This is a genomic window from Aquimarina sp. MMG015, from assembly GCF_018100855.1.
Lineage (GTDB): Bacteria > Bacteroidota > Bacteroidia > Flavobacteriales > Flavobacteriaceae > Aquimarina > Aquimarina latercula.
This window is the reverse complement of record NZ_JAGJEB010000002.1, coordinates 1-115,343: the sequence shown is the minus strand read 5'-3', so window position 1 is coordinate 115,343 and position 115,343 is coordinate 1. Positions and strand designations below refer to the sequence as shown.

The window sequence follows — 115,343 nt, the reverse complement described above, 5'->3', positions numbered from 1 at the left end:
AGGTTCTTGATTTAAATCAAATTTAGGAACTTTATTACGTTTCTCAATTTTTATAATCTTAGAGAGTTTCTTAGCAAATTGTGTGTTTACATAATGCCCTGGTTTATTTGCTATGATTTTACCTCTTATGCGTGTTCCAATAAGGGCAAGATCTCCTATTACATCCAATAATTTATGTCTTGCGGCTTCATTAGGATAGTGCAACGTTAAATTATCTAATATCCCGTTTGGTTTTATAGCAATAGATTCTTTGCCAAAAGCAACTTTTAGCTTTTCCATGGTTCCTGAACTAAGTTCCTTATCCACATAAACAATTGCATTATTTAAATCTCCACCTTTTATCAAGCCATGTTCTAGTAACATTTCTAATTCGTGCAAAAAGCTAAATGTTCTAGCATCTGCAATTTCTTCCTTAAAATCAGAAAGGTGTTTTAAAGATGCATTTTGAGTTCCTAAAACCTTAGTCCCAAAATCCACCATTGTAGTTACCTGATACTCATCAGATGGCATTACTATAATTTCACTTCCAGATTCTTCATCTGTATATGATATTACATCTTTAACTATATATTCATCTCTTTCTACTTCTTGCTCCACAATACCAGCCTGTTCTAAAGCTTGTATAAAAAACTTACTAGATCCATCCATTATAGGTGGTTCAGAAGCATTAAGTTCTATCAATAGATTATCTATTTCTAGACCAACACAAGCTGCCAACACATGCTCAGAAGTTTGAATACTTACTCCATTTTTCTCAAGGTTTGTTCCCCTTTGAGTATTTACAACATAATTAGCATCTGCCTCTATAATTGGATTGCCTTCTAAGTCAACACGGCAAAAAGCGTATCCATAATTTTCTGGTGCAGGTTTAAAAGTAAGTGTAACTTCTTTTCCTGTATGAAGCCCTACTCCTTTGAGTTCTATTTCTTTCTGAATAGTTCTTTGTTTATTCGCAACGGAATTACTCATTGTCATCTATCTTTTTCTCAAGTTTGTATACTCTATCTACAATTTTGGGTAAATTTTTAAAATGTACGTAAGATTTGTTATAATCTGAGTACCCTAATGCTGGAGAACCTTGAATAGCTTCTCCATCTTTAATATTTCTTCCTATTCCCGATTGTGCCTGAATTCTAACATTATTACCTATAACTAAATGTCCGGCAATACCAACCTGGCCTCCTATCAAACAATGTTTTCCTATTTTGGTAGATCCCGCAATACCAGTTTGCGCAGCAATTGCAGTGTGCTCTCCGATCTCTACATTATGCGCTATCTGAATTTGATTGTCGAGTTTTACTCCTTTTCTAATAATTGTTGATCCAAGGGTAGCTCTATCAATTGTTGTTCCTGCTCCAACATCTACGCTGGATTCAATAATAACATTTCCTGTTTGTGGGACTTTACTATACTCCCCTTTTTCATTAGGTGTAAACCCAAATCCATCTGCACCAACAATAGCGCCACTATGGATAACACAATCATCTCCTATTATTGATTCAGAATATATTTTAGCTCCGGCAAAAACAATAACATTATTTCCTATAGTAACATTATCTCCTATATATACATTAGGATAAATCTTAGCACTTTCTCCAATACTAACATTATCTCCCAAATATGAAAATGCACCTAAATACATATTATCTCCATATTTAGCAGTTTCTGAAATAAAACTAGGCTGTTCAATACCTGTCTTATTCATCTTTACCATATTGTAATAATCCAATAACTGTGAGAATGCTTTATAAGCATCATCTACCCTAATCAAAGTGGTCTTAATATCAGACTCAGCTTCAAAAGTTTTATCTACTATCGTAATAGATGCATTAGTAGAATAAATGTATGGAGTATATTTGGGGTTAGACAAGAATGTGAGCGAACCTTTAGTTCCTTCTTCTATCTTTGCTAGTTTTGATACTTCTACGGTTTCATCTCCTTCGATTTCACCATTTAGAATACCTGCAATTTGTGTGGCTGTAAAAATCATTAGCAACAAAAGTATAAAAAATGTGTTAATCTATGTACTTTGGATAACATATAAAATATTTAGTTACTGGTTTTGATAACGCCTTCAAATTAAATTGATCCGTAGCACTCACTATATCAACTATTTTGCTTGATTTGTATAAAATATTTATATTCTGTTTATTTTGATGATAAGCCTGATTAGAAATCATTCCTGTAAATATAAAATAACGTGCTTCCTCTTCAGAAATGTTAGATTTTAATCTAAAATCATTTATACGTTTATCTATTTTATCCGCATTAAATGTTTTCTTTTTAATTTTTATACGCAATAAATCTCTATCGATAATCATATTACATAAATTTCGTAATACAAAATCTTCAGAAGTTGCCCATTCCTTCATAGCCGATACTATATCATAATCATCTAGCTTCGAAAAAGTTTCTAAAACCTCTTTTGTGAAATTATCTGCGGTTATTTTATTTTCTAGAAAAAACAACAAAGGTTTACTAGCATTTAATTTTTCTCCTTGATCGACTAATTCCTTAGCTCTTTTTAAAACTCTAATCAACAGACTTTCGGCGACTATACTAGTCTTGTGTAAGTATACTTGCCAATACATAAGCCTTCTTGCTAATAAAAACTTCTCTACTGAATATATCCCTTTTTCTTCAACTACCAATTCATCCTCTACAACATTTAACATTGTAATAAGACGCTCACTATTAATATTACCCTCTGCAACTCCAGTATAAAAACTATCTCGCTTTAGATAATCTAAACGATCCATATCTAATTGTCCAGAAATCAACTGATGAAGGAATTGACGATTATACTCTCCTTTAAAAATCTGTATAGCGAGCGTTAAACTCCCGTTAAATTCTTTATTGATTTCCTCCATAAACATCAAGGAAATTGCTTCGTGATTTACTTCATTAACTATACTATGTTCCATCGCATGAGAGAAAGGACCATGCCCTATATCGTGTAATAATATAGCTATATATAATGCGTCTTCTTCATCCGCAGAAACACTAACTCCTTTAAAACGAAGGACTCGCACTGCATTTTGCATTAAATGCATACATCCCAAAGCATGATGAAATCTAGTATGATGCGCTCCTGGATACACTAAATATGATAAGCCCATCTGAGATATCCTACGTAATCTTTGAAAATATCGATGTTCAATAAGATCAAAAATTAGTTCATTAGGTATGGTAATAAAACCGTAAATTGGATCGTTTAATATTTTGAGTTTATTTCTTTTTTTCAAGTTTATAGTACTTTTATCAACAAATATATATGTATGGATTCAGAATTACGAATTAACTCATATGAATTATACTATATCCTTATATATTGATAAAGTAAAATTGTAATTATTTAAAATAGAAACAGTCACTAAATAAAATAAAACTAAAGAGTAAAGACTATATAAACTGTACTCCTTTAGTCGTTTTGTGACATAACCATCTGGTAATAACGAATAAAAAAATAACATAATAATGAGCAACATAAAGATACTTTGGGTAGATGATGAAATTGATTTATTGAAACCACATATATTATTTCTCGAAAAGAAAAATTATCAAGTTACCAAATGCCAAAGTGGTACTGAAGCGATTGAAACACTTGAAGATGAAAATTTTGACATCGTTTTTCTTGACGAAAATATGCCCGGACTATCAGGAATTGACACATTAGCGGAAATTAAAGAAAAGAATGACAGCCTTCCTGTGGTAATGATTACTAAAAGTGAAGAAGAATATATTATGGAAGAAGCAATTGGAAGCAAGATTGCTGACTATCTAATTAAACCCGTAAATCCGAATCAAATTTTACTGAGTCTAAAAAAGAATTTAGATCATTCTAGATTAGTTTCTGAAAAAACGACTTCAAATTATCAGCAGGAATTTAGAAAAATAGCTATGGATATGGCTATGGTAAATTCCTATTCTGAATGGGTTGATCTATACCAAAAACTAGTATATTGGGAAATTCAATTAGAAGATATTGAAGATACAGGGATGTTCGAAATTCTAGAATCTCAAAAAGTAGAAGCGAATTCTCAATTCTGTAAATTTATTGACAAAAATTATCCGGACTGGTTTAATGGAGATGGAGACGCTCCAATTATGTCTCATACACTTTTTAAAGAGAAAGTAGTTCCAGAGTTAAGTAAAGAGCAACCAACACTTTTTGTAGTAATTGATAATCTTAGGTATGATCAATGGAAAGCGTTTGAACCTATTGTAAATAACTATTACAAAAAAGAAGAAGAAATATCGTATTGTAGTATTTTACCAACTGCAACACAATATGCGCGTAATGCTATTTTCTCCGGTCTTATGCCTGCCGACATGAAGAAAAGACATCCGGATCTTTGGTTAGACGATGTGGATGAAGGTGGTAAAAACATGAACGAGAATGAGTTTCTTACTGCGCAATTACAAAGGCTAGGTCTTGACATTAAGCACGAATATTATAAAATCACAAATGAAAGATCTGGAAAAACCTTAGCAGCTAATTTCAAAGGGCTTAAAGACAATGATCTAACAGTTGTTGTTTATAATTTTGTAGATATGTTGTCGCATAGTAAAACTGAAATGGAAGTGATTAAAGAGTTGGCTTCTAACGACAAATCTTACAGGTCATTAACCCAAAGCTGGTTTAAAAACTCTCCTTTGTTAGAGATGATACAACAAGCACAGCAAATGGGATTTAAATTATTAATTACTACAGATCATGGGACCATTAATGTAAAAAACCCTTCTAAAGTTATTGGTGATAAGAATACCAGTTTAAACCTAAGATATAAAACTGGAAAGAGTCTTACTTATGAAGATAAAGAAGTATTAGCAGCTACAAATCCGAAATCTATTCATCTACCATCCATTAATATGAGTAGTTCATTTATCTTTGCAAAAGGAGATTATTTCTTTGCATATCCAAACAATTACAATCATTATGTTGGATATTACAGAAATACGTATCAACACGGAGGAGTTTCTCTTGAAGAAATGATTATTCCGTTTGCGGTTTTAAATCCCCGATAAACAAAACATTTATTACAAAAGCGTATGTACAAAAATATAATAGTACATACGCTTTATTAACTTTGACAACTCATTCTAAAAACAAACTGTAGTGAAGATAACGTATACCCTAGACGAACTTTCGCAAACTGCACAACACATTATTACCAACTCTAAACACAAAACAATCCTATTTGACGCGGAAATGGGAGTTGGCAAAACAACTTTAATAAAAGAGATCTGCAAACAATTAGGTGTACGTGACAATATCTCTAGTCCCACCTACTCTTTAGTAAACGAATACAAAGGTGGTGAAGAAAACACCATTTATCATTTTGATTTTTACAGAATACAAGAAGAAGAAGAAGCTTATGATATCGGTTTTGAAGAATACCTAGACACCAATGCTTGGATATTTATTGAATGGCCAGAAAAAATATCAAATTTATTACCAGAAAATAGTGTTAAAATTAAAATCAAACTATTAGACGATGGTAAAAGAGTACTTTCATTAGGGTAAAAAGATGTTAAAAAAGTCATTTTAATAAACTTTAACAGAGTTACGCTTTTTCTTACAGCTAGAATAACCTATTTTTATTGTTGTTTTTTACTAGTACTTAATCGATAAAAATATGTTTTTTAACAGGAATCACGTAAGAACAATACTTTTTTGCAGTAACAAAATAGCCTTCTTACAGCTTGCAAAACTACAATTTTTTTAAATTGAGCTACCGATAGATTTTCATCTAAGTTTGGGACCATAACTAATTTAAACCCTATAAAGATGAAAATCACAACAACCATTATTTTTAGTTTTTTATTTTCCCTAACAACCTACATATTCTCCGATGTAGATAATAACAACCAGACAAAACTCAATACCTCAACCACACAAAATGACAACACCCAACAAGGAAAAAACATCCCCAAATCAATGTCAACACACATCAAACCAAAAATTAAAAAGCCTGCGAACGGGTAGTATAATAGCAGTTTTAATAGCTTTTATACCTTTCTTGTTTTATTTCACAGATATTTTCCCAGATGGTGCCATCTGGGAAAATTCTTTCTTCACTTATCAAAGCAAATACTACGAAAGCGTAAGCACTTTTATATGGGTAGCTTTAAGTAAATTAATTCCTCTTACACTCTTTATAATATGGTTTTTCACCTGTAAGCATTGGTGGAGTAAAATAATTCTAATACCAATTGGGTTATATTTTTTTCAGCTTATATCGATCCTAAATGAAGACTCTGAAATAGTTGATAATCAGGAGATTTATTATTCAATCCCCTTCGTTGTTGTAATAATCTCTATTGTTTATACGATTCGCGTCAAAATATTTGACAAAATCCATAATATTGATTTATCTGAGTTAGATGAAATTAATAAATCGAATAAAAAATCTTGGTGGAATCGATTTCGCTAGTTGTGAAACATTCATAATTTACGTGTATTTAAATATACAAGGGGTTTATTTATGTAATTCTGCATTACTTATATAAACCTTTGCAAATACGGTAATACTAAATTTGGATGCTATCCTTTTTTATTCGTAATTTGAGATAAAGAATATCACACAGATGAGCAAACCAACCTCTCCTTTTACCAAAGAACAGCTTCTACCTCAAGAAGAAATGATTGAAGTCGCTCGAAAAAAAGGAAAACTTTTTATAGGTATACCTAAAGAAACTAGTTATCAGGAGAAGCGAGTATGTTTAACTCCCGATGCCGTTGCTGCGTTAACAGCTCATGGTCATCGAGTATTATTGGAAACTAATGCTGGTTTAGGAGCAAGCTTTACTGATCGTGAATACAGTGAAGCAGGTGCAGAGATCACAAATGATACTAAAAAAGTTTTTGGTTGCCCTATTATTCTCAAAGTGGAACCACCATCAATAGAAGAATTAGCGCATATCAACCCACAAACAGTTTTAATTTCTGCGTTACAATTAAAAACTCAATCCAAGATATATTTCCAAGAATTGGCAAAAAAGAGGATTACTGCTTTGGGATTCGAATTTATTAGAGATGCGGATGGAGCTTATCCAGCCGTGCGAGCATTAAGTGAAATTGCAGGTACTGCTGGAGTTTTAATAGCCTCAGAATTAATGAGTAGCGCAACACAAGGCTCTGGTTTAATGATGGGTAATATCAGTGGCGTACCACCGGTAGAAGTGGTTATTATTGGCGCAGGCACAGTAGGTGAATTTGCTGCACGTTCTGCCATAGGATTAGGAGCTAATGTGAAAGTTTTTGACAACTCAATTACTAAACTTAGATGCATCCAAACTAACATAGGGCGACCATTATACACCTCAACAATACAACCTAAAAATCTATTAAAAGCCCTGAGACGCTGTGATGTAGTTATTGGAGCTGTTAGAGGAAAAAACAGATCACCAATTATTGTATCAGAAACTATGGTAGAGCGTATGAAAAATGGTGCTGTAATCATAGATGTTAGTATCGATATGGGTGGTTGTTTTGAAACCAGTGAGGTAACCTCTCATGATCATCCGACTTTTGAGAAACATGGTGTAGTGCACTATTGTGTTCCTAATATCCCATCACGATATGCAAAAACTTCATCTTTATCTATTAGTAACATCTTTACTCCTTACCTATTACAAATTGGAGATGAAGGTGGCATAGAGAATGCAGTTCGTTTTGATCGAGGTTTAAAAAGTGGATTATATTTTTATCATGGAATTCTAACCAGTAAATCCATAGCTGATTGGTTCGATCTTTCTTATCGTGATATCAATTTATTAATACTTTAATTTTAAATAATTAGAAAACTTTACTTGAGATTCTTTGCTATATAGAAAGTTTATAAATGCAAAACTTTCCTTACTTTTGAGCATTGATTTTAGAACACCTATGAAACTAGCGCATCGACTGGGATTTTACTTTTTTGGATTTATTATAGGATTATTTTTACTTCTATTTTTCTTAGGAGGAAAAAATGCATCTTGCGATTACTCTCCAAATGCTCGAGTATTAAAAAATATTAGAATTAAAGAGCGTGTATTTTCCAAAAATATTTTAAGTTCTATGCAAATCCATAACATAGACACTGCAGACATATCATCTATATTAACTACAGGAAATGTGGATTTTGGAAAAAGCAACACTAAATTAGATTCATGTAACACCTATTTTATAAAAGGACTGGTTAAAGAAAAAAATATTGGATTACATATAACAAATTGTGATTCTATTGCTAGAATGAATGCTTTAGAGATTTTAAAATAATTAGAGTTTCTTACTCTTCATCCAAAAACCAAAATCTTCTTTACCAATGCTAAATTTATTGCCTTAAGCTTAAGTGTTGTTCTTTCCATTATTGGGGTTTTTCTAGAACAAAAAACTAGAGAAAAAAGAAAATCTAAATCCTAATAAACCTTCTCTATCGCTCTCTTGGGTTAGTATCTCTAAACCTTTCTAGTAATTTCTTAAATTTTTCAAGTTTTATTGGTTTATAAATCACTTTGGTACTTAATGGATATTTTTCTAACAACTGAGTAGGCCTAGATGGTCTTTTAGTAAAACCTCCTCCACAATTTGGACAAACATTAAACAAAACAGTATCCACACAATCTTTACAAAAAGTACATTCAAAAGTACAGATCATTGCCTCTTTACTATCATTAAGTAATAATACATTACAGTTTTCGCAAGTGGGTCTAATTTCTAACATACTAATTAGATTTGATTTTATATTAACTATTGACATTCACATATTGCAATACTGCATCAGGGGTTTTAATTTCAGGTATTAAATCGGGTTCCGAAATAGGCTCATATGCAACTTGTTTTATAGGTACAACTCCAGCCCAAATTGGTAAATTATGATCTTCTTTTTCATCCAAGACGCCTTCTGCCCTTACCTTAGCTGAGGCAGTATCTATTTTAATAGCCATTACTAATGTAGCATTAAATTCTTTAGTATTCGGTTTTCTTATATTATTCCAGTGTCCCGGAACCATATGATTTAAAATACATTCTAAAGCACTCATCTTCTCTTTAGTATTTTCTACTTTGCGTACATTTCCAAAAACAGTCACTGATCGATAATTCGCAGAATGATGAAAAGCAGATCTTGCCAAAACCAAACCATCAAGATGAGTTACTGAAATACTTGCTTTACCTTCTTCCAACAAATTAACGATCATTCTATTTTTTAACGAACCATGGATATAGATTGTGTCTCCTTCTCTACCATACGCTGTAGGTATCACTATTGCTTGATTGTTCCAAACATATCCTACATGACATAAAAAAGTATCATCCAAAATTTTATTAATTTCTGTCTTATCGTAGGTAGCTCTTTTTGCCCCTCTAATTACTTTATTAAGAGGAGTAACTTTATATTCTGACATTACTTGTTTTTTTTTTGATTTAAATCAAAATTAGTAGTTTTATGGTATGTTAAATTAATCCAGTTTATATAATATGAGTAGTCCGGTTATATTTCCATTTAAGAGCAACATCGATTTAGATAAAAATTCAAATCGACACCTCTACTTACAATTATGTGATCAATTGATTGGATTTATCAAATCCGGAAAACTAGCTCCTTCTACAAAGCTACCTGGATCACGTAAATTATCGGAAGATTTAAAAATACATCGCAAAACTGTAATCGCAGCCTATGATGAACTAATATCACAAGGCTGGATAGAAAGTATTCCGGCAAAAGGGACGTTTGTTAATCACAATTTACCAATTATAAACCCGAAAAAACTTGCTAATTCTAATAAACCTGTCTCATCGAAAAACATATCGGGGTTTGATTTTAAAAAACGTAAAAACTTATTTATAAAAGGAATAGAAACCATACAAGCTTCTCTTAAAGTAGATGAAGGAGTTCCTGATCACCGATTGGCGCCTATAGAAGATATTGCAAGAAACTATAGAAACATTACAAATAAAAAACATTACCAAGAATTATTAACCTATGGTGATACACATGGTAATTTCGATCTACGCAAAGCACTAGTATCATATCTAAATAAAACGAGAGGGTTAAAAATAACTACGGATAACATTCTCATAACAAGAGGAAGTCAAATGGGAATTTACCTTGCAAGTGAATTACTGCTTGATGATCAGAAAATTATTGTCACAGGGAACACCAATTATATGACAGCCGATAATACATTTATAGAAGCTAATGGTATTATCAAGCAAGTTTCTGTAGATCAACATGGTATTAATACTATGGAAATTGAAAAAATATGTAAAAAAAACAAGATTAGTGCTGTTTATGTTACATCTCATCACCACCATCCTACAACTGTAACTTTATCTGCAGAAAGACGTATGCATTTACTTAATCTAGCACAAGAGAATAATTTTGCAATTATAGAGGATGACTATGACTATGATTTTCATTATCGCAATGCACCTATTCTACCATTGGCGAGTAATGATACCAAAGGGAATGTGATTTATATTGGAGGGTTTACAAAAATTATTGCTCCTGCTTTACGAATTGGTTATTTTATTGCTGCTAAAGATGTTATAGATGAGGCAGCAAGATTAAGGCGTATTATCGATAGACAAGGCGACACTTTATTAGAACAAACATTAGCAAGAATGATCATCAATGGAGATGTCCAAAGACATAGTAATAAAGTTCGAAAGATTTATAAAGAACGAAGAGACCTATTCTGCGGTTTATTAAGAGAGAAGCTTGTTGATTTTTTTGATTTTGAAACTCCAAATGGAGGAATGGCAGTTTGGGTTAGATTAAAACAACCTTATAATTGGGATGTAGTAATGGCAGAAGCTTTAAAATTAAATGTAGCTTTTAATCCCGAATGGAGGCGTTATGACAACAACAACCTAGGACATAATGGAATACGAATAGGGTTTGCAGCTTTAAACAAAGAAGAAATTATTACTGTTATAAATACATTAGAAACCGTTATGAAATCTATTCGATAATTAGATCAAACTGCTTTAACAACCCTTTCATATTATCTTTAGAAAACGTAGCTTTCTTTAACCTATTCTTTGTAGGATCTATATCAAAATTAATTGCTGTTCTAAAATCCACTTTTTCTGCATTTGTTTGATCAAAAATAGCAGTAGACAAATCACAATTATTAAAGACAGAACCAGTAATTGTAGCTTCTGTAAAGTCAACACCTATCAGCTTAGATTTAGCAAATAAGATATTCTTTAATTCAAAACCATAAAAAGAAGCATAATCTAACACACAAGCTTTAAACTCTACCGAAAACATAAATGCATTACAACTACTGAAATTTGCTCCTAAAAGTTTACAATTTTCAAAAACACACGCATCTCTAAAAGAAGCCTGTTTCATCATAACTTTGGTAAAATTACAATCTATAAATGTACACTCTAAAAATAGTACAACGGATAAATTTGCCTCTGTAAAATCGCAATTAACAAATGAACAATTATCATATTCTGCGCCTGGTATTTTTTGATTAGAAAAATCGTGATTAGTAAATGTTTGATCTAGTATTATGTTATTCATATATGTGATTGTTAGAAGCTATTTTAATCAATAATTCTCAGTACAATTTATATAACAAATTTGTCTAGTATCGTTACTAACTATTTATTTTCCAAGGAGGGTTTTTCCTATTATCACCAGCAAAATATAAAATAATATTATTCCCATCGGGATCTTTAAGTCTTGCTTCTCTCCATAACCAACTTTGATCTGTTGGTAATAGATCGAACTCTATTCCTATAGATCTTAGCGTATCCACCTCTTTATCTAGTTGTTCCGTTTCAAAATAAACGTAAACACCTTCTCCCTCTGGCAATTTTTCAACTTCATGAATAGAAAAAGTAGCTTCTCCTTCTTTACACTCGAATCTAGCATAATGTGGTAATGCTTTTACAATTAGCACTAAACCTAATTTCTCATAAAAAGAAATAGATTTTTTCACATTTTTAGATGGAACAGTAACTTGATTCAGATTCATAGTTATTATAACTTTCTTCTTTTTCTTTCCTTAGATAACAAATCTAACTCTCTAGTTGTTTGACCAGCAACCGAAGTATTTTCTTCTGCTCTTCTTATAAGATAAGGCATAACATCCTTTACAGGACCGAACGGTAAATATTTAGCAACATTATACCCTTCTGAAGCCAAATTAAAACTAATATGATCACTCATACCATACAACTGTCCTAACCAAACTCTAGGATCATTTTTTACTATTTTTTGTTTTCTCATCAATTCAATAGCCTGATAACAACTTATTTCATTGTGAGTACCTATGAACACAGAAATATCATTTAAGTTTTCCAATATATATTCTAAAGTAGTATTAAAATTAAGGTCTGTAGCCTCTTTACTTTCGCATATTGGAGTTGGGTATCCTTTTTCTGAAGCGCGATCATTTTCTTTTTCCATATAAGCTCCACGAACAATCTTCATTCCGATCTTAAATCCGTATACATTCGCCTCTTCATGCAACCTTTTTAAATAAGCCAATCGATCATGTCTATACAACTGCAATGTATTATATACTATCGCCTTTTCTTTATTGTACTTACGCATCATTTTGGCCACTAACTCATCCGCAGCATCTTGCATCCAACTTTCTTCTCCATCAATTAACAGCGGAACATCACATTCATATGCTTTTTTGCATACCTGATCAAAACGTTCTTCTATCCTTTTCCATTCTTGTTCTTCTTCTTTAGTTAATGGAGTACCTTCTGTTTTCTTTTGCCATATTAGAAATCTACCAAAACCAGTAGGTTTAAACACCGCAAAAGGAATTGCTTCTTTTTGATCTACAAAATCAAGAATTTTTAATATCTTCTTAAGCACATGATCAAACTGCTCTTCTTCTTCTTTACCTTCAACAGAATAATCTAACACGGAAGAAACTCTTCCTTTGGCATACATTTTTTCAACAACTGGCAAACAATCTTCTTCATCCACTCCACCACAAAAATGATCAAAAACCGTTGCTCTAATTAATCCTTTAACGGGTAAATGGGCTTTCAACGCAAAATTGGTTACCGCAGTACCAATACGAACAAGAGGTTCATTAGCAATCATTTTAAAAAGAAAATATGCTCTTTCCAGTTCCGAATCACTTTTTAAAGCAAAAGCAGTTTCGGTATTATCAAACAAAGTATGTTCCTTCATTAAGTCTAAATTTTAAATATTCTTAACAATCAACCTAAATTCATTAAAATAACCATAGTATTATTAACTACTAGCTATTTGTTTTAAGATATCTGCAAATATAGAACTTGGAAGTTTATTTTATTACAAATTCTACTTAATTTCACAGCCTGTTAAAACACCTTTTATGAAGCCCATAGTTTCTAAAGATTCTATCGTATATTTTAACGATGAATGCTACACTGCCCTTAATGCTTATTTAGAAAAAGCAAACCATTCTAAAATTTTCATTCTTGTTGATAGTAATACCTATCAAAACTGTTATGCTCATTTTATGAGTAAGATTGAAAAAGAATATGAAGTAGAAGTTTTAGAAATTGAACCAGGAGAAATCAACAAAAACATCGATACATGTACTAGCATATGGAATGTACTTGCAGAATATGGAGCTGACAGAAAAAGTTTATTAATTAATTTAGGTGGTGGTGTAGTTACCGATCTTGGAGGATTTATCGCTTGCACCTATAAACGAGGTATTAGTTATATTAATGTACCTACTTCTTTATTAGCCATGGTGGATGCCTCTGTTGGAGGAAAAACAGGTGTGGATCTTGGGAATCTTAAAAATATGGTGGGAGTCATTAGCGAATCCGAAATGGTTCTTGTGGATACTGAATTTTTAGGAACTCTGCCTGTTAATCAAATGTGTAGCGGTTTTGCAGAAATGCTAAAACACGGATTAATACAAGACAGAGCATATTGGGATAAAATGAGCGACCTCTCTAAGTTAACCACAGATGATTTAGATCAATTAATCTACGACTCTGTAATTATCAAAAATAAGATTGTTTTTGAAGACCCTACTGAACAGAATATCAGAAAATATTTGAATTTTGGTCATACACTTGGTCATGCGATCGAATCTTTTTACTTAACACATCCAGAAAAACCTGAATTATTACATGGAGAAGCGATCGCCATTGGTATGATTTTGGAAGGTTTTATATCCGCAGCACTGCTATCTGTTACAGAATTAGAACTTATACAAATTACTCAAGTGATCCTAGCTACATTCCCCAAAGTTGATATTGACCCCAAAGATTATCCAACTATTATGGAACTACTGGTTCATGACAAAAAGAATGAAAAAGGGAATATTTATTTTGTTTTATTAAATACAATTGGTGACGCAAAATATAACTGTATTGTTTCTGATGATTTAATAATTGATGCTTTTGAATACTATGCTTCATTATAATTTCGGTTTGATTTAATATCTTTAAAACTGAATAAAATCTTACTATCTTGAAAAAACGTCTTTTTAAACTTTTAAAAATATTTTTCACCAGTTTATTGGTAATTGTAATATTTCTAATTGCTATTCTATATTTCTCTTTACATCAAAAAATGCCCAATGGTATCGCAGGAGAAGAAGCTGATAACTTTGCTTTACAAATGCAGAAAGCAGTAAACCACGATAAATTCATTAATACGGACTATATTCAGTGGTCTTTTAGAGACAAAAATCATTATATCTGGAATAAAAAATCTGGAAAGGTCGAAGTAAAATGGGATACTTATCGAGCAAACCTTGATCTACAAAATTCTGAAAACAGTTCTATTACTGAGAATGGAAACTTGATTGATTCTCCAAAGAAAGATAAGTTATTAAACAAAGCACTAGCTTATTTTAATAATGATTCTTTTTGGGTGGTAGCCCCTCACAAACTTTTTGATAATGGAGTGACTCGAAAATTAGTTGATTTAGAAAATGGTAGTAAAGGCTTATTAGTTACTTATGATTCGGGCGGCACTACACCTGGAGATTCTTATCTATGGAAAGTAGATGAAAACTATATACCAACTACCTATCAAATGTGGGTTTCATTAATTCCTATTGGAGGTATCGAAGCTAGTTGGGAGAACTGGAAAACCACGGAAAGCGGAGCCTATTTAGCACAATATCACAAGGCATTAGGTGTTGGAATTCCAATAAGTAATTTGAGAGCTTGGAATGAGTAAACAAGTATTATTCAGTACTCTTTACTTTGTACTTGATTCCATATCTCAAAACAATAGAGACACGTAAAATTTAAACAATAAGACTAATAATATTACTGATATGATATTTAGAATTAGTCCCGCTTTTACCATTTCAGATACTTTTACAAAACCACTAGCAAATACAATAGCATTTGGTGGTGTTGCCATAGGTAACATAAATGCACAACTTGCTGCCATTGTTACAGGAATTAATAAATGAAGCATTGGTATATCTAACCCTAAAGCAATTCCAGCTACTACAGGAACAAAAATCGCTACCAAAGCTACATTACTCATTAATTCTGTCATAAAGAGCATAAAAACGATCAGTAATAGTGTAACAACCAATAAGCTCAATCCTTTATTGGCTGCAATCATATTCGCTACTAGCTCTATCAAACCCGCATGAGATAGACCACTTGCTAATGCTAATCCTCCACCAAATAAAATTAGAATCCCCCAAGGAAGTTTTTGTGTATCTTTCCAAATCAAAGTAAATTCTCCTTTACTCAATCGAAACGGTATTACAAATAGTGCAAATGCCCCCATCATACTAATACCAGTATCAGATAACCTTAGATCAGGAAAAAAGCCATTAATCGTAGTCCTGGAAATCCATAAAAAAATGACTGCAGAGAAAATAGTAAGCACTCTACGTTCCGTACGCTTTATTTTACCTAGCTTCTTTAGTTCTTGGTTGATAACATCTTTGGATGCTGTAAAACCTGTAATCTTATTAGGATAAATCCATTTCACAATGACAAAATAGATAATACCAATCATCAATACAGAAAAAGGAAGTGCCAGTAACATCCAGTTAAGAAATGAGATCTCTATCTGATATTCATTTTCTAAAAAACCTACTAATACAGAATTTGGAGGTGTTCCAATAATAGTCGCTACTCCACCAACATTGGCAGAAAAAGCAATCCCTAACATAATGCTCAGTGCAAAGTTTCTGTCATTTTTAGTAAAACCATCCTTATCATCTACTAACAATTGAATTACGGATAACGCAATTGGTAACATAACTACTGTACAAGCCGTATTACTAATCCACATACTCATAAAAGCTGTAGCAATCATAAATCCAAGAATCACCCGATCCGGACTAGTTCCTGTAATTTTAATAATTGATAACGCAATTCTTTTGTGAAGATTTACTTTTTCTAATGCCAACGCCATCACAAAACCACCAAAAAACAAGAATACTATTGGGCTACCATAACTTTGTGAAACCGTTTTAAGGTCCAAAACTCCCACTAATGGAAATAATATTAAAGGAATCAAAGCCGTAACCGATATAGAAACTGCCTCCGTTATCCACCAAACAATCATCCAAACCGCTACCGAAATTACCTTGTCGGCAATTTCTGAAACGATAACAATAGGAAGATTGATCAATAGCAAAAATAATATCGGCCCAGCTATTAATCCAATCTTTTTGATGAGTGGATATGGTGTCATTTATTTTTTGCTACTTCCTGTGAATTGTTGGGACTTATTATTGAACAGTACATTAAACGTAGTTAAACTGCCATACATACGGGTAATATATTGCTGTAAGTCAACCTTATCCTGATCATCTATCGCTTTAGAGCTATTAATCTTTTGTTCCATTACCCGGATACGATCTCGAACCATTACAATTTTATGAAAGAAAGTATCAATAGGAATTTCTTTAGAAGCTAAATTAGAATCACCTGGTTCCAAAATTAATTTTCCGCCTTTCCATTTATCAGCGATTGGAACTATTTCTGAGATATCGCTATAACGTTTTAACAACTCTCTAAATGTTTTTTCTACTTCATAGAAACTAATAGTATCAACTTCATCCTCTACTCCATCGATTATTTCAAAATCTTCATCAACATCAATAGTTTCTAATCCATTTTCTATAAAAGTTACCCAATACATTTTTGCAGTAACATTAGTAACTACACCCAATCCATAGGTTGGATGCTTTATTCTAGAGCCAATTCCTAATATCATTAATCTATGTTTTTAAGCTAAAATAAAAAAGTATGACGGTTTTATACACTGATTTATAAAAAATTATAACAGCTATTTAACAATTGTAAAAGCCAGCCTCATTTTACTAACACATTACAAATAACTACATTTGCAATCTTGGTTAAAAATTTATGGCAGTTTCAGAGGAAAATATTGAAGTTTTAGGTGCAAGAGTTCATAATCTAAAAAATATTGATGTAACCATACCCCGTGAAAAACTTGTTGTTATAACAGGGTTATCCGGATCAGGTAAGTCATCATTGGCTTTTGATACAATATATGCTGAAGGACAACGCAGGTATATTGAAACTTTTTCTGCATATGCCAGACAATTTTTAGGGAGTTTAGAACGACCTGATGTGGATAAAATTGATGGCCTCTCTCCTGTTATTGCTATTGAACAAAAAACCACAAGTAAGAGTCCGAGAAGTACAGTAGGAACAATTACAGAAATTTATGATTTCCTAAGACTATTGTTTGCACGTGGAAGTGATGCCTATAGCTATAATACCGGCGAGAAAATGGTAAGCTATAGTGATGAGCAAATCAAGGATCTTATTCTCAAAGATTTTAATGGAAAGAGAATAAATATTCTCGCTCCTATTATACGATCTAGAAAAGGACATTACCGAGAACTTTTTGAGCAAATTGCCAAACAAGGTTTTGTTAAAGTAAGAACTGATGGTGAGATCAAAGATATCACCAAAGGCATGAAATTAGATCGATATAAAAATCACGATATTGAAATTGTTATTGATCGTCTTGCAGTTAGTGATGATAAAGACAACTCTAAACGGCTGATGGAAACCATTAATACTGCTATGTATCATGGTGATGATGTCTTAATGGTAATTGAACAAGAATCCCAAGAGGCACGTTTCTTTAGCAGAAATTTAATGTGCCCTTCTAGTGGAATCTCCTATCCTAACCCTGAACCAAATAACTTTTCATTTAACTCTCCAAAAGGAGCATGTCCTAAATGTAACGGTATTGGAAATCTGTACGAGGTAAACGTAAAAAAAATTATCCCTGATGATTCTAAATCAATTAAAAATGGAGGTTTAGTTCCGCAAGGACCTCAAAAAAATAATTGGATTTTTAAGCAACTTGAATTAATTGCCCAGCGTTTTGACTTCAAATTAAGCGACCCGATAAAGAATATTCCAGCAGAGGCCATGGAAATTATTCTTTATGGAGGAAAAGAAAAATTCACTGTAGATAGTAAAACACTTGGTGTTAAAAGAGAATACAAGATTGATTTTGAAGGAATTGCTACATTTATAGACAATACTTACACTAATAATGATTCGACCTCTTTACGCAGATGGGCAAAAGATTTTATGGATAATATCCAATGTCCAGAATGTAATGGTTCTAGATTAAGAAAAGAATCTTTATACTTTAAGGTTGGTGAGAAAAATATTGCTGATTTGGCTAATATGGATATAAGTGAATTGGCTGATTGGTTTAAAAAATTACCAGAACGACTAAGTGAGAAGCAGAAACAAATTTCTGGCGAAATTTTAAAAGAAATCAATGCTAGAATACAATTTTTAATTGATGTCGGATTAACCTATCTATCCTTAAATAGAAGTAGTAAATCACTTTCTGGTGGAGAAGCACAACGCATTAGGTTAGCAACACAAATAGGATCTCAATTAGTTGGAGTGTTATACATTTTAGATGAACCAAGTATTGGACTGCATCAGCGCGACAATGAGAAATTAATTAACTCCTTGGTTCAACTACGAGATATTGGTAATTCGGTTATTGTTGTAGAACATGATAAAGATATGATTGAGCGTGCCGATCATGTAATTGATATTGGACCTAGAGCAGGAAAACACGGAGGAGAAATTATTAGTGAAGGTACTCCAGAAAATCTCCTAAATCACAAAACTCTTACCGCTGATTATTTAAGTGGTAAAAAAGAAATTAAAGTTCCTGAAAAAAGAAGAAAAGGAAACGGTAAGAAAATTTCTTTAACTGGAGCAACTGGTAATAATCTAAAAAATGTCTCTATAGATATTCCTTTAGGAAAGATGGTTGCTGTCACAGGAGTTTCTGGTAGTGGTAAGTCTACACTTATCAATGAAACGTTATACCCTATTCTTAATGCATATTATTTTAATGGGGTTAAGAAACCAATGCCTTATAAAAAGATAAAAGGATTAGAAAATGCAGATAAAGTAATTGATATTAATCAATCTCCAATTGGTCGAACACCAAGATCTAATCCCGCTACATATACTGGAGTGTTTTCGGAGATTAGAAATTTATTCTCTAAAACACCTGAAGCAATGATACGAGGATATAAACCTGGGCGTTTTAGCTTTAATGTAGCTGGAGGTCGATGCGAAACTTGCAAAGGTGGAGGTTTACGAGTTATAGAAATGAATTTCTTACCAGATGTATATGTCGAATGTGAAACCTGTCAAGGTAAAAGATTTAATAGAGAAACACTTGAAATACGATATAAGGGAAAATCCATCTCAGATGTGTTGGAAATGACAATCAATGAAGCTTGTGAGTTTTTTGAACATATTCCGAAAATTTTCCGAAAGCTTAAAACTATTAGAAGTGTAGGTTTAGGATACATTACTCTTGGGCAGCAATCTACTACGTTATCTGGTGGAGAAGCACAGCGAATAAAATTAGCCACGGAATTATCGAAAAGAGATACGGGAAATACTTTTTATATATTAGACGAACCAACAACAGGACTTCATTTTGAGGACATTAGAGTACTAATGGACGTATTAAATGAATTAGTTGACAAAGGAAATACCGTATTAATTATTGAACATAACCTAGATGTAGTTAAAATGGCTGATTACATTATAGACATAGGATATGAAGGTGGAAAAAATGGTGGCGAGGTAGTCGCAAAAGGTACTCCTGAACAAATTATTAAAAACAAGAAGAGTTATACTGCAAAGTACTTAGAAAAAGAATTGCAGTAAATAATTTCTTAAATTTTGAAAATAAATAAACAAATAATAACAACTTGTTAAACAAATATCAGTTATTAACTGAGATAATAAAATAAATTTTATGAGAAAAGAACAACATCACAAGGGGTGGAACGAAATAAAAACAAATGATTCTTGGGCTATTTTTAAGATCATGGGAGAATTCGTAAATGGATTTGAAAAAATGAGTAAAATAGGACCTTGTGTATCTATATTTGGGTCTGCCAGAACTAAAACTGATGACAAATATTATCAGCTAGCTGTTGATGTAGCTCATAAAATAGTAGATCATGGATATGGAGTTATTACTGGTGGTGGACCGGGTATTATGGAAGCTGGTAATAAAGGTGCCCATTTAGGAGGAGGAACCTCTGTAGGTTTAAATATTGACTTACCTTTTGAACAACACGATAATCCATATATTGATAGTGATAAAAGCTTAGATTTTGATTATTTCTTTGTTAGAAAAGTAATGTTTGTTAAATACTCTCAGGGGTTTGTGGTTATGCCTGGAGGGTTTGGAACGTTAGACGAGCTATTTGAAGCAATTACATTGATACAAACAAAAAAAATAGCAACATTTCCTATTATTTTAGTAAGTACTGAGTTTTGGGGAGGACTAATGGATTGGGTAAAGAGTACTCTTTTAGATAAATTTGGAAATATTAGTCCTGGAGATATGGATTTAATTCATATTGTAGATACTCCAGAAGAAGTATTACAAATTCTAGATAAATTCTATGGAAAATACAATTTAAGTCCTAATTTCTAAAAATATCTCTTTTCACACAAACTCAACAAACTCAATAATGAAAGGAATATTCATACCCCTTATGATTTTTTTTGGTGTTCAAATTTCTTTTGGACAAGCCACAATTAAAACTATGTTCTATAATGTTCTTAACTATCCTGAAGCCCCTCCGGAGAATAGAGAAGAAATACTGGAAATTATAATAGATAGTTATGAGCCTGATATTTTCATGATTTGCGAATTAGAAACAGAAATTGGAGGTGAAGAAATATTGAATGAATCATTAAATGATGACAATAACAACTATTCCAGTGCTCCTTTTTTAAGTAATTTTTCTAATTCTGATGTAGAATTACATCAATTATTATATTATAATAACCAAAAGTTTACCTTAATAGATAGCCAAAGACTAACAACTACAATAAGAGATATTAACTGGTATACTTTAGAATTAATATCAGATAATCAAGTCACAAATCCCATTAGAATTGAAGTTTTCGTATCACACTTAAAAGCAAGCAGAGGTACGGAAAATGAGGTTAAGCGTTTAAATATGGTTAATAAATTTATTGATAATTACGAGAATCTAGATGAAGATGCATATGTCATTTTTGCCGGTGATCTAAACGTATATTCTTCGGATGAACCCGCTTATCAAGAGTTACTAAATAGTAACAATAAAATTACCATGGCTGACCCTATAAACAAGCCAGGAAACTGGACTAGTAATGAGACTTTTACCACAATACATACCCAAAGCACCCGTCTTAGTAGTGAAGACTTTGATAATTTTGGAAGCGGTGGTGGATTAGACGATCGCTTTGATTTTATTTTAATATCAGAAAATATGATAAACAATACAGAATTAAGTTATGTTCCTGATAGTTATCTTGCTTATGGTAATAATGGTGATTGTTATAATCAAAGAATTGATGATACAGATTGTACGGGAATATATGATAGTTCATTGAGAGATGCATTATATACTATGAGTGATCATTTACCTGTAGTGATGGAACTACAATCAAACCAACAGTTTTTAAATACTCCGGAATTTACAGAAACAGTAAAAAACATACAATTAACCAATGGTAATATTATCCGTGATAAACTGTCTTTACAAATTGATAATACTTTAGAATCAATAGATTTTGAAATATATAATACCTTAGGACAAAAAATAAAATCGTTTTCCGCAGATAGTAATACTATTACTAATATTTCTGTTTCTGAATTAAGTCTCGGAATGTACTATCTTGTTCCTATTAATATAAATAATAATACGATCAAATTTTTAAAAGTAAATTGAAACTTATCAGAATATTCCATATAATTCTTACTATATTTTTATTTCAAGCCAATAATTATGCGCAACATAATATTGTTATTGATGGAGTTCTCGATACTGAAAATAAGGTAATATCAATACAACAAGAGATTACATTTAAGAATACTTCTAACGACACCTTGCGAGAGATTTTTTTACATGACTGGGCTAATAGCTTTTCTAGTAAAACCACTCCATTGGGAAAGCGTTTTTCTGAAGATTTTGTAAGGAAATTTTATTTTGCAAAGGACTATGAACGTGGATCTACCATCATTGAATCAATTTCAGATAAAGCAGCTAAAGAATTAACTTGGTCCTTACAAGAAAAAGCTCCGGACATTTTAAAACTTGATATAGATACCGTGCTGTACCCAGGAGAAAGCTTTACCTTTAACCTAAAGTATAAAGTAAAAATTCCTAGTGAAAAATTTACTAGATATGGATACCATAAAAATGGAAATTTTAGTCTAAAACATTGGTATATCCTTCCCGCTGTTTATGACACAAAGTGGAATACATATAGTCATAAGAATTTAGATGATCTTTATGCTCCTACAATAAGCTATAAAATTAATTTTACTTTACCATCTATATATCATCTCACAAGTGAATTTGATCATACAACACTATCAGATTCAGATAGCCCTACTAAAACGATTCAACTTCTTGGAGAAAAACGAAATGAAGTCAATTTATATCTAGAGAAAGAGAATAGCTTTTATACCATCGAAACAAAGAACATTGAATTTATCAGTAATATTAGGGATAATGATTTGATGCCCGAAATGAAAAGCGTAGCTGTTGAAAAAATTCTAAAATTTCTAGAAAAACACTTAGGCCTATATCCTTTTGATAAAATTCTAGTTTCAGAAAATGATTACAAAAAAAATCCAGTTTATGGATTAAATCAATTACCAGATATTTTAAGACCATTTCCTGATGGTTTTCAGTATGAGATCAAACAACTTAAAGCTATTACAGAAAGTTATTTAGAAAAAACATTAATTATTAACCCTAGATATGACGCTTGGATAAAAGATGCGATACATATTTATATAATGATGGCATATACAGAACAGTATTATCCCGAAATGAAAATAATTGGTAACCTGAGTAAGGTTATAGGGTTACGATGGTTTCACGCTGCGGATCTAGAATTTAATGATCAATATTTTTTAGGGTACAAAAATATTATACGTAATTTTAGAGATCAACCTTTAAATACACCGCAGGATGAACTTATTAAATTTAACAAAAATATTGCCAATGCCTATAAAGCAGGAGTAGGTTTCAAATATTTGGAAGATTATCTAGAAGATGATAATATTCTTGCGGAGGCAATCCAAGAATACTATACTAATAATATATTGAAACAAACAAATTCTCAAGAATTTGAAAAAATATTAAAACGACTTGCCACAAAGGATGTTGATTGGTTTTTTGAAGATTATGTCAAGACGAATCAGAAACTTGATTTTAAAATTTCATCCGTAAAAAAGAGCAAAGACTCTCTAGAAGTTACTATAAAAAACAAAAGAGATAACAATATGCCAATATCACTGGGGGCAACCAGAGATGATGTACTAATCTCTAAAACGTGGGTTAAAGACATACAAGGCAAAAAAAAGGTTACGATTGGTAATGAGGATATCGATAAACTGGTTTTAGATTACGATCAAAATATTCCAGAATTTAATAGAAGAAACAATTACAGGAACTTAAATTGGATTTTTAATAAACCATTTCATTTTACTTTTATACAAGACGTAGAGGATCCTACAAAAAGTCAAATATTCTATACTCCAGAGTTCGAGTTTAATAATGTATATGATGGATTTACCATTGGTGCTAAATTTTTTAATAAAAATATTATTAGAAAAAACTTTGATTACAGAATTAAACCTAGTTATGGATTTGCCTCCAATAAATTATTAGGTTCTGGTTTTTTTCAGGTAAGGCAACAAATTGCAGATCACGATCTTTTTCTAATACGATATTCTTTTAGCGGCAGCAGTTCTAGTTATGCACCTGGATTATTAGTTAGACGCTTTTCTCCAACCGTACGTTTTTCTTGGAGACCAGAAGATTTACGATCAAATAAAAGTCAGACATTAAGCATAAGAAGTGTAAACGTTTTTAGACAACGTGATGAGATAAATCCAGTTAACACCCCGGATTACAGTGTTTTTAATGTCCGATATAGATATTCTAACTTCAATCTAATCAACACCTCTTCTTTCAATTTTGATTACCAATTAAACAAAAATTTTAGCAAATTTTCTACTACTATAAATTATAGAAAACTATTTCTTAATAACCGACAACTTAATCTTCGTCTTTTTGCTGGAGCGTTTATATTTAATGATACCAGTAGAGATGGTGATTTTTTTAGCTTTGCCTTAGATCGCCCTACAGATTATCTTTTTGATTTTAATTACTTAGGTCGTAGTGAAGATAGTGGTTTAGTAAGTCAACAAATTATTATCGCCGAAGGAGGTTTTAAATCTCAACTAGATTTCCCATTTGCTAATCAATGGATTACAACACTTAATGCTAATACCAATATCTGGAATTGGGTATATGCTTATGCCGATGGAGGTATCGTTAAAAATAGAGGAGTCTCACCAAAATTTGTATACGACGCAGGAATACGATTAAGTCTTGTAGCTGATTATTTTGAGCTTTTCTTTCCTATAGCTTCCAATAATGGTTTTGAAATAAACCAACCTAATTATGACGAGAAAATTAGGTTTATTGTTACGTTAAGTCCTCAAACTCTTATTGGGCTTTTTACCAGAAGATGGTATTAATTTGTCCTACAAACATTTCTATAAATAACGTTCGTTTGAATCAATAGTTTTTTCTGGTGTAGTTTCTAGCAAGAATTTCATGAAAATATACAAGCTTAAAACATGTGCTATATTGATAAGAACTGTAAAAATTCGATTAAAGTAAAATAGTTCATTTATAGGTAATAAAGAAATTATGAATATACATAAACAAGAAACTATAATCAACTTCAAACCACCTCTATATGTGTCTTGCATATAGATAAGATAGGCAACCAGTATATACACTGTAGAACTAACCAAACAAAAAACTACTTCTGGTACAGCCTCCCTAACCATATCTATTAGTAATTGAGAAATAGAAAAAATTAAATAAGCCACTAACGCAGAACTAATTAAAATTGGAATTGACAAAAAAGTACTACGTTGAACGGTTTTAATGAATAAATATTTTCTTAAAGTTATTGTACAAAATATAAAATATAAAGATGTAAGAATACAAATACTGGAAAAGTTATAAATGAAATCTGTATAAATAAGAACATCACAGAAAATCATAGAAACTAAGCTAAGCAGATACCATACATTGAACTTCTTAACATTACACATATATATCCCCCCTATAAAAAACATAGTTATGGGCAAAGCATAAGCCAAATATTTTCTATCAAAAAATGTCGTAATTATAATAACTACTGAAAAAGCAAGGTAAAATAATATGTCGGTGAGTTTTATATTCTTCAAAAATTCACGATTACATTAATAATGATAACGAATATTTCTTCTAAGTTATATTATTTTTTGGATTTGTAGGAAAAAAAGATAATAAACCTTAATTCCTACATTTACAAAAACATATACTCTCATCGAGCTATCAAAGAACAAATTGATTATCAAGTACATAAAAATCATTATACTACAAGAAAAATGTACAAACACACTACCCTATTAAACCTCTTTTCTAGAAATGTGAAAATTTTGAATATTTGTTAATCAGGTCTTAAAATAATTACTCAAAAAAAGAATTCAACAATAAAATACTATTTTACATGAATTATCTTCAATAAATTTAATACTTCTTATCTTGGAATTGGCTTGAATTTTCGCTAAATTTGCAAACCGTAAAAAATCGTTCACATGCAGTCTGAAACAACTATTACACCTAATATTTCCTTCGAAGAATATAAAGATCAAATACTTAGAGATTATAAAATCGCTTTAACAAGTAGAGAGTGTAGTTTGTTAGGACGTCGTGAAGTACTTACCGGAAAATCTAAGTTCGGAATTTTTGGAGGAGGTAAAGAATTACCACAATTAGCAATGGCTAGGGTATTTCGTGATGGTGATTTCAGATCGGGATATTATAGAGATCAAACATTTATGATGGCTATTGATCAATATAATGTAGAACAATTTTTTGCAGGATTGTATGCGCACACGGATATTGAAAAAGAGCCTTTTGCGGCAGGAAGACAGATGGGCGGACACTTTGCTACTCATAGTCTTAATGAAGACGGATCTTGGAAAAATCTAACAAAACAGAAGAATTCTAGTTCAGATATCTCTCCTACAGCTGGTCAAATGCCAAGATTACTAGGACTTGCGCAAGCATCAAAAGTATATCGAAATGAAAAAAGTGTATCTGAGCACACTAACTTCTCCATTAATGGAAATGAAGTTGCTTGGGGTACTATTGGTAATGCAAGTACTAGTGAGGGTCTTTTTTGGGAAACCGTAAACGCAGGAGGTGTTTTACAAGTACCTATGGTAATTAGTATTTGGGATGATGAATATGGTATTTCTGTTCATGCAAAACACCAAACCACTAAAGAAAATATTTCGCTAGTATTAGAAGGTTTCCGACGTGATGAAAAACATGATGGTTATGAAATCATTGTTGTAAATGGTTGGGATTATCCCGCTTTAGTGGATGCGTATGAGACAGCAGAAGATTTAGCTAGAGAGCAACATATTCCTGTAATTGTACATGTAAAAGAACTTACTCAACCACAAGGTCACTCCACTTCTGGTTCTCATGAAAGATACAAAAGTGAAGAACGCTTAAACTGGGAACGAGAGCACGACTGTAACAAGAAATTCAAAGAATGGATTATTGATCACAATATCGCAACAGCTGATGAATTATTGGAACTAGAAAAATCTTGTAAAAAAGCAGTAAGACAAGGAAAAAACAATGCTTGGAATGCTTATATCTCTGAAATTAAAGAAGAGCAGAAACAAGCTTTAATAAGATTAGAAGCAGTAGAAAATAAAAGCGCAAATAAAAACTTTATCTCTCCTCTTGTAAGAACATTGGCAGATAAAGATGAACCAATAAGAAAAGATATTCTAGAAGCAACTAGAAGAACATTGCGATATTTAATTAAAGAAGATTTTGCCGAAAAGACAGCTCTACAGAATTGGATAAATAATTATATTGCCGAAATTCAACCAAAATATAGCGATCACCTATATAATGATTTTGACAGTAATGCTACTAAAATAAAAGAAGTAAAACCTGAATATACCGATAATGCAGAAACAGTAGATGCTAGAGTAATATTAAGAGATAATTTTGATCAAATATTTAGTAGAGTCCCTGAATCTTTAATTTTTGGAGAAGATAGTGGTAAAATTGGTGATGTTAACCAAGGACTTGAAGGATTACAACAGAAATTTGGAGAAATCAGAGTTTCTGATGCTGGAATTAGAGAAGCAACAATTATTGGACAAGGAATTGGTATGGCAATGAGAGGCCTTAGACCAATTGCGGAGATACAATATTTAGATTATATACTTTATTGTATTCAAGGACTAAGTGATGATCTTGCTACTTTAAGATATAGAACTTTTGCTAAGCAAAAAGCACCACTAATTGTTAGAACAAGAGGACACCGCTTAGAAGGTATATGGCATTCTGGATCTCAAATGGGTGGATTGATTCATTTATTAAGAGGTATTCACATTCTTGTTCCTAGAAATATGACTAAGGCTGCAGGGTTTTACAATACACTACTAGATAGTGATGAGCCTGCTGTTGTTGTAGAATGTCTGAATGGGTATCGTCTAAAAGAAAAAATGCCTTCTAATTTATCTGAAATAAGAACTCCATTAGGTATTGTAGAAACAGTAAAAGAAGGGAGTGACATTACATTAATTTCTTATGGCTCTACACTAAGATTAGTTGAGCAAGCTGCTAAAGAACTATTATCTGTAGGGATAAACGCAGAGGTAATTGATGTGCAGTCTCTTATACCTTTTGACCTAACTCACGATATCGTAAAAAGTATTGCTAAAACGAACAGAGTTTTAGTAATAGACGAGGATGTTCCTGGAGGCGCTACTGGATATATACTGCACAAACTTATTGATGAGCAAAATATATATCAATATTTAGATAGTGAACCGCAAACTTTAAGTGCTCAACCACATCGCCCAGCATTTGGTACAGATGGAGATTACTTTAGTAAACCATCTACAGAAGATATTTTTGAAAAGGTGTATGAAATAATGAACGAGGTAAATCCATCTAATTTTCCCCGGTTAAGATAATCAGTTTACTTAAAAAGGATTTTCTATTTTGATTCGTTTGCCTTCTTTGTAAGAAATAACGAAAATATTTTTATCAATAACACCAGACTTCAGCAATATTTTTCTGAATTCCTGGGCCTCAACGAGTGTTTCGAAAATCCCTAAACTTAATTTATAGTAAGAAGTATCACTATACACAAGAGAATTTGTGAATTTTTCTGAAACCAAAGAAACTTTTTTATCCGTAAATGACTGAATTTGAACAGAGTAAACAGTATCCTTGTTTATTAAATCTCTGTACATATAAAGGTTTTTTAAGTCATTTAAATCGGACTGATCACTTTTCAATTGATTAAGTTGTGTTTTTAATCCGTTAATTTCTGACTGAAAGGAAGAGAACTCCTTATTTTCCATTACTAAAACATCACCATTATTTCTATCCACCCAAAACACCAAATAAACAATTAATGATATCGTAAGTATTAATAAAACAGAACAAAGTAATTTAAGCATCATTTTAGATGCTCTATTCCGTTTAAGTTCAACAGATTTGTCATTAAGAAGATCTTCTAATTTTCGTTGCTCTACTTCAGCTTTTTCTATTTGATAATGCAATGATAAAAGATCTTCGTTTTTAATATCTGGCATTGGTATGGAGGTTTAATGATACTTTATAGGCTTACGGTAATTTTTGCTTGGTTATTTTATAAACGATTCCATCATTCATCTCTAAGATCATAATAGGATCCTCGGAGATAATTTTCTGAAACGCTTTTAAAGGAAATCCTTTAGAAATTTGGTTTAAATTCTGAATACGAACTTTATCATTTAGCTCTAACCTTCTTAGTTTCGTATTTGTATTAGAAACATAGTAATTATCATATAAAAAATACAATGTATCGCCATTTTTATCAATATCGTATTCGGCGTCATTGTTTTCTTTAGCTTTTTTTACTGCTTTTCTACCTTTATAGTACTCAATAAAATCCGCTTCAATAAAAATAACACCATTCGTTCTAAACACATTCTTCACATAACAATGTTGTTTTTTAAATTTTAGCTTTTTAGCATCATCTTCTATTACGTCTTGAGCGCTATCTACCATAGCCGAATCAATACCTATTTCAGAATTACCATCAACACGTGATCCCAATTTTTCCTTATAATCAGATATATCAGTTTTTAGTTTCATTAATTCTTCTTGTAAAGAATCATTCATTTTTTTTATCTGATCTATATTCTCCGGCGTGTCCTGTGCTTGATCAGAATCTGGATTAAAACCATCCTGATTTAGATAATACATAGTAAAAGACATCCCTATGACTACCAAAAAGAACAAAATCATAAAAACAATACTATTCCTTTTACTTCTTTTTAACTCTTTGGATATAGAAACAAGACGATCTTCTAGTTTCTGTTGTTTCATACCAGATTTTTCAATCCTATATTGTACAGATAATAATTCGTCTTCTTTATTTTTCATTTCGCATTCTAAATTTCTATAAAATCATTTACCCTATGGTATCCATTTAATATCTTTAAAATCAGGTTTCCTTTTTTCCAAAAAGGCATTTCTTCCTTCTTTTGCCTCTTCCGTCATATATGCTAATCTAGTTGCTTCACCTGCAAAAACCTGTTGCCCAACCATACCATCGTCAGTAAGATTCATTGCAAACTTTAGCATTTTTATAGAAGTAGGTGATTTTTCTAATATCTCTTGAGCCCACTGATATGCAGTGTCTTCTAATTCTTCGTGAGGTATAACAGCATTAACCATACCCATTTCATATGCTTCTTGCGCTGAATAGTTCCTTCCTAAAAAGAAAATTTCTCGAGCCTTTTTTTGCCCTACCATCTTTGCCAAATAAGCAGATCCATATCCCCCGTCAAAACTCGTAACATCCGCATCTGTTTGTTTAAAAATAGCGTGTTCTTTACTTGCTAATGTTAAATCACAAACAACATGAAGACTATGCCCTCCTCCTACTGCCCATCCAGGCACAACTGCAATTACTACTTTTGGCATAAATCTAATTAATCGTTGTACTTCTAAAATATTCAACCTATGCATTCCGTCCTGACCCACATATCCTTGATGCCCTCTAGCTTTTTGATCACCACCGCTACAAAAACTATACACTCCATCCTTGGTTGATGGTCCTTCTGCAGAAAGTAACACAACTCCTATAGACGTATCTTCCTGAGCGTCATAAAAAGCATCATACAACTCACTAGTTGTATTTGGTCTAAAAGCATTACGAACATTAGGTCTATTAAATGCTATTCTGGCAACACCTTTTGATTTTTTATAGGTTATATCTTGATATTCTTTTACAGTTTTCCAGTTTATCGAACTCATTATATTTTTTTTATGCTATCAAAAATAATACAATATATTGTATCCAGCTACATCATTATAGTAGTTAAATCAAGTTAAAAAAGTAATATTTTTACATCTTTCATATAAATTAACACAGGTTTTGCACGATTTTTGATATTTTAGACAAAACAGATAATTAGAAATTACTATGAAGATTCTCCCTATCTTATTTTTAAGCTGTATTGGTCTTATCTCTTATGGACAAGAAAAGCCCTCATTAACAATTGATTGGGAAACTTGGAATACACATATTGCGGATAACAGCTCTCAATATACGCTTGAACATAAAGAAATAACTCCTTCTTTATCTTATGTAAGAGAGTTAATTTCTACTGGAAATTACGTTTTAATGGAGATCAACTTATCCGTTGATTTACGTAAACAACATCTTGAAAACGAAACACCAATTCTTTTACTTCCTGAAAATAAATTTATACAATCCGATTATGCGTTCTCTCTTCCTAATAACACAAATCAAAATCAAAATAATTTAAGATTTACGATAACAGGTAATGGAGGATATAACGTTAATAATAGCGGAAAAGGAGGTGTTAAAAACAATGCTTATAGGGATGCAAGTACTTATACGGGAATATATTGCCCCGCGACTGGTATTCCTTTAACGTATTAAAAATACAACTATGTTTAGTAATGGATTATTGAAACTAATCGACTAAACGAATACCATCTTTTTCTATCACTATTTTTTTCGCTTTATATAAAGAACCAATAGCTTTCTTAAAACTTTTTTTACTCAGCTGAAAAACATCTTTAATATCCTTAGGATCTGACTTATCATTAAGATCAATAAATCCTCCACTTGACTTTAATTCATCAAGTATTTGTTGAGCATTAGGTTCTATGGCACGATATCCGTGTCTTTGCAAGGTAAGATCAATCTTTCCATCGGGACGTACTTTTTTCACAAATCCTTTTAATTGATCTCCTGGTGTTATTTTTTGAAAAATTTCATCTTCATACACTAAACCTAAATGCTTTTGATTGACAATCATATTCCATCCATAAGGAGATGGATGTGATGCAATTAAATCTACCTCATCATAAGAAGATAACAAAACTAAAGAATTATCTAAAAATGCATTCGTCTTACTTGACCCAACTAATCTATTCGTTTCCTCGTCTAGATATACATAAACAAGATACCAGCTTCCAATTCTCATCTTAGATGCTTGCTCTCTAAAAGGTATAAACAACTCCTTTTCTAACCCCCAGTCCATAAATGCTCCAATATCTGAAACAGTGGTACACTTTAAATAAGCAAATGATTTTACCGTAGCATACGGTTCTAAAGTTGTAGCGACAATTCGTTCTTCATGATCTAAGTAAAGAAATACTTTGATCTCGTCTCTAATCATAAACTGATTCGGAACATATTTGTTAGGCAATAACACTTCATTCCCATCATCATCACTAAGATAGACACCTTGATCTCTCTCTCTTACAAATTCCAATGTGTTATATTCACCAAGCTTAAGCATCGTTTTATATTTTTGCGCAAAGATAATTGTTTAATCTTCCTATATATCATATTAAAACAAAAAAAGGTGCTCAATCAAGAACACCTTTTCTGTTTTCAATATCTGTTATTCTATTTGTACACAGATTCTTTCTTAAAATGCTTTGCTAATAAATAATAAACTACTGCTCTATATTTATTTCTATTAGATTTCCCATACGCATCCATAACAGAAGCAATTGCCTCATCTAACTTTGGTCCATCGGAAAGACCTAACTTTTTAATTAAGAAATTTTTCTTTACAGTTTCTAATTCTGAAGGATCACTCCCAGATACTGTAGCAGCATCTTTATTATAAATAGAAGGTCCACAACCAATAGTAACTTTAGTTAAAAAGTCCATATCTGGAGTTTGACCAATTTTATCTTTAATATCCGCAGCGTACTTAGTAATCAATTCGTCTCTTTTACTCATAAGGTGATAATGTTTTAGGTTTTAGTTAATTTATTATGTTATCTCAAATATAACTCATTTATAAATGAATTATTCATTTATAAATTATAATAAACTTGTTTTTTTAGACAAAATGCTTAAAATAATCGATTAAAACACCATCATTCATTTTTCTAGGAGTAAAAACTTCTAATAATTGAGGTTTGTCGTTCTTATTATAGAGATTTCTTATAGCTTGTCTTAGTTCATCTTTTCCTTGAACAGTGGTATATTCAAAATTAAACATAGTAGACAATTGCTCTGCTGTTAAACTATGTTTTGTTTCGAAATAAGTACTAAAATTGTAGCTCTCAGATTTACCAGGTAAAATTCTAAAAATCCCTCCTCCACTATTATTAATTAAAATAATCTTGAAATTAGAAGGAATAGAATCATTCCACAGTCCATTACTATCATAAAAAAAACTAAGATCACCGGTTATTAATGTAGTAGGAACCTCTGAAGCTACCGCTGCACCTATTGCAGTAGAAGTACTTCCATCTATTCCACTTGTTCCTCGATTACAGTATACTTTAAATGAAGAGTTCAATGAAAATAATTGCGCATACCTAACAGTAGAACTATTGCTTAACTGAATCATCTGATCATTAGGAATAAGATCAAACATCGTTTCAAACACTTTGAGGTCAGAAAAATCTACTTCTTGTAGATACTTCTCGTGTCTTACCCTTCTTTGATTTCTTTTTGCAATCCAAAAAGATTTATACTCATTATCAATAATCTTTGTATCCGGTAAAAAACCCGATAAAAACATATTAGGGTTCATTTTTATATGCTCCGTTAAGCAAAAATATGTATCATAGGCTTTCTTTTGATCAATATGCCAATGAACTTTAGGTTGGTAATTTCGTAAAAAAGCCTTTATTCTTTTAGAAACTACCATACCTCCAAACGTCAATAATATATCCGGTTGTAAAGCTTTAAATTCACTATCACTTAGAGAGGTAATTAATTGATCAATACAATTTACATGTGTTTCGTGATGGATATTAGATGTCGTTTCTGTCAAAACTAAAACCGAGGGATCTTTAGCTAAATAATCAATCAACTCCTTTTCTATACTATTAGGAGGGTTTACTCCTATCAATACTAATTTACGTTTAGATATATTCCATTGCTTCAACATGGTAGAACGTAACGTATCAGAGATACGTTGTTCTATGTGCTCCACAGGAATATTCTTAGGAACTATTGTTGGTTGAGTAATCGTATCATATAACGGCTCGTAAAAAGGAACATTAATATGAACAGGTCCATTTCTTTCTATAGCTTTATTAAGCGCTATATTAATCTCCCGCTCATTATGTTTTTGGGCTTCATGCTGTTTTTGTTTTATCTTAATATCATCTATTTCAATCTCAGGAACAATTTCTGAATATAAGTTGGCTGAATATAAAATATGATTTTCAAATACATTCTTTTGTCGAATCGTTTGCCCATCACCAATATCAATGCGTTCAATAGGTCGATCTGCACTTAATACTACTAACGGTACATCACTATAAAATGCTTCTGAAATTGCAGGGTAATAATTCAATAATGCGCTCCCTGAAGTACAAACCAATGCAACAGGTTTTTTTATCTGTTGTGCAATTCCTAAAGCAAAAAAAGCAGCGCATCGTTCATCGACAATACTATAACATTTCATAGTAGGGTTTTCCGTAAAACCAATTGTCAAAGGAGCATTTCTAGATCCAGGAGAAATAACCACATGTAAAATTCCTTTTGCTTCACATAAAGCAACTATGGTTTGAGATAAAGGAATTTTGGAATATAAACGTTTCTTCATTCGAGTGGCTAAATTACAATATAGTGTCAAGTAAAGCCAGTCTTTTGAAGTATTTTAATACAAAACCTTTTTCATTGTTTCACTTTTTCGTACAGTTTCTTCCCACTCTTTTTCTGGAACAGAGTCTTTAGTAATTCCTCCTCCAATATAGACAATAGCTTTCTCTTGGTCTATTTCCATACATCTAAGATTTACATATAGGTTGGACACAACATTACCTTCGTGATTAATTAGCAATTCTCCTAAAAAACCTGTATAATATTTTCGGTTATATGGTTCATTATTTATAATAAATAATCTCGCTGAATCTTTAGGCAAACCACATACAGCAGGTGTGGGATGTATACCTTCAATAATAGAATCAATATCAGAATCTTTATTTTTTACAACACCAGTAATATCTGTTTTAAGATGTAATAAGGAACCGGCCCTATACGTATAGGTTTTAGATTTTTTGATGTTATTGATTTTTAGCAAGAGTTTATTTAAAACAAAATCCGTAACCATAGCTTGTTCTTCAATTTCTTTTGTTCCCCATTCCACATTTAAAGAATCTACATAAGGCTGAGTTCCTGCTAAAGCCATCGTGTTAAATTCATTTCCTCTTATTGTCATAAGAGTTTCTGGTGTAGCACCAAGCCAAGTTCCGACAGCAGGATGATACCATAAATACACAAATGCATTTGGATAACAATTAATCAATCTTTTAAAAACTTCTAAAGGATTTTTTTTAGAAAAAGAAACCTCTTCTCTTCTAGAAACAACTACTTTTTTAAAAAGATCATCGTTAATAGCACGTACGCTATCTTTTACAAGCTGTACATATTTTGTTTTTGCACTTAGATCCTGTTTAGTAAACAAGATATCCTTTTGAATATCTTTTGACATTTCGTTAGTTGATGTAACTAAGGAACTGTAATATGTGCTTTTTTCTTTGGGGATTAAAACCGCTTGTTTCCTATTATCAAATGGAGCAAAAACAAAACCAGCGGTACTATACGAATCGATTTCATATAAATTATTATCATTCTGCAGAAAACAATTTATAGTTAATTCTTGAGACTTCCGATATACTACGAATGGCAGTTGACTATCCATATGGGATTGGATTTTCAGGTATAATGCCAAAATATCCATATTACCTAGATTTTGCTAATGCTATTGTAGTTAACTTAACAATCGAAATTAATTGCTTTTCTTCATTACGTATTTTTATATCCCAAAGTTGAGTTGTTCTCCCTTTATGTACAATTTCTGCTCTAGCATATACATAACCTTCTCTTATACTTTTTACGTGATTCGCTGAGATCTCTAATCCTCTAATATAATACTCCTTCGTATCTAAAAAAATATGCGAAGCTGCGCTACCAACACTTTCTGCAAGCGCAACCATAGCACCGCCGTGTAACACACCGTCAGGCTGATGAACTTTTGATGTTACAGGCATCTTTGCTACCAAATAATCTTCACCTACTTCACAAAAAGAAATATCCAATGTTTCCATTAGCGTATTCTTACACATTTTAGCACATTGCTCCAATATCTCTTCTTCAGTTAACTTCATAAATTTAATTTTAAGTAAAAATAAACAATGGCATTAAATAATTCTAACTATATTTATGTATTATTTTAACGAACGTTCAATAAAATGCCTAAAACCAAAACATCCAAAGCAGAAGTCTTGAGTAAAGTAATCCCTATACTTAGAGAAAAAGGTATCTGCAAAAGCAGTATGAGCGAATTAGCTAAAGCTTGTGAAATTCAGAAATCTCACTTTTACTACTACTTTAACAGTAAAGAGCAATTAATAAAGGAGGTCCTAGCTACAGTAAACAGTTACTTCAAACATACTTTATTTAAAGTAATTGAAAGTAACTCCTTAACCATCGATCAAAAATTACAAAAAATACACGGACTCATTAATAAGATGTTTAAAAACGATCATAGTGGCTGTATTATGGCAAATACAGCTTTAGAAACTGCTCATTTAAATCCTATTTATAAAGATGAAATCAAACATTTTTTTGAAGACTTCATCGCTGGTTTACAACTATTATTAGCTCCTAATTATCCTAAAGAAGAAACCTTGTCACTGGCAGAACAAATGGTTCAAGATTTGGAAGGTGGAATTTTATTAATGCGTATTTATAATGACCATAAATATGTTAATAACGCTGTTTCTAGAATGGAAAAAATAATACTAAAATCTTAATTATGAACTCATTTACTATTCAATCTAACGATGGATACCCTATTTCGGCTCATGAATTTGTTCCAAAAAATCCTACTAATAAAACTATTGTATTTGCACCAGCAGTTGCAGTACCCCAAAAGTTTTATTTTAATATCGCCAATTACCTTGCAGAAAAAGGATGCAACGTATTTACATTTGACTATCGCAGTATTGGCTCTTCTAATTCTAAAAGCATTAAATCTTTAAAAAATCACGGATTTTTCTCTTGGGCGATGGATTTTAATGCGGTTTCTAACTATGTGAAAACGAAATTTCCAAATAACACTCAATATATGGTTGGGCATAGTTATGGAGGAAACAGTGTAGGTTTTAGCGATGCTTTCCAATACTATGATAAATACATAACCATAGGATCTCAATTTGGTTTTTATAAACATTTTACTCCTAGAATGCGTTTTTTAATATATTTAAATTTCAAATTCTTCGTTCCAATCACTACTTCCGTTTTAGGATATTATCCATCTGGTTGGTTTGGACTAGGAAGACCATTGACCACAAAAGCAGCAAAAGATTGGGCTGTTTTTTTATTACATCCTGATTCTATGTTACATTTTACAAAAGGTAGCTCCAAAACTTATTATAAAAAGATAAAAGAATCTATGTTACTCATTAGTATTGATGATGATCTTTTTGCTCCTAAAAAATCGGTAGATATCCTTGCAGATAGAGTATACAGCAACGCCCATACTACAAGAAAACATTTAAAACCTTCGGATTACAATTTAAAAACAATTGGACATTTTGATTTTTTTAGAAAGAAAAATCAAGATATCTTGTGGCCGATAATAGGTCAATGGTTTGAACTATAAAAGTAACTAATTATGCAAAAAGAGGTTGTCTATCAATCTACTAACACATTTGATACATTGAATGAATTAACCGATCAAACCAAAACAGTTTGGCTTGTTTTTCATGGAATCGGCTATTTAAGTAGATATTTCATCCGTTTGTTTCAAAGTCTTGATGCTAAAGATAATTATATTATTGCTCCGCAAGCTCCTTCTAAATATTACAAAAACAATGATTATAAGAGAGTAGGATCTAGTTGGTTAACTAAAGAAAATACTGGGACAGAAACTAAAAATGTGCTCAATTATGTAGATGCGATTATGGAATTAGAGAAACTACCATCTTCTGTGAATTTTGTGGTTTTAGGATATTCTCAAGGAGTTAGTATCGCTAGCAGATGGATCGCAAGTAGAAAAATACAACCAAATGCGTTTGTAATGATTTCTGGTGGATTTCCAAAGGAATTGAAAAAAGATGATTTCACTTTTCTAAACCAAACCACTAAAGTGACCCATATTTTAGGTGAAAATGATCCTTATTTTGAAATCAAAAAAGTAGAAGCCGAAAAAATACGTGTAAAAGAGATATTACCGCTAATAGAATTTAGATCACATCCTGGCGGTCATGAATTAGACATAAGAACTGTTAAAAACATTTTTTGAGCAGTAACATTTTCGGTTATTAAGACATATACTTATAGAAGCTTTAATTTAAATAGCTATTATAATGTCTAAATATTCCTTATTGATAATACTCATCTGCCTATTTTCTTTAGAAATAGTATACCCTTATGAAGATTATTATATCGATCGTGTAACAGGACTAGAGCTAGGATTAGATGGTTCCGAAACAAATAATTTAAGAGTTATTGATATTAGAGAATGGAACTACGTAATTGAAGAAAAAGGAGGCGTCAAATCTATTCCTGGTATACAAGAATTACATAAAAATAGTTCTGTAATTACATTTGATGAAGATCAGATACAAATGGAAGTACAAAGAATTGCTGATGACACTATGGAAGAAGGGTTAGAGAATCAGGTTTTCATAGTATTAAATGTTAATAATGGAAAAGTTTCTGCGGTCAGAGACTGGATACCAGAGCTAAAGACCAATTCAGAAATCATGATTAATACATATGGCGTTGGTAGTAATAGTGCTCCACGGGTAGGAGAAGGGTTAATGCTTCTAGGACAATTACACGGACATCCTAAAGAATTGCAAGAAAACAAAAAAAATATTAGAACTGTTTCTGAATTTGATATAAAAGTAGCCCGAGAACTAGGGATTACAATTTTTGCCGTTGATGCTTTTAACGCATTTGATATTTTTGATTCAAAAAACTCTAAAAATGGTTCTAAATCCCTTCACATACACTGCGTTACAAAGAATGGTGAAGTTAAAAATTTTATTGGCAGAACTATTGGAAAGAACAATATAAACACCTTTAACTTTTCTTATTATTTCGATTCAATTTTAAGAAAAAATAATAGCATAAAAGTTCTATAGCATTACATTAATCAAAGAAAAAAGTATATCCTATTTATAAAGTATCTATCAATCTTCTTGAATTCACTGTATCATAGATAATAGTTAATTTTTGAATTTTATTATCTTCTGAAAGATCTAAAATATCAACTACTTTAAAATTCACTTTTTCATTATTCTTAAGTATCCATTCATAATCAAAAAGTAAGGAAAGTCGATTGGTATCCTTCTCTAAAAATATTCCATCTAAATGAAGTTTGGAAGAATTCGTGTCTGCCGATAAATCCTTATAGAATTTAGCTGCTGATAACGTACCATATAAAGGAGATATCACAATACCATCATCGGTGAATAGGTCTACTACTTTGGCTACGTCACCTTTTTCTAATAAAAAAAGATATTTCCTTGCTACTTCTTCTTTTGTCATCTTTAAATTTTACAAATATCTTTCTTTAATGATTTCTACGTGATGGTTTTGATGACCAGAAAGTATATAACCCGCAGCTCTAGCACTCATAGGGCTACCACTCGCCTCTCCTATTTGACTTAACATCTCTGATGTAAATCTTTTATATAAAGTAATTGAGCTATTCCTTACGGATTCAAAGTCTTCAATAAGATCTTCAATACTAAATGTATTTGCATTAGAATTCGGCACATAAGCATCTTGATCAAAACCAATCAAAGGAGTTTCATCTTTTCTCGCGAACCTAAGTGCTCTATATGAAAATATACGCTCCGTATCAATTATATGCTGTATCACCTCTGCTATGGTCCATTTACCATCTTCATAGGCATAAGTCAATTTTTCCTTAGGGATAGCGTTTACAAAATCAATAAACTTCTTCTTTCCTAGCTGTAGCCCTTCTACGATATTATTACTTTCTGCTTTATCTATAAAACTTCCGTAATATGGATTATATTCTTCTTGCGCAAGTAATGATTGCATATATAACTATTTATAAATTTTGTTGAAATTTACTAATTCTAGAAACATTCATTGATTGCATTAACAGTTATTTATAAGATAAGCGGATTATACTAAATAGTAAATTTATTGTTTAGCATCAATAAACTTTGTTGCCTCTATAACATTCTTGTCTTTAGTTAAATCTTGAAAGTTAGCCTCTTTAATAATCTCTATTTCCGGTTTAATGGTTTTTGTAAACGTCGCAGATTTATCTGTCGCATAACTTAATGTTATCGCAGCTTTTGTTTTAAATGGCAATTCAAATAAATCATTAGCAGTAGTCAAACCATAACTTTCCTCTCCGATAATCACCGTGTTTTTTCTTCTTCTAATACCTAAGGCTACAAACTCTCCAGCACTAGCCGTCATTACACCAGTTATTAAAGCAACAGGGGTTTCTGTTTTAGGCCTAGTAGTTGTCTTTACTTGCGCTTGTATTTTTTGATCCTCATAATAAATGCCATTATCAAGTCCCGAACGATTTTTTACATTCCTATCCGCATCTAAATATAATGACACTGTATTATCGCCGATTAAATGGTATAATCCAGCAAGCATGACATTGGAGTTCCCTCCTATGTTTAGTCGTAAATCAATGATCCATCCTTTTATTTTGTTAGAAGTATCCACTTTTATGATGGCATCATATATTTCTTGACTTCTTTCATTTAGTTCCTTTTCTGTCGCATTCAATAATAACATTCCTGGAATAAACACATATCCATAATGATCATTAATTACTTTTATATCAAACTTTGGTTCTTCACTGTATTTTGCCAATAAACTACTGTGTAAATCTTCTTTAGTAATTTGTCTTTTGAGACTACTTTGATACATTTTTTTCTCTGAAAAAAGCAATAAATGATCTCCTTTAATAGTATCAAAAAGTTTCGAGCAAACCTCTAATGATTCCTCGAAAGTACTTTTCTTCAAAGCTTCTTTTTTTACATATGGTTTTATTTTACTCCAGTTAACATTTTTTCGATACAGATAATTAGCTTCTAACTGTTCAAAAAAACGATCATAGAATATATTAATACTATCTTGAACGGATTCAACTTTTTCTTGACTGTAGCTCTTTGAATAAAATACTGAAATGGTAATGATTACGACTAAAAAAAATCTTTTCATAACTATGGTTTTTAAATTTCACTTCTTCAAAATTATAGACCATGAAAAGAAAAACACTTCTAAAAAAATACAAGAATGTCCAGAAAAAAAATATTGGACTTATTCGTTTTTATGATTCTTCTTATACTGCGTAGGAGTTAGACCCGTTATCTTTTTGAATACCGCATTAAATGAAGATTTTGAACTAAAACCAGATTTTTCTGCAATTGCTAATAATGTAAACTTTTTTTCTTCAGAAGAAACCAACAATGTTTTTACCTTTTCGATTCTATAAGTATTTATAAAATCATTGAAAGACATATGATACGTATCGTGGATATATAGGGATAGTTCTTTTTCTGATATAGATAACAAAGACGCTAGATCAGAAACTTTGAGATTTTGATTTGTAAAAATCTCCTCTGTTTTCATATAATACGCTATACTATTCCTCAACGCAATATCTGTTTCTTCTTCTTTATGATCTTTTAGGCAAAAAGTTTTAAACAGCAGATTAGATTTTGTAAAACCAATAAAACCTATCCAATAGATATAGATAGAATTTAAAACCAATATTACATAGTAAAACTCTCCGCTATCTTCGAGATTAAAAAGAACTGCAATGATTTGATGAAGTAAATTAAGAATAATAAATACAATAAACATCCAGGAAAATGTGGAAAACCATTCCCAATTTTTGCGAATAGACAGAGAACCTTTGATCTGGTCTTTATTCTTATTTATAAATCCTAGGACATATATCATGAGAATTAGGTTAAACGTCAGATAAACAAAATCATTATATAGAAAAAAACCTGTTTGATAGACTCTATAAAAAATATGTTCATCAATACCACTATGGAGCATCACATACCAATAAGTTCTTAAGATTCCATACAAAATTGCGGGAATAAACAATAGATATTCAACAAAGGAAATAACGTAAGCTTTTTTTTCTATTTGGCTTTTTATATAAAAATAAAATCCCACACCAATAAGATACTTATATGGAAATGGAAAAGAAGTCAAAGGAAGAAAACCTATTGAATTGACATTCATATACAGGAATGCATATGTCAAATTATAAAAGGACAAAGAAAATAAAAACAATATGTAATAATTAAATGCTCTTTTATTCTCTCTTCTTTTAGAAAGTAGATATAAACATAGTGTAAAACCCTGTATTGCACCAAAAAGGACTATAATATTTAATACTGTGTAATTTATGGTGTTGTTTTTATTAGTAAAAAGATCAATTAATAAATAAGTCTTTGGATGGTTTTAATAAACTTAATTCTTTGTTCTATAAATATTTCTTGGGTAATCAGAGATTCGTACATTTTCTTTTTGCAATTCGTTTAATGCATTTTTTGCTATCCAAATTGCAGAAGAGCTCTTTAATTCTAATAATTGATTAGCAACTTTTATAGCTTTTTTATTTAAATCTATATTTCTCTTTCCAATATTTCTCAAAGCCCAATTTATCGCTTTTTTCACATACAATCTGTCATCATTTGCTTCTTTTTTAATGATTGGAAAAAATTGTTCAAACAATTCATTATCTGATTTTTTATCAGCCATACAATAAGCAGCCATAATAGCAAAACCAGCTCTTTTTTCGAATTCGGGTTTTCTCTTTGTCCAATCAATTATTTTAGCCAGTGCAAATTTACTTTTAGCAAACAGTCCCATACAAAAGCTGTCACAAATTTCCCAGTTTTCAAAGGTTTTTACCCATTTCTCCATCAGTTCTTCTGTAACATCATTAGTATTAAATAATTTACTACACAACAACCTACCTTCATATATATTACTATCAAAAAGCTGCAAAGCAAGATCATTTCTACCCTTTCCAATATCTTTCGCTAATTCTTTTAGATCTTTATGATATATGCCTAAAGAATTGTGAGCTACAATTCCAAATTTCTTTTCTTTGAAAAATATTTTTTCAGGGTCTTTTAGCTCATTAAGATATACTATTATTTCATCGTAAGTCACACTAAGTTTTTCTGTTCATAGATTATTCATCCCTACTATTGTACAAAATAAGTAAGAGGATCTTTTTATTTTGTTTTCCTTTTCACCCAATTTATTATTAAAGTTAACGCCTTAGGAGAAAAAGTCTGTTCTATTTCGGCATATTCGCTTAATGAACCACTTTCTGATTCTTGAAAAAGATGATTTAGATTTTCTAAGGTTATAATTTCTACATCTTGGTTACCTCCTTTTGCTAAGGCATTTTTAATTCCGGTTAAATTTTCTTTCACTAAAACCTGCAGATCTTTATCTCCATTTAGGGCTAACACAGGAATATCAATTTCTTCCAAATATACTGCAGGTTGCGACCTAATAAAACTAGCTACTTCTGAACCAGTAATCTGTTCTACCAGCATTTTTCTTTGATTCTCTGGAAATAGTGCCCCATATTTATTAGAGTAATATGAATTAATACTGTCTTTTAATGAAATATTATCTAAGTCGGAATTCACTACTATATCATAAGCTTCCTTTACTACTTTCTGACCTTGTTGAATTTGTAATTCATTGATTCCAAGATTTCTTTCGAATGCAGCTTTTTGCAAAAGCATTAATTTATCTCCATTTATTCCTGGCGCAGCTAATAAAACTAAAAAATCTAAATCACCCTTTTCTACGGCAACTTTAGGAGCGACAATACCACCAATACTATGACCTATTAGTCCTATTTTAGAATTACTAAATTCCTTTCTTTCTTTTAAAAAATCTATTGCATACTTAACATCAGCGGCTGAGACATTTATAGTAACCGTATTAAAATCTCCTTCCGATTCGCCCACACCTCTTTCATCAAAACGAAATACAGCTATCCCGTTCTTTGTTAATTCATTTGCCAACACAAAATATGGTTTATGACCAAACATATCTCCATCTCTATTTTGTGCACCGCTACCACTAACTATAATAGCCAAAGCGTAATTACCCTTCTCTTTCGGCACTGTTAGTGTTCCACTTAACTTCACGTTATCATCTTTATTAACAAATACTACATTTTCAGAATGATAATTGAATGGTGGTTTGGGTTCTTGAGGTCTATTTAATGTAATAGTTCCTTTCTTAAGGTCTAAAGGAATAGGATGACCGCTTTGCGAAAAATTACCAATAATCTCCATCTTATCATTAAGTTTTCCCTTATACTCTAGTTTAAGATCGGGAAATGAAATAGTAATTATTGAGTCTGCAAAAACTGTGGCTGAAGCCTTAGCGCCGCTCAATCCTTGTTTTAAAATGCTAAGTGTTGATACATAATCATTAGCAACTTTTTCTATATTAAAAGCTATTTCTAACTTATTTCCATTAACATTTACTTCTCCAATCCAATCTCCAGAAACATCCTGAGAAAACGAAAAAACTGTAAAAAAGAAAAAAGAGAAGATGATAAATATTCTATCCATTTGTGTGAATGTTTTATAAACTAAAATAGTATATATTTTATACTCAACTAATTTATACTATTTTAGTTAGTAAATGGTATGAACAAAAAAAAGAATGAATAAAACTCATTCTTTTCGAAAATCATTTTAAACTATTGTAGCGAATATTACTCTAATGAAAATGTATACACACCTGTATCCTGATCAAATACAAATTCGGAATTTTGTATTTCTAAATTACTAAAATTGATCACATCACAACATTCTCCTTTAATTCGTTCTGTAGTTAATTCTAAAGCAAATAACTCCGAATTAGAAATTTCTATTGAATAAGCAGTTGCTCCCGCAGATATACTTGTCGAGTTTATTACCAAAATAGTAGTGTTATTTTCATTTATTTCGTCGAAATCAATCGTATTTTGATTATTTATATCTAAAATCATAATATTATTAACCTGAAGCGTACCGTTTGATATAACATTTTCTCCATCTGAATTTACTATTTCAAATCTAAATAAAGCATCTGGAGCACATACTACCAATTCACAATCGCTACTATTACAACTACTGAATAAAAGAACCATCATCAAAATAAGAGAAAAAAAACTAACTTTCATTATTTCATTTTTTAGTTATATCTATTAGATACATAACTTATACAATAGTTGCTTCAAGTATATAAATAACAAATACTATTATCAGATACTCCTAAACAAAAAAACCACAATAACGAAGTTATTGTGGTTTATCTTTTACATATAATCTCCCTAAGCAGAATTACGACTTGCATTAATATTTCCAAATAATGAACGCGTCACCATTTTTTCATAAATTTCTAAATCCTCTGCATCTTCTCCAGTTCTATTAATATCTTGGATTTTCTTTAATGCATATTGCTGAATAGTTAGCAATGGAAGTACAATATTTTCTCTAATATCGATAGAAGCCTTCCCTGCTGGTTCATTTTCCATTAACTCAGAATATCCTGTTAGTTTTAACAATAGGCGTTTAGTAAGTGTATATTCATCATGTATAATATTCCAAAAAGCGCCATATTCTTCATCTTCTTTCATATAAGCTGTTAATTGAAAAAACGATTTAGTCAAACTCATCATACTATTCCCTAACAACGCTCTAAAAAAAGCTGATTCCTTATACAGACTTGTTATTTTGTCAAATTCGTCTCTATCTTCAAAAGTTTTTAAGGCTGTTCCAACCCCATAAAACCCAGGAACATTCTGTTTTAACTGACTCCAACTACCAACAAATGGTATTGCTCTTAAGTCTCCAAAATCTAAACTACTACTTTTACTACGTTTAGAAGGACGACTACCTATATTCGCTTTTCCATAATATTTAAGCGTACTCATATGCTCTAAATATGGTAAAAACTTAGGATGGTTTTTAAAATCCACATAGGTCTGATAACTAATATCTGCCAATTCTTGCATTGTCTCTTTATTCTCTTTAGAAAAAAGATTGGCTTCGTTTGCTGTTAGTTGATTCTCTACTCCAGCTCCTAACAATTGTTCTAAATTATATTGACAAGAATCTAGTGTTCCGAAATTAGAACTAATGGTTTGTCCTTGGACCGTTATTTGAATTTGTTCATCCTCGACCGTCGGGCCAAGAGACGCATAAAATTGATTAGTATTTCCTCCTCCTCTAGCTGGTGGGCCACCTCGACCATCAAAGAATATTACTTTTACATTATATTTTCTAGAAATCTCTGTAAGTGCTTCTTTAGCTTTAAAAATACCCCAGTTGGCCATCAGATATCCACCATCTTTTGTACCGTCAGAGAAACCTAACATAATAGTTTGTTTCATTCCTCGACTCTTTAGATGCTCCATATAAACTGGATTACTATACAATGTCTCCATCACTTGATGAGATACACGAAGATCAGGAACAGTTTCAAACAGTGGTATTACATCAACAGTAGGTTTTTCCCAATCACACAATCTAATCATAGCAAAAGCTTCCATGACATTAAGAACACTACCATTGTTACTAATTATGTAACGATTTGATCCTCGCTCTCCATTATTATTCTGTATGGTTTTAATTGCATAAATAGATTCTATTGTAGCTCTAGCCATATCATTATCTAATACTGAAGGATCTAATTTTCCTGTTACAGTAGACAATACCTTTATCTGTTCTTCTTCTGATAATGTTTCGTAATTTTCTGGAAAAAAACCTAATCCTAAATCATTAGTTTTCTTTACGATCTCAGTAAGCACACCATGATGTACTCTAGAATCTTGCCTGATATCTAAAGTTCCAAAATGGAAACCAAAAATCTTTACCTTATTAATTAAATCCTGTAATTCTTCTAAAAACAAGGATTGATGTTTACTTATTAATTCTTCTCTTACTTCTAAAAGACCATTCATTAAGGTATCTATAGATAAAGGTTCAGCCGTTTTAGCATAATAGAAATTATCATATAAAGCAGACTCTAGAACTCCTAATTTATCCTGCAAATTTCCAAAGGTAATTCTACGTTTTAACTTACGCATATCTCTATAATAATTAATCAATATAGTTTTACGTAATCTTTTTGCAACTTTGAGAGTCGTTTCTGTTGTCACAAATGGATTTCCATCTCTATCTCCTCCAGGCCAAAAACCTAGGTTTATTAGATCGTTTTCGAGATCTTCTCCTTTGAATATATTTTGTTGAATATAGTTATAAATAGTCCCTACAGAATGATAGAATACATTTTCTAAATACCATATTAAACTAACAGCTTCATCATATGGAGTAGGCTTTTCTTTTTTAAAAAATGCAGTCTTACCTAATTGTGCTAGTAGTCTTTTTATTTTTTGAGAATCATTCTCTCTTATTGCTGTATCAAGATCATGAATAATACCTAATACGGTACCTGGATAAAATTGTGTAGGATGCGCTGTTAAAGTTGGTCTAATCTTAAACCTCCTTAAATACTCCTTTAATTCTTCTAGTTGTCCTTTTGCTTGTGCTTCTTCTTTAATGCTTCGTAGCGTACCTCTTCCGTCCATATTATTAACGATCGGAAAAGCTGCATCTTCTATAGCATCAAACAATACTACCTGACGTTCTATATACTGAATAAATCTAAACAGCAAATCATGCTTATCCTTGTCTGAAGGATCATCTTGATAAGATGTAAAGAAGTTTTCTACTATTTCTGAAGGGTTCATCTTTTGATCATACCCTTTTTCACAAACTTCTTTAAAAAGAGGTAATAATACACCTGTATTGGTGATTTCATCAAAAGGTAATGTAATAAATATACTATTGTATATCTGATATTTAGTAAGAACGTTGTGGTTAAAACGATCTATTTTTGGTTGTCTTGCCATAATTGTGGTTACGAATATGGTTGATTAATAATTATTTTACATTAAAAAACCCTCTAAGATGATTTCCTAAAGGGTTTATATGTTTTAATACGATTGCCCTTTACAAATCTTGGAAAATAGAATGCATTAAGCGTTTTTTATCATTAATACTTTCCTCTAGTGATATCATAGTTTCCGTACGGTATACCCCATCAATATCATCTAACTGGAAAATAATGTCTTTCGCATGATTAGTATCTTTTGCTCTTACTTTACAAAAGATATTAAACTTTCCAGTAGTAATGTGAGCTACAGTCACAAAAGGAATTTCTTTAATTCTCTGTAATACAAATTTGGTTTGCGAAGTATTCTGAAGATATATCCCTACATAAGCGATAAAAGAATACCCTAATTTTTTATAATCTAATGTTAATGAAGAACCTTCAATAATTCCAGCTTCTTCCATTTTCTTAACACGCACGTGTACGGTTCCTGCAGAAATAAGTAATTTTTTTGCGATATCCGTAAATGGGGTACGAGTATTTTCGATCAACATGTCTAATATTTGGTGATCTACTTCGTCTAATTTAAATTTTGCCATAGTAATTCTAATAAATTTTCCCGATTAATTACATTGCAAAAATAACAGAAAAATTATCTATTCATACATTTTTTTTCAACTTTTTCTTAATTCTGTTGAGAATAATTCATCATTTAACTTGAATTTTAACAACTCATTTTCCGGAAGTACCTCTACTGTAACGTTTTCGTTAAATATCACTCTTTTGTTACCGATAATTTCTCTGTGACCATAAACATTTCGTAAATCATCAATTTTAACAACTTTTGGAATGAATTTAATATCATTTTGGGATAATTCTTCAGTATACTGGATGGCGATATCAACATTCTTATTATCTAGAATAACATCTCTAATGACTATATCGTAAAAACATTTCCCATTTTCTGGAATATCAAAATAAGCCTGATGCTTATTCCCTAGCACATCATTCATTGAAATATATTGAATAGATGTTACCAATGCATAAAAAATATAAACTCTAGTAGTATCCCGTGTATAATCGTTCTTATAATGTCCAGCTTCAAATAAAATAGTAGGAACACCTAAATCTGATAATGTATCTCCAACACAATTTATATTAAAGCCATCATCATATCTACCAATACCATTAGGAATGTACTTTTGTAATACAGAATTCATTTCTGCAATAATCTCCATAGCTATTTTACGAGACTTGGTAATTGTGCGCTCATTATCACCAGCAGGTGATAAAAAAGAAACAGTAGCAGGTATATTTGTTGTTCCTACACTAAAAATAGTACGTTGTCCGTGTAAATTAAATGCGAAATCTGGTTTGATCTTATCAATTACATTTCTCAATATTACACTTTCCTTTTGACTCCTATCTTGAGCGTCTCTATTAAGATCAATCTGATTATGATTAAGCCTAGTATAAGCCTTTGCGCCATCAGGGCTTAATATAGGTATTATATATAAAGTACAAGAAGCTAATATTTGTTTTGAAACTTCGTTAGAGTCATCGGATAGCATATTTAAAAAATCGAACATCGATTTTGTAGTTGTACTTTCATTTCCATGCATCTGTGACCAGAACAACAACTTCTTGGAACCATTACCAACTTTAATAAGATGTATAGGTGCTTCATTTTCTGAGACACCTAACAGCTCCACAGTCATTCTATTAGAAAGATTATCTATTAACGGACCAATATGACCCAGATGTATGTAACGTCCTGATAACCTTGATTCTTTGTATTTAGTAAATGAACGAGATAATTCATTAATATCCATAAGCATATAAAAGAACCAAAATTACTACTGTTTACCGAAGATTCATAACAAATAGCTTAGTTTTTACAGATGTAAACCTAAGCTGTATTTACAATTGTAAATAAGTGTTATTTACAGATGTAAACATTTGAAAAATGATGTTTGTTTAAGATGTTAAACAGAAAGTTAAATCATCGATTTATAATACTACGGAATTAAGTAATATTTCATTGATTATATCATAAATTACTGTTTTTCAATTATTAAAACATGTTTACTTATAGTTTCTATTTAATATTAGAATTGTTTATTATTCTTAAAGTTACAATTGTAAACTATTCTTTTGTAGGGTTTGTTTACCTTTGTAACACATTGCTAATTATAAAACGGTTTACAATGGTAAACACTGCAGCTTTTGGAAAAAGAATCCAAGAAATCATGAAATTTTATCACGTCTCGGCCTCAGGGTTTGCCGATGCTATGGGTGTTGGTCGTTCTTCTATCTCTCATATTTTATCTGGTAGAAATAAACCTAGCCTAGATTTTGTTATGAAGATTACTGAAGCCTACCCTGAAGCAGAGTTATATTGGCTTTTATACGGACAAGGATCATTTCCTAAGTCAAAAATCCCTAAACAAGAACAAGAAACACCTGCACAAAAAGAATCCATAACTCCTACTCCAATAATATCACCTACCGAAACGGAATCAGAACAAGACCTATTTTCACATTCTAATAATGATATACCTTTACCCAAGGATGCTCCAGAAGAAACAATAGCACCAATAATTAAAACTAATTCGACAAATAAAAATATTAGCCAGATAGTATTTTTTTATAAGGATGGTACTTTCGACGTTTATAAGAATTAAATATCTTAACAACTTTTATACTGGTTACTGTAAAATCTGTTGAAATAGATTTATTTTCGTTTCTCGTTATTATACTTTTATGAAACGATTTATTTTTTTATTATTTATCTCTGCTCTGTTTACAGGATGTTACCAACAAAAACGGGACTGTACAGAATTTCAAACAGGAACGTTTGAATTTGAGACATATCTAAACGGAGAACTTGCTAAAACAACGTTTATACGTAATGATTCTATAGAGATTGATTATTTTCAAGGTAGAAGTGACACCGCTAGTATTCGTTGGATTAATGATTGTGAGTATATTGTAAAAAAACTTCACCCAAAAAACATGGCTGAAGAAAAGGCTATACACATGAAAATATTAACTACAGAAAAAGATACTTATACCTTTGAATATGGGCTTGTAGGTGTTAAAAAAAATAAACAAAAAGGAACTGCCAAAAAAATTAAGTAATGTTTGAGATTTTCGCAACAGCAGATGCTTGGATAGCATTGTTAACACTAACCTTTCTAGAAATTGTGCTAGGAATTGATAATATTATATTTATTTCATTAGCTTCTAGTAAATTACCTGATCAAGAACAAAAAAAAGCTACAAACATTGGTTTGTTATTAGCTATGGTAATGAGGATTGTTTTACTATTTGGTATCTCCCTACTTGTAGCAATGGAGGCTCCTTTTTGGCACATCAATCTTCCTTGGATAGAAGCAGGAATTAGTGGTCAATCCCTAATATTATTTGGAGGAGGAATATTCTTATTATACAAAAGTGTCCATGAAATCCATGAAAAAGTAGATGAAAAAGGAGAAGAAGAGAAAGAAATAAAAGAAAAGAGTTCAAGTTCTTTATCTAAAGCTATTATTCAGATTACATTGATTAATGTGGTTTTCTCTTTTGATTCCATACTTACTGCAGTTGGTATGACTAATGGATTGAGTGATAATCCAACAGATGCTTTGATTATCATGATTATTGCGGTAGTTATTTCTGTTTTAATTATGATGTTGTTCGCTACTCCTGTTGGTCGTTTTGTAAACAAACACCCATCTATCCAGATTCTCGGACTATCTTTCTTAATATTAATTGGATTTATGTTGATAGCTGAAGCTGCACATCTAGCGCATTTACAGATATTTGATTCAGAAGTAGGTACGATACCAAAAGGATATTTATATTTTACTATCGCATTTTCGTTATTTGTAGAGTTTATCAACTTTAAACTACGTAAAAAAGGAAAATTAAGCAGCCAAGAGAGCTAGTTTTACAACTTATAAATCAAGAATGAGTAAACTAAAAGAATTACAAGATCGTAGTCATACTACATGCGAATTATGCGGTGCTACTGATAATCTATCAACATATGATATCCCAGAATCTCCAAATGTAGGGTTAGACTCTAGTATTCTTATTTGCTCTATTTGTAAAGATCAAATTGAAAATGTTCTTACAATGAACCCTAATCATTGGCGTTGTCTTAATGATAGTATGTGGAGTCAAGTCCCTGGCGTACAAGTCATGGCGTATAGAATGCTTCATAGATTAAAATCTGAAGGGTGGCCACAAGATCTTATAGATATGCTATATCTGGACGATGATACTTTAGCATGGGCTAAAGCTACAGGAGAAGGTGATGATGAAAGTACTAAGATTAAGCATTTAGACTCTAATGGAGCTTTACTTAATGCAGGTGACAATGTGGTTTTAATAAAAGATCTAAATGTTAAAGGAGCTAATTTTACCGCAAAAAGAGGAACTGCTGTTCGCAATATTTCTTTAGTCCACGACAATCCTGAACATATAGAAGGAAAAGTAAGTGGTCAGCATATTGTCATTTTAACCAAATTTGTAAAAAAGTCCTAATTAATATATTCATAATCAAAAAACTGAAAAATTTTTACTTAAAATTTAAGTAAAAAAAACATTCAATATCCTCAATATTTTTTGTTTCTCATAGTTATTAAAGAATTTTATCTTGATTTCACCTAACTAATTAATCACTTTAAGTAAATAGTTACAACTTGCTTAAAATCAATTTTTTGAAACATAAAAAATAATTATAATGAACTTATTTTACAAATCAACATTTCGAATTATCCTTTCATTTTTATTTCTAATATTATCTCTTGGAAATACTAAAGCACAGACCTATTGTATACAATCAGGATCAGAACAAATTGCCGGAGAAGAAGATGGGTTTAGATATGAGTTATGGAATCAAAATTCTCAAGGAACTGCTTGCATGACACTGGGAAATGAAGCATTATTTAGTGGAGAATGGGATGGTATATTGAACTATTTAGCGAGAAGAGGATTAGGGTACAATCAAACACAAGAACATCAAGAAATAGGGAACTTTTTCGCTACATATAACTGTAACTACAACCCTTCTACTTCTTCAGGAAACTCCTATCTATCTATTTATGGATGGACTATTGATCCCCTTGTAGAATATTATATTATTGAAGACTGGCGAAATTGGATTCCATCAATGGCTGATGGAGCAGTATTAAAAAAGTCTTTCGAAATAAACGGAAGTATTTACGATATTTATGAAAACACAAGAGTAAATCAACCATCAATTGTTGGAATCGCTACTTTCCAGCAATATTTTAGTATTAGAAGAGACACAAGAAATAGTGGTACAATAGATATTTCTGAACATTTTGAGCAATGGGAATCTATTGATATGAATTTAGGAAAACTACACGAAGTTTCTTTTGTTGTAGAAGGATACCAAAGTAGTGGTAGTTTTGAGTTTAACGAACTTAATATAGTTGCAGACAATACGACACTAGGAATAAACGAGATCAATAACCCCAATTCTTATTTTGAGATTTACCCTAATCCAGCGATTGATGAAGCTTATATAAAGTTTAAAAAAACTAACACAACTAAAAAACTTAAAATCTATGATACTTCAGGTAAAATGGTGTTATCAAAAAGCTATGACAACACAGAGAACATAGCAAAAATTTCTAATTTAACAAAAGGAGTTTACTTTGTTTCATTAAACATCAATAATCAAAAGGTAGTAGATAAATTAATTGTCTACTAAGAATCACTAATACAATTGTTTTAATTTACTAGAATATTCTTTTTAGAACAAACTTGTCTGTTCTCCATCTCCATCATCATCTTCACCGTCTAATGAAACACCATTACCAGATTCTACATCTCCAGATATCTTTGAATCTGGAGTTACAGATTCTTCCTCAACTACTTCTATTTCTTCTGCTGGAATATCATCCGGCTCATCATACGGTAAAGGATCTAATAAATTAATCTGTCTTACTTTTTCTGTAGTTAATTGGTTTCCTTGTGCTTTTATACCTTTTATTGAGATAAAATCCTCAAGACTTATCTCATCATTTGGTCGCTGATCTTTTCCTCTAATTTTATTATATACTATCTCCGCAATTGGTCTATAATCGGTAGAGACAATTTCTAAAAACGATTTCTGATGATCGGAAATAAAAGTCTCTTCTCGATCCGCATTTTCTACTATGAATCGTTTTACATAATATCTTTCCTTATCTCCATCCCAGTAAATAGCAGAAATTGGTTTCATAGGTTTCCACTTCTCTAAAACTATCATATCAGATCCAAAATGAACTGTAATCTCTGGAACAATTGTCTTCAAAACGCCTTTTTGATTGATTATCAACAACCTATCTTCTCCTTTAAACTCACCTAAAAGCTCTCCTCTTCCATCAACATTCAATCTTCTAACTGTATCATCAAACCAAATCTTACGAGGTTTCAATGTAGAAACCCCTAACTCCTTTAACTCAATTTTTTTAATATTATACTTAGTAACAATATTTCCTTTTACTCCTCTACCCTTTATCAATAAGTCAGAAAAATCAAGATCAAATTTCAGCTTCTTAATACTTCCCGCTTGGCGAAGAAAAATAGTAATCACTTCTGCTTCTCCATTAGGATTTGCAGTAAAATAAGTTGCTTTAGAACCTTTCTTACCTTGGGTTAAATCATATTCTTTATCTCTGGTAACACTAGTAACTGCAAAACGCTTAACATATGAGGCTCCTCCTCTACCATCTTGATAAATCATATTATAAATAGTACGTTTATCTTTCTTTTTAAAGACCGCAACATGAATAATGTCTTTCCCAACAAAAGTCTTAGCATCCACCTTTGTTATCATCATTTTACCATCTGCCATAAAACAAATAATATCATCAATATCAGAACAATCAGTTACATATTCATTTTTACGCAATGATGTACCTACAAAACCTTCTTCTCTATTTACATATAGTTTTGTATTTCTTATAACAACTTTCGTAGCTTCAATATCATCAAAAATTCTGATTTCGGTTTTACGCTCTCTTCCTTTACCATAAGTATCTTTTAACCTCTTAAAGTAAGAGATAGCATATTCTACAAGATGTTCTAAATGATATTTTACCTGTGCTATATCATCTTCTAACGCTTCAATTTTTTGTTGCGCTTTATCAATATCAAATTTTGAGATTCTTTTAATTCTAATCTCTGTCAAACGTACAATATCCTCTTCAGTAACTGCACGTTTTAAGTGTTTTATATGAGGCTGTAACCCTTTATCAATTGCTTGTATTACTCCTTCCCAGGTTTCTTCCTCTTCTATCTCACGATAAATACGGTTTTCGATAAAAATTCGTTCTAATGATGCAAAATGCCATTGTTCTTGCAATTCATTTAATTGAATCTCCAACTCTTTTTTAAGCAGCTCTAAGGTATTATCCGTAGAACGTTTTAACATTTCGGAGACTCCTATAAAATTAGGACGACTATTCTCTTCGATAACACATCCCAACGGCGAAATAGATGATTCACAATTAGTAAAGGCATATAATGCATCTATAGTTTTATCAGGAGAAATACCTCCTGGCAAATGCACTAATATCTCCACTTCAGCAGCGGTATTATCTTCTATTTTTTTTATTTTAATCTTACCTTTATCATTAGCTTTAAGGATAGAATCTATTAAACTAGAGGTTGTAGTAGAGAAGGGTATCTCATTTATAACCAATGTGTTCTTGTCTAATTGTGAGATTTTTGCACGCACTCTAACTTTTCCTCCGCGGTTTCCATCATTATAGTTAGTAAAATCAGCAATTCCTGCAGTTGGAAAATCTGGGAGTATTGTAAAACGTTTTCCTTGTAAATGTTTTATTGAAGCTTCTATCAGTTCAATAAAATTATGAGGAAGAATTTTAGTACTTAATCCTACTGCAATACCTTCGGCCCCTTGAGCAAGAAGTAATGGGAATTTTACAGGAAGATTTATTGGTTCCTTTTTCCTACCATCATAAGATAATTGCCAATCGGTAACTTTTGGATTATAAACAACATCTAAAGCAAATTTTGATAAACGCGCTTCAATATATCTAGATGCGGCAGCTCTATCACCTGTAAGAATATTACCCCAGTTACCCTGCATATCGATCAACAGATCTCGTTGTCCAATCTGCACCATAGCATCAGCAATACTTGCATCACCATGCGGGTGATATTGCATTGTATGCCCCACTATATTTGCAACTTTATTATATCTCCCATCATCCAAATCTTTCATAGAATGAAGAATTCTTCGTTGCACAGGTTTTAATCCATCTTCTATTGCTGGGACTGCACGTTCTAAGATTACATAAGATGCGTAATCCAAAAACCAGTCTTTATACATCCCAGTAACTTTGGTAATCACTTCCTGAGGTTGATGATCCTCTGGGGTTAACTCATTATGTAATTCTTCGTTTTCGTTTTCTATATCCATACCTTTTTCTGGGGCACTTTTTTGTATTCCTTTAGTACTACTCTTCTACTGCGTCTAATTCTACCTTTAAATTTTCGATAATAAATTCTTGTCTACTAGGTGTATTTTTTCCCATATAAAAAGATAGTAGCTCTTCTATAGACTTATCTTTATCTAACATTACAGGATCTAAACGAATATCATCTCCAATAAAATGAACAAATTCATCTGGCGATATTTCTCCTAATCCCTTAAATCGAGTGATTTCAGGCTTTCCAGACAATTTTTCAATAGCATCTCTTCTTTCCTGCTCAGAATAACAATAGATGGTTTCTTTTTTATTTCGTACTCTAAAAAGTGGTGTTTGAAGAATATACAAATGACCTTCTTTAATTACTTCTGGAAAAAATTGAAGAAAAAATGTAATTAATAATAACCTTATGTGCATTCCATCGACATCGGCATCAGTAGCAATTACAATATTATTATATCTAAGATCTTCTAAGGACTCTTCTATATTTAATGCTGCTTGTAATAAATTAAACTCTTCATTTTCATACACAATTTTTTTACTCATATTGTAGCTATTTAGCGGTTTCCCACGTAAGCTAAATACGGCTTGTGTATTTACGTCTCTAGATTTTGTTATTGATCCACTTGCAGAATCTCCCTCGGTAATAAATAAAGTACTCTCTAAATTCCTGTCTTTTTTGCTATCAGTAAGATGAACTCGGCAATCTCTTAGTTTTTTATTATGTAAACTTGCTTTTTTTGCTCGTTCACGAGCCAGTTTACGGATACCAGATAAATCTTTTCGTTCTCGTTCTGCTTGTAGTATTTTTCTTTGCAGTGCCTCTGCTACATCTGAGTTCTTATGTAGAAAATTATCTAATTTTGTTTTTACAAAATCATTAATATAAGTTCTAACAGTTGGCAAATCTCCACCCATCTCCGTAGAACCTAACTTCGTTTTTGTTTGACTTTCAAAAACTGGTTCCATTACTTTTATACTAATAGCAGAAACAATTGATTTACGAATATCACTAGCCTCATAATTCTTACCGTAAAACTCCCTAATAGTCTTAACCACAGCTTCTCTAAAAGCAGCTTGATGTGTTCCACCTTGGGTAGTATGCTGTCCATTCACAAAAGAATGATACTCTTCACTATACTGAGTTTTACTGTGCGTAATTGCTATTTCTATATCATTACCTAATAAATGAATAATAGGATACAACCTATCATCTTCATTAATATTATCTGAAAGCAGATCTTTTAGTCCATTTTCTGAAAAATATTTTTCTCCATTAAAAATGATGGTTAACCCAGGATTTAGATACACATAGTTTTTAAGCATCTTCGCCACATACTCCGTTCGATACTTATAATGTTTAAAAATGGTATTATCAGGAACGAAAGAAACTTTTGTTCCTCTTCGTCTAGAGGTTTCGTCTAGAGTATCTTGATTCGTAAGGTTTCCTTTTTCAAATTCTGCAGATGCAGATTTTCCATCTCTAGTAGATTCTACTCTAAAATACGTGGATAAGGCATTAACAGCTTTTGTACCAACACCATTTAACCCTACGGACTTTTTAAATGCTCTTGAATCGTATTTTCCACCGGTATTCATTTTAGAAACTACATCTACAACTTTACCTAAAGGGATTCCACGTCCATAATCTCTAACAATTACTTTATCTCCTTGTATTGAAATTTCGATCGTTTTACCAGCGCCCATAACATATTCATCAATAGAATTGTCAAGCACTTCTTTTAATAAAATATAGATTCCATCATCAGCTGAAGATCCATCACCTAATTTTCCAATATACATTCCAGGTCGCATACGGATATGCTCTTTCCAATCGAGGGATCGTATATTATCTTCGGTATATTTAGTTTCCTTACTCATAAAATTTTAGGTAGAATGCTTGCTAATATAAGATTTCACTTACTAAATTGAAATAGTCCTCTTACAAAGTAATTAACAATTCTAAATAAGTTTTTGTTGATTATTTGAACTACAATGGATTAATTAAAAAATTGATCGATATTATTAGCAAAAACACTTATCATACTTTTCTAAAGTATGATTTAATATTATAAAATACTTATTCTTTAATATCTTATACATCTAAATTAAAAATAGTATTTCTACTAAACTAAGTTATTAGATTTCTAAATACACGCATCTTGATAAAAATTAAAAAAATACAAGCTTAAATATTTTTACATCGAAAAAACTTACTCTAAAAAAAAATAAAGCAGTTATGATTACTGAAACCAAACGATTAATATTACGTGAACTACAAGTTTCTGATGCAGAAAAGTTCTTTTCATTAAATTCTGATCCTAAGGTTTTAAAATACACAGGTGATTATCCTTTTTTATCGATTGAAGATGCAAAATCCTTTTTAAAAAATTATCAAGAGTATAATATGAATGGGTATGGACGCTGGGCTGTATTACTTAAAGACACAAATGATTTTATTGGCTGGTGTGGTCTTAAACGAAACGAAGATGGAGATATTGATATCGGTTTTCGTTTTTTTAGAAATAAATGGAATAAAGGATATGCGACAGAATCTTCAATAGCCGTATTAGCATATGGATTTACTCAATTAGGTATTAAAGAAATTATTGCAAGAGTGGCATCAGAAAACAAAGCTTCCATTAAAGTTTTGGAAAAAATAGGCATGATATTTTGGAAAAAAAGTGACTGCAAAGGAATCCCTAACGCTATATTTTACAAAATCAATAAATCTGATTTTCAAAATATTGTGTGCAAATAAAAAAGGTGACCTACAGTATAGATCACCTTTTAAAAAAATCAATTTTTCAATTTCAATATTATTTTAAATCAAAACGATCTAAATTCATAACTTTAGACCAAGCTGATACAAAATCATTAACAAACTTTTCATTAGCATCTTCTGAAGCATATACTTCAGCAACTGCTCTTAATTCTGTATTAGAACCAAAAATAAGATCAGCTCTAGTACCTGTGAATTTAGTTACTCCCGTTCTACGATCACTACCTTCAAACAGTGTATCATCCTTAGATATAGGTTTCCAAGTATAAGTAAAATCTAAAATATTCTTAAAGAAGTCATTCGTTAATGCATCTTCGCTATCCGTAAACACACCATTATTGGAACCGTCATAATTAGCCCCTAACACTCTTAAACCTCCAACAAGAACTGTCATTTCAGGAATAGATAATGTTAGTAACTGAGCACGATCAATCAATAATTCTTCTGCAGCTAATTTTAAATCACCTCTTAAGTAATTTCTAAATCCATCAGCTAAAGGTTCTAGATGTCCAAATGATTCTATATCTGTTTGTTCTTGAGAAGCATCTCCTCTACCACTTGTAAAAGGTACAGAAATATTGATCCCAGCATTTTTAGCTGCTAATTCTACACCTACATTACCACCTAATACAATTAAATCAGCAATAGAAACATCTCCTGAAAAATCTTTTTGAATCCCTTCATAAACACTTAAAACTTCTGATAAAGCTTTAGGATTATTAACTTCCCAGCTTCTTTGTGGTTCTAAACGAAGACGTCCACCATTAGCTCCACCACGATTATCAGAACCTCTAAATGTAGAGGCAGATGCCCAAGCCGTAGTAACTAATTGCGAAACCGTAAGGCCAGAAACCGAAATCATATTTTTTAAAGATGCAATATCCGAATCTTTAAGACTCGTGCCTGTTGGAATTGGATCTTGCCAAATTAGTTCTTCACTAGGAACTTCTGGACCTAAATAACGAGAAACAGGCCCCATATCTCTATGTGTCAATTTATACCACGCTCTAATAAAAGCATCTTCAAACTCTTCTGGGTTATTACGAAAACGCTGAGAAATCTTTAAATAATCAGGATCCATTTTTAATGCCATATCGGCATCAGTCATCATTAAAGCTTGTCTCTTCGAAGCATCACCTGCAGTTGGTGCTGTAGGAGCTCCAGAATCCGCAGTTGGAGTCCATTGATTTGCTCCTGCTGGACTTTTTGTTTGTTCCCAATCATAATCCAATAATACTTTGAAAAAATCATAATCCCATTTATCCGGATTAGGTGTCCAAGCACCTTCTAAACCACTAGTAATAGCATCATCTAATACTCCTGTACCATACGTATTTTTCCAACCTAAACTCATCTCTTGAATAGAAGCTCCATGTGGTTCGGCTCCTACATATTTATCTGGGTCTGCAGCACCATGAGCCTTTCCAAAAGTATGACCTCCAGCTGTAAGCGCAACAGTTTCTTCGTCATTCATCGCCATTCTACCAAACGTTTCTTTCATAAGTTTAGCCGTCCCCAATGGATCAGACGAGCCATTGGGACCTTCTGGATTCACATAAATTAACCCCATATGAGCCGCACCAAGATATCCTTCGAGATCGCCATCTGCGAAACGTTCTTTATTAGCTAACCATTCTGTTTCATCACCCCAATAAACATCTTGTTCTGGTTCCCATACATCTGCTCTTCCTCCAGCAAATCCAAAAGTTTTTAAACCCATAGATTCTATTGCGCAATTCCCTGCAAGAATCATTAAATCTGCCCAAGAAATCTTTTTACCATATTTCTGTTTAATTGGCCATAATAATAATCGTGCTTTGTCCAAGTTTCCATTATCTGGCCAACTATTTAAAGGTGCAAAACGTTGATTACCGGTTCCCGCTCCTCCTCTACCATCACCAACTCTATAAGTACCTGCACTATGCCATGCCATTCGCACCATTAAACCTCCATAATGGCCATAATCTGCAGGCCACCAATCTTGAGAATCTGTCATCAAAGCTACTATATCAGCTTTAAGTTCTTCATAATTAACACTATTAAATGCCTTCGCGTAATCAAAATCATCACCCATAGGATTCGACTTTGATCCATTTTGACGAAGAATATTTAATTTTAATTCATTTGGCCACCAATCTCTATTCGATGTACCCGCGCCCGCGCTTTCTTTTTGAGGTCCACCCATAAATGGGCATTTACTGATGTCTCCTCCGTTTTGTGAATTATCCATAATATCTATTGAGTTTTAAAGTATGTGTTACCAAATTTAATGAATTGCATTTCTATTACATATAGATTAATTATATATTTAAATGAATTCACAATAAATAAAATCTATGATATATAAACCACAACAAAACTTGTGTAACCAAATGATTACATTTATATTTGTAACCAATCAGTTACACTTTAATAATGAGAAGAGATGTTTTTCAAGCTATTGCAGATCCCGTTAGAAGAGATATCATCTCTTTACTAGCAGAACAAACACTATCTATTAATTCGATAGCAGAAAAATTTGATATTAGCCGACCGGCTATCTCCAAACATATAAAGATCCTCGAAGAATGTGGTATCATATCAATAAATAAAAAAGGTAGAGAAAGATACTGCCTGATTCAGCCTAAAAACCTTGTTCCTGCATTCCTATGGATAGATCAATACAAAAATTTGTGGGAAGAAAAATTAGACTCTTTCGAAGAATATTTAAATAAACTACAATCTAAAACCTAAACAATGAATGATTTAAACAAACGCACATTATCATTAAGTAGAACCTTTAATGCACCAATAGAATTAGTTTGGCAAGCTTGGACACAACCTGAACATATAGCTCAATGGTGGGGACCAAAAGGAATGAAAACTAAAGTTATCTCTCATGATTTTAGTGTTGGAGGAACATGGAAATATTCAATGTTAATGCCCGATGGTAATGAATTTATCTCAGAAGGTGTCTACACCGAAATCATAGAGCACAAAAAAATATCGTCATCTGCTAATTTTAAACCAATGACAGAAGGAGTAGAAATACAAGCGCTATTTGAAAAGAATGGAGATAAAACTAATTTTACTTTTAATGTAGTCCACCCTACCGAAGAATATTGTCTACAACAAGAAAAAATGGGCTTTATGAACGGTTGGGGATCTGTCTTTGATAGACTTAAAGAATTTGTTGAAACCATATAATATTAATTATCCAACAGTTTTTATTATTTATATTACAGTAGTAATTTAAATGTAAGATATCCTTATTAGCCATTTCTTCTGTATTCTAAAAAACTATACCTTTAACAAAAATTGCTAAACCTAAGATATAACAACAGGTATTAAAGTGTATGGAAAAAGAAAACTATTCGGAAATATCTTCAAGTGACAATAAAAAATATGACACCATAATTATTGGATCTGGTGCTGGTGGACTTTCTTCTGCAATTTGCCTAGCTCGTTCTGGTCAAAAAGTTTTAGTACTAGAACAACACGATGTTCCTGGAGGATGGTGTCATAGCTTTTATCTTAAAGGATATCGTTATACTCCCGGAGTTCATTATGTAGGTCTACTAAATAAAGGAGAATCGACCAGTACACTTTATGAAGGCTTAGGAATTGCAAATGATATTTCTTTTTTTAGAATGAATCCTGATGCTTATGAACATTGCTGGATTGGTGATAAGCGAATTGATATGCCTGCAGGATACGAGAATATCAAAAAAACACTAAGTGAAAAATTTCCTGAAGAAGAAAAAGGAATCTCTAGTTATTTAAAACTAGTTAGTGATGTTTGTTATGAATTACAATTAATTCCCAAAGTAAAAGGTTTCTGGGCGCATCTAACCATACCATTCCGAACTAAAAACATGGGGAAGTACAGTGTATTTAGTTTACGAAAAGTGATTAAAAAACATATTAAAAGCCCATTACTTAGAGCTGTCTTAAACATACAAATTGGTGATCACGGATTACCACCAGGACAAGCAAGTTTTCCATTACATGCAGCGGTTATGGGACATTATTCTAGTGGTGGTTATTACCCAATTGGTGGTGGCGGTGCTTTGGTAAAAGCAATGACAAAAGCACTAAAAAAACATCAAGGAGAAATCAGAACTAGTCAAAAAGTAAAACAAATCTTATTAGAGGGTAACAAGAAAAAGAAAGCGATTGGAGTACAATTAGAAAATGGAGAACAAATTTTTGCAAAAAGAATTATTTCTAATGCCGATCCAGGAAAAACATTTATTGATTTAATAGGGAGAGAGCATATTAGTAAAAAGCTTAATAAACGTTTAAATAAAACGAAATACTCTTGTACTTCATTAATGTTATTTCTAACAGTTGATATGGATATGCGCAAAGCAGGTTTAGACTCTGGGAATATTTGGATGATGGCTCACGAGGATCTTGATACTATATTTGAAGAAACTCAAAAAATTAATATTTTAGAAGGTGATACGTTTCCTGGAATGTTTATTAGTTGCACTACACTTAAAGATCCTATAAGTTTTGATGGTAGGTACCATACTATAGAAGCCATTACTTATATTAACCACGAATCCTTTAATCAATTTAAGAATGAAGATAGTAGACGTTCTGAAGCCTATTTAGATTTTAAAGATCAATTAATGTCTAAGATGATTAAAACTCTAGAGACAGTTATTCCTGGAATAAAAAGTAACATTGTACAAAAGGAATTGGGAACACCGATTACCAATGAATATTATATTAATTCTACCAATGGCTGTGTTTATGGAACAGAAAAAAGTTTTTGGCAGATAGGACCTTTTGCTTATAAAGCAAAAAGCGAAATAGAGAATCTCTATTTATGTGGAGCCAGTGTTTTATCTCATGGTGTTGCTGGAGCTGGCTATTCTGGTGTGGAAACTGCCGCAAAAATTCTAAAATGCAGACAAGAAGACCTTATACAGCCTGATGATTCGCAAGAAATTAAAATTTATGAGGCTGAAGATGATTCTGAATATCCTGATTGGATGAGGAAAAAGATTAAAGTTAAAAGGGATCGTCTAGCAGCTGGAGTGGATGGGTTTCCTGAAACTTTATCTTAAAAAAAAATATTTCAAATTAAATATAAAATTCTTTTAATAAAAAAACGGATCAATTTGATCCGTTTTTTTATTCTTTTATACTTTTGAACTATCCTTTTAGCCAAGAATTTCGTAATTCTAATTGTGCTTTTGTTGGATTTTCGGTATCACTTAAAGCTTTACCTTTAGTATAGGATTTAGTAAGATTTGTTTTTATTATAATTTCTTTTCCTTCTCTATCCAATTTTACCTCTACCTCATCACCTACTTTCCATTGTAGCGTTCCTTGTAAGACAGAATTTGCATTTAACAAAGTTAATTCTGTTCCATTGATCTCCTTTATTACATCAAATGGCTGTACTCCATTATCCGCCCAGAAACTATTTTCAGTAACTTCTTCTGTAAAAAATATAGTTTTCTTATCCTGATCTCCTCCAACTATTATAGAACTACCGTTTCTTACATAATCTGTTTCAATATTTTTTTCACCCACTGAAAGACCTACTTTCTTGAAAAAATCGTTATAATTAATAGGAGTATCTCCAACCACATGTTTGTTTAAGAACTCTCCAATAGATGGATAGGTCATTTCAACAATTTCTTCAATTATTTTATCATCTTCAAAAGGTTTATTCTTACCATATTTTAGGGATAGTTCCTTCATTAGAGATAAAATACCTCGATTTCCTTTACTTTCTTCTCGTATAAGTATATCAACACACATACCTATCAAAGCTCCTTTTTCATAAACATTTGCATAATTTTTAGCATAAGGTTCGTTTAAAATGTTTTCACTCATTACAGTAAAACTCATCGCATCATCATATAAGTTAGCCGATTCAATTTTACCCATCATCTTAGTATAAAACTCTTCTTCTCCAACTAAATCTTGGTTTATCTGAAAAACACTAGCAAAATACTCTGTAACTCCTTCATACATCCATAAATGTTTAGAAAAAGTAGGATCGTTATAATCGAAATAGTGTACATCTTCTGAGTGAACACTTAAAGGTGTTACGATGTGAAAAAACTCATGAGATACTACATCTATCATTGCAGATGCCAATGCATCCTCTGGTATAGCTTCTGGCAATACGACTACAGTAGATGTGTGATGCTCCAATGCTCCGAAACCGGTAGGAGCAGTCTGCGACTGAGGCGCCAGATATAAATAAATATCATATCTTGGAGTACTATCAATATCTCCCAAATACTTTTTCTGGGCCTTCATCATTTTAAAAACAGTTTCTTTAATTCCAGCTGCAGTGTATGTTTTGTTTGGAGAATATACGCTTAAAACGATTTTAATTCCTCCTACTTCAAACTCTTCTACATCTAATTTACCGTACATCATAGGGTTGTCGGTAATATCAAAATATCTTGCAGCAAAATATTTATCAACTGTAACCGTACCATCCTCGCTTTTTTCAGAACCAACATTTTGTAAAGCAGAAGTTCGTTGCATTGTAGTAGGAGCTCTTACTTCTAATGCATATTGGTTATTTTTTAAAACATCAAAATACCCTATAAATCCGTGTAAGTTTAATACAAAATTATCTTCTTCAATATTAGTGCCAGAAGGAGAAAAAGGTGTCCCTACTCCAGTATTCTCGATATCATAAGTATCATTAACTTCATACACAATCTTATCCAATTGTTTCGCATTTGCGATCAGCCAAGTATTAGTATCAACCTTTTCCGTTTTCAGTTCAGCTCCATTATAATCTAATGCTCTAAAACCATCTACAAACTTTCCGAAATCACTAACTGCATATGTTCCTTGGACAACCTTTGGAAGATAATATTTAACAGTATCTTGTATAAACCTTCCGGGATTAATAACCACAGGAACTTTATCATCTGTAACCTGAGTTAAATCAACCTCTGTACTTATTGGAACTTTAGAAGCAATCCCATTTTTTTGATTAACTGATCCACATCCAATTAGCATGACGCTAATGGTCAATGACAATAATACTTTTTTCATTTATTCAATTGTTTATAATGCTAGACGCAAAAAATTAGTGAGCGTTACAACTTTGGTCATGCAAAATATATAAATTGTATAGACTTTAACCTATTTTTGGGCATTATTTACTTATACCTATCACTTTGGATATTAATATTGATACAACCAGAATACGACTTTCTGAAGATCTTAGATCATTTAACCTATCAAAACCTACCATAATATTTTTACACGATTCCTTAGGGTGTATAGAACTTTGGAGAGATTTTCCAAACAAAATAAAAAAGTCTACAAACTTTAATGTACTTTCTTATGATCGTCAGGGGTATGGAAAATCAGAAAGGTTTTCAGAAACTAAAAGAAGCAAAGATTATCTTAAAAAGGAAGCTGAAATATTAGCACGATTAATTGATACCCTAGAGTTAAAAAAAGTTATCCTTTTTGGTCATAGTGATGGAGGCACTATTGCATTACTTACGGCTTCTTTATATCCTGAAAAAGTAACTGGTATAATTACCGAAGGAGCACATGTATTTGTAGAAAAAGAAACTTTACAAGGAATTCGCAAAGCCAAAATTGCCTATAAAACAACCAATCTAAAAGATAAGCTGACTAAATATCACCAGAATAATACAGAGGATGTATTTAGAATGTGGACGGAAACTTGGTTATCTCCCTCTTTTCTAGATTGGAATATTGAAAACTATCTTTCAAACATACAGTGTCCATCTTTAATTATTCAAGGAGAAAATGATGAGTACGGAACTTTAGAACAAGTCTACAGTATTGTTCGAAAAACTACTGGAAAATCTAAGTCCTTAATCATCCCTAATATTGGGCACACTCCGCACAAAGAAAATTCTGAAGTAGTAATAGACAAAACGACAAACTTTGTCCTAAATTTATAAATTCGTGGCAATACCCTACTCCTAAAACACCTGAAATCTAATATTTCAGTAATTAAATCTCTATTTTTGAGTTGTCATATCTTATAAAACTCAAAAAATATATTATGAACTTCATCAAATCATTTTTTATTATACTGTTTTTGGGCTCAGTATTAAATGCCCAAGAAAATTTAGAATATCAAAAACCCGTAAAGGAAATCCTAGATTTGGTAGATGTCCCACTCGCACCATCTATACGTATTGATCAGAAAGGAGAACATATGATTTTTCTATATCGAGATGGATATAAAACTATCGCAGAATTATCAGAAAAAGAAATGCGTTTGGCGGGATTAAGAATTAATCCAAAAACAAATATTTCTAGCCGTACTAGTTACTATAATAATATTAAAATAAAGAAAATAGATGGAGAGCCTGTACAAGTGACTGGATTGCCAACTAAGCCTAGAATATCTAATATATCTTGGTCCCCTAATCAAACCAAAGCCGCATTTACAAATACAAGTGGCAATGGCGTTGAATTATGGATTTTAGATATAAAAAATAATAAAGCTAATAAGATAACAGATGCCACATTAAATGCTAATATTGGTTCTCCGTTTAGATGGTTTAAGGACGATTCTTCTTTATTAGTAAAGTTTCTACCTAATAAAAAGAAAGATCTAATTAACGTAGATGAAGCAATTCCTTCCGGACCTACCATTTCTATTAGTGAAGGAACAAAAGCACAAAATAGAACATATCAGGATCTTTTAAAAAATCCAAATGATGAGTATAATTTTGAGCAATTAGCAACTTCAGAAATATTTAAAGTAAATCTTGATGGTACTAAAAAATCTTGGTCTAAGACAGGAATGATTCGTAATTATTCTTTTTCTCCTGATGGAAACTATGTAATGGTCACTGAAATAAAGAAACCTTTTTCGTATTTAGTTCCTTATTACCGTTTTCCTCAAGAAACTACTATTTATAAAAGTACTGGTGAAGTTTTTAAAACTGTTAATAAAGTTCCTATTGATGAAGTACGCCCTAAAGGTTTTATGGCAACTAGAACTGGAAAAAGATCTATTAGTTGGAGAACAGATAAACCATCTACTCTAATTTGGGCAGAAGCCTTAGATAAAGGTGACCCAAATGTAGAAGTTGAATATAGAGATGAAGTTTTTGAACAAGATGCTCCTTTCGAAAACACACCTAAATCAATACTAAAAACGATCAATAGATATAGTGGAATACAGTGGAGTTCTGACAAAAGCATAGCTTTTGCTTATGATTATTGGTGGAATACTAGAAATACGAAAACTTATGTTTTTAATCCAAATAAGTCTTCTGAAAAACCAGAAATAATACACGATAGAAATTACCAAGACAGATATAATGATCCTGGAAACTTCGTAACTGCTAGAAATGAATTTGGACGTTCTGTAGTAGACATTAATAAAGGAAATGTATACTTAATGGGAGATGGTTATACTAAAGAAGGGCAATTTCCTTTTGTTGATCAATTTAGTATAAAAGGTAACACTACTAAGAGGGTATATACTTCCTCATATACTGACAAAGTAGAAAACATCTATTTTGCAACTAATATAGAAAAAGGAGAATTTCTTGTAGGAATTGAATCCCCAAGTGAATATCCTAACTATTATATAAGAAATATAAACGCTAAGGACCAAGTAAAACAAATTACTAATTTTGCTAATCCTTTTGCGGCGCTACAAGGTGTGCATAAAGAAGTTATCAAATATAAAAGAGATGATGGATTAGAATTATCGGGTACCTTGTACTTACCTATTGGATATGATAAAACAAAAAAGGAAAAAATGCCAATGATTTTATGGGCATATCCTGAAGAATTTAAAGACAAAAAAAGTGCTTCACAATCAACTTCTAACCCCAACGAATTTACTTATCCTTGGTGGGGCTCTATGGTGTATTGGGTTACCAGAGGTTATGTTGTTTTAGATGACGCTTCGTTCCCTATTGTAGGAGAAGGTGATGAAGAACCTAATGATTCTTTTAGAAAACAATTAGTCGCTAATGCAAAAGCGGCAATTGATGCAGTAGATAACTTAGGGCTTATTGATCGAAATCGCGTGGCTGTAGGTGGACATTCATATGGAGCTTTTATGACAGCTAACCTATTATCACATTCTAACCTTTTTGCTGCTGGTATTGCTAGAAGCGGTGCGTATAATAGAACACTAACACCTTTTGGATTTCAAAGTGAAGAAAGAAGTTATTGGGAAGCTCCCGAAGTTTATAATACAATGTCGCCGTTTATGCACGCTGATAAGATGAAGACTCCTCTTCTTCTTATACACGGAAAAGCGGATAATAACTCTGGAACGTATCCATTACAAAGTGAGCGCTATTTTAATGCTCTAAAAGGATTAGGAGCTACTGCAAGACTTATAATGTTACCTAAAGAAAGTCATGGATACAGAGCGAAGGAATCCATCTTACATCTTTTATGGGAACAAGATCAATGGCTTGAAAAATATGTAAAAAATAAAAAAATAGAAATTCCAGAAGGAACCAACTAATTATTTATAATGCTGTCAGAGAAATTTCTTTTTTCTGGCAGCATTTACCTTTAAAGACTAAGGGATTAGATTTTTAGAAATGATATCTCTAAGATCATTTTTATTTAATGGCTTATTGATGATATCATTCATTCCTATTGCCAAACACTCTTCTTGTACTTCTCCCAACTCTGCAGCTGTTAGCGCAATTATAGGTGTTGTTTGATCAAACTCTCTAATTCTTTTGGTTGCTTCACTACCATTAAGATATGGCATATTAAGATCCATTAAAATGAGGTCAAAATCCTCCTTTTTAACCATTTGTATAGCATTAAATCCATTCTCTACTATAACACAATCGTATCCTATTAGACTTAATAAGTTCTTAGTAACTATTTGATTAATCTTATTATCCTCTGCTACTAAAATTCTTCGGTATACATTAGTAGCTCCTTTGTTTCGATCACTAGGAGATTGATCCTCTCCATCTTCTAAAATCTCTAGCTGTAAATCAAAATGGAATTTTGTACCTCTACCCTCATTACTTTCTAGATAGACATTACTGTCCATCATTTGTAATAAGTTTTTTACAATAGAAAGTCCTAAACCAGTTCCTTCTAAATTATTTGATTCTCTATCTACTTGAGAAAATTTCTCAAACACAAAGTCCTTTTTATCTTCTGGGATTCCAACACCACTATCCTCTACTTCGTATCTAATCTGTATTGTGTTATTTTCTTTACTTAATATTTTAATTCTAAGCCATATTTTTCCATTCTCCGTAAATTTTGATGCATTTCCTATAAGATTAATCAAAATTTCTGATAACCTAAGCGAATCAACATTAAGCGAACTTGGCAAATCATTCGGCACCTCTAAAATAAGTTGGTTATCTTTACTTTTAGCTTGATACTCAAATGAATTGAGCAAGTTTTGAGAAAGTTTAAATAAATTTGTTGGAGTTTTTGCTAATCTTACCTTATTAGATTCTATTTTACTAATTTGCAACACATTGTTTATCAGGTTTAAAAGATAGTCTCCTGAAAACTTTAATGAACCTAATAGTTGTTGATGTTTTTCCAATACATCTTCATCTTCAAGCAATAAGGAGGTAATTCCTACTACCCCATAAAGTGGTGTTCTTAGTTCATGACTTACTGTAGATATAAACTGAGATTTAACCTGAGTAAGCTTTTCCGCCTCGGCTTTTGCCTCTACAAGCTCTACATTTTTATCTTTTAATACGTCATTTAATTTTTTCTTTGATCTATAACCTATATACAGAAAGAACGCAGTTGCGAATAAAAATATCAATCCCGCAACGGAAATGATATTAATAGTTCTATTGTTTTTAGCCATTTTGGCTTGGTATTCTCTTTCCGTTTTTGCTATTTCTAATTCACGCTCATACTCATCAACACTAAAACTAACTCTTGCGACTTCTATTTGCTTCAAGGTTTCCTTATTATAAACCTTATCTTTATACTCTTGATAACGTTTAATATCTTTATAAGCTTCTCCTAATTTACTCTGCTTTTCATACATTTCTGCTCTAGCTTCATAAATATAAGATAGCTCTAATAACATATTATGTCTTTCAGCTATTCGGAGGGATTCTTGGAAAAACTCTTCAGCTTCTTCCAGATTATCTTGACCTAGCGCTAATTTTCCTTTTAGATAATACACCTCGCAATATCCTTCTACATCTTTATTTTCTACAACTAATTTTTGGGCTTCTTCTAAATAAGGAATTGCTTTATCATATTCTTTTGCATCCACATAGGTCCAAGCTAAATTAATTATAGGAGTCATATACTCTTCAGAATTATTGAGAAGTTTCCCTAATTCTGTAGCATTATTATAATAAATCAATGAGTTTTCTAATTCTTTATAACCATCAGAATACACATTTCCTAAACCATTATTATTCCATAAAATCAATAATGAATCATTTGCTTTTTCAGCATACTTTAGTGACTTTCTGTAATATTGTTCCGCATTCTTATAATCAACTAATATTTGATAATTATATGCCATTAAATAATATGCTTCCGCTTTATAATGATCATCATCTAATTCATGAGCATAATTAACGGCTTTAATAGCATATTCTAATGATTCTTTAACCTTGTACTCGAATGTTAAATTATTCGATGTTTCAATTAAATATTGTAAACTATCATTAACAGGGAACCTGGATTCTTGCTGACCATAAATCAGAAGTGGAATAGAGAATATTAGATATACAAATAATAATTTTTTCCTCAAAATATGCAGTTTTGATTAACTAGCAGAGATACTAAATTAAGCTATAATTTACCAACAAAAGTGATTAATATCCTATGTTAATTTACTAAAAAAAGTACAATATGTACTGATTTATTGTTTCAATATTAAAATAAACAAATAAATGACCGATGGTTTTCACTTTTTTCTTGTAGTAATATAAATCCCAAAAATTACAATCCCTGCTCCTATTATTTGAAGTACAGATAAACTTTCTTCTAAAATAAAAAATGCTAATAATATTGTTGATACAGGCCCCAAACTACCTATAATTGCAACATTAGAAGCTCCTAAACGGGCGATTGCCCAAGAAATAAGATATGATGGAATTATTGTAGAAAAAAAAGCCATTAAAACACTAAGCACATATACCTCCAAAGAATAGCTTAAAATATCACTTCTATCAAAAATTAGATATTGAGAAATAATACATAAAGAAGATATAATCATGGCATAAGAGGTAAAAACAACTACTCCAAACTTTGGAATTAACCAGCCACTACCCACCAAATAAATAGCATACGTAAGTGCACTTAAAAAAATTAGAGATACTCCCGAAAGAAGGTTCGGAGTATCTAACTGAAGTTCTTGCCAAAATGTAATTAATACTCCTATATATGTAATTAGTATAGCAACTAATTGTTGTTTCGTTATTTTATGTTTTAGAAATATTCTAGAAATTACTAGCACTAAAGTTGGATATACAAATAAAATTATCCGTTCTAACCCTGCTTTAATATATTGTAATCCAAGAAAATCAAAATAACTAGCTAAATAATATCCAATAAAACCAAAAAACACAATCCACAAATAATCTTTCTTTTTGATCTTTTCTAGAGAAGAGGGTTTATTAAACTGTGCTATAATTATATAAACCGGAAGAGAGAATGACATCCTAAACAACAACAAATGTTCCGAAGTCACCTGATATTTATAAGCCATTTTTACCATGACTGCTTTTGCAGAAAATAACACAACACCAATAATAGCTAGTATTATACCTAATGAGATTTGTTTAGATTTTTGCATTCGGTAAAATTAATCACAATATCTCTTGCAGGTATTACACACATCTAGCAAAATTACGATGTCCAACAAAAAACCTCCTGAAAGTTTTCAAGAGGTTTTTCTATAAAAATAGTATCTAAATATTTTATACATTAAATAAGAAGTGCATTACATCTCCATCATTCACAATATATCCTTTCCCTTCTACTCCTAATTTTCCAGCTTCTTTTACTTTAGATTCACTTCCAAAAGAAACATAATCATCATATTTAATAACTTCTGCTCGAATAAATCCTTTCTCAAAATCTGTATGAATAACACCAGCCGCTTGCGGAGCTGTAGCACCAATTGGAATTGTCCAAGCTCTTACTTCTTTTACACCAGCCGTAAAGTATGTTTGTTGATTTAATAATTTATAAGCAGCTCTTATTAATACTGATGACCCTGGTTCTTCTAACCCCATATCCTGAAGAAACATTTGCCTTTCTTCATAATCGTCAAGCTCCGTGATATCCGCTTCTGTTCCGACAGCAAGAATAATTACTTCAGCATTTTCTGTTGATACAGCTTCCTTTACTCGTTTTACGTGATCATTACCATTAACCGCAGCACTTTCGTCTACATTACATACATATAATACTGGTTTATCAGTTATAAACTGTAATGGTTTTACAAACTCTGCGTGGTCATCTTCAGAAACTTCAATAGCTCTAACAGAAGATCCTGCCTCCAAACCATCTTTTAACTTTAATAATATTGCTTCTTCTTTCTGTGCTTCTTTATTACCAGTTTTAGCGGCTCTCTTTATCTTATCTAATTTCTTTTCGAGAGTTTCTAAATCTTTTAATTGTAATTCTATATCTATAGTTTCCTTATCACGAATAGGGTCTATTGAACCATCAACATGAACAATATTGTCATTATCAAAACAACGTAGTACATGGATAATTGCATCAGTTTCTCTTATATTTCCTAAAAACTGATTTCCTAAACCTTCTCCTTTACTAGCTCCTTTTACTAATCCAGCAATATCAACAATTTCTACAGTAGCAGGTATAACACGCTCAGGGTTTACCAGTTCTTCGAGTTTTTCCAATCTTGGATCAGGCACATTAACAACACCTATATTAGGTTCTATTGTACAAAATGGAAAGTTCGCACTTTGCGCTTTCGCATTGGATAAACAATTAAAAAGTGTTGATTTTCCTACGTTTGGTAATCCAACTATTCCTGCTTTCATATTAATATAACATAATAGCAAATATGATATTTGCTTGAATTTTTGAGAGTGCAAAGATAACGGTATTAACGCATAGTATACAAATACTAGTTAAAGAGATTCTATAATTAAAATAAATATTAGTAATCAATGTATATCGTTGAATCCTTCATAATATATAACTATACAAAATGTTCTCCTTACATTTTTGTAATTTTACAATACCAAATAGATAAACCTATGAAAACATTTAACAACATTATTGTAATAATTCTATTCCTTTCTGGCTTTATAACATATGGTCAATCTAAAGAAGAAGAAAATAATAATGAAGAAGAAAAATCGACAGAAACTAAACCTAAAGAGAATTCTTCTGAAGAAGTAGTGACAAAAATTATTAGGATTAAAGGTGCTAATGGAGAAGAAAAAGTAATTAAACAACAACAAGTGATTACCAAAAAGAGTGAGGTTACACTTAATCCAGATGAAGAAGATGACGAAACTAATAGAACGGCAGTTTATAAACCTCAAAAAGTTTCTGTGAAAAATGCTGGAACTACCTCTAATGAGAGAATATATAGTAGTGTTCCTGATGGCACTGGTTATATATTAACACTTATTGACGAGCAAGGAGAAAAAATATCCAAAGCGAAACTACTTTCTAATGGATATTATATAATAAACAGTGGTATTAAAGATAATTGTTTAGGACATTTTGATGAGGCAAAAAATCTAGTTCTAGAAACCTATGATACCGTTAAGGATTCTGTTATTACCCTCACCTATAAATTAAAATAGTGTTGTTTTTTTCTTGATTTAGGTTAAAAAGATAATTGTTTATACGATTTCAAAAAAAAGCTAAAATTCTAACAGAAAACTAATATATGCTCTTGACTATATTTAAAATAAAAGAACCGCTTAACTAAATTAAGCGGCTCTTTAAAACTATCAAATCAATTTATATTAATTGTCAGGAGATACCTGTAAATCTCTAATCAATACCTGACCGTATACATTAGAATTCTCATGGCTACTACTAGTTGATTGTAAATAACAACCTGCTTTAAAGTAGTTCTCATTAGCATTACCTATATCTACAGACTCAAACAATTCTGCTATTCTATTACCACTATTATTTAAGTTATACAGTCTCACAACTCCATTACTCATAGTTAACTCAAAATAGTATTCAGTATCCATTTGCATATTAAAATTAATGGTTCTTCCACTTCCTTCTATCTCTTCAGTAACATACCCTAATATTCTTAAATCAACAGATCCTGAGTTTTGTCCACTACTTCCTTGCACCTGAACTCTAATAACATCATCGTAAGAATCATCTCTCTCATGGATTTGACCAAATGCTAATTTACCAGAAGGTGGTAAATCTTCAATCTTAAATCTCCATTTCATAGAGTGTTCCGTATTAGTATTACCATTCCAATACCCATCTCCACCATTAATTATTTCTCTTAACTCAGATCTAGGGTTACTAGATCCTCCTGATGTAGGATTTCCTGGGTAACATCTAAAGGCAGCAAACCCATCCTTTTCGAAAAAGAAATGACTTTCATTTTTACTTGCATTATCAGCATAGTTTAACCCATTATCATTACTCCCAACACTTAGATTTCCACTAAAACCATTTAATTTCCAACCACTACCAATAATACTAGATGCAGTTCCACCTGTTGGTGGTGGAGGTGGATTAATAGTACCTCCTACTTCGGTAAAAAACCATTTTTGACTATCCCATCCGCTATAAGCCCATTGATCTGCATTACTTCCATTAGATGTCCCTCCTACTCGTAAACTTTTTCCACTATCTCTATTTTTTAATCTAAAATATCCATTCCCCACAGAAAGTATTTGCCACTGTTGATGTGTTGTTCCTTGATAAGCCCATTGCTGAACATTAGCTCCGTTAGAATTATTGCCTCCAGAAACCTCTAATGATTTACCACTATCTACCCCTTTTAAACGTACGTAACCATTACCAACAGAAAGTATTTGCCACTGTCTATGGGTAGCACTGGTGTTAGCATCTGTTCCCCATACTTGAAGATTTGCACCATTATTGTTACTTCCAGCTGCAATATCTAATGTACGGCCACTTTTTAAGTTTTTAATAGTGTAGATTTTTCCAACAACAGGTGTAGCCTTTGCTTCGAGAGTTTGATCATTAATAATAGAATCCTCAGAATCAATAAATTCTTCATTTTCACAAGAAATTCCAACCAATACTAAAGTAAAGGCCAAGAAAATTTTAGTAAAAAAATGCAAACCAGATGCACTTTTTTTTCTACGAAAAGTTTTCATAATTGTTTGTTTTGAATTATTCATAATATTTGTGTTAAATATTTGGTGTACCAATAATAAAATTGGTCAACCAATTTAGTTATCACAATAGTAAGAATTTAATTACATAACTCAAACGTTTTCGTAAAATATTTATAATTTATTATCAATATTGTTAATATTTTAACCTAAATAAGATTGAATTCACATCTTTTAAAACCAAATATTAACATAAATGTTTTTAAACCAATTCGATAAGCCATGGAAAATTACGAATGAACTATATGATTATAACAGCATCATATATATAAAAAAGACCGCCTAATTATTAAGCGGTCCTATACACTTTATTTTAAAACAAATTAATTATCTGGAGATACCTCTAAATCTTTAATCAATACCTGACCATAAACATCAGAGCTTTCATGACTACTACTTGTTGATTGTAAATAACAACCAGCTTTAAAGTAATTTTCATTAGCATTACCTATATCTATAGATTGAAACAGCTCCTCTATTCTATTACCATTATTATCAAGATTATATAAAGTAACAACACCATTACTCATGGTTAGTTCAAAAAAGTACTCTGTATCTAATTGCATATCAAAATCAATTGTTCTTCCCTCACGATCTTCAACCTTCTCAGTTACGTACCCTAATATTCTTAAATCTACTTTTCCAGAGCTTTGTCCACCATCTCCTTGCACCTGAACTCTGATTACATCATCATAAAAATCATCTCTCTCATGAATTTGACCAAAAGCCAACTTCCCAGAAGGTGGTAAATTTTCTACTTTAAATCTCCATTTCATAGAGTGTTCTGTATTGGTATTACCATTCCAATACCCGTCTCCTCCATTAATAACCTCTCTCAATTCGGATCTAGAGTTACTTGATCCTCCAGATGTAGGATTCCCTGGGTAACATTTAAATGCTGCAAATCCATCCTTTTCGAAAAAGAAATGACTTTCATCTTTACTTGCATTATCTGCATAATCTAATCCGTTATCATTACTACCAATATTCAAAGAGCCTGTAAATCCATTTAACTTCCATCCAGGACCTATAATATTTGCTGCACTTCCTCCCGGTGGCGGAGGTGGACCTTGTGGTGTTGCATTAACAACTCTACTAGCGGAAACATTGCCCGAATTATCCACTGTCACTGCATTAAATGAATAAGAAGTACCATTAACCAAATCATTAATAGTCACACTTTCTCCAAAAGAAGTTACCTCTCCTCCATCATATGTAATTCGCACATTATTAAAATCAGAATCTCCAGGATTATTCCAATTTAAAGCAACAGAACCATTTCCAGGTATTGCACTTAATCCTGAAACTGGTCCTGGAGGTGTTGTATCACTATTATCGTCCTCGTTACCATAAATTTCGGTTTCTACAATACTATTCCAACTGTTTTTAGAATTACCAAAACTAGATATTCTTACAAACCTTGCCTCCACATCGTCAAAATCAAAAATTTCTAATCCTTCTGTCGTTCCGCTACTTCCACTAGTTTTTGCATCAAATACTGTGCTTAATGAAGAAGTAGAGTTACCAACTCTAATTTTAAAATAAGCTTCTCTTTCATCACCTTTAAACCAAGCAATTTTTAAACTTGACACAGTTTTTACCGTACCTAGATCATATGTAATATACTTACCTGTATAGCCATTAGATGACCACCGTGATTCTGTGTTTTCAATTTCACCATCTACTGTATTTTCAGGCCCATATCCAGTTTGATTTCCATTCGCAGAAACACTAATTGGTATTATCTGACCTGGAGCAGTTGGTCCTTCTATCAAAGTACTATTAAGACTGAAGTCATCAAATCTAACATCTCCACTATTTCTGGTTCCTAGTATAGTTACTAAAGAAGCATTACCACTATTAAAGGTGATAGTAATCTCTTCAAAATCATTTGTATCAAAATCATTTGACTGTCCTGCTACAGAAAGTTCTCCATTTCCTTTTACCCAAGCTTTCAGAACATAATCCGTATTTCTACTAACATCAACCGTTTGCTCTATTTTACCAGAAGAATTAGATACTTTACCTGATTTAGACCCCGAATTTTCATCGCTTGAGATCGCATAATAGTCTGGATCTCCCCAATTAACTTCTCCAAGTTCAAATCCAGGGTTTTGAATTGGTATAGAAATCCTAACTTCTGAATCTCCTTTTATAGTTTCTAATAGTTCATCACTAATCTCTTCATTTGTACAGCTTGTCACTGAAATGAATAGTATTAAAATAAAAGCTGAAATAGAAAACAAAAGGGGAGTTTCTTTTCTAATAATTAATGTTTTTTTCATTGTTAATGATTGTTTTTAATGCTTACGCTTGTTAAAAGTTATAGGTTAAATTTAAAATGGTAGACCAATTAAAAAATTGGTCGACCAATTTTTGTGCAATGATAATAATTTACACCAAACGCACAAACGCTTTTATAAATTAAACGGGGAAAAAACACCTAATTATTAAAAGATTAACAAACTCATACATACTTTGTTAAATTTAACAAAATGATCAAGAAGCTATTTTAATAAATTGTAAATGAGGTGTTTAAATTTAAAATCCAATTAAATTTTTCCAGAGTGAATTTAACAAGTACTTAATTAAAGTTTTAACCGTACAACCTAAACGAGTACTAAAAAATAGAATTCGTAGCCAATTAAATAGTATTCGTTTACATCTTATGGTAATCAACTTTGTTCTAATTCTATAATGTTCTGCAGTAGATACCACTTTAAAAAAATCTTTAAAATAGAATATTATCAATAAAACTAGATACCAAAACTCAACTTATAATAAATACGATGGCTAGGCATAAAATCTAGATTAATTGAATATCTTTAATTGCTAAACCAATAAATATATTCACATGAAAAAACTCGCACTCATTTTATTCAGCTTATTTACAAGCTTAACTTTTAGTCAACAAATTATTACAGGAACAGTAACTGATACATCAGGATCCCCTATTCCATTTGTTAATATCACTGAAAAAGGTTCGGATAAAGGAACTATAACTGATGACGATGGAAAATATACCATAGCAGTAAATGAAAATGCAATTTTAGTATTTAGTTTTGTCGGTTTTCAAACTCAGGAAATTACTGTAGGCACAACCGATAAAATAGATATTACCTTATTAGAGGGTGAAGCCCTTAATACTATTATCGTTGTAGGTTCTAGAAGCCCGAAACGCACAGCAACGGATACTCCTGTGGCTGTTGATATTATTGATATGCAAGATATTGTAACTAAAAGTGGTAAAATAGAAATTAATGAACTATTACAATACTCTGCTCCTTCTTTTAATGCGAATAAGCAATCTGGTTCTGACGGTGCAGATCACATTGATCCTGCTAGTTTAAGAGGTCTAGGTCCAGATCAAACTTTAGTCTTAATCAATGGAAAAAGAAGACATAGCTCTTCTTTAATCAACATTTTTGGAACTAGAGGTCGTGGAAATTCTGGAACGGACCTTAATACAATTCCTGCTACCTCAATAAAACGAATTGAAATTTTACGTGATGGCGCCGCGGCGCAATATGGTTCTGATGCAATTGCAGGTGTTATAAACATTGTACTAAAGGATAATATTGATAAACTAAGTGGTAGTATTAGTTACGGAGCTTATAACACAAATGCTAAAGGAGATTTTCCTAATGGTACGCCAAATACAGACGGGAATCGTTTGGACACTGAGAATGATGGGAATAGAATCGCCGATGATAAAAGTTTTGATGGTGGTTCTGTTAAAGTAACTGCTAATTACGGTGTTGGTATTGGAGAAAAAGGATACGTCAATTTTACCACAGAATATTTAAGTAAAAATAAAACGCTTAGACCTGGATTTGATTTTAGAAGAGGATTTGGAGAAGCTGCCATTGATGGTTTTAATCTTTTTGTAAATGCTAATGTTCCCCTTTCAGAAAAAACAGAACTATATGCTTTTGGAGGAAGAAACTATCGAGATACAGATGCTTTTGCGTTTACTCGTAATGGAGGCGAACGCGTGGTAACTGAAATTTATCCTAATGGTTTTACTCCAAGAATAACTTCTAACATTATTGATAATTCAATTTCTGCTGGAGTACGAACTGTAACAGACAACGGTTGGAAAATTGATCTAAGTAATACTTGGGGTAAAAACAATTTTCACTATTTCATAGAAGGTACATTAAATGCTTCATTAGAAGAAAATTCGCCTACAGAATTTGATGCAGGAGGGCACAGCTTAAGTCAAAACACTATTAACTTAGACTTTTCTAAGTATTATCCAAAAATGGCTCAAGGTTTAAACCTTGCATTTGGAGCAGAATACAGAACTGAAAACTTCGTCATCTTTGCAGGAGAAGAAGGTTCATATGCTACTTATGACATAAATGGATTAGCAATTACCGATCCGGCAACGCAAACACAACCTATAGATCCTGATAGTGGAGAATTAAGACCAGGAGGCTCACAGGGGTTTCCAGGATATAGTCCTGCTAACGAAGTAGACAGATCCAGATCTAATTTATCTTTATATGCAGACGCAGAATTAGATATTACGGATGTGTTTCTTTTAGCTGGTGCAGCAAGATTCGAAAATTATAGTGATTTTGGAAGCACTATAAATGGAAAATTAGCATTACGAATTAAAGCTTCTGATAATATTAATATTAGAGGTTCTGTAAGTACAGGGTTTAGAGCTCCATCATTAGCACAAATCTATTATAATCTTAGGTTTACTGATTTCCAAGGTGGTATTGCGACAGAAACATTGTTAGCTCCTAACAATAGCCAAGTTACCGCTTCTTTCGGTATTGACAGATTAAAAGAAGAAACTTCTTTAAACGCCTCCCTTGGTTTAACAGCTACACTAGGAGATTTTTCTGCTACAGTAGATGGGTATTACATAGACATAAAAGATCGTATTGTTCTTACTGGAACTTTTGAAGCTACAGAAATTGATAATGTTAATGAAGCTCAATTTTTTGCTAATGGAGTCGATACAGAAACTGTAGGTATGGATCTTGTACTCTCCTGGAAAGGGAATTATGATTTTGGAACATTATCTGCACTATTAGCTGGAAATGTAAACAATATGTATATCACAGCTGTAAATACTAATTTAGATACTGATATTTTCTTTGGAAAAAGAGAACAAGCATTTTTACTGGCCTCTGCTCCAAGAAGTAAATTTGCATTAAACCTTAATTACAATACAGAAAAATTTAATGCTGGTCTTGGTTTGACTCGTTTTAGTGATATCACTCTCGTAGATTTTGTAGACACAGAAGATGAATATGGAGCAAAAATAACCGCTGATCTTACCTTAGGTTATAAGTTATCAGACCAATTAAAACTAACCATTGGAGGTAACAATATCACTAACGAATATCCTGATCAACAAAATGATGGAGAAACCGAAGCTGGTGGATATTGGGATTCCGTACAAATGGGATTTGGTGGAGCTTATTATTATGCTAGATTAGATTTTAGCTTCTAAACAGTTTAAAGTTTATTCTCGATCACAACAAAAGGAGTCGAAAATTATGTGACATCAACGTCATTGTTTTTTGACTCCTTTTTCGTTTCCCCAAATATTTAAACATATTCTTCTTCTATAATCATAGTATTGTAATCAAAATATTCAATACATAAATTTCTTGAAAAGGAATAATCTACGTACCATTAATTTTTATCTGTTTTTATTAACAGATAAAAAAAACCAAAATTAAAAAATAAACCACCCAAAAACTGTCATTTATTCTAAACAAATCTTAAAAAAACAACGTTTTATCATTTTAGCATAATCCAGACAAGTAGAAAGAGAAAATCTCCCTCTAAAAAAAAGGTTTAATAATACGCTCTACCCTTTGTTAATATTGATTTATTACTATCTTTATTTTTAAACCAATTTAATAATTATTTACATGAAAAAACTCACACTCATTTTGTTGGGCTTATTTATTTCTATGACCCATGCTCAAAACACAATCACTGGAACTGTTACAGATAGCCAAGGTTCTCCACTACCTGGTGTCAATATTCTCGAAAAAGGAACCAATAATGGTAGTATTACCGATTTTGAAGGAGCCTATAGTATCGAAGCAGATCCAAATGGAACGCTAGTTTTTAGTTTTGTAGGATTCGAAAGTAAACAAGTTACAATTAATGCTCAATCGATTATTAACGTTACTCTTTCTAGCGGCTCTGAGCTTGATGAAGTTATTTTAGTAGGAACTAGGTCTTTACCAAGAAGTAATACTACTTCTTCGTTACCTGTTGACGTATTGCCAGCAAAAGAATTAGCTTCTACTGGTCAAATTACATTTGATAAAGCACTGCAATACAAAATACCATCATTTAACACTGTACAAACCCCTGTAAATGATGCTACTTCCCTATTGGATCCATATGAAATTCGAAATATGGGACCTAGTAGAACATTAATTCTTATTAACGGAAAACGTAAGAATCTCAGTGCATTACTTTATACACAAACTTCTCCTGGTAGAGGTGAAACAGGCTCTGATATTTCAGCTATTCCTACGGATGCTATTAAAAGAGTAGAAATCTTAAGAGATGGAGCCTCTGCTCAATACGGATCTGATGCGATTGCTGGGGTAATGAATATTATTTTAAAAGATAGTTACAAAGATGGTTCGGCGACCTTACGAACTGGTATTACTTCTGAAGGTGATGGAGAAACAATTGGCATAAGTGTTAATAATGGATCTACTATAGGAGAAGACAAAGGTTTCTTTAATTATACAGTAGATTTTTCTAAAGTTAGTTTAGCAAACCGTCCAGGAACAGTAGATGCACAAGGAGAGGCAACAGATTTTGGAGCGGATATCGCAGATGTACAAGCATTTCTAGATCTTTTCCCAGATGCCGGTAACATTAATGGATCTCCTGAAACGGCAGCTGCAAAATTTTTAGTAAATGGAGGGTACGATATTAGTGAAAACACTCATATATATATGAATGCTGCTTACGTATACAAGAAAGTAAATAGTTTTGCTAACTATAGAACTCCATATTGGCGTACAGAAGCCGATTTTCCTTATTTAGCTGATTTTTTTCCAAATGGTCCTAACGGAGAATATATCGGATATGTTCCTACTTTTGAAGGAGACTTAAATGATTATAACGCTACCATTGGTTTTAAAACCAAAAAAAATGGATGGAATTATGACCTTAGTTACACCACTGGAGGAAACTCTCAGGATTATACCGTAAATAACTCTCACAATCGTAATTCCGTATTATCGCCATCTACTTGGATTGACGCAAATGATAATGGTGTAGTAGACCCGGGAGAACTAACAGAAGGATCAGAATTATATCGTGAAAACAGTCCTATTTCCTTTGATCCTGGAGGTACAAAATTTACACATAGTGTTGGAAACATAGATATAGCAAAACTCATTACCGATGAAATAAGTATTGGTTTTGGAGCTGAATTTAGAACAGAAACTTTTGAAATTATAGAAGGTGATCTTGCTTCTTATGACGGAGGTGGTGCAGATTCTTTTGCTGGTAATAGACCAGAAAACTCTGGAAAATTTAATCGTTATAACTTTGGAGGTTATTTTGATATTTCTGCAGATATTACAGAAGATTTTTTAGTAAATGGTACTATTCGATTAGAAGATTATAGTGATTTTGGTGAAGCTTTTGTATGGAAAATAAGCAGTCGCTATAAATTTTTAGAAGATAAACTGACTGTTAGAGCTTCTTTATCTACAGGATTTAGAGCTCCAACTTTACATCAGATATATACTCAACGAGCTCAATTTTCATTTATTCCTGGTCAAGGTATACAAGTAGGAGGATTAATTAATAACGTTTCTCCTCAGGCACAATTCCTATCAATTCCACAATTAGATGCAGAAAAATCTACAAACTTTACAATAGGTGTTGGTGCTAAGATTAGTAAAGACTTTAATTTCACCTTAGATTATTATAATATTAAAGTAGAAGATAGAATTGTGCTAAGTACAGAAATCGGTGCTACTGCAGCAGGTGATACACCTTTAGATGACGTACTAACAGCTAATAATTTATCAGACGTAAGTTTCTTTGTCAATGCTATTGATACAAGAACATCAGGAATTGATTTGGTAGCCAATTACAGAAACATCGTGCTGGGGCCTGGTAAACTTGGTTTTAGTCTATCTGGTAATTATACAATTCAAAATGAAAGAGATGGAGCTGTAAATAACCCTCAGTTAGTTGCAGATGCAGGACAATCAGTAGTAAATGATACTCAAGAAGCATTATTTTTCACTTCTAGGCCTGAGTTTAAAGCTATTCTGGGTGCCAACTACGATATTGGTAAGTTCGGGTTCTCATTAAACAACACATTATTTGGACCTACAAAATTTAGAAATCAAGGATTACAAGATCTAGAAGGACTGGTAGGGGGAGATGCTGCTGATAGCGATGGAGGGTCTGATCTTGGAGTAGAATTTATGACCAAAGTCGTTACTGACCTCGGAATAAACTACAACGCAACCGATAAAATAACATTGGCGTTAAACATTAACAATGTTCTAGATATATTACCAGAATGGGAGTTTAAAGCGCTTACTCCTACTGGTACTGCCGTTCTTAATGATGCCGATGCTACAAAAACTGCATTTAATCTAATAACATTTAATGGTAGATACTCTCAAATGTCATATGATGGTTATCACTTTAGTCAATTGGGAACTATGATAAATCTATCTTTAAATTATAAATTCTAGAACAAATTTTTAGTTTAAAAATTATAATTCGCTTTATTCTAATTAATTAGAGTAAAGCGAATTTGTTTTTAACACATCGCCTATAGTGTTAATATACTTATCAAATTTAATTAAATCATTATGAGAACCGCCTTCAATAGTTATCATTTTCTTTTTTGAAGTTAAAATACTTCTGAATAATTTTTGACCGGATGCATAGGGAACTACTCCATCATCGGTACCGTGATAAATTGTAATAGGACACTTTACATTTTCTATAAACGTATTAGATGGGAACTTATATTTCAAAATATTCTTTACTGGAAAAATCGGTAACCAATGTGATGTAACATCTTCCATGGAATTAAATGGAGTCTCTAGTATTAATTTAGAAGGATTATTTAAAGAAGAAACTTTGGTTGCAATACCAGTTCCTAAAGATCTCCCATATACGATCACTTGACTCTCTTTGTATTTACTTAAAACATACTCATAAAATAATTGAGCATCGTCATATAACGAACTTTCTTCTGTTATATTCCCTGTACTTTTACCATAACTTCTATAATCCATTACAACAACATCATATTGTTTATTTACGAAAAAGGAAGCTATTTTTCCCCATCTGGATAAGTTCCCTTTATTACCATGAAAGTATAATATAACTCCTTTGGGATCTTTACATTTAAAATGAAGCGCATTTAACTTTTCTCCATCCGTAGTTTCTAAAAAAAACTCTTCAAAAGAATGATTAAATTGATATATAAAATCTATTGGAAGCTTTTCTGGTTGAAAAATAATTTTATGTTGAAGTAAATATAATAGTCCTAATCCCATAAAATATACAATCAATATCCAAATCATTCCTTTTTTAAGCTTGGACATTTACTTTTTTTGAGGAGTGTTTTACACCGATGCTAGTATTAGATAAATTAATTTTTCTCATTTTAGAATTGATAATTTCTCCTAGCATTTTATGATAGGATTCAAAATTATTGAGATTCTTATGACCTCCTCCAATTACGGTATAAAGACGAGTTAATTTAGGTTTTACTTTTGATAACTTTATACTGGATTTAAAAGGAATTAATTTATCGTGAGTCCCGTGAATTATATGAATAGGGCAATTCACATACTTTAACCATTTATAAGTGGGTATTGGATACCTCATTATTAAGGAAACTGGCATAAACGGAATAAACTTAGCCGCTACCTTACTCAAACTATAATATGGCGCATCCAGTATTAACATTTTAGGATTGTTTATTGATGCTAATTTAGTAGCAAAACCAGATCCCATGGATCGTCCATAGAGTATTATATACTTTTCGTCTACTTTTTCTTTTAATGTATTATAAACGAACTGAAGGTCACGTTTTATCGCTTTAAAAGAACGCCTTCCTGTACTTTTACCAAATCCACGGTAATCTAACATACATACATCATATCCGTGTCTTGTAAAATCAACAGCAAACTTACCCCAACCCTTTATACTTTTAGAATTTCCTTTAAGATAGAGCACCACACCCTTAGGGTTTTCTACCTTAAAATGAAGTCCATTTATAATAGCGCCATCTCTAGTTTCTAGATTATACTCTTCTACAACTTGGTTGTTATAATAAAATTCAAAATCTTTATCTAATTTCTCTGGTTTGAAAATAAAATATTCTTGCAAATAGTATAAAGCAACGCTAGCAATAATATAAAATGCAAGAATAATAATTGCTATGTATCCCCAATTTGGCATATTAGTATTCTTTAAAAAATGCTTGTAAGTAACTAATTTACAAAAAATTAAAATGAATTGCATAAAAAAATCCTGCCGAAGCAGGATCCTAATATTTTATTCTTAATTGACTTATCTTTTATCGTCGAGCATCATATATCCTAAAACGAACACCTACTCTTGCATAAATATCGAAAAACTTACTATCAATATCAACTAAATTATCTGTGAAATCATTCATTGCACCTGCTTCAAAAAAGATATCAAACATCTCTCCTATCATTTGCGAAAAACCTACTCCATAAACTCCACCAATTACTAGTTGCTCATACTGATCGGATTCCAAATCAATATCTCCTAATTCTACATTAGTGTTTATTCTAAAAGAAGGACCTACATTGATAAAAGGTCTAAAGCGATCCTTTCCTCTACCAAATAAATATCTAAATTTAGGATTAAAACCTACTTGTAAAATCTTTAAATCAGCTGGTAAAACTGTAGGGATATTTGAAACGATTTCACTATTTCTTTGCAGAACATCAATTGAGAAAACTATACTAGTTTTAGCTCGAACTCCCATCACATAGCCATATCCTGCATTAAAATAAAATCCTGTACCACGATTACTATCTGCATTTTCAATATTTATACTAGAACTTGTTAAACCACCAGAAACTTCCCAACGATATTGTCCAAATGAAGTAGCCGAAATAGCAACAAGTAAAATAAAGAATATTAATTTTTTCATAATTTCATGTTTAGATTTGAGGTTAAATTCTTGACGAAAATACTAAAATTTAAAAAACAAGCATAAAAAAACCTGTCGATACCGACAGGTTTATAACTATATAAGATCGTTAATCTATTATTCTTTGTGCATAAATGCCTGTTTCTGCAATAAAAACTCTTCGGTTTCTACTATATCTTCATCTGGAACACAACAATCTACCGGACACACAGCCGCACATTGAGGTTCTTCATGAAAACCTTTACACTCCGTACATTTATCTGGAACTATATAATATATTTCATCGCTCACAGGCTCTTGCGCCTCTTCTGAGTTAACTGCTTTTCCTCCAGGAAGTACGACATCACCTTCTAAATCTGTACCGTCGGCATATCTCCAATCATCTGCTCCTTCATAAATTGCAGTGTTTGGACATTCTGGTTCACACGCACCACAGTTTATACATTCATCCGTTATTATAATTGCCATAGCTCTTTTTTATTCTAAATTTGCAACACAAAAATAACTCGTAAACTAGTGATAAACAAATTAGAAATGTTATTAAATGACCGAATCACCGCATTTTCTGAATTAGGCAAGTTCTTAAGTCAATTCAAAAATACTGGTTATGAGAAGATTAACAACATCAAAAATAATGAAGATTTTTTTGATGGAATGACGCAAAAAATAGAATCTGCCAAACATCATAATGGCTGGTTTACAGAAGAAAACATAGTGTTTTCACTATCGCAATGGAGTAAAACACTTACAAAACATAACCTAGAACAATGGTTATCTTCTTATTCATTAGATCAAATAGAATCGAAAACAATTGGAATAATTATGGCTGGTAATATTCCTTTAGTTGGATTTCACGATTTTATTTCAGTATTAATCAGCGGCCATAACGTATTAGTTAAACAATCTTCTAATGATAATCAATTACTTCCATATTTAGCTTCTTACCTAATCTCCATAGCACCTAAGTTTAAGAATAAAATTTCTTTTACCACCGAAAAACTCACTGGTTTTGACGCCATCATTGCTACAGGAAGCAATAACACTGCTCGTTATTTTGAACATTATTTTGGAAATAAACCCAATATAATTCGCAAAAACAGAAATTCTGTAGCTGTTTTAACCGGTAACGAATCCAAAGAACAATTGGCAGCATTAGGAAACGATATATTTAGATATTATGGATTAGGTTGTCGCAGTGTATCCAAACTTATGGTTCCTAAAGGTTATGATTTCGATCTATTTTTTAAATCCATTTATGCTCATAATGATATCATTAATGGTGCTAAGTATGCCAATAATTATGATTATAATAAAGCGGTGTATTTAATGAGCAGTTTTAAGCTACTAGAAAATGGTTTTCTAATGCTAAAGGAAGATACCAGTTATGGTTCTCCTATTGCCACTTTATTCTACGAAACTTATAATAATAAAGAAGAGCTAATCCAAAAGTTTGAAAAGGATAAAGAAGCTATTCAATGTATTGTAAGTGATGATTTTTCAGAAGAAAGTATTGATTTTGGCACTACTCAACACCCTTCTCTGTCAGATTATGCAGATAACATTGATGTTATTGAATTTTTAACAAAAATTCAATAAATATTTTATCATATTGATAATGATTTTGTTTTAGATTATTAGCACCTTTGTGGTGTTTTTTCTTACTGGTTTAAGGAGCCAGAAAACAATAAGAAAAGTAAATAATAAAAACAATAAAATCACTGATGAAAAAGCACAACTTTAGCGCAGGACCTTGTATTTTACCGCAAGAAGTATTCAAAGAAGCATCCCAGGCTGTATTAGACTTTAACAATTCTGGGTTATCCATTTTGGAGATTTCACATCGTAGCAAAGATTTTGTAGATGTAATGGAAGAAGCCCGTAGTTTGGCTTTAGAATTATTAGGATTAGAAGGTAAAGGCTATAAAGTACTTTTTCTTCAAGGTGGAGCGAGTACACAATTCTTAATGGCTGCTTATAATTTATTACAAACTAAAGCAGGATATATCAATACAGGTAGCTGGAGCGATAAAGCCATTAAAGAAGCCAAAATTTTTGGTGAAGTTATTGAAGTTGCTTCCTCTAAAGATGCTAACTATAATTATATCCCTAAAGGGTACAAAGTACCAGAAGGTTTGGATTATTTACATTGCACAAGTAACAATACCATATTTGGTACACAAATTAAAGACTTTCCAACTACCGATGCACCACTTGTATGCGATATGAGTAGTGATATTTTCTCAAGACAATTGGATTTTTCTAAGTTTAGTCTAATTTATGCTGGAGCTCAAAAAAACATGGGGCCTGCAGGAACGACGTTGGTTGTTATTAAGGAAGATATTCTTGGCAAAATAGAAAGACAAATCCCATCAATGTTAGACTACAGTGTACATATTAGTAAAAGCAGTATGTTTAATACACCTCCTGTTTTCCCTGTATATACATCTATGCTTACCCTTAGATGGCTAAAAAAACTTGGTGGAATAGCTGCCATTGAAGAAGAAAACGAGAAAAAAGCAAAACTTATCTATTCTGAAATAGAGCTAAATCCTCTTTTTAAAGGATTTGCAGAAAAAGAAGATAGATCTACAATGAATGCAACCTTTTCTTTAGTTGATGAAGACCTAAAAGAAACCTTTGATGCAATGTGGAAAGAAGCGGGTATCAATGGTGTTAATGGACATAGAAGTGTTGGAGGATATAGAGCAAGTATGTACAATGCTATGAATATAGAAAGTGTTGCTGCACTTGTAGACGTAATGAGTGATTTAGAAAGAAAAGCATAACCAACTTACAACAAACCGAAGCTTACTATTCTGGAATAAGAACAAAAAAAAATAAAAATCAAACCTTTAAAATGAAAGTATTAGCAAACGATGGAGTATCACAAAGTGGTATAGATGCCCTAGAAAAAGCTGGATTCGAAGTGCAAACCACCACTGTGGCACAAGATCAATTAGTAAATTATATAAACGATAATGAAATCAATGTACTACTGGTACGAAGTGCTACCAAAGTAAGAACTGATATCATTGACAATTGTAGCTCCTTAAAAATCATTGGTCGTGGTGGTGTTGGTATGGATAATATTGATGTTACTTATGCTAGAGAAAAAGGACTGCATGTAATTAATACGCCTGCCGCTTCTTCTGGTTCTGTTGCCGAATTAGTATTTGCTCATTTATATGGGAGTGTACGTTTCTTACATGATGCGAATAGAAATATGCCGTTAGACGGAGATAGCAAATTTAAAAACCTTAAAAAAGCATATGCTGGTGGTACTGAATTAAGAGGAAAGACACTTGGTGTAATAGGTATTGGTCGTATTGGACAAGCTACAGCAAAAATAGCAATTGGAGTTGGTATGAATGTGGTGGCATTTGACCCTTTTATTGAAGAGGTAGATATTCCGGTTGAATTTTTTGACGGACAATCCTTAAATTTTAAAATAAAAACTGTTTCCAAAGAAGAAGTTCTGAAACAAGCAGATTTCTTTACATTACATGTTCCAGCACAGAAAGAATATGTGATTGGTAAAACTGAAATAGACCAAATGAAAAATGGTGCTGGATTAATCAATGCAGCCCGTGGTGGTGTTATTGATGAAGTAGCATTAGTAGAAGCGCTAGAAAGTGGTAAACTAAGCTTTGCTGGTCTGGATGTTTTCGAAAACGAACCAAATCCTGCTATAAAAGTATTAATGAATAACAAGATCTCGCTAACACCTCACATTGGTGCAGCAACAGGAGAAGCGCAAGATAGAATTGGACAAGAGCTTGCCGATCAAATTATATCTATACTTAAATAAGAATAGAAAATCTTAAGAGATCATCAAAAATAAAACACCTTTTACGAAAATTCGTAAAAGGTGTTTTTTATTTACCTTATATCGATAAAATTATCGTTTCATCCGGTTTTATTATAAAATAAGGGGAATAAATTCTATAATCTTACCTATAAAAAATGTAAATTTAGATCACATAATAAAAAAATATAAATCATGTCTGGAATTTTAGATCTTTTAAATAGCCCAATGGGGCAACAAATCATTAGCGGAGTAAGTAGTCAAACAGGACAATCCGCAGATAAAACAGGAAATTTACTAAGTATGGCTATGCCAGTGCTTATGGGAGCAATGCAAAAAAATGCTTCTACTCCTGAAGGAGCTTCGGGATTATTAGGAGCGTTATCCGGAAAACATTCTGGTGGTGGAATCTTAGATAATCTTGGTGGTTTGTTCGAAGGTGGAGTTGAAGACAATGTTACTAATGATGGAGCTGGAATTCTTGGACATATTTTAGGAGGTAAACAACCAGCTGTAGAAAATGCATTAAGTCAAAAATCTGGAATGGATGCTGGCTCAGTAAGTCAAATACTTAAAGTAGCTGCACCTATTCTAATGGGAGTTTTAGGTAAGCAAGCTTCTCAAAGTAACGTATCTGATGCCAATGGATTATCTAGTATGTTAGGTGGAATGCTTGGAGGTGGTCAAGGATCTAAACAACAATCTCTTATCGAATCATTTCTAGATGCTGATGGTGACGGAAGTATTCTAGATGATGTTGCAGGTATGGTTCTAGGAGGCGGTCAGAAAAAAGGCGGTATTGGAGGGTTACTTGGTGGACTTTTCGGAAAATAAAATCAAAAAAAGTTTTAATAATTTTGAAAGAGTCTTGATATAAACGTCAGGGCTCTTTTTCTATATCGATACACATGATTATATTTCTACAAAACATTACAAAACGTTAAAAATCAAAAAATATTGATCGACTTTTTGTATTTTAAACGTATGGTAACGAAACAGGTTTTTTTTATACTTACTCTAGTATTAATCATTTACAGTTGCGGAACAACTAAAGATCGAAAACTAGACACAACATCTACGGCCAATACTTCAGATACATTAAGAATTGCTAATGATGATTTAGAGTACGAAATCATTATCATAGAACCTGGATTTAATAACTGGTTAGTAACACAAAGACCCAGAGGATATTACAATCAACAGTTTTTAGAAATAAGAAATCGTCAATATGTTATAGAATACAATCAAAGAGTAGTTCAACCACAACGTTTTGATCCTAATTTATATATTCAACAAATTAACTATGATCAGCACACTGATTATGGATACGAAGTAAATTATCTACTATATAATTATTTCTTATTTTTTGAAAAACAATACAACCAGCGTTTTTTCGTAAGCAGAGGATAAAGATTTTGACGAGGGAAGTTTATATTGTATTTTTGTTCAATGCAAAAATTCAAAGATCGTTGGGAAATCCAAGCTAATTGGCAACTTATTTTTCCCTTATTAGGACTTACAGGTTTATTGATTTCTTCTTTTTTACTAAGCAAAAGACTTATATCTGGAATTTTTAAATTATCAGAAGATCACGAAGCGTATATTCTTGCTTTATCCTTAATCTCTTTGTTTCTTTTTATTCCCTTATTAGGACTTACCTTAAAAATCTTTAGTGCATTAGAAAAAAAATGGGAAATCAACTATCGATGGGAAATGATAGCTATATTTATTGTTTTTGCAATTACAGGATCTACGGCTGCAAGAGTTTCTGACCCATTACTAACTCTAATTGGATTGAGCAAAGAAACTACGAGTGGCTGGATCTATTGGCCTCTTAGAATATTTTTGATATTCCCTATATACCAAGTTATACTATTAATTGTAGGATGGTTATTCGGTCAATTTAAGTTTTTCTGGTGGTTCGAGAAAAAAATGCTCCGCAGAATGGGCTTCGCTAAATTTCTTGATTAAAAATGTTTTAAAAGATTTATTAGATAAAGTAAGTAGCAATGCTTACTATTGAACTATCTCTACCTCAATTGTTTTACCGTCTTTATCAAAAACTTCTTCCTTATTAATTACAAATGTATATAACCACATAATGGTAAAAGATGGAATAATATCAGTACCTGGTATAATCTCTTCTATAAATGTTATTACAGATGCTATTTTTCCTTTTTTTCCAGGATACATATCCAACATTTTTTTTGCAGCATATGGAGCCCAAATGATATCTAAAAAAGGGCCGACAACTGGAATAACCATCGAAGCCATACCAATCAAATCATAAACAATGCCTTTCTTTAGTAATTTATATTTGTTTTTTTTCATAAGTTTCTATTTACTAAAGATATAACAAAAAAAATGCCAAAAAATTGTTATGCCAAATCTGCAGTTATCAATCTTAAAAACTCGGTTCTTGTTTCTATTTTCTCAAATTGACCTCTAAATCCAGAAGTAGTGGTTACAGAGTTCTGTTTTTGCACACCACGCATCATCATACACATATGCGAAGCTTCTATTACAACAGCAACACCTTGCGGTTTAAGTGTTTTATTGATGCACTCTAAAATATCATGAGTTAATCGCTCTTGTACTTGAAGCCGTCTTGCAAAAACATCTACAATTCTAGGCAATTTACTTAACCCAACTATATGCCCATTAGGAATATATGCTATATGGGCTTTCCCAAAAAATGGAAGCATATGATGCTCGCATAGAGAATACAACTCAATATCCTTTACAATTACCATATCGTCATAATCTTCTTTAAACATGGCACTTTTTAATATCTCTTCGGGATCCTGATGATATCCTTGAGTCAAAAACTGCATGGCTTTCGCCGCTCTCTCTGGAGTCTTAACGATCCCTTCTCTACTTACATCTTCTCCTAAATCCGTAATAATCGACTTAAACTTATCTTTTACATCATCAGTAACCTTGATATTATATTCTTCAAATTTATTGTATGGCATTATGCGTATATTAATTCTAAATTTCCTTTTTCAACTTACTCTTAAAAGTATGCTGCAATTTACTTAGTTTTGGGTTAATCACAAACTGACAGTATCCTTGTTTACTATTTTGGTTATAATAATCTTGATGATAATCCTCCGCATTATAAAAAGGTCCTAATTCTGTTACTTCTGTTACAATTGGACTATCAAAAACACCTTCCGTTTGTAGCTTATCAATCATTGAATGAGCCATTTTTTTTTGATTTTCATTTTCATAAAATACAGCGCTTCTATATTGAGTACCTCTGTCCGCTCCTTGCCTATTTAAAGTAGTAGGGTCATGAGTCGCAAAAAAGATTTCTAATAACTCACTATAATTAATAATATTTGCATCGTACACTATCTTTATTGCTTCAGCATGCCCAGTTCTTCCTGTTGTTATTTCTCTATACGCAGGGTTTTTTATAGAACCTCCAGTATATCCAGAAATCACTTGAAATACTCCTTGTAACCTTTGAAAAACTGCTTCTGTACACCAAAAACATCCTCCAGCAAAAACTGCGCTATCTAAGTTATTATTTCCCATAATATTGTTAAAAAATAAATATTGTTTAACGAATGTACATATATAGTAAACAGCCCTAATGCTTTTTAACTTTTCATTAGTACGCCATTCAGATGTAAATCCTAGTTTTGCAGTTGAGTCGAAAAAGTAAGGATTTTTTTACAAAACATGAATAGAAAATTACGCCCTATCCTTAGTGTGCTATTTATACTGCATACTATTCTTTTATTTGGTCAAGAAAAAAAACAAATTACGGCACACAGAATATCTACCTCACCTAAAATTGATGGTATTCTAGATGATCAGGTATGGTTAGATATTAGTCCATCTGGTAATTTTAATATGTGGCAACCTGGTAATGATGGGACTATACCAGAAAGTCTTAGAACAGAAGTAAAAATGGCATATGACGATAAAGCGGTATATTTCGCTGCTTATCTTTATGATGATCAACCGGATAAAATACTACGCCAATTTAGTCAAAGGGATAATGTTTTTGCTCAAGCAGATTTCTTTAATATATCCATGAACACATACAATGATGGAATTAACGAGACACGTTTTTTTATTACTAGTGCTGGAACAATAGGAGATGCCAGAGCTGATCAATTCAATGAAGATTTTAGTTATAATGTAGTATTTGACGCAAAAATATCTTTTGATGAGAAAGGATGGTATGCTGAATTTAAAATTCCATATAATGCTTTACGTTTTCCCGAAATACCAGTTCAAGATTGGAGTATTAACTTTTTTAGACGGTTACAGAACAGGAACGAAACACATTCTTGGAATTTTGTAGATAACGAAGTAGGACAACGCACACAATATAACGGGCTTGTAAAAGGCGTTAAAGATATAAACCCACCTGTTAGACTTACTTTTTTTCCATTTGTTCAAGGTTTAGCAACTACATCCGACGGAGAAACAGAAACAGATTTTAGTGCAGGACTAGATGTTAAATATGGATTAAGTGATAGCTTTACTTTAGATGCCACTCTAATTCCAGATTTTGGGCAAGCTGCATTTGATGAAGTTAGACTTAACCTAGGACCTTTTGAACAAACTTTTGGAGAAAATAGACAATTTTTCACGGAAGGAACGGAACTTTTTAATAAAGGGCGTATTTTCTTTTCTAGACGTGTAGGTAATGGTCCTACAGGTTCGGTATCCGATGAAGATCTATTAGAAAATGAAATAGCAGAAGATGCTCCTACTAAGGTAAACCTGTTAAATGCACTCAAAATATCGGGAAGAACTAAAGGAAATTTAGGGATTGGTTTTTTTAATGCAATTACCGAAAAAACCGAAATACGTATCACCGATACCATTACGGGAAATCAAAGAAAAAAAATAGTTGAACCTTTAGCCAACTATAATATTTTTGTATTAGATCAACAATTTAATAACAACTCTTCTATTTCATTAATTAATACTAATGTTACCCGAAACGGAAGTGATTTTAGAGATGCCAACGTTACTGGTTTGGTATGGAACTTAGCTAACAAAGCCAATTCTTATCGATTAACTGGGCGCTCTATAGTAAGTCAAGTAAATCTTCCTGGTGACAATATTGGTGGTTTTAGATCAGAACTTGATTTTGATCGTATTAAAGGGAAATGGAGATATGGATTTGGACACGATCTAGCTAATACCACTTTTGATATAAATGATTTAGGAGTAAATTTTAGAAATAATTTCAATAGCTTCCGAGTTAGTACTTCTTACCAGATTTTCGAACCTACTAAACTATTTAATAACTACAGAATTAATCTTTTTGCTAGACATCGTAGATTATATGACCCTAGTGTTCAAACTTCCAATTCCCTTGGTGTCGATTGGTTTTTTGTTACTAGAGAACGTTTTGCTTTTGGAGGTTTTACTATTTATGATTCTGATACTGATGATTACTTCGAACCTAGAGTAGATGGCAGATTTGTAACATTCAGTGAAAACCTTGGTGTAAATCTATGGGTATCTTCAGATTATCGTAAAAAATTTGCTTATGATATTCGACTATTTCATCGTAATTGGTTTGAAGATGATCAACAAACCTACAGCATGAACCTTTCTCCTAGATATCGGTTCTCCGATAAACTTTTAGTTATTTGGACTACGGATTACTCTGTTAGAAAACGTAATTTTGGATATATCGATAATGATGATACTGATGTTTTCTTAGGACAACGAGATATTACTACAGTAGAGAATTCTCTTAGTGCTAGCTATAATTTCGACCCATATAAAGCAATTAATCTTCGTTTCAGAAATTTCTGGAGTACAGCTGATTATTCTGAAAATATTTTTTACACACTTAATGATGATGGTTCACGAACTCAAACAGACTATGACACTACAGAAAATGATCCTAATACAAATTTTAATATCTGGAATTTAGATTTAAGTTTTAGTTGGAGATTTGCTCCAGGAAGTGAAGCTACACTGCTCTATCGTAATCAAATATTTAACCAAGATGAATTATCAACGATTAATTATACGGATAGTTTAGATAATCTTTTTGGTCAACCCATAAAACATACCTTATCATTAAGAGTCGTTTATTTTCTAGATATAAATAATTTAAAAGGTTCTTTTAAAGGATAATCTTGGCGAATTTTAGGATATTAGTTACTTTCACAATCTCTAGAGATATAATTGATGATAAAAGCTAATAATATTCATAAACACTATGGCGATTTACATGTCTTAAAAGGTGTTGATTTACATATAAAAGAAGGAGAAATTGTTTCTATTGTAGGTGCTTCTGGTGCAGGAAAAACTACATTGCTACAAATTTTAGGAACTTTAGATAGAGCATCAAAAGAAAAAGGAAGTGATTTATCAATTAACAATAACATCATAAATTTCCTTTCGGAGAAGCAACTTTCTAAATTTAGAAATGAACAATTAGGATTTATTTTCCAGTTTCATCAACTGCTACCCGAATTTACCGCTTTAGAAAATGTATGCATTCCAGCTTTTATTAAAAAAGTACCAAAAGCGGATGCAGAAAAAAGAGCTAAAGAATTACTTGGTTTTTTAGGATTAGAACATCGAGCTGATCATAAGCCCAATGAGCTTTCCGGAGGAGAACAGCAAAGAGTGGCTGTAGCGAGATCGCTAATAAATAATCCTAAAGTAATTTTTGCTGACGAACCTTCTGGTAATTTAGATAGTGAATCTGCAGAAAATTTACATAAACTATTCTTCAAACTTAGAGATGAGTATGGACAAACTTTTGTTATCGTTACCCATAATGAAGAGTTAGCAAATATGGCAGATCGTAAACTAGTTATGGTAGATGGTAAAATTGTAGACAAGTCATAGATCATTGAACACTTTTTAGAATTTCCGTACAGTACTAAATCCAGTGAAGAAACTTAATAAAACTGAACTCAAAGAATTTCTTGATGAAAAAGCAGCTTTTTATGAGCAGCCGAAATTCATAGAAACGGATCCAGTTCAAATTCCTCATTTATTTACACAAAAAGAAGATATAGAAATAGCAGGTTTTCTTACGGCAACCATTTCTTGGGGAAATCGTAAAAGTATTTTAAAAAATGCTCATAAATTAATGTCTCTTTTAGGTAATTCTCCGCATGATTATGTTATGAACCATTCGGAGACAACACTGGAAAACCTGGAAGGTTTTGTACACAGAACTTTTAATAGCAAAGACCTCTCCTATTTTATAAAAGCATTACAAAACATTTACAATAAGTTTGGTGACTTAGAAAGTTTCTTTTCTCAATATAATGAAGAAGCCTTTTTACAAAATGCAATACATCACTTTAAAAAAGAGTTTTTTACACTACCGCACCTTCCAAGAACTCAAAAACACATTAGTGATCCTCATAAAAATTCTGCTGCTAAAAGGATCAATATGTTCCTTAGATGGATGATAAGAGATGCTGGTCCTGGTGTAGATCTAGGAATTTGGAAAAACATGTCGCCATCTCAATTATCCTGTCCTTTGGATGTACATTCTGGAAATGTTGCTCGTAAATTAAATCTATTAAGTAGAAACCAAAATGATGCCAAAGCATTAAACCAACTGGATGTTAACCTAAGGTTATTAGATCCTCTAGACCCTGTAAAATATGATTATGCTCTATTTGGATTAGGCGTTTTTGAAAAATTCTAGCTTAGAATGGTTCTAAAGAATAACACTGTCTTTACATTATAAACATTAGATTGATGTTTCTTTAATAAACATAAAACCTTTCCATAAAGCTATTAAACTGAATGACAAAGTAAATTTGCTGCAACAAAATTCACATAGTCATGAAAAATTATTTACAGCTTTTTGCGCTAATTTGCGGTTTATTATTAATTTCTTGTAACGACGACGACGATACATCCACACCTCCTATTGGAGATCTTATTGAATTAGAGAGTAGATCTGTTTCGCCTGTTCTTTTAAAGAAAATGTCTGGTTTTACAGATATTGAAATTTACAATTTATTATCTTCTGAAGATACTTACATACCAGACTTTACATATGGATCTATGGCGGATGGAGCCGGTCTACTTCGTAATACAGACGGAACTTATACCCTAATAAACAATATAGAAGCGGATTATGCAATAGCGCGTATTACGCTTGATGAAACATTCAAACCAATAAAAGGAGAACATATACTTAATGCAGTTGCAACTGCTGAAACTGCTCAATGTTCTGGATCTATGATTACTCAAGAAGAACATGGTTTTGGTCCTATGTATTTATCAGGAGGAGAATGGGGAGGAAACTCTAAGGGAGTTTTTGCAACAGATCCTTACAGAGATCCTTCTATTGCTTCTACTCCAAGAATGTTAACTTCTATGGGGCAATGGTCTACAGAAAATGCCGTTGCTATTGGAAAAGATGCATACCCAGATAAAACTGTAGTATTTATCGGAGATGATAATAGTAATGACGAAGTACCTTCTGGTCAATTAGGTATGTATGTTGGAAACGCTGGTGATCTAAATGGTGGAAAATTATATGGATTAAAAGTAACTTCTGCTGGAATTACATATGAAATGGATATGGAAGAAGGTACAGCATACGATATGGAGTTCGTAGAATTAACAGAAAAAGATATTGATCTATTAGATGCAGAAGCTAAATCTAAAGGAGTTATGGGATTCTCTAGATTAGAGGATATCGATTGGAGAAGAGGTTCTGGGGCTAATAATAGAGAAGTTTATCTTGCTGTAACTGGAAGAGATAAGCCAGATCTTATCGGAAAAGGAACTCGTTCTGGAAGAATATACAAAGTAGTATTAAACGAAAATGATCCAACAGGTGCTGGAAAAATAACTTGTGTATTAGACGGTGATAAAGAAGGTGGTAAAGCAGAAGCTTTTCACAGTCCTGATAACATACTAGTTACAGAAAACTATGCTTACATTCAGGAAGATCCAAATGGTATCCAAGATTTTAAACCTGCAGCTGCTCATTATGCAAGATTATATCAATACGATCTTAATTCTGGTGCGTTACAAGCTGTTTTAGAATGTGATCAAGTAGCTGCTGCAGCTCAAGGATATGGAGCTATAGACAGAAGTTGGGAAATTACAGGAATGATAGATATCTCTGATGTTATTGGAGTTGAAGAAACCTTTATTTTAATTACTCAAAATCATGGTTGGGAAAAAGCTGATGGTACTGCGTTTACAGACCCTAATGCTAATCCTAATGTTGCTGATAGTAGAAAAGAAGGAAGTATGCTATATATCATTAAAGGATTAAAAAGATAATTCATAAATCATATGAATCTTATGCAATTATTGCTAATAAATATAATCAAAAAAGGGGCTTGTCTTATGACGGGCCTCTTTGCTTTTTTTATTCTTTTTTCTTGCGCAAAAGAGGAAAAAAAAGAAGAAACTGCACCGATCTCATTCAATACCAAAATGCAAAAGCAATTTGATAAAGATATTTCTTTAGCAATTGCTCATTTAGATAGTATAAAACAAGATCCTAATAAGATTGAAAAGAATTTTAAAGAATCTAGAAAATACTTTAAAAAGTTAGAACCTGTATTATCTACATTAGATATTGAAAACTATGGTTTTCTCAACCAACCAAATATTTTAAAGGTTGAAGAAGAAGATTTTACAGATATTAAAATAAAGTCTCCTAGTGGGTATCAAGTATTGGAAGAAGAAATCTTTGTAGATAAAAAAGATACTACAACGATCATAAAACATGTAAATTTAATAGTTAGTAGATTAAAACTTATTCAAAAAAACACAGGATTTGATCACATAAAACAGTATCACTTTCTATGGCTATTTAGAAAAGCAATTGCCCGAATAGCACTTACGGGTATTACTGGTTTTGATTCTCCTGTTTTAGAAAATTCATTAGAAGATTCTACAATTGTGTATCAAAGCTTACACACTTATTTATATATGTTTAAAGATGAATTTAAAGACCCTAATCTATTTAAGGCGTGGAAAGAAGAAATACAAGTCACTATGGATTCCCTACAAGGTGATTTTAATGAATTTGATCGCTATCATTTTATCAAAAACAGAACCCATAAACAGTTAACTCTTTGGAATCAAACAGTTTCTGATTGGAAAGTCGAGTTTCCTTTTGAACTAGCTATTAAAAATGATGCAACCTCTCTTTTCTCTTCAGATACTTTTAATGTAACCTATTTTGCAGATAGAAATCAAAAAGCGATAACTCAAGATATGGTATCTTTAGGTAAAAAATTGTTCTATGACACCAACCTTTCTACTGATAAAAAAGTCAGTTGTGCTACTTGTCATCAACCAGAAAAAGCTTTTACAGATGGATTAAAGATATCAAAAGGTGTTACTCGTAATAGCCCTACGCTACTGTATGCAGCATTACAGCAAGATTTTTTCTATGACAAAAGAGCTGGCGGATTAGAAGGACAAATTATCAGTGTTGTAGAAAATGCCAATGAATTTCATTCTGATTTAAAAACGTTAGAAAAAGCTGTTATTAGTAATAAAGAATATGTAGAACAATTTGCTAAGGTATATCCTAATCGGGAAATTAATAATAACGATATCAGGAATGCAATAGCCAATTACATTCGTACTTTGATTCCTTTTAATTCTAAATTTGATAGAAATATCAATGGTTTGGAAAACACCTTATCAACAAGTGAAATTAATGGGTATAACCTTTTTAATGGTAAAGCCAAGTGTGCAACTTGCCATTTTGCCCCTTTATTTAATGGAACGGTTCCGCCTGATTATAAAGAATCAGAGATGGAACTTATAGGAGTTCCTAAGCATAATGATACGATTAATGCTACGATAAGTGAAGATTTAGGTAGATATGCGATTTATAAAACTCCAGAGAGAAAGCATTTTTTCAAAACATCTACAGTCAGAAATGCAGCTTTAACAGGACCGTATATGCATAATGGCGTATATACTACTTTAGAAGAGGTTATGGATTTTTATAATCGTGGTGGTGGCGCAGGAATTGGTATAGAGCAAGAATACCAGACATTACCTCCAGACCCCTTAAATCTTACTAATCAGGAAATTGATGATATTATAGCATTCATGAAAAGCCTAAATGATAATATTTCGGAATCAGAGTATTAGAAAACGTTGTTTAGAATAAATCTAAAAAATAACACTCTATTTACATTCTAAACATTAGGGTAATGATATTTTAATAATGATAAAACATACCTATAAAATGTCTGATCTTTTTGTGTCATAAATTTATGAAAAACAAAATCACACCATCATGAAAAAACATTTAGGCTTAGCTATTGTATCAATAGCATCATTATCAGTAACATCCTGTAATTTAGATGATTTCAGTGGAAATCCTGTTGGAGACAGAATTGAATTCGAAAATCATTCGATTTCACCTGTACTTCTTAAAACTACTCCTGAGTTTGAGGATGTCGAAATATATAATATTCTTTCTTCTGAGGATACATACGTTCCAGATTTTACCTACGGATCTATGGCTGACGGAGCTGGTTTATTAAGAAATTTCGATAAAACATTTACGCTTATCAATAATATTGAAGCAGATTACTCTGTTGCAAGAATAACACTTGATCCAACTTTTAAACCAGTTAAAGGAGAACATATTCTTAATGCAGTTGCCACTGCAAATACTGCGCAATGCTCTGGGTCTATGATTACAAGGTTAGAGCACGGATTTGGTCCTTTATACCTTTCAGGAGGAGAATGGGGAGGAAATTCTAAAGGTGTATTTGCTACAGATCCTTTTAGAGATCCAAATGCTGCTTCTGTTCCTAATATGCTAACAGCTATGGGGCAATGGTCTACAGAAAATGCAGTTGCTATTGGACAAAGAGCATATTCTAACAAAACTGTTGTTTTTATAGGAGATGATGATAGTGATAACGAAATACCATCTGGCCAATTAGGAATGTACGTTGGTAGAAAAGGAGATTTACAAAGTGGTAAACTATATGGATTAAAAGTAACTTCTCCTGATGTTACTTATGAAATGGATATGGAAGAAGGTGTTGCTTATGATATGGAATTTGTAGAGCTTACTGAAAAAAATATTGACTTATTAGATGCCGAAGCTAAATCTAAAGGAGTATTAGGATTCTCTAGATTGGAAGATATCGATTGGAGACGTGGTACTCCAGATAACAACAGAGAAGTTTATCTTACTGTAACTGGAAGAGACAGACCTGATCTTATCGGAAAAGGAACACGTTCTGGAAGAATTTACAAGGTAGAACTAAATGATATAGATCCTGCTGGGGCTGGTAAAATTACATGTGTTTTAGACGGAGATAAAATTGGCGGTGTTGCTGAAGCTTTTCATAGTCCTGATAATATTTTAGTAACAGAAAATTATGCCTATATCCAGGAAGATCCTAATGGTATTCAAGACTTTAAACCTGCTGCTGATCATTTTGCGAGACTATATCAGTATGATCTAAATACTGGTGCACTAAAAACTGTTTTGGAATGTGATCAAGTTGCCGCTGCGGCCCAAGGATATGGAACAATGGACAGAACATGGGAAATTACTGGTATGATAGATATTTCGGAAACCATAGGTGTTAACAATACTTTCTTGTTAATTACTCAGAACCATGGTTGGGAAAGAGCTGATGGAGTTCCATTTACAGACCCTGCTGCCAACCCAGATGTTGCTAATAGTAGAAAAGAAGGTAGTATGTTATATGTAATAAAAGGTTTAGAAAGATAGTTTTTCTAATTACTCTATATAAACGAATCATTTTCTTATTAAAGTAGATAAATAAAACGAGGCTCATACTCTTTAGTTAGGCCTCGTTTTTGTATTTAATAAATAAACTCTCTATAAATCCATCGTATTAAATGTAGATTCTAAATTAAATGTTGTAGAAATATTAAATCTTTACTAACATTTAATCGAATACAGCGCAGGAAATCATAATTTTTAATATTTTTTTGTTAATTTTATTAAGAATTGTTTCACACCAGGCAATTCTTGATGAAGATGATTATTCCTGAACTCCCCATTAACGAAGATTTTAGAATTGAAGCTTTAAAATCTTTAGGCATATTAGATACAGAGCCTGAAAATGAGTTTGATGAAATAACTGCGCTTGCTGCATATCTCTGCGATACAGAAGCTGCTCTTATATCATTAGTGGATGATGATAGAGAATGGTTTAAATCTTCCTATGGCTTTTCTTCAAAAGAAATTCCCAGAAATCAGTCTTTTTGTGCACATGCCATTTTAGACCCAGATACTCCTTTAATCATACATGATGCTAGGACAGACGACAGATTTCATGATAACCCACTTACACTAGATGGTACTGTAATATTTTATGCTAGTATTCCTCTTATTGACAAGAATGGATTCGCACTAGGAACACTTTGTGTTATCGATAGCCAACCAAAGAAACTTAGTGACAAACAACTAGAGGCTCTAAAATCATTAGCGCATCAAGTAGTTATTCTTTTTGAATTGAATAAAAAGAATAAAGACTTAGAAAAAATAGAAGATAAACTTAGAAAACGTAACGAGTCATTAAAAGAGTTTGCCAGAGTGATATCTCATGATTTAAAAATGCCCTTGGCTAATGTAATTACTACCTCTGATCTTTTAAAATTAAAATTAGCAAACGATCTGGATAAAGAAACTTCAAAGTATTTCGAATATATAAAACAATCATCATTTTCTATGAGTGATTACATTAATGATGTATTGGATCATTATGAAAGTGATAGCCTCGTTCAAAACAAACCTGAATCATTTAAGCTAAATCATCTCTTAAAAGAAATAGCAGAATTATTAAGTATTAAACCAGATTGTACTATTAATTTCCCAGAACCTAATCCTTCATTAAAATCTAACAAATCTGCTTTAAAGCAAATATTTTTTAATCTAATCGGAAATAGTATCAAGTATAATGACAAAGAACATATTATCATTGATATTGAACATTCTGAAGATAAAGTTTTCTATTATTTTAAAGTTACTGACAATGGAATGGGAATTCCTGAGGATAAAATTGACTCGATTTTCGAATTATTTACTACCGCAAATGGAACCGATAGAAGCGGAAACAAAGGAAATGGAATAGGTTTATCAACAGTAAAAAAACTAGTAGTAACTCTTGGTGGTTGTATTAAGGTAAAATCTACACTTGGAGTATGTACCTCTTTTGACTTTTCTATAAAGAAATAAATAGATTTTATTTTATTGTTGCTATACAAGCTTCGGCACATTTTTCTCCATCAATAGCTGCAGAAATAATTCCTCCAGCGTAACCAGCACCTTCTCCACAAGGGTACAACCCTTTTATTTGTGTGTGTTCCAATGTTTTTCTATCTCTAGGAACTCGTACCGGCGAAGATGTTCTTGATTCTGGAGCGTGAACAACTGCTTCATTTGTCAGGTACCCTCGCATGCTTTTATCAAATGCCTTAAATCCTTCTTGTAGTGTTTTATGAATGAATTTTGGAAAAACCTCTCCCATATCTATCGAACTTAAACCAGGTTTATAGGAAGTTTCTGGTAAATCTACAGATACTTTTCTATTGGTCAAATCCACTAACCTCTGTGCAGGAACTCTTTGAGTCTCTCCAGCTAAATGCCAAGAGCGTTGCTCAATACTTTTCTGAAAATACATCCCTGATAACGGTCCATACTTCGAAAAATCTTTAAAATCTTCTAAACGAAGCTCCACTACAATACCACTATTAGAAGTTGGTTGATCTCTTTTAGAAGGTGACCATCCATTGGTAACTACTTCTCCTGGGCTTGTTGCACATGGAGCAATAACTCCTCCTGGACACATACAAAAAGAATACATTCCTCTACCATCAACCTGTTTTACTATGCTGTATGGTGATGGAGGAAGATAAGGTCCTCTAACCTCACATTTATATTGTATCTGATCAATTAATTGCTGAGAATGTTCTACTCTAACTCCTAGAGCAAAAGGTTTTGCCTCTATTTCAATCTCTTTCTTGTACAATAATTCAAAAATATCTCTAGCAGAATGTCCGGTAGCTAAAATAACTTTATTCGTTTTTATGCGGTCTCCATTTTGTAGAATTACAGAATCGATTTCATTATTTTTAATATCAAAATCGGTTACCCTAGTCTCAAAATGTACTTCGCCCCCATTTTCTCTTATTTTTTGTCTAATGGCCGCAATAATTGCAGGTAATTTATTAGTTCCAATATGAGGGTGTGCTTCTACCAAAATTTGATCTGTAGCTCCAAAACCTACTAATAACTGAAGAATTCGATTTACATCTCCCCTTTTTTTAGAACGTGTATATAATTTACCATCACTATAAGTTCCTGCTCCTCCTTCTCCGAAACAGTAATTAGAATCTTGATTAACAATATGATCTCTATTTATAGCTTTGAGATCTCTTCTTCTTTCGCGAACATCTTTTCCTCTTTCTAATACAATCGGCTTATAACCAAGTTCAACACATCGTAATGCCGCAAATAAACCTGCAGGACCTGCACCAATAATTACTACCTCACTAGCGTTAGAGACATCCGGATAATCGGGTAGTTCAATTGGTATTTCCTCAAAATCCTCTTGTACAAATACTTTTATTTTCAAATTTACTTTGATCGCCTTTTGACGCGCATCAATAGAACGTTTTAAAACTTGTATGTGTCTAATCTCATCAATAGAAATTCCATTCTTTCTAGACACCATGATCTTTAAACGGTCTGGATCTGCAGCTATTTCTGGTGATACTTGTATGCTAAATTCGTATTGCAAAGGATATATATTCTAAAATTTTCGCGAAGATACAATGTTACCTATAAACAACTCTATTTGTTACGAACATAAATCAGTTTAAACTTTCCGCTAGTATGCTCGCGTTCATCTATTTCAAATTGCTTAAGCGAATTAAACAAAGGAGTCAGTTTTGCAAACCCAAAATTTCTAGAATCAAAATTAGGCTGTTTCTTTAGAATTAATGAACCTACGTCTCCCAAAAATGCCCATCCATCTTCACTTGCAGCGTCTTCTACTGAATTCCTCAATAATCTAATAGTTTTTGAAGTGATTTTATCTAGATTAGATTTATCAGACTTTTCTTTACCATCTTTTTTCTCAGTATCTTTTTTCAAAATTTCTAAATAAATAAACTTATCACAAGCTACTATAAAAGGATCCGGAGTTTTCTTTTCTCCAATTCCATACACAACAACACCGGCTTCTCGCAGTCTCATTGCTAATTTAGTAAAATCACTATCCGAAGACACCAAACAAAAACCATTCACTTTTTCTGAATATAAAATATCCATTGCATCTATAATCATGGCAGAATCTGTGGCATTCTTTCCTGTTGTATAACTATATTGCTGTATCGGATTTATTGCATTTTCTAACAAAATATTTTTCCATTTTGCTAGGTATGGTTTTGTCCAATCTCCATAAATACGTTTGATTGTAGGAGTTCCATACTTGGTAATCTCCTCCATCATTTCTTTTATATACTTGGCAGGTATATTATCCCCATCGATTAGGACCGCCAATTTTGTATCTTTCATCATGGTTTTAAAGGTACACAAATACAATAGCTAAAAAAAGAATTCAATAGTAATCTAATGTGCATTAACGAAATACTAAAAAACACACAACATAGACCTTGGGAACTGCCGTCTGATAATTGGAGATTTTATCAAGAATGGAATAGAGCAATATTCTTACATTGGAAAGTTGACTATGACGAATTAAGAAAACTTGTTCCTAAAGAATTGGAGATAGATTTATACAATGGAGAACCATGGGTATCATTAGTTGCATTTTCTATGGAAAAAATCAGACCTAAATTTCTTCCCTATTTTGCTCCTATTTCTAATTTTGATGAAATCAACATTCGCACTTACATAAAATCTGGAAAAAAGACCGGAGTTTATTTCTTAAGCATTGAAGGAGGGAAAATAATTTCTTGCAGTATTGCTAAAGCCATCTCGGAACTTCCTTATCGATATTCAAAAATCAAAAGAGACTCCAATAACTATACATCTAAAAATAAAAAGTATAAAGATTCTCTAAAAATTAAATTTACAGTAGGTAAAGAACTAAACAATAAATCTGAACTTGATATTTGGTTAACAGAAAGGTATGCTCTTTTCCAGGATACTAAAAATTCAATCAACGAATATGAAATACATCATCCAGAATGGTCTATCCAAGATATTGAAATCAACAATTTAGAAGTGAATTATCCCCGCTTCGATGATTTATTAAAAGGAACCCCTCATAAGACAAGTTATTCTAAAGGTGTTCGAGTAATCGCTTGGGGAATGAATAAAAAGAAAAAAGTCAATTATCCATAAAATTATCTAAAAAATGTATTTTGCCCAGAAAAATAAATACTTCGTCGATACTATATATTATTGAGGTAAGAGGAATATGATAAGAAAAAACAGCTCTACACCGCTAGTCTCATTAAAAAAACTTTAACTTTTATTAATATTTAAGTTTCTATATTTGATTTAAACAAACAATCAATATACCCATGAAAAAACTATTTTTTTTAGCCATTGCGCTTATCGGTTTTACCACAGTTTCAAATGCCCAAAGCTTAAAATTTGGTATTAAAGGAGGTGTGAATTTCGCAAATATAGATTCTCGATTTGACACTGATGCCAGAACTGGTTTTCATTTAGGAGCGGTAGCAACTATCGGTTTACCTGGTAATTTTGCTATTCAGCCAGAAGTTTTATATTCTGCTCAAGGTACTGATGATTTAAAAGTTGATTATATCAATGTACCAATTTTAGTAAAGTACAAATTCTTAAAGTTTGTTAGTTTTGAGGCGGGACCTCAGTTTGGTGTTGTTGTAAATGATGATTATGAAGTGGGAGAACCTGAAAGCTTTGATGTAAGTATTGCCGCTGGAGCTGGCGTAACCTTTGGGAAATTCTTTGCACAGGCAAGATATAACCATGGTCTTACAGACGTTGATGATGCTGTTAGTAGTCAAAATAGAACTTTTCAACTTTCTGTAGGATATTATATTTTTTAATAAAAACAACTATAAACCTAAAAAAGGCGGAAGTTTAACTTCCGCCTTTTTTTATGATCTATTTTTTCTGCGTCTATTATAGTTTCTATTATTCCGTTTAGGTTTAAAAGAATTTTGATTTTTCTTTGGTGGCGCAGCATTATAATCAAAAACAAAACTAGGTTCAAAACCTTCTATCACTTCTTTATTTAGTGTTAACCCCAGTAATTTTTCTATTCCCTTTACATAACTTACTTCTTCTTGCGATACTAGAGAAATTGCTTCTCCACTTGCTCCTGCTCTACCCGTACGACCAATTCTATGCACATAATCCTCAGCTATATTCGGTAATTCATAATTAATCACATGTGGCAAAAGAGGAATATCTAACCCACGAGCAGCAATATCAGTAGCCACCAATACTCTAATTTTATTTTGTTTAAACCCACTTAATGCTTTAGTTCTTGCTCCCTGACTCTTATTTCCGTGAATTGCTGCAGATGTAATTCCATTTTTAGACAACTTCTCACTCAATCGATTCGCTCCGTGTTTTGTTCTTGTAAAGATGAGTACTTGTTTCCAATTACCATCAGAAATCAATTTAATAACTACGGTACTCTTTTTTGCTTTGTCTACCTTATATATTTTTTGATCTACCATCTCGGCGGTAGAATTTTCTGGTGCAGCTTCTACAGAAACAGGGTGATGTAAAATCCCATTAGCTAGTTTTTTTATTTCTTTGGAAAATGTTGCAGAAAACAATAAGTTTTGTCTTTTCTTGGGTAATAATGCTAGTATTTTATTGATATCTCTCTGAAACCCCATATCCAGCATTCGATCTGCTTCGTCCAAAACTAAAATCTCAACTTTAGAAAGAGATAAAGCTCTTCGTTCATGTAGGTCCAATAAACGACCTGGAGTAGCAACCAAAACATCCACTCCGTTTCTTAACGCCTTTATCTGAGGATTAGCATTTACACCTCCAAAGACTACCATAGATCTAAGATCCATATACGTACTATAGGCTCTTACATTATCTAATATTTGTGCCGCTAATTCCCTTGTGGGAGTTAATATAAGTGTACGAATTGGTCTTTTTCTAAATGGTTTATCCTGAGCTAATAATTGAAGGATTGGTAATGTAAAACCAGCCGTTTTTCCTGTCCCAGTCTGAGCAGATGCTAAAACATCTTTTCCTTCTAAAATTGGTGGTATTGCTTTTTCTTGAATTGGTGAAGGTATTGTATACCCTTTTTTCTCGATTGCTTTTAATAAAGCATCGGATAATCCTAATGATTCAAATGACATATAAATTGTTTAAGAAACAACAATCTACTACATAATGCCATTTCTGAATATAGCCGCAAAGGTACGTTTAATTTTAGTATATTATTTCACTTCGGGTTTTCATATTTTGTAAATCCCTAAAATGCAGTATATTTCCAAAAACAGTATCCAAATTAGTGAAATCTTGCGCTAAAAATTAGTTAATCATAAACCATCCGTAACAAATCTTATAGTATATTTGACAAACAATAATCAAGAATGCAATTTAAACACCCAGAATTTCTTTATGCTTTATTTGCCCTTCTTATTCCTATTATTGTTCATTTATTTCAATTAAGACGTTTTCAAAAAGTACCTTTTACTAATGTACAATTTCTAAAAGCGGTTACCATTCAGACTCGTAAGAGTTCACAAATTAAAAAATGGTTAACCCTATTAGCTAGGTTATTGGCATTTGCAGCACTTATTATTGCTTTTGCTCAACCATTTTTAGCTTCAGAAGAAATCGTTGGAAAAAAAAGTGAAACTGTTATTTATCTAGACAATTCTTTTAGTATGCAAGCCAAAGGTTCTAAAGGCCCATTGCTGCAGAGAGCGATTCAGGAATTGCTTAGCTCTTTACCAGAAGATGAAGTTGTTTCCATATTTACAAATACAGAAACTTTTAAAGAGGTTACCAAAAAGGATATCCGAAATGACTTACTACAACTAGAATATACTTCGAATCAAATAGCATATAGTGCTGCATACTTAAAGGGAAAACAGCTTTTAGGTAATTCTCCTGAAACTATAAAGCGTATCATTATGGTTTCAGATTTTCAACAAAAAGAGGAAGTTTTTGACATACCTACTGACGTAGAAACCAAAACAAATCTTATAAAATTAACACCTGTAACTCGCCAGAATATCGCTATTGATAGTCTTTCTCTAAGTAGAGATGAAAATAATGAAATGGTTCTAAATGTTTTATTAAGTAATACTGATGCACGTGCTGATAATATTTCTGTTGCTTTTTATAATGGAGAAAAACTAGTTGCGAAAACAACAGCTTCTATTCCTAAAAACAGTAAAACCTCTACAGAATTTAGAGTTGATGAGAATACTAAAATTAACGGCCGTATTGTTATAGAAGATCCTTCATTAAACTTTGACAATTATCGATATTTTACCATTAATACTCCCGAAAAAATAAAAGTGGTAGCTATTAATGAAACTAGTGATAATTTTATAAAAAACATTTATACATCCGATGAGTTTTTATTAATTAGCGCCAAAATAGATGAGTTAAACTATAATGATATTGGTAATGCCAATCTTGTATTAATCAACGAGATTAAGCAAATTCCAGTTTCACTAATTAATGCTCTTAAGTCTTTTAAAGATCAGGGAGGTACTATTTGTTTTATTCCAGCAGCTGATGGAAACCTTGCATCATACCAACAGTTTATAAATAGTTTTTCTTCGGAAAGTTTAATAGCAAAAAGTATTCAAGAAAAGAAAATTACAGGAATCAATTTTTCTCATCCCTTATACAAAGGGGTTTTTGATAAAAGAATAACCAATTTTCAGTACCCAAAGGTAAATTCTTACTATCAGACTACTGCAAATAATACAATCTTATCTTTTGAGGATAGTAGTCCCTTTTTATATGTAACAAAATCCATGTACGTATTTACTGCGCCTATTAATAATGAGAACTCTAATTTTAAGAACTCTCCATTAATTGTTCCCACTTTATACAACATTGGAAAACAAAGTCTAAAACTTTCTGATATTTCTTATAACATAGGACAAGTAAACACTTATGATGTTCCCATTTCGTTAGGACAAGATGGAATTTTATCATTAGAATCAAATGAAGAAAGTAGTATTCCATTACAACAGAGTTTTGCTACCAAAGTTCGAATTACAACAGACGAGGTACCTTCTAAAGCCGGTATTTATGCTCTTAAGGACAAAGAAAAATTGATTCAGCATGTGGGTTATAATTACAATACTTTAGAAAGTGATTTACAATACTATAACCTCTCTACAAACAAAGAATATGAGGTAAGCGATTCTGTAACCACTCTGTTCGAGCAAATAAAAGAAGAAACTAGTATTAACGAACTTTGGAAATGGTTTATTATTTTTGCTTTGATTTTCTTATTAATTGAAATCTTATTATTAAAATATCTCAAATGAATTTCTTATTAAAGGCAGCTACTATTTTTGATCCATCATCGCCCTTTCATAATCAAACAGTAGATATTCTTATCGAAAATGGAATCATTAAAGATATCGATTCGTTAATCGAAATAACAGAAAATGTAGAGGAAATTAAATTAGATACATTACACGTTTCTCAAGGATGGTTTGATAGTAGCGTAAGTTTTGGCGAACCTGGGTATGAAGAACGAGAAACAATAACTAATGGACTGGAGGTAGCTGCAAAAAGCGGTTTTACTAGTATTGGATTAAACCCAAACACGCTTCCCATAATTGACACCAGTGCTTCTGTAGGTTTTCTGAAAGGAAAATCTCTACAAAACGCCGTAGATCTATATCCTATCGGTTCTCTTACAACAAAATCCGAAGGTATTGACTTGGCAGAGCTTTATGATATGAAACAAGCTGGAGCCATTGCTTTTGGAGATTATAAAAAACCTATCAAAAATCCAAACCTACTAAAGATTGCTCTTCTATATGCTCAGAATTTTGATGGATTAGTACTTTCTTTTCCTCAGGATACGAGTATTGCTGGAAAAGGTATGGTACACGAAGAAAAACAAAGTACATTACTTGGACTTAAAGGTATTCCTGCATTGGCAGAAGAATTACAGATATGCAGAGACCTTTTCCTTTTAGAATATACCGGAGGAAAGTTACATATTCCGACAATTTCGACTGCAAAATCAGTTCAATTAATTAGAGAAGCAAAATCAAATAAATTAAATGTAACTTGTAGTGTTTCTGTTCATCATCTATCTCTTACTGATGAAGAATTAACAAGTTTTGACACAAATTACAAGATACTACCGCCGTTACGAACAAGAAAAGATGTAAACGCTTTAATTGAAGGAGTTAAAGACGGAACAATAGATATGGTTACAAGTGATCATCAACCAATAGATGTCGAAAATAAAAAAGTAGAATTTGATAACGCTATGTATGGAACAATAGGTTTAGAAAGTGCTTTCGGAATCCTAAATAATATACTAGATATTAATCATACTATATCACTACTTACCAAAGGAAAATCCATATTTGGAATTGAAACGGATTCCATAGATAAGGGAAATAAAGCTAACTTATCATTATTTACCTCAAAAGGAAGTTCCATATTTAAAGAAGAACACATAGGATCTACTTCTAAAAATAGTGCATTTTTAGAAAAAGCTACGAAAGGTAATACGTATGGAATTATTTCTAACGGACAAATAGTACTAAAATAAACACCTATTCTCATGCAATCAGATTACGAAAAACAAGGTAAAACTGCAGCTATAATAGCATATATAACTATTATAGGTACTATTATAGCGCTCTTTATGAATCAAGATAACAAAAACAAATTTGCTACTTTTCATATCAGACAAGCTTTAGGAATTAATATAGGTTTTTATCTGTTAGGAGCATTAGTAAGTATGTTCGATTCTTGGATAATTTCCTCTTCCTTTTACATTTTTATCTTCGTACTTTGGGTTTTTGGTTTAATAACCGCCATTAGAGAAGAACAAAAAACTGTTCCAATTGTAGGACCCTATTTTCAAGAATGGTTTACATTCGTGAAATAAATAACACTATATAATTATTTATTCCATAAGAAATTTAGTGAGTTTCAAATCAGGAGAAAGCGTGATAACTAGTATTACAGAATCACTATCTGATTGTACTAGATACCTATAACCTTCATCTTGATCCATTAAATCAAATTCTGAAAATTTACCTTGACTATCCATATTTTTGGCGACAAACTCCTTTACTTTATCTAAAGTAAATGTAGTCTGTAAGTCCGCAGAAAATTGATCAAAGATTTTCTGAGCATCATTAGCGTTATACGAACTAATTATAGTCTTCATTGTACTTTCATAATCAACATCTGTCTGGGAAACACCAATATGGAAACAGAAAAACAGACTAAAATAGATTACTTTTTTCATCATTAAATTTATTTTAAGGAGCTTAAATTTAGGGAATATTCCACTAATAATTATCGAAATTAAGTATTAACACGTATTTAAGCAATGAGAATTACGTAATTATCAGTATTGTAAATTAAGAATTTCAAAATAATATATAAAAAAACCTGCGAAACTGATTTCACAGGTTTTGAATTATGGTATTGTTATTATATGCTATTGTTTTGGTTTTGGACTCCATTTTAGGAAGTTTGGTTTTACAACTAGCATTGCCCATCCCCAGTTTTGTAATCCGCTAGGATCAGCAACTCCTTTTAGGATTTCCATACTATCTCCCGCG

At 31.9% G+C, this 115,343-nt stretch carries 98 protein-coding genes (1 of these 98 running past the window's edge); 50 read left to right on the top strand and 48 right to left on the bottom strand.

Annotation, left to right across the window (positions count from 1 at the left end; genetic code table 11):
• The 3 genes in view from J8L88_RS03810 to J8L88_RS03800 are tightly spaced (at most 25 nt apart) and all read right to left on the bottom strand, a layout consistent with a single transcriptional unit that may run on beyond the window.
• Positions 1-969 carry the 5' portion of a bifunctional UDP-3-O-[3-hydroxymyristoyl] N-acetylglucosamine deacetylase/3-hydroxyacyl-ACP dehydratase gene (locus tag J8L88_RS03810; protein WP_211059996.1) on the bottom strand. It extends 435 nt beyond the left edge of the window, so the window shows 969 of its 1,404 coding nt (coding positions 1-969); the start codon lies at positions 967-969; its stop codon lies off the left edge, out of view.
• Positions 962-1,990, bottom strand: coding sequence for a UDP-3-O-(3-hydroxymyristoyl)glucosamine N-acyltransferase (lpxD, locus tag J8L88_RS03805; RefSeq protein WP_027391656.1), 1,029 nt, complete (start codon positions 1,988-1,990; stop codon positions 962-964). The genes J8L88_RS03810 and lpxD overlap by 8 nt, the downstream gene beginning before the upstream one ends.
• Positions 1,991-2,015: 25 nt before the next feature.
• Complete coding sequence (locus tag J8L88_RS03800) at positions 2,016-3,245, bottom strand: HD domain-containing protein (RefSeq protein ID WP_211059995.1); 1,230 nt, start codon at positions 3,243-3,245, stop codon at positions 2,016-2,018.
• A 232-nt stretch (positions 3,246-3,477) separates the two neighbouring features.
• On the opposite strand from J8L88_RS03800, the gene J8L88_RS03795 reads away from it, so the two are divergent.
• The 5 genes from J8L88_RS03795 to J8L88_RS03775 all read left to right on the top strand — a co-directional run bounded on the left by J8L88_RS03795 (position 3,478) and on the right by J8L88_RS03775 (position 8,266).
• The gene (locus J8L88_RS03795) at positions 3,478-5,028 is read left to right on the top strand and encodes a PglZ domain-containing protein (RefSeq protein WP_027391658.1); all 1,551 of its coding nucleotides are present in this window, start codon (positions 3,478-3,480) and stop codon (positions 5,026-5,028) included.
• Between the two features lie 91 nt (positions 5,029-5,119).
• The gene (tsaE, locus tag J8L88_RS03790; RefSeq protein WP_211059994.1) at positions 5,120-5,527 is read left to right on the top strand and encodes a tRNA (adenosine(37)-N6)-threonylcarbamoyltransferase complex ATPase subunit type 1 TsaE; all 408 of its coding nucleotides are present in this window, start codon (positions 5,120-5,122) and stop codon (positions 5,525-5,527) included.
• Positions 5,528-5,903: 376 nt separating this feature from the next.
• A complete protein-coding gene (locus tag J8L88_RS03785; RefSeq protein ID WP_108804581.1) occupies positions 5,904-6,437 on the top strand; it encodes a hypothetical protein in 534 nt (177 codons plus the stop codon).
• A 154-nt stretch (positions 6,438-6,591) separates the two neighbouring features.
• Positions 6,592-7,791: an alanine dehydrogenase gene (locus J8L88_RS03780; protein ID WP_027391660.1), complete on the top strand. Its 1,200-nt coding sequence runs from the start codon at positions 6,592-6,594 to the stop codon at positions 7,789-7,791.
• A 76-nt stretch (positions 7,792-7,867) separates the two neighbouring features.
• The gene (locus tag J8L88_RS03775; RefSeq protein ID WP_245591177.1) at positions 7,868-8,266 is read left to right on the top strand and encodes a hypothetical protein; all 399 of its coding nucleotides are present in this window, start codon (positions 7,868-7,870) and stop codon (positions 8,264-8,266) included.
• 154 nt (positions 8,267-8,420) lie between these two features.
• Here the strand turns inward: J8L88_RS03775 and J8L88_RS03770 are convergent, their stop codons facing one another.
• Both J8L88_RS03770 and J8L88_RS03765 read right to left on the bottom strand, forming a co-directional pair.
• Positions 8,421-8,711, bottom strand: a complete 291-nt coding sequence (locus J8L88_RS03770) for a DUF1272 domain-containing protein (protein WP_211059993.1) — start codon at positions 8,709-8,711, stop codon at positions 8,421-8,423.
• Positions 8,712-8,733: 22 nt separating this feature from the next.
• Positions 8,734-9,393: a pyridoxamine 5'-phosphate oxidase family protein gene (locus tag J8L88_RS03765; RefSeq protein ID WP_211059992.1), complete on the bottom strand. Its 660-nt coding sequence runs from the start codon at positions 9,391-9,393 to the stop codon at positions 8,734-8,736.
• A 73-nt stretch (positions 9,394-9,466) separates the two neighbouring features.
• Between J8L88_RS03765 and J8L88_RS03760 the strand changes: the two genes are divergently transcribed.
• Positions 9,467-10,963 carry a PLP-dependent aminotransferase family protein gene (locus J8L88_RS03760; RefSeq protein WP_211059991.1) on the top strand — a complete coding sequence of 499 codons (1,497 nt, stop codon included), beginning with the start codon at positions 9,467-9,469 and terminating at the stop codon, positions 10,961-10,963.
• Here J8L88_RS03760 and J8L88_RS03755 read toward each other — a convergent pair.
• The 3 genes from J8L88_RS03755 to J8L88_RS03745 all read right to left on the bottom strand — a co-directional run bounded on the left by J8L88_RS03755 (position 10,953) and on the right by J8L88_RS03745 (position 13,163).
• The gene (locus J8L88_RS03755) at positions 10,953-11,525 is read right to left on the bottom strand and encodes a pentapeptide repeat-containing protein (protein ID WP_211059990.1); all 573 of its coding nucleotides are present in this window, start codon (positions 11,523-11,525) and stop codon (positions 10,953-10,955) included. The genes J8L88_RS03760 and J8L88_RS03755 overlap by 11 nt on opposite strands.
• A 76-nt stretch (positions 11,526-11,601) precedes the next feature.
• Positions 11,602-11,982: a VOC family protein gene (locus tag J8L88_RS03750; RefSeq protein WP_211059989.1), complete on the bottom strand. Its 381-nt coding sequence runs from the start codon at positions 11,980-11,982 to the stop codon at positions 11,602-11,604.
• 5 nt (positions 11,983-11,987) lie between these two features.
• Positions 11,988-13,163, bottom strand: a complete 1,176-nt coding sequence (locus J8L88_RS03745) for a proline dehydrogenase family protein (RefSeq protein ID WP_211059988.1) — start codon at positions 13,161-13,163, stop codon at positions 11,988-11,990.
• 166 nt (positions 13,164-13,329) lie between these two features.
• Here J8L88_RS03745 and aroB point away from each other — a divergent pair, with 166 nt between their 5' ends.
• Together aroB and J8L88_RS03735 are read left to right on the top strand one after the other, a co-directional pair.
• Complete coding sequence (aroB, locus tag J8L88_RS03740) at positions 13,330-14,400, top strand: 3-dehydroquinate synthase (protein ID WP_027391668.1); 1,071 nt, start codon at positions 13,330-13,332, stop codon at positions 14,398-14,400.
• 47 nt (positions 14,401-14,447) lie between these two features.
• Positions 14,448-15,164: a hypothetical protein gene (locus tag J8L88_RS03735; RefSeq protein WP_147404203.1), complete on the top strand. Its 717-nt coding sequence runs from the start codon at positions 14,448-14,450 to the stop codon at positions 15,162-15,164.
• A 45-nt stretch (positions 15,165-15,209) separates the two neighbouring features.
• On the opposite strand, the gene J8L88_RS03730 is transcribed toward J8L88_RS03735, so the two are convergent.
• Positions 15,210-16,652, bottom strand: a complete 1,443-nt coding sequence (locus J8L88_RS03730; protein WP_211059987.1) for a DASS family sodium-coupled anion symporter — start codon at positions 16,650-16,652, stop codon at positions 15,210-15,212.
• On the bottom strand, positions 16,653-17,177 hold the full coding sequence (locus tag J8L88_RS03725; RefSeq protein ID WP_118386021.1) for a hypothetical protein: 525 nt from the start codon (positions 17,175-17,177) through the stop codon (positions 16,653-16,655).
• Positions 17,178-17,329: 152 nt separating this feature from the next.
• Here J8L88_RS03725 and uvrA point away from each other — a divergent pair, with 152 nt between their 5' ends.
• The 5 genes from uvrA to J8L88_RS03700 all read left to right on the top strand — a co-directional run bounded on the left by uvrA (position 17,330) and on the right by J8L88_RS03700 (position 28,589).
• Positions 17,330-20,161, top strand: coding sequence for an excinuclease ABC subunit UvrA (uvrA, locus tag J8L88_RS03720; RefSeq protein ID WP_027391672.1), 2,832 nt, complete (start codon positions 17,330-17,332; stop codon positions 20,159-20,161).
• A gap of 91 nt (positions 20,162-20,252) precedes the next feature.
• Positions 20,253-20,942, top strand: a complete 690-nt coding sequence (locus J8L88_RS03715) for a TIGR00730 family Rossman fold protein (protein WP_027391673.1) — start codon at positions 20,253-20,255, stop codon at positions 20,940-20,942.
• Positions 20,943-20,979: 37 nt separating this feature from the next.
• Complete coding sequence (locus J8L88_RS03710) at positions 20,980-22,230, top strand: hypothetical protein (RefSeq protein ID WP_211059986.1); 1,251 nt, start codon at positions 20,980-20,982, stop codon at positions 22,228-22,230.
• The gene (locus tag J8L88_RS03705; protein ID WP_211059985.1) at positions 22,227-25,058 is read left to right on the top strand and encodes a metalloprotease; all 2,832 of its coding nucleotides are present in this window, start codon (positions 22,227-22,229) and stop codon (positions 25,056-25,058) included. Before J8L88_RS03710 ends, J8L88_RS03705 begins: the two co-directional genes overlap by 4 nt.
• Before the next feature lie 1,116 nt (positions 25,059-26,174).
• Complete coding sequence (locus tag J8L88_RS03700) at positions 26,175-28,589, top strand: thiamine pyrophosphate-dependent enzyme (RefSeq protein ID WP_211059984.1); 2,415 nt, start codon at positions 26,175-26,177, stop codon at positions 28,587-28,589.
• A gap of 9 nt (positions 28,590-28,598) precedes the next feature.
• On the opposite strand, the gene J8L88_RS03695 is transcribed toward J8L88_RS03700, so the two are convergent.
• The 3 genes from J8L88_RS03695 to J8L88_RS03685 are packed head-to-tail and all read right to left on the bottom strand — an operon-like array spanning position 28,599 to position 30,927.
• A complete protein-coding gene (locus J8L88_RS03695) occupies positions 28,599-29,216 on the bottom strand; it encodes a hypothetical protein (RefSeq protein ID WP_211059983.1) in 618 nt (205 codons plus the stop codon).
• Between the two features lie 31 nt (positions 29,217-29,247).
• Positions 29,248-30,051, bottom strand: coding sequence for a hypothetical protein (locus J8L88_RS03690; protein ID WP_027391679.1), 804 nt, complete (start codon positions 30,049-30,051; stop codon positions 29,248-29,250).
• Positions 30,052-30,084: 33 nt separating this feature from the next.
• Complete coding sequence (locus tag J8L88_RS03685) at positions 30,085-30,927, bottom strand: 1,4-dihydroxy-2-naphthoyl-CoA synthase (protein WP_211059982.1); 843 nt, start codon at positions 30,925-30,927, stop codon at positions 30,085-30,087.
• Positions 30,928-31,096: 169 nt separating this feature from the next.
• On the opposite strand from J8L88_RS03685, the gene J8L88_RS03680 reads away from it, so the two are divergent.
• Entirely contained in the window at positions 31,097-31,579 is a 483-nt protein-coding gene (locus tag J8L88_RS03680) for a hypothetical protein (protein ID WP_211059981.1), read from the top strand.
• 34 nt (positions 31,580-31,613) lie between these two features.
• Here the strand turns inward: J8L88_RS03680 and J8L88_RS03675 are convergent, their stop codons facing one another.
• The 5 genes from J8L88_RS03675 to J8L88_RS03655 all read right to left on the bottom strand — a co-directional run bounded on the left by J8L88_RS03675 (position 31,614) and on the right by J8L88_RS03655 (position 36,291).
• The gene (locus J8L88_RS03675) at positions 31,614-32,447 is read right to left on the bottom strand and encodes a S1 RNA-binding domain-containing protein (protein WP_027391682.1); all 834 of its coding nucleotides are present in this window, start codon (positions 32,445-32,447) and stop codon (positions 31,614-31,616) included.
• Between the two features lie 110 nt (positions 32,448-32,557).
• Positions 32,558-32,899 (bottom strand): DUF2853 family protein, encoded by a 342-nt coding sequence (locus J8L88_RS03670; RefSeq protein ID WP_027391683.1) that lies wholly within the window; start codon positions 32,897-32,899, stop codon positions 32,558-32,560.
• Between the two features lie 103 nt (positions 32,900-33,002).
• Positions 33,003-34,727 carry a 2-succinyl-5-enolpyruvyl-6-hydroxy-3-cyclohexene-1-carboxylic-acid synthase gene (menD, locus tag J8L88_RS03665; RefSeq protein ID WP_211059980.1) on the bottom strand — a complete coding sequence of 575 codons (1,725 nt, stop codon included), beginning with the start codon at positions 34,725-34,727 and terminating at the stop codon, positions 33,003-33,005.
• Between the two features lie 54 nt (positions 34,728-34,781).
• Positions 34,782-35,864 carry an isochorismate synthase gene (locus J8L88_RS03660; protein ID WP_211059979.1) on the bottom strand — a complete coding sequence of 361 codons (1,083 nt, stop codon included), beginning with the start codon at positions 35,862-35,864 and terminating at the stop codon, positions 34,782-34,784.
• 1 nt (position 35,865) lies between these two features.
• Positions 35,866-36,291, bottom strand: a complete 426-nt coding sequence (locus J8L88_RS03655; protein ID WP_027391686.1) for a PaaI family thioesterase — start codon at positions 36,289-36,291, stop codon at positions 35,866-35,868.
• A gap of 84 nt (positions 36,292-36,375) precedes the next feature.
• Here J8L88_RS03655 and J8L88_RS03650 point away from each other — a divergent pair, with 84 nt between their 5' ends.
• The 4 genes from J8L88_RS03650 (at position 36,376) to J8L88_RS03635 (ending at position 39,279) form a co-directional block, all read left to right on the top strand.
• Positions 36,376-36,939: a TetR/AcrR family transcriptional regulator gene (locus tag J8L88_RS03650; protein ID WP_211059978.1), complete on the top strand. Its 564-nt coding sequence runs from the start codon at positions 36,376-36,378 to the stop codon at positions 36,937-36,939.
• Positions 36,940-36,941: 2 nt separating this feature from the next.
• Complete coding sequence (locus J8L88_RS03645) at positions 36,942-37,790, top strand: serine aminopeptidase domain-containing protein (RefSeq protein WP_211059977.1); 849 nt, start codon at positions 36,942-36,944, stop codon at positions 37,788-37,790.
• 12 nt (positions 37,791-37,802) lie between these two features.
• Positions 37,803-38,432 carry an alpha/beta hydrolase gene (locus J8L88_RS03640; RefSeq protein WP_211059976.1) on the top strand — a complete coding sequence of 210 codons (630 nt, stop codon included), beginning with the start codon at positions 37,803-37,805 and terminating at the stop codon, positions 38,430-38,432.
• A 64-nt stretch (positions 38,433-38,496) separates the two neighbouring features.
• On the top strand, positions 38,497-39,279 hold the full coding sequence (locus tag J8L88_RS03635; protein WP_118386010.1) for a hypothetical protein: 783 nt from the start codon (positions 38,497-38,499) through the stop codon (positions 39,277-39,279).
• A gap of 34 nt (positions 39,280-39,313) precedes the next feature.
• Here the strand turns inward: J8L88_RS03635 and J8L88_RS03630 are convergent, their stop codons facing one another.
• The 10 genes from J8L88_RS03630 to J8L88_RS03585 all read right to left on the bottom strand — a co-directional run bounded on the left by J8L88_RS03630 (position 39,314) and on the right by J8L88_RS03585 (position 49,911).
• Positions 39,314-39,685: a nuclear transport factor 2 family protein gene (locus tag J8L88_RS03630; RefSeq protein WP_027391691.1), complete on the bottom strand. Its 372-nt coding sequence runs from the start codon at positions 39,683-39,685 to the stop codon at positions 39,314-39,316.
• Positions 39,686-39,694: 9 nt separating this feature from the next.
• Entirely contained in the window at positions 39,695-40,207 is a 513-nt protein-coding gene (locus J8L88_RS03625) for a DinB family protein (protein WP_027391692.1), read from the bottom strand.
• A 105-nt stretch (positions 40,208-40,312) separates the two neighbouring features.
• Complete coding sequence (locus J8L88_RS03620; RefSeq protein ID WP_211059975.1) at positions 40,313-41,359, bottom strand: S41 family peptidase; 1,047 nt, start codon at positions 41,357-41,359, stop codon at positions 40,313-40,315.
• Between the two features lie 99 nt (positions 41,360-41,458).
• Entirely contained in the window at positions 41,459-42,397 is a 939-nt protein-coding gene (locus tag J8L88_RS03615) for an AraC family transcriptional regulator (protein WP_027391694.1), read from the bottom strand.
• A gap of 231 nt (positions 42,398-42,628) precedes the next feature.
• The gene (locus J8L88_RS03610) at positions 42,629-43,336 is read right to left on the bottom strand and encodes a DNA alkylation repair protein (RefSeq protein WP_211059974.1); all 708 of its coding nucleotides are present in this window, start codon (positions 43,334-43,336) and stop codon (positions 42,629-42,631) included.
• A gap of 65 nt (positions 43,337-43,401) precedes the next feature.
• Complete coding sequence (locus J8L88_RS03605; RefSeq protein ID WP_211059973.1) at positions 43,402-44,769, bottom strand: S9 family peptidase; 1,368 nt, start codon at positions 44,767-44,769, stop codon at positions 43,402-43,404.
• Positions 44,770-44,915: 146 nt separating this feature from the next.
• Entirely contained in the window at positions 44,916-45,365 is a 450-nt protein-coding gene (locus tag J8L88_RS03600; RefSeq protein ID WP_211059972.1) for a hypothetical protein, read from the bottom strand.
• 150 nt (positions 45,366-45,515) lie between these two features.
• Entirely contained in the window at positions 45,516-48,098 is a 2,583-nt protein-coding gene (locus J8L88_RS03595) for a phosphoenolpyruvate carboxylase (protein ID WP_027391698.1), read from the bottom strand.
• A gap of 100 nt (positions 48,099-48,198) precedes the next feature.
• Positions 48,199-48,678, bottom strand: coding sequence for an Lrp/AsnC family transcriptional regulator (locus J8L88_RS03590; protein ID WP_027391699.1), 480 nt, complete (start codon positions 48,676-48,678; stop codon positions 48,199-48,201).
• Positions 48,679-48,753: 75 nt separating this feature from the next.
• Positions 48,754-49,911, bottom strand: coding sequence for a M14 family zinc carboxypeptidase (locus tag J8L88_RS03585; RefSeq protein WP_211059971.1), 1,158 nt, complete (start codon positions 49,909-49,911; stop codon positions 48,754-48,756).
• Between the two features lie 375 nt (positions 49,912-50,286).
• On the opposite strand from J8L88_RS03585, the gene J8L88_RS03580 reads away from it, so the two are divergent.
• From J8L88_RS03580 to J8L88_RS03560, 5 genes are all read left to right on the top strand, one after another.
• Positions 50,287-50,763 (top strand): helix-turn-helix domain-containing protein, encoded by a 477-nt coding sequence (locus J8L88_RS03580; protein ID WP_118386003.1) that lies wholly within the window; start codon positions 50,287-50,289, stop codon positions 50,761-50,763.
• A gap of 79 nt (positions 50,764-50,842) precedes the next feature.
• On the top strand, positions 50,843-51,220 hold the full coding sequence (locus J8L88_RS03575) for a hypothetical protein (RefSeq protein WP_027391702.1): 378 nt from the start codon (positions 50,843-50,845) through the stop codon (positions 51,218-51,220).
• The gene (locus J8L88_RS03570; protein WP_027391703.1) at positions 51,220-52,026 is read left to right on the top strand and encodes a TerC family protein; all 807 of its coding nucleotides are present in this window, start codon (positions 51,220-51,222) and stop codon (positions 52,024-52,026) included. The genes J8L88_RS03575 and J8L88_RS03570 overlap by 1 nt, the downstream gene beginning before the upstream one ends.
• Before the next feature lie 22 nt (positions 52,027-52,048).
• The gene (locus J8L88_RS03565) at positions 52,049-52,627 is read left to right on the top strand and encodes an alkylphosphonate utilization protein (protein WP_211059970.1); all 579 of its coding nucleotides are present in this window, start codon (positions 52,049-52,051) and stop codon (positions 52,625-52,627) included.
• Positions 52,628-52,826: 199 nt separating this feature from the next.
• A complete protein-coding gene (locus tag J8L88_RS03560) occupies positions 52,827-53,822 on the top strand; it encodes a glycoside hydrolase family 11 protein (protein ID WP_211059969.1) in 996 nt (331 codons plus the stop codon).
• A gap of 42 nt (positions 53,823-53,864) precedes the next feature.
• Here the strand turns inward: J8L88_RS03560 and J8L88_RS03555 are convergent, their stop codons facing one another.
• Both J8L88_RS03555 and J8L88_RS03550 read right to left on the bottom strand, forming a co-directional pair.
• Positions 53,865-56,543 (bottom strand): DNA gyrase/topoisomerase IV subunit A, encoded by a 2,679-nt coding sequence (locus J8L88_RS03555; protein WP_035084218.1) that lies wholly within the window; start codon positions 56,541-56,543, stop codon positions 53,865-53,867.
• A gap of 37 nt (positions 56,544-56,580) precedes the next feature.
• Positions 56,581-58,434 (bottom strand): DNA topoisomerase IV subunit B, encoded by a 1,854-nt coding sequence (locus tag J8L88_RS03550; RefSeq protein ID WP_027391706.1) that lies wholly within the window; start codon positions 58,432-58,434, stop codon positions 56,581-56,583.
• 358 nt (positions 58,435-58,792) lie between these two features.
• Between J8L88_RS03550 and J8L88_RS03545 the strand changes: the two genes are divergently transcribed.
• Positions 58,793-59,314, top strand: coding sequence for a GNAT family N-acetyltransferase (locus tag J8L88_RS03545; protein WP_118385999.1), 522 nt, complete (start codon positions 58,793-58,795; stop codon positions 59,312-59,314).
• Positions 59,315-59,372: 58 nt separating this feature from the next.
• Here J8L88_RS03545 and katG read toward each other — a convergent pair whose 3' ends face one another.
• On the bottom strand, positions 59,373-61,565 hold the full coding sequence (katG, locus tag J8L88_RS03540) for a catalase/peroxidase HPI (RefSeq protein ID WP_211059968.1): 2,193 nt from the start codon (positions 61,563-61,565) through the stop codon (positions 59,373-59,375).
• A 185-nt stretch (positions 61,566-61,750) separates the two neighbouring features.
• On the opposite strand from katG, the gene J8L88_RS03535 reads away from it, so the two are divergent.
• The 3 genes from J8L88_RS03535 to J8L88_RS03525 all read left to right on the top strand — a co-directional run bounded on the left by J8L88_RS03535 (position 61,751) and on the right by J8L88_RS03525 (position 64,392).
• Positions 61,751-62,068: a helix-turn-helix transcriptional regulator gene (locus tag J8L88_RS03535; RefSeq protein WP_118385997.1), complete on the top strand. Its 318-nt coding sequence runs from the start codon at positions 61,751-61,753 to the stop codon at positions 62,066-62,068.
• Between the two features lie 3 nt (positions 62,069-62,071).
• Positions 62,072-62,521, top strand: a complete 450-nt coding sequence (locus tag J8L88_RS03530; RefSeq protein WP_027391710.1) for an SRPBCC domain-containing protein — start codon at positions 62,072-62,074, stop codon at positions 62,519-62,521.
• Between the two features lie 149 nt (positions 62,522-62,670).
• Positions 62,671-64,392: an NAD(P)/FAD-dependent oxidoreductase gene (locus J8L88_RS03525; protein ID WP_211059967.1), complete on the top strand. Its 1,722-nt coding sequence runs from the start codon at positions 62,671-62,673 to the stop codon at positions 64,390-64,392.
• Between the two features lie 88 nt (positions 64,393-64,480).
• On the opposite strand, the gene J8L88_RS03520 is transcribed toward J8L88_RS03525, so the two are convergent.
• Positions 64,481-66,358, bottom strand: coding sequence for a peptidase M61 (locus J8L88_RS03520; protein ID WP_211059966.1), 1,878 nt, complete (start codon positions 66,356-66,358; stop codon positions 64,481-64,483).
• 125 nt (positions 66,359-66,483) lie between these two features.
• Between J8L88_RS03520 and J8L88_RS03515 the strand changes: the two genes are divergently transcribed.
• Positions 66,484-67,248: an alpha/beta fold hydrolase gene (locus J8L88_RS03515; protein ID WP_247666410.1), complete on the top strand. Its 765-nt coding sequence runs from the start codon at positions 66,484-66,486 to the stop codon at positions 67,246-67,248.
• A 104-nt stretch (positions 67,249-67,352) separates the two neighbouring features.
• Positions 67,353-69,794 (top strand): S9 family peptidase, encoded by a 2,442-nt coding sequence (locus J8L88_RS03510; RefSeq protein WP_211059965.1) that lies wholly within the window; start codon positions 67,353-67,355, stop codon positions 69,792-69,794.
• A 57-nt stretch (positions 69,795-69,851) separates the two neighbouring features.
• Here the strand turns inward: J8L88_RS03510 and J8L88_RS03505 are convergent, their stop codons facing one another.
• From J8L88_RS03505 to ychF, 3 genes are all read right to left on the bottom strand, one after another.
• On the bottom strand, positions 69,852-72,041 hold the full coding sequence (locus tag J8L88_RS03505) for a response regulator (RefSeq protein WP_211059964.1): 2,190 nt from the start codon (positions 72,039-72,041) through the stop codon (positions 69,852-69,854).
• Positions 72,042-72,197: 156 nt separating this feature from the next.
• Entirely contained in the window at positions 72,198-73,088 is an 891-nt protein-coding gene (locus J8L88_RS03500; protein ID WP_027391716.1) for a DMT family transporter, read from the bottom strand.
• 124 nt (positions 73,089-73,212) lie between these two features.
• Positions 73,213-74,307: a redox-regulated ATPase YchF gene (gene ychF, locus J8L88_RS03495; RefSeq protein ID WP_118385991.1), complete on the bottom strand. Its 1,095-nt coding sequence runs from the start codon at positions 74,305-74,307 to the stop codon at positions 73,213-73,215.
• Between the two features lie 219 nt (positions 74,308-74,526).
• On the opposite strand from ychF, the gene J8L88_RS03490 reads away from it, so the two are divergent.
• Positions 74,527-75,084 (top strand): hypothetical protein, encoded by a 558-nt coding sequence (locus J8L88_RS03490; protein WP_027391718.1) that lies wholly within the window; start codon positions 74,527-74,529, stop codon positions 75,082-75,084.
• A gap of 165 nt (positions 75,085-75,249) precedes the next feature.
• Here J8L88_RS03490 and J8L88_RS03485 read toward each other — a convergent pair whose 3' ends face one another.
• Together J8L88_RS03485 and J8L88_RS03480 are read right to left on the bottom strand one after the other, a co-directional pair.
• A complete protein-coding gene (locus J8L88_RS03485; RefSeq protein ID WP_035084223.1) occupies positions 75,250-76,605 on the bottom strand; it encodes an RICIN domain-containing protein in 1,356 nt (451 codons plus the stop codon).
• Positions 76,606-76,946: 341 nt separating this feature from the next.
• The gene (locus tag J8L88_RS03480) at positions 76,947-78,908 is read right to left on the bottom strand and encodes a polysaccharide lyase family 7 protein (RefSeq protein WP_211059963.1); all 1,962 of its coding nucleotides are present in this window, start codon (positions 78,906-78,908) and stop codon (positions 76,947-76,949) included.
• Between the two features lie 569 nt (positions 78,909-79,477).
• Between J8L88_RS03480 and J8L88_RS03475 the strand changes: the two genes are divergently transcribed.
• Together J8L88_RS03475 and J8L88_RS03470 are read left to right on the top strand one after the other, a co-directional pair.
• Complete coding sequence (locus tag J8L88_RS03475; protein WP_211059962.1) at positions 79,478-82,096, top strand: TonB-dependent receptor; 2,619 nt, start codon at positions 79,478-79,480, stop codon at positions 82,094-82,096.
• Between the two features lie 427 nt (positions 82,097-82,523).
• A complete protein-coding gene (locus J8L88_RS03470; RefSeq protein ID WP_211059961.1) occupies positions 82,524-85,346 on the top strand; it encodes a TonB-dependent receptor in 2,823 nt (940 codons plus the stop codon).
• A 42-nt stretch (positions 85,347-85,388) separates the two neighbouring features.
• On the opposite strand, the gene J8L88_RS03465 is transcribed toward J8L88_RS03470, so the two are convergent.
• From J8L88_RS03465 to J8L88_RS03450, 4 genes are all read right to left on the bottom strand, one after another.
• Positions 85,389-86,210: an alpha/beta hydrolase gene (locus J8L88_RS03465; protein ID WP_211059960.1), complete on the bottom strand. Its 822-nt coding sequence runs from the start codon at positions 86,208-86,210 to the stop codon at positions 85,389-85,391.
• Entirely contained in the window at positions 86,197-87,072 is an 876-nt protein-coding gene (locus J8L88_RS03460; RefSeq protein WP_211059959.1) for an alpha/beta hydrolase, read from the bottom strand. The genes J8L88_RS03465 and J8L88_RS03460 overlap by 14 nt, the downstream gene beginning before the upstream one ends.
• 118 nt (positions 87,073-87,190) lie before the next feature.
• Entirely contained in the window at positions 87,191-87,799 is a 609-nt protein-coding gene (locus J8L88_RS03455) for an outer membrane beta-barrel protein (RefSeq protein WP_027391725.1), read from the bottom strand.
• A 117-nt stretch (positions 87,800-87,916) separates the two neighbouring features.
• Positions 87,917-88,267 (bottom strand): 4Fe-4S dicluster domain-containing protein, encoded by a 351-nt coding sequence (locus tag J8L88_RS03450; RefSeq protein WP_027391726.1) that lies wholly within the window; start codon positions 88,265-88,267, stop codon positions 87,917-87,919.
• A gap of 66 nt (positions 88,268-88,333) precedes the next feature.
• On the opposite strand from J8L88_RS03450, the gene J8L88_RS03445 reads away from it, so the two are divergent.
• The 6 genes from J8L88_RS03445 to J8L88_RS03420 all read left to right on the top strand — a co-directional run bounded on the left by J8L88_RS03445 (position 88,334) and on the right by J8L88_RS03420 (position 93,575).
• A complete protein-coding gene (locus J8L88_RS03445; RefSeq protein WP_211060314.1) occupies positions 88,334-89,395 on the top strand; it encodes an acyl-CoA reductase in 1,062 nt (353 codons plus the stop codon).
• Between the two features lie 125 nt (positions 89,396-89,520).
• Positions 89,521-90,585, top strand: coding sequence for a 3-phosphoserine/phosphohydroxythreonine transaminase (gene serC / locus J8L88_RS03440; RefSeq protein WP_211059958.1), 1,065 nt, complete (start codon positions 89,521-89,523; stop codon positions 90,583-90,585).
• A 71-nt stretch (positions 90,586-90,656) separates the two neighbouring features.
• A complete protein-coding gene (locus J8L88_RS03435; protein ID WP_211059957.1) occupies positions 90,657-91,607 on the top strand; it encodes a D-2-hydroxyacid dehydrogenase in 951 nt (316 codons plus the stop codon).
• Between the two features lie 192 nt (positions 91,608-91,799).
• Positions 91,800-92,438, top strand: coding sequence for a DUF937 domain-containing protein (locus tag J8L88_RS03430; protein WP_027391730.1), 639 nt, complete (start codon positions 91,800-91,802; stop codon positions 92,436-92,438).
• Between the two features lie 150 nt (positions 92,439-92,588).
• Positions 92,589-93,014: a DUF6146 family protein gene (locus tag J8L88_RS03425; protein ID WP_035084233.1), complete on the top strand. Its 426-nt coding sequence runs from the start codon at positions 92,589-92,591 to the stop codon at positions 93,012-93,014.
• Between the two features lie 39 nt (positions 93,015-93,053).
• Positions 93,054-93,575, top strand: coding sequence for a DUF6787 family protein (locus J8L88_RS03420; RefSeq protein WP_027391731.1), 522 nt, complete (start codon positions 93,054-93,056; stop codon positions 93,573-93,575).
• Between the two features lie 45 nt (positions 93,576-93,620).
• Here the strand turns inward: J8L88_RS03420 and J8L88_RS03415 are convergent, their stop codons facing one another.
• From J8L88_RS03415 to msrA, 3 genes are read right to left on the bottom strand one after another with little or no spacing between them, the layout of a single operon-like run.
• Entirely contained in the window at positions 93,621-93,935 is a 315-nt protein-coding gene (locus J8L88_RS03415) for a hypothetical protein (protein WP_027391732.1), read from the bottom strand.
• A gap of 47 nt (positions 93,936-93,982) precedes the next feature.
• Positions 93,983-94,579 (bottom strand): GTP cyclohydrolase I FolE, encoded by a 597-nt coding sequence (gene folE / locus J8L88_RS03410; RefSeq protein ID WP_035084236.1) that lies wholly within the window; start codon positions 94,577-94,579, stop codon positions 93,983-93,985.
• A 16-nt stretch (positions 94,580-94,595) separates the two neighbouring features.
• On the bottom strand, positions 94,596-95,147 hold the full coding sequence (gene msrA / locus J8L88_RS03405; RefSeq protein ID WP_211059956.1) for a peptide-methionine (S)-S-oxide reductase MsrA: 552 nt from the start codon (positions 95,145-95,147) through the stop codon (positions 94,596-94,598).
• A gap of 147 nt (positions 95,148-95,294) precedes the next feature.
• On the opposite strand from msrA, the gene J8L88_RS03400 reads away from it, so the two are divergent.
• The 7 genes from J8L88_RS03400 to J8L88_RS03370 all read left to right on the top strand — a co-directional run bounded on the left by J8L88_RS03400 (position 95,295) and on the right by J8L88_RS03370 (position 105,789).
• The gene (locus J8L88_RS03400) at positions 95,295-97,727 is read left to right on the top strand and encodes a DUF5916 domain-containing protein (RefSeq protein WP_211059955.1); all 2,433 of its coding nucleotides are present in this window, start codon (positions 95,295-95,297) and stop codon (positions 97,725-97,727) included.
• 54 nt (positions 97,728-97,781) lie between these two features.
• Entirely contained in the window at positions 97,782-98,450 is a 669-nt protein-coding gene (locus J8L88_RS03395) for an ABC transporter ATP-binding protein (RefSeq protein WP_027391736.1), read from the top strand.
• Positions 98,451-98,493: 43 nt separating this feature from the next.
• Positions 98,494-99,267 (top strand): TIGR02757 family protein, encoded by a 774-nt coding sequence (locus J8L88_RS03390; RefSeq protein WP_027391737.1) that lies wholly within the window; start codon positions 98,494-98,496, stop codon positions 99,265-99,267.
• A gap of 140 nt (positions 99,268-99,407) precedes the next feature.
• Entirely contained in the window at positions 99,408-100,868 is a 1,461-nt protein-coding gene (locus J8L88_RS03385) for an alkaline phosphatase PhoX (RefSeq protein ID WP_211059954.1), read from the top strand.
• Between the two features lie 66 nt (positions 100,869-100,934).
• On the top strand, positions 100,935-102,707 hold the full coding sequence (locus J8L88_RS03380; protein ID WP_247666409.1) for a cytochrome-c peroxidase: 1,773 nt from the start codon (positions 100,935-100,937) through the stop codon (positions 102,705-102,707).
• Positions 102,708-102,855: 148 nt separating this feature from the next.
• Entirely contained in the window at positions 102,856-104,316 is a 1,461-nt protein-coding gene (locus J8L88_RS03375; protein WP_211059952.1) for a phosphatase, read from the top strand.
• A 273-nt stretch (positions 104,317-104,589) separates the two neighbouring features.
• Positions 104,590-105,789: an ATP-binding protein gene (locus J8L88_RS03370; protein ID WP_211059951.1), complete on the top strand. Its 1,200-nt coding sequence runs from the start codon at positions 104,590-104,592 to the stop codon at positions 105,787-105,789.
• Between the two features lie 7 nt (positions 105,790-105,796).
• Here J8L88_RS03370 and J8L88_RS03365 read toward each other — a convergent pair whose 3' ends face one another.
• Complete coding sequence (locus tag J8L88_RS03365) at positions 105,797-107,353, bottom strand: NAD(P)/FAD-dependent oxidoreductase (protein WP_247666408.1); 1,557 nt, start codon at positions 107,351-107,353, stop codon at positions 105,797-105,799.
• Positions 107,354-107,406: 53 nt separating this feature from the next.
• Positions 107,407-108,135, bottom strand: coding sequence for an NYN domain-containing protein (locus J8L88_RS03360; RefSeq protein ID WP_027391743.1), 729 nt, complete (start codon positions 108,133-108,135; stop codon positions 107,407-107,409).
• 54 nt (positions 108,136-108,189) lie between these two features.
• Here J8L88_RS03360 and J8L88_RS03355 point away from each other — a divergent pair, with 54 nt between their 5' ends.
• Together J8L88_RS03355 and J8L88_RS03350 are read left to right on the top strand one after the other, a co-directional pair.
• Positions 108,190-108,924 (top strand): YqjF family protein, encoded by a 735-nt coding sequence (locus J8L88_RS03355; RefSeq protein WP_211059950.1) that lies wholly within the window; start codon positions 108,190-108,192, stop codon positions 108,922-108,924.
• Between the two features lie 182 nt (positions 108,925-109,106).
• Positions 109,107-109,616 carry a porin family protein gene (locus J8L88_RS03350; protein ID WP_211059949.1) on the top strand — a complete coding sequence of 170 codons (510 nt, stop codon included), beginning with the start codon at positions 109,107-109,109 and terminating at the stop codon, positions 109,614-109,616.
• Between the two features lie 51 nt (positions 109,617-109,667).
• On the opposite strand, the gene J8L88_RS03345 is transcribed toward J8L88_RS03350, so the two are convergent.
• Positions 109,668-110,903 (bottom strand): DEAD/DEAH box helicase, encoded by a 1,236-nt coding sequence (locus tag J8L88_RS03345; protein ID WP_118385975.1) that lies wholly within the window; start codon positions 110,901-110,903, stop codon positions 109,668-109,670.
• A gap of 237 nt (positions 110,904-111,140) precedes the next feature.
• Here J8L88_RS03345 and J8L88_RS03340 point away from each other — a divergent pair, with 237 nt between their 5' ends.
• The 3 genes from J8L88_RS03340 to J8L88_RS03330 are packed head-to-tail and all read left to right on the top strand — an operon-like array spanning position 111,141 to position 114,658.
• Positions 111,141-113,066, top strand: coding sequence for a BatA and WFA domain-containing protein (locus tag J8L88_RS03340; RefSeq protein ID WP_211059948.1), 1,926 nt, complete (start codon positions 111,141-111,143; stop codon positions 113,064-113,066).
• Positions 113,063-114,316 carry a dihydroorotase family protein gene (locus J8L88_RS03335; protein WP_027391748.1) on the top strand — a complete coding sequence of 418 codons (1,254 nt, stop codon included), beginning with the start codon at positions 113,063-113,065 and terminating at the stop codon, positions 114,314-114,316. The genes J8L88_RS03340 and J8L88_RS03335 overlap by 4 nt, the downstream gene beginning before the upstream one ends.
• A 12-nt stretch (positions 114,317-114,328) precedes the next feature.
• Entirely contained in the window at positions 114,329-114,658 is a 330-nt protein-coding gene (locus J8L88_RS03330) for a membrane protein (RefSeq protein ID WP_027391749.1), read from the top strand.
• An 18-nt stretch (positions 114,659-114,676) separates the two neighbouring features.
• Here the strand turns inward: J8L88_RS03330 and J8L88_RS03325 are convergent, their stop codons facing one another.
• Positions 114,677-115,027 (bottom strand): hypothetical protein, encoded by a 351-nt coding sequence (locus J8L88_RS03325; protein ID WP_211059947.1) that lies wholly within the window; start codon positions 115,025-115,027, stop codon positions 114,677-114,679.
• Positions 115,028-115,343 lie beyond the last annotated feature (316 nt).

What these genes read in the sequence shown, in the direction of transcription:
- lpxD (WP_027391656.1), bottom strand. Translation starts at nt 1,990, where the DNA reads ATGATTTTTACAGCCACACAAATTGCAGGTATTCTAAATGGTGAAATC.
- J8L88_RS03795 (WP_027391658.1), top strand. Translation starts at nt 3,478, where the DNA reads ATGAGCAACATAAAGATACTTTGGGTAGATGATGAAATTGATTTATTG.
- J8L88_RS03785 (WP_108804581.1), top strand. Translation starts at nt 5,904, where the DNA reads ATGACAACACCCAACAAGGAAAAAACATCCCCAAATCAATGTCAACAC.
- J8L88_RS03780 (WP_027391660.1), top strand. Translation starts at nt 6,592, where the DNA reads ATGAGCAAACCAACCTCTCCTTTTACCAAAGAACAGCTTCTACCTCAA.
- J8L88_RS03770 (WP_211059993.1), bottom strand. Translation starts at nt 8,711, where the DNA reads ATGTTAGAAATTAGACCCACTTGCGAAAACTGTAATGTATTATTACTT.
- J8L88_RS03765 (WP_211059992.1), bottom strand. Translation starts at nt 9,393, where the DNA reads ATGTCAGAATATAAAGTTACTCCTCTTAATAAAGTAATTAGAGGGGCA.
- J8L88_RS03760 (WP_211059991.1), top strand. Translation starts at nt 9,467, where the DNA reads ATGAGTAGTCCGGTTATATTTCCATTTAAGAGCAACATCGATTTAGAT.
- J8L88_RS03755 (WP_211059990.1), bottom strand. Translation starts at nt 11,525, where the DNA reads ATGAATAACATAATACTAGATCAAACATTTACTAATCACGATTTTTCT.
- J8L88_RS03750 (WP_211059989.1), bottom strand. Translation starts at nt 11,982, where the DNA reads ATGAATCTGAATCAAGTTACTGTTCCATCTAAAAATGTGAAAAAATCT.
- J8L88_RS03745 (WP_211059988.1), bottom strand. Translation starts at nt 13,163, where the DNA reads ATGAAGGAACATACTTTGTTTGATAATACCGAAACTGCTTTTGCTTTA.
- aroB (WP_027391668.1), top strand. Translation starts at nt 13,330, where the DNA reads ATGAAGCCCATAGTTTCTAAAGATTCTATCGTATATTTTAACGATGAA.
- J8L88_RS03730 (WP_211059987.1), bottom strand. Translation starts at nt 16,652, where the DNA reads ATGACACCATATCCACTCATCAAAAAGATTGGATTAATAGCTGGGCCG.
- J8L88_RS03725 (WP_118386021.1), bottom strand. Translation starts at nt 17,177, where the DNA reads ATGATATTAGGAATTGGCTCTAGAATAAAGCATCCAACCTATGGATTG.
- uvrA (WP_027391672.1), top strand. Translation starts at nt 17,330, where the DNA reads ATGGCAGTTTCAGAGGAAAATATTGAAGTTTTAGGTGCAAGAGTTCAT.
- J8L88_RS03715 (WP_027391673.1), top strand. Translation starts at nt 20,253, where the DNA reads ATGAGAAAAGAACAACATCACAAGGGGTGGAACGAAATAAAAACAAAT.
- J8L88_RS03710 (WP_211059986.1), top strand. Translation starts at nt 20,980, where the DNA reads ATGAAAGGAATATTCATACCCCTTATGATTTTTTTTGGTGTTCAAATT.
- J8L88_RS03700 (WP_211059984.1), top strand. Translation starts at nt 26,175, where the DNA reads ATGCAGTCTGAAACAACTATTACACCTAATATTTCCTTCGAAGAATAT.
- J8L88_RS03695 (WP_211059983.1), bottom strand. Translation starts at nt 29,216, where the DNA reads ATGCCAGATATTAAAAACGAAGATCTTTTATCATTGCATTATCAAATA.
- J8L88_RS03690 (WP_027391679.1), bottom strand. Translation starts at nt 30,051, where the DNA reads ATGAAAAATAAAGAAGACGAATTATTATCTGTACAATATAGGATTGAA.
- J8L88_RS03685 (WP_211059982.1), bottom strand. Translation starts at nt 30,927, where the DNA reads ATGAGTTCGATAAACTGGAAAACTGTAAAAGAATATCAAGATATAACC.
- J8L88_RS03680 (WP_211059981.1), top strand. Translation starts at nt 31,097, where the DNA reads ATGAAGATTCTCCCTATCTTATTTTTAAGCTGTATTGGTCTTATCTCT.
- J8L88_RS03675 (WP_027391682.1), bottom strand. Translation starts at nt 32,447, where the DNA reads ATGCTTAAGCTTGGTGAATATAACACATTGGAATTTGTAAGAGAGAGA.
- J8L88_RS03670 (WP_027391683.1), bottom strand. Translation starts at nt 32,899, where the DNA reads ATGAGTAAAAGAGACGAATTGATTACTAAGTACGCTGCGGATATTAAA.
- menD (WP_211059980.1), bottom strand. Translation starts at nt 34,727, where the DNA reads ATGAAGAAACGTTTATATTCCAAAATTCCTTTATCTCAAACCATAGTT.
- J8L88_RS03660 (WP_211059979.1), bottom strand. Translation starts at nt 35,864, where the DNA reads ATGGATATTTTGGCATTATACCTGAAAATCCAATCCCATATGGATAGT.
- J8L88_RS03655 (WP_027391686.1), bottom strand. Translation starts at nt 36,291, where the DNA reads ATGAAGTTAACTGAAGAAGAGATATTGGAGCAATGTGCTAAAATGTGT.
- J8L88_RS03650 (WP_211059978.1), top strand. Translation starts at nt 36,376, where the DNA reads ATGCCTAAAACCAAAACATCCAAAGCAGAAGTCTTGAGTAAAGTAATC.
- J8L88_RS03645 (WP_211059977.1), top strand. Translation starts at nt 36,942, where the DNA reads ATGAACTCATTTACTATTCAATCTAACGATGGATACCCTATTTCGGCT.
- J8L88_RS03640 (WP_211059976.1), top strand. Translation starts at nt 37,803, where the DNA reads ATGCAAAAAGAGGTTGTCTATCAATCTACTAACACATTTGATACATTG.
- J8L88_RS03635 (WP_118386010.1), top strand. Translation starts at nt 38,497, where the DNA reads ATGTCTAAATATTCCTTATTGATAATACTCATCTGCCTATTTTCTTTA.
- J8L88_RS03630 (WP_027391691.1), bottom strand. Translation starts at nt 39,685, where the DNA reads ATGACAAAAGAAGAAGTAGCAAGGAAATATCTTTTTTTATTAGAAAAA.
- J8L88_RS03625 (WP_027391692.1), bottom strand. Translation starts at nt 40,207, where the DNA reads ATGCAATCATTACTTGCGCAAGAAGAATATAATCCATATTACGGAAGT.
- J8L88_RS03620 (WP_211059975.1), bottom strand. Translation starts at nt 41,359, where the DNA reads ATGAAAAGATTTTTTTTAGTCGTAATCATTACCATTTCAGTATTTTAT.
- J8L88_RS03615 (WP_027391694.1), bottom strand. Translation starts at nt 42,397, where the DNA reads ATGAATGTCAATTCAATAGGTTTTCTTCCTTTGACTTCTTTTCCATTT.
- J8L88_RS03605 (WP_211059973.1), bottom strand. Translation starts at nt 44,769, where the DNA reads ATGGATAGAATATTTATCATCTTCTCTTTTTTCTTTTTTACAGTTTTT.
- J8L88_RS03600 (WP_211059972.1), bottom strand. Translation starts at nt 45,365, where the DNA reads ATGAAAGTTAGTTTTTTTTCTCTTATTTTGATGATGGTTCTTTTATTC.
- J8L88_RS03595 (WP_027391698.1), bottom strand. Translation starts at nt 48,098, where the DNA reads ATGGCAAGACAACCAAAAATAGATCGTTTTAACCACAACGTTCTTACT.
- J8L88_RS03590 (WP_027391699.1), bottom strand. Translation starts at nt 48,678, where the DNA reads ATGGCAAAATTTAAATTAGACGAAGTAGATCACCAAATATTAGACATG.
- J8L88_RS03585 (WP_211059971.1), bottom strand. Translation starts at nt 49,911, where the DNA reads ATGGATATTAATGAATTATCTCGTTCATTTACTAAATACAAAGAATCA.
- J8L88_RS03580 (WP_118386003.1), top strand. Translation starts at nt 50,287, where the DNA reads ATGGTAAACACTGCAGCTTTTGGAAAAAGAATCCAAGAAATCATGAAA.
- J8L88_RS03575 (WP_027391702.1), top strand. Translation starts at nt 50,843, where the DNA reads ATGAAACGATTTATTTTTTTATTATTTATCTCTGCTCTGTTTACAGGA.
- J8L88_RS03570 (WP_027391703.1), top strand. Translation starts at nt 51,220, where the DNA reads ATGTTTGAGATTTTCGCAACAGCAGATGCTTGGATAGCATTGTTAACA.
- J8L88_RS03565 (WP_211059970.1), top strand. Translation starts at nt 52,049, where the DNA reads ATGAGTAAACTAAAAGAATTACAAGATCGTAGTCATACTACATGCGAA.
- J8L88_RS03560 (WP_211059969.1), top strand. Translation starts at nt 52,827, where the DNA reads ATGAACTTATTTTACAAATCAACATTTCGAATTATCCTTTCATTTTTA.
- J8L88_RS03555 (WP_035084218.1), bottom strand. Translation starts at nt 56,543, where the DNA reads ATGGATATAGAAAACGAAAACGAAGAATTACATAATGAGTTAACCCCA.
- J8L88_RS03550 (WP_027391706.1), bottom strand. Translation starts at nt 58,434, where the DNA reads ATGAGTAAGGAAACTAAATATACCGAAGATAATATACGATCCCTCGAT.
- J8L88_RS03545 (WP_118385999.1), top strand. Translation starts at nt 58,793, where the DNA reads ATGATTACTGAAACCAAACGATTAATATTACGTGAACTACAAGTTTCT.
- katG (WP_211059968.1), bottom strand. Translation starts at nt 61,565, where the DNA reads ATGGATAATTCACAAAACGGAGGAGACATCAGTAAATGCCCATTTATG.
- J8L88_RS03535 (WP_118385997.1), top strand. Translation starts at nt 61,751, where the DNA reads ATGAGAAGAGATGTTTTTCAAGCTATTGCAGATCCCGTTAGAAGAGAT.
- J8L88_RS03530 (WP_027391710.1), top strand. Translation starts at nt 62,072, where the DNA reads ATGAATGATTTAAACAAACGCACATTATCATTAAGTAGAACCTTTAAT.
- J8L88_RS03525 (WP_211059967.1), top strand. Translation starts at nt 62,671, where the DNA reads ATGGAAAAAGAAAACTATTCGGAAATATCTTCAAGTGACAATAAAAAA.
- J8L88_RS03520 (WP_211059966.1), bottom strand. Translation starts at nt 66,358, where the DNA reads ATGAAAAAAGTATTATTGTCATTGACCATTAGCGTCATGCTAATTGGA.
- J8L88_RS03510 (WP_211059965.1), top strand. Translation starts at nt 67,353, where the DNA reads ATGAACTTCATCAAATCATTTTTTATTATACTGTTTTTGGGCTCAGTA.
- J8L88_RS03500 (WP_027391716.1), bottom strand. Translation starts at nt 73,088, where the DNA reads ATGCAAAAATCTAAACAAATCTCATTAGGTATAATACTAGCTATTATT.
- ychF (WP_118385991.1), bottom strand. Translation starts at nt 74,307, where the DNA reads ATGAAAGCAGGAATAGTTGGATTACCAAACGTAGGAAAATCAACACTT.
- J8L88_RS03490 (WP_027391718.1), top strand. Translation starts at nt 74,527, where the DNA reads ATGAAAACATTTAACAACATTATTGTAATAATTCTATTCCTTTCTGGC.
- J8L88_RS03485 (WP_035084223.1), bottom strand. Translation starts at nt 76,605, where the DNA reads ATGAAAACTTTTCGTAGAAAAAAAAGTGCATCTGGTTTGCATTTTTTT.
- J8L88_RS03480 (WP_211059963.1), bottom strand. Translation starts at nt 78,908, where the DNA reads ATGAAAAAAACATTAATTATTAGAAAAGAAACTCCCCTTTTGTTTTCT.
- J8L88_RS03475 (WP_211059962.1), top strand. Translation starts at nt 79,478, where the DNA reads ATGAAAAAACTCGCACTCATTTTATTCAGCTTATTTACAAGCTTAACT.
- J8L88_RS03470 (WP_211059961.1), top strand. Translation starts at nt 82,524, where the DNA reads ATGAAAAAACTCACACTCATTTTGTTGGGCTTATTTATTTCTATGACC.
- J8L88_RS03465 (WP_211059960.1), bottom strand. Translation starts at nt 86,210, where the DNA reads ATGTCCAAGCTTAAAAAAGGAATGATTTGGATATTGATTGTATATTTT.
- J8L88_RS03460 (WP_211059959.1), bottom strand. Translation starts at nt 87,072, where the DNA reads ATGCCAAATTGGGGATACATAGCAATTATTATTCTTGCATTTTATATT.
- J8L88_RS03455 (WP_027391725.1), bottom strand. Translation starts at nt 87,799, where the DNA reads ATGAAAAAATTAATATTCTTTATTTTACTTGTTGCTATTTCGGCTACT.
- J8L88_RS03450 (WP_027391726.1), bottom strand. Translation starts at nt 88,267, where the DNA reads ATGGCAATTATAATAACGGATGAATGTATAAACTGTGGTGCGTGTGAA.
- J8L88_RS03445 (WP_211060314.1), top strand. Translation starts at nt 88,334, where the DNA reads ATGTTATTAAATGACCGAATCACCGCATTTTCTGAATTAGGCAAGTTC.
- serC (WP_211059958.1), top strand. Translation starts at nt 89,521, where the DNA reads ATGAAAAAGCACAACTTTAGCGCAGGACCTTGTATTTTACCGCAAGAA.
- J8L88_RS03435 (WP_211059957.1), top strand. Translation starts at nt 90,657, where the DNA reads ATGAAAGTATTAGCAAACGATGGAGTATCACAAAGTGGTATAGATGCC.
- J8L88_RS03430 (WP_027391730.1), top strand. Translation starts at nt 91,800, where the DNA reads ATGTCTGGAATTTTAGATCTTTTAAATAGCCCAATGGGGCAACAAATC.
- J8L88_RS03425 (WP_035084233.1), top strand. Translation starts at nt 92,589, where the DNA reads ATGGTAACGAAACAGGTTTTTTTTATACTTACTCTAGTATTAATCATT.
- J8L88_RS03420 (WP_027391731.1), top strand. Translation starts at nt 93,054, where the DNA reads ATGCAAAAATTCAAAGATCGTTGGGAAATCCAAGCTAATTGGCAACTT.
- J8L88_RS03415 (WP_027391732.1), bottom strand. Translation starts at nt 93,935, where the DNA reads ATGAAAAAAAACAAATATAAATTACTAAAGAAAGGCATTGTTTATGAT.
- folE (WP_035084236.1), bottom strand. Translation starts at nt 94,579, where the DNA reads ATGCCATACAATAAATTTGAAGAATATAATATCAAGGTTACTGATGAT.
- msrA (WP_211059956.1), bottom strand. Translation starts at nt 95,147, where the DNA reads ATGGGAAATAATAACTTAGATAGCGCAGTTTTTGCTGGAGGATGTTTT.
- J8L88_RS03400 (WP_211059955.1), top strand. Translation starts at nt 95,295, where the DNA reads ATGAATAGAAAATTACGCCCTATCCTTAGTGTGCTATTTATACTGCAT.
- J8L88_RS03395 (WP_027391736.1), top strand. Translation starts at nt 97,782, where the DNA reads ATGATAAAAGCTAATAATATTCATAAACACTATGGCGATTTACATGTC.
- J8L88_RS03385 (WP_211059954.1), top strand. Translation starts at nt 99,408, where the DNA reads ATGAAAAATTATTTACAGCTTTTTGCGCTAATTTGCGGTTTATTATTA.
- J8L88_RS03380 (WP_247666409.1), top strand. Translation starts at nt 100,935, where the DNA reads ATGACGGGCCTCTTTGCTTTTTTTATTCTTTTTTCTTGCGCAAAAGAG.
- J8L88_RS03375 (WP_211059952.1), top strand. Translation starts at nt 102,856, where the DNA reads ATGAAAAAACATTTAGGCTTAGCTATTGTATCAATAGCATCATTATCA.
- J8L88_RS03370 (WP_211059951.1), top strand. Translation starts at nt 104,590, where the DNA reads ATGATTATTCCTGAACTCCCCATTAACGAAGATTTTAGAATTGAAGCT.
- J8L88_RS03360 (WP_027391743.1), bottom strand. Translation starts at nt 108,135, where the DNA reads ATGATGAAAGATACAAAATTGGCGGTCCTAATCGATGGGGATAATATA.
- J8L88_RS03355 (WP_211059950.1), top strand. Translation starts at nt 108,190, where the DNA reads ATGTGCATTAACGAAATACTAAAAAACACACAACATAGACCTTGGGAA.
- J8L88_RS03350 (WP_211059949.1), top strand. Translation starts at nt 109,107, where the DNA reads ATGAAAAAACTATTTTTTTTAGCCATTGCGCTTATCGGTTTTACCACA.
- J8L88_RS03345 (WP_118385975.1), bottom strand. Translation starts at nt 110,903, where the DNA reads ATGTCATTTGAATCATTAGGATTATCCGATGCTTTATTAAAAGCAATC.
- J8L88_RS03340 (WP_211059948.1), top strand. Translation starts at nt 111,141, where the DNA reads ATGCAATTTAAACACCCAGAATTTCTTTATGCTTTATTTGCCCTTCTT.
- J8L88_RS03335 (WP_027391748.1), top strand. Translation starts at nt 113,063, where the DNA reads ATGAATTTCTTATTAAAGGCAGCTACTATTTTTGATCCATCATCGCCC.
- J8L88_RS03330 (WP_027391749.1), top strand. Translation starts at nt 114,329, where the DNA reads ATGCAATCAGATTACGAAAAACAAGGTAAAACTGCAGCTATAATAGCA.
- J8L88_RS03325 (WP_211059947.1), bottom strand. Translation starts at nt 115,027, where the DNA reads ATGATGAAAAAAGTAATCTATTTTAGTCTGTTTTTCTGTTTCCATATT.